At 53.1% G+C, this 114,791-nt stretch carries 109 protein-coding genes and 1 rRNA gene (1 of these 110 running past the window's edge); 58 read left to right on the top strand and 52 right to left on the bottom strand.

The features are described 5' to 3' along the window. On the top strand, window positions 1-900 hold the 3' portion of the coding sequence (gene trmA / locus QMZ65_RS19995) for a tRNA (uridine(54)-C5)-methyltransferase TrmA (RefSeq protein ID WP_283216548.1). It extends 204 nt beyond the left edge of the window; 900 of the gene's 1,104 nt are visible here — the last part of the coding sequence; its start codon lies beyond the left edge, outside the window; the stop codon is at window positions 898-900. Window positions 901-936: 36 nt separating this feature from the next. Here the strand turns inward: trmA and QMZ65_RS19990 are convergent, their stop codons facing one another. Together QMZ65_RS19990 and fabR are read right to left on the bottom strand one after the other, a co-directional pair. Beyond that, a complete protein-coding gene (locus QMZ65_RS19990) occupies window positions 937-1,293 on the bottom strand; it encodes a YijD family membrane protein (protein ID WP_097119681.1) in 357 nt (118 codons plus the stop codon). Between the two features lie 18 nt (window positions 1,294-1,311). Then, the gene (gene fabR / locus QMZ65_RS19985) at window positions 1,312-1,956 is read right to left on the bottom strand and encodes an HTH-type transcriptional repressor FabR (protein WP_034823706.1); all 645 of its coding nucleotides are present in this window, start codon (window positions 1,954-1,956) and stop codon (window positions 1,312-1,314) included. Window positions 1,957-2,150: 194 nt separating this feature from the next. Here fabR and sthA point away from each other — a divergent pair, with 194 nt between their 5' ends. Then, window positions 2,151-3,551 carry a Si-specific NAD(P)(+) transhydrogenase gene (gene sthA / locus QMZ65_RS19980; protein WP_021506825.1) on the top strand — a complete coding sequence of 467 codons (1,401 nt, stop codon included), beginning with the start codon at window positions 2,151-2,153 and terminating at the stop codon, window positions 3,549-3,551. On the opposite strand, the gene oxyR is transcribed toward sthA, so the two are convergent. The 5 genes from oxyR to argC form a co-directional block, all read right to left on the bottom strand. Continuing rightward, window positions 3,534-4,451, bottom strand: coding sequence for a DNA-binding transcriptional regulator OxyR (gene oxyR, locus QMZ65_RS19975; protein WP_283216547.1), 918 nt, complete (start codon window positions 4,449-4,451; stop codon window positions 3,534-3,536). The two genes, sthA and oxyR, sit on opposite strands and share 18 nt — an antisense overlap. Window positions 4,452-4,714: 263 nt before the next feature. After that, the gene (gene argH, locus QMZ65_RS19970; protein ID WP_097119679.1) at window positions 4,715-6,088 is read right to left on the bottom strand and encodes an argininosuccinate lyase; all 1,374 of its coding nucleotides are present in this window, start codon (window positions 6,086-6,088) and stop codon (window positions 4,715-4,717) included. A 76-nt stretch (window positions 6,089-6,164) separates the two neighbouring features. Beyond that, the gene (locus QMZ65_RS19965) at window positions 6,165-7,382 is read right to left on the bottom strand and encodes an argininosuccinate synthase (RefSeq protein WP_038644110.1); all 1,218 of its coding nucleotides are present in this window, start codon (window positions 7,380-7,382) and stop codon (window positions 6,165-6,167) included. A 15-nt stretch (window positions 7,383-7,397) separates the two neighbouring features. Then, entirely contained in the window at window positions 7,398-8,171 is a 774-nt protein-coding gene (argB, locus tag QMZ65_RS19960; RefSeq protein WP_058960105.1) for an acetylglutamate kinase, read from the bottom strand. Between the two features lie 15 nt (window positions 8,172-8,186). Further along, window positions 8,187-9,191: an N-acetyl-gamma-glutamyl-phosphate reductase gene (gene argC / locus QMZ65_RS19955; RefSeq protein ID WP_211729406.1), complete on the bottom strand. Its 1,005-nt coding sequence runs from the start codon at window positions 9,189-9,191 to the stop codon at window positions 8,187-8,189. 169 nt (window positions 9,192-9,360) lie between these two features. On the opposite strand from argC, the gene argE reads away from it, so the two are divergent. Both argE and ppc read left to right on the top strand, forming a co-directional pair. Beyond that, entirely contained in the window at window positions 9,361-10,509 is a 1,149-nt protein-coding gene (argE, locus tag QMZ65_RS19950) for an acetylornithine deacetylase (protein ID WP_283216546.1), read from the top strand. Between the two features lie 246 nt (window positions 10,510-10,755). Then, window positions 10,756-13,407 carry a phosphoenolpyruvate carboxylase gene (gene ppc / locus QMZ65_RS19945; protein ID WP_045815697.1) on the top strand — a complete coding sequence of 884 codons (2,652 nt, stop codon included), beginning with the start codon at window positions 10,756-10,758 and terminating at the stop codon, window positions 13,405-13,407. A 231-nt stretch (window positions 13,408-13,638) separates the two neighbouring features. Here ppc and metF read toward each other — a convergent pair whose 3' ends face one another. The 3 genes from metF to metB all read right to left on the bottom strand — a co-directional run bounded on the left by metF (window position 13,639) and on the right by metB (window position 18,347). Then, entirely contained in the window at window positions 13,639-14,535 is an 897-nt protein-coding gene (gene metF / locus QMZ65_RS19940) for a methylenetetrahydrofolate reductase (protein WP_097119678.1), read from the bottom strand. A 216-nt stretch (window positions 14,536-14,751) separates the two neighbouring features. Beyond that, a complete protein-coding gene (locus tag QMZ65_RS19935; protein WP_058960107.1) occupies window positions 14,752-17,184 on the bottom strand; it encodes a bifunctional aspartate kinase/homoserine dehydrogenase II in 2,433 nt (810 codons plus the stop codon). 2 nt (window positions 17,185-17,186) lie between these two features. Then, window positions 17,187-18,347 carry a cystathionine gamma-synthase gene (gene metB / locus QMZ65_RS19930; RefSeq protein WP_045815698.1) on the bottom strand — a complete coding sequence of 387 codons (1,161 nt, stop codon included), beginning with the start codon at window positions 18,345-18,347 and terminating at the stop codon, window positions 17,187-17,189. A gap of 277 nt (window positions 18,348-18,624) precedes the next feature. On the opposite strand from metB, the gene metJ reads away from it, so the two are divergent. Then, entirely contained in the window at window positions 18,625-18,942 is a 318-nt protein-coding gene (gene metJ / locus QMZ65_RS19925; RefSeq protein WP_034823729.1) for a met regulon transcriptional regulator MetJ, read from the top strand. Window positions 18,943-19,018: 76 nt separating this feature from the next. Here the strand turns inward: metJ and rpmE are convergent, their stop codons facing one another. Beyond that, window positions 19,019-19,234: a 50S ribosomal protein L31 gene (gene rpmE, locus QMZ65_RS19920; protein WP_021506837.1), complete on the bottom strand. Its 216-nt coding sequence runs from the start codon at window positions 19,232-19,234 to the stop codon at window positions 19,019-19,021. Between the two features lie 343 nt (window positions 19,235-19,577). On the opposite strand from rpmE, the gene priA reads away from it, so the two are divergent. The 6 genes from priA (at window position 19,578) to rraA (ending at window position 26,768) form a co-directional block, all read left to right on the top strand. Next, window positions 19,578-21,776, top strand: a complete 2,199-nt coding sequence (gene priA, locus QMZ65_RS19915) for a primosomal protein N' (RefSeq protein ID WP_283216545.1) — start codon at window positions 19,578-19,580, stop codon at window positions 21,774-21,776. 167 nt (window positions 21,777-21,943) lie between these two features. Further along, on the top strand, window positions 21,944-22,987 hold the full coding sequence (cytR, locus tag QMZ65_RS19910; RefSeq protein ID WP_034823733.1) for a DNA-binding transcriptional regulator CytR: 1,044 nt from the start codon (window positions 21,944-21,946) through the stop codon (window positions 22,985-22,987). 166 nt (window positions 22,988-23,153) lie between these two features. Further along, a complete protein-coding gene (gene ftsN / locus QMZ65_RS19905; protein ID WP_097119676.1) occupies window positions 23,154-24,044 on the top strand; it encodes a cell division protein FtsN in 891 nt (296 codons plus the stop codon). Between the two features lie 205 nt (window positions 24,045-24,249). Next, window positions 24,250-24,786 carry an ATP-dependent protease subunit HslV gene (hslV, locus tag QMZ65_RS19900; protein WP_071845580.1) on the top strand — a complete coding sequence of 179 codons (537 nt, stop codon included), beginning with the start codon at window positions 24,250-24,252 and terminating at the stop codon, window positions 24,784-24,786. 5 nt (window positions 24,787-24,791) lie between these two features. Further along, window positions 24,792-26,129, top strand: coding sequence for an ATP-dependent protease ATPase subunit HslU (hslU, locus tag QMZ65_RS19895; protein WP_045815700.1), 1,338 nt, complete (start codon window positions 24,792-24,794; stop codon window positions 26,127-26,129). A gap of 153 nt (window positions 26,130-26,282) precedes the next feature. Next, a complete protein-coding gene (gene rraA, locus QMZ65_RS19890) occupies window positions 26,283-26,768 on the top strand; it encodes a ribonuclease E activity regulator RraA (protein WP_034823742.1) in 486 nt (161 codons plus the stop codon). 53 nt (window positions 26,769-26,821) lie between these two features. Here rraA and zapB read toward each other — a convergent pair whose 3' ends face one another. Then, complete coding sequence (gene zapB / locus QMZ65_RS19885; protein WP_034823745.1) at window positions 26,822-27,061, bottom strand: cell division protein ZapB; 240 nt, start codon at window positions 27,059-27,061, stop codon at window positions 26,822-26,824. Between the two features lie 421 nt (window positions 27,062-27,482). On the opposite strand from zapB, the gene QMZ65_RS19880 reads away from it, so the two are divergent. From QMZ65_RS19880 to glpX, 3 genes are all read left to right on the top strand, one after another. Beyond that, on the top strand, window positions 27,483-28,331 hold the full coding sequence (locus QMZ65_RS19880) for an MIP/aquaporin family protein (protein ID WP_034823747.1): 849 nt from the start codon (window positions 27,483-27,485) through the stop codon (window positions 28,329-28,331). 29 nt (window positions 28,332-28,360) lie between these two features. After that, a complete protein-coding gene (glpK, locus tag QMZ65_RS19875; RefSeq protein ID WP_058960112.1) occupies window positions 28,361-29,872 on the top strand; it encodes a glycerol kinase GlpK in 1,512 nt (503 codons plus the stop codon). Window positions 29,873-29,968: 96 nt separating this feature from the next. Beyond that, the gene (glpX, locus tag QMZ65_RS19870; RefSeq protein ID WP_097119674.1) at window positions 29,969-30,979 is read left to right on the top strand and encodes a class II fructose-bisphosphatase; all 1,011 of its coding nucleotides are present in this window, start codon (window positions 29,969-29,971) and stop codon (window positions 30,977-30,979) included. Here glpX and emrD read toward each other — a convergent pair. Further along, complete coding sequence (gene emrD, locus QMZ65_RS19865) at window positions 30,969-32,165, bottom strand: multidrug efflux MFS transporter EmrD (protein ID WP_058960114.1); 1,197 nt, start codon at window positions 32,163-32,165, stop codon at window positions 30,969-30,971. The two genes, glpX and emrD, sit on opposite strands and share 11 nt — an antisense overlap. 290 nt (window positions 32,166-32,455) lie before the next feature. On the opposite strand from emrD, the gene fpr reads away from it, so the two are divergent. The 3 genes from fpr (at window position 32,456) to tpiA (ending at window position 34,787) form a co-directional block, all read left to right on the top strand. Then, on the top strand, window positions 32,456-33,202 hold the full coding sequence (gene fpr / locus QMZ65_RS19860; RefSeq protein ID WP_283216544.1) for a ferredoxin--NADP(+) reductase: 747 nt from the start codon (window positions 32,456-32,458) through the stop codon (window positions 33,200-33,202). Between the two features lie 106 nt (window positions 33,203-33,308). Beyond that, complete coding sequence (locus tag QMZ65_RS19855) at window positions 33,309-33,899, top strand: YiiQ family protein (protein WP_034823757.1); 591 nt, start codon at window positions 33,309-33,311, stop codon at window positions 33,897-33,899. A gap of 120 nt (window positions 33,900-34,019) precedes the next feature. Next, window positions 34,020-34,787 carry a triose-phosphate isomerase gene (gene tpiA, locus QMZ65_RS19850; protein WP_097119672.1) on the top strand — a complete coding sequence of 256 codons (768 nt, stop codon included), beginning with the start codon at window positions 34,020-34,022 and terminating at the stop codon, window positions 34,785-34,787. Window positions 34,788-34,951: 164 nt separating this feature from the next. On the opposite strand, the gene QMZ65_RS19845 is transcribed toward tpiA, so the two are convergent. From QMZ65_RS19845 to cpxP, 5 genes are all read right to left on the bottom strand, one after another. Continuing rightward, the gene (locus tag QMZ65_RS19845; RefSeq protein WP_097119671.1) at window positions 34,952-35,710 is read right to left on the bottom strand and encodes a CDP-diacylglycerol diphosphatase; all 759 of its coding nucleotides are present in this window, start codon (window positions 35,708-35,710) and stop codon (window positions 34,952-34,954) included. A gap of 130 nt (window positions 35,711-35,840) precedes the next feature. Then, window positions 35,841-36,830, bottom strand: coding sequence for a sulfate ABC transporter substrate-binding protein (locus tag QMZ65_RS19840; protein WP_034823765.1), 990 nt, complete (start codon window positions 36,828-36,830; stop codon window positions 35,841-35,843). A gap of 147 nt (window positions 36,831-36,977) precedes the next feature. After that, on the bottom strand, window positions 36,978-37,940 hold the full coding sequence (pfkA, locus tag QMZ65_RS19835) for a 6-phosphofructokinase (protein ID WP_034823768.1): 963 nt from the start codon (window positions 37,938-37,940) through the stop codon (window positions 36,978-36,980). Between the two features lie 207 nt (window positions 37,941-38,147). Beyond that, a complete protein-coding gene (gene fieF / locus QMZ65_RS19830; RefSeq protein ID WP_034823770.1) occupies window positions 38,148-39,050 on the bottom strand; it encodes a CDF family cation-efflux transporter FieF in 903 nt (300 codons plus the stop codon). Between the two features lie 200 nt (window positions 39,051-39,250). Next, the gene (cpxP, locus tag QMZ65_RS19825) at window positions 39,251-39,763 is read right to left on the bottom strand and encodes a cell-envelope stress modulator CpxP (RefSeq protein WP_034823772.1); all 513 of its coding nucleotides are present in this window, start codon (window positions 39,761-39,763) and stop codon (window positions 39,251-39,253) included. Window positions 39,764-39,913: 150 nt separating this feature from the next. Between cpxP and cpxR the strand changes: the two genes are divergently transcribed. Genes cpxR through trmL form a run of 3 tightly spaced genes read left to right on the top strand, consistent with a single transcriptional unit; the run spans window position 39,914 to window position 42,494 of the window. Next, window positions 39,914-40,612 (top strand): envelope stress response regulator transcription factor CpxR, encoded by a 699-nt coding sequence (gene cpxR / locus QMZ65_RS19820; protein ID WP_034823774.1) that lies wholly within the window; start codon window positions 39,914-39,916, stop codon window positions 40,610-40,612. Beyond that, the gene (cpxA, locus tag QMZ65_RS19815; protein WP_034823776.1) at window positions 40,609-41,985 is read left to right on the top strand and encodes an envelope stress sensor histidine kinase CpxA; all 1,377 of its coding nucleotides are present in this window, start codon (window positions 40,609-40,611) and stop codon (window positions 41,983-41,985) included. Before cpxR ends, cpxA begins: the two co-directional genes overlap by 4 nt. A gap of 35 nt (window positions 41,986-42,020) precedes the next feature. Beyond that, window positions 42,021-42,494 (top strand): tRNA (uridine(34)/cytosine(34)/5-carboxymethylaminomethyluridine(34)-2'-O)-methyltransferase TrmL, encoded by a 474-nt coding sequence (trmL, locus tag QMZ65_RS19810; protein WP_058960119.1) that lies wholly within the window; start codon window positions 42,021-42,023, stop codon window positions 42,492-42,494. On the opposite strand, the gene cysE is transcribed toward trmL, so the two are convergent. From cysE to QMZ65_RS19785, 5 genes are all read right to left on the bottom strand, one after another. Next, a complete protein-coding gene (gene cysE, locus QMZ65_RS19805; RefSeq protein ID WP_283216543.1) occupies window positions 42,491-43,306 on the bottom strand; it encodes a serine O-acetyltransferase in 816 nt (271 codons plus the stop codon). The genes trmL and cysE overlap by 4 nt on opposite strands. A gap of 67 nt (window positions 43,307-43,373) precedes the next feature. Beyond that, entirely contained in the window at window positions 43,374-44,393 is a 1,020-nt protein-coding gene (gene gpsA / locus QMZ65_RS19800) for an NAD(P)H-dependent glycerol-3-phosphate dehydrogenase (RefSeq protein WP_160834184.1), read from the bottom strand. Beyond that, window positions 44,393-44,857 (bottom strand): protein-export chaperone SecB, encoded by a 465-nt coding sequence (secB, locus tag QMZ65_RS19795; protein WP_034823785.1) that lies wholly within the window; start codon window positions 44,855-44,857, stop codon window positions 44,393-44,395. The genes gpsA and secB overlap by 1 nt, the downstream gene beginning before the upstream one ends. 39 nt (window positions 44,858-44,896) lie before the next feature. Beyond that, window positions 44,897-45,151 carry a glutaredoxin 3 gene (grxC, locus tag QMZ65_RS19790; RefSeq protein WP_007885328.1) on the bottom strand — a complete coding sequence of 85 codons (255 nt, stop codon included), beginning with the start codon at window positions 45,149-45,151 and terminating at the stop codon, window positions 44,897-44,899. A 17-nt stretch (window positions 45,152-45,168) separates the two neighbouring features. After that, window positions 45,169-45,600: a rhodanese-like domain-containing protein gene (locus QMZ65_RS19785; protein ID WP_034823789.1), complete on the bottom strand. Its 432-nt coding sequence runs from the start codon at window positions 45,598-45,600 to the stop codon at window positions 45,169-45,171. A 249-nt stretch (window positions 45,601-45,849) separates the two neighbouring features. On the opposite strand from QMZ65_RS19785, the gene envC reads away from it, so the two are divergent. The 3 genes from envC (at window position 45,850) to QMZ65_RS19770 (ending at window position 49,263) form a co-directional block, all read left to right on the top strand. Then, on the top strand, window positions 45,850-47,151 hold the full coding sequence (envC, locus tag QMZ65_RS19780) for a murein hydrolase activator EnvC (protein ID WP_283216542.1): 1,302 nt from the start codon (window positions 45,850-45,852) through the stop codon (window positions 47,149-47,151). A 3-nt stretch (window positions 47,152-47,154) separates the two neighbouring features. Continuing rightward, window positions 47,155-48,054 carry a divergent polysaccharide deacetylase family protein gene (locus QMZ65_RS19775; RefSeq protein ID WP_283216552.1) on the top strand — a complete coding sequence of 300 codons (900 nt, stop codon included), beginning with the start codon at window positions 47,155-47,157 and terminating at the stop codon, window positions 48,052-48,054. A gap of 129 nt (window positions 48,055-48,183) precedes the next feature. After that, entirely contained in the window at window positions 48,184-49,263 is a 1,080-nt protein-coding gene (locus QMZ65_RS19770) for a glycosyltransferase family 9 protein (RefSeq protein WP_058960120.1), read from the top strand. A 43-nt stretch (window positions 49,264-49,306) separates the two neighbouring features. On the opposite strand, the gene QMZ65_RS19765 is transcribed toward QMZ65_RS19770, so the two are convergent. The 5 genes from QMZ65_RS19765 to rfaD are packed head-to-tail and all read right to left on the bottom strand — an operon-like array spanning window position 49,307 to window position 54,309. Further along, window positions 49,307-50,464, bottom strand: coding sequence for an O-antigen ligase family protein (locus QMZ65_RS19765; protein ID WP_283216541.1), 1,158 nt, complete (start codon window positions 50,462-50,464; stop codon window positions 49,307-49,309). Then, window positions 50,442-51,350: a WaaZ-like lipopolysaccharide core biosynthesis protein gene (locus QMZ65_RS19760; RefSeq protein ID WP_097119667.1), complete on the bottom strand. Its 909-nt coding sequence runs from the start codon at window positions 51,348-51,350 to the stop codon at window positions 50,442-50,444. The genes QMZ65_RS19765 and QMZ65_RS19760 overlap by 23 nt, the downstream gene beginning before the upstream one ends. Further along, entirely contained in the window at window positions 51,351-52,313 is a 963-nt protein-coding gene (gene rfaC / locus QMZ65_RS19755; protein WP_283216540.1) for a lipopolysaccharide heptosyltransferase RfaC, read from the bottom strand. A gap of 2 nt (window positions 52,314-52,315) precedes the next feature. After that, the gene (rfaF, locus tag QMZ65_RS19750) at window positions 52,316-53,359 is read right to left on the bottom strand and encodes an ADP-heptose--LPS heptosyltransferase RfaF (RefSeq protein ID WP_097119665.1); all 1,044 of its coding nucleotides are present in this window, start codon (window positions 53,357-53,359) and stop codon (window positions 52,316-52,318) included. A gap of 17 nt (window positions 53,360-53,376) precedes the next feature. Further along, a complete protein-coding gene (rfaD, locus tag QMZ65_RS19745; RefSeq protein ID WP_045815712.1) occupies window positions 53,377-54,309 on the bottom strand; it encodes an ADP-glyceromanno-heptose 6-epimerase in 933 nt (310 codons plus the stop codon). Between the two features lie 231 nt (window positions 54,310-54,540). Here rfaD and QMZ65_RS19740 point away from each other — a divergent pair, with 231 nt between their 5' ends. Together QMZ65_RS19740 and tdh are read left to right on the top strand one after the other, a co-directional pair. Further along, window positions 54,541-55,749 (top strand): glycine C-acetyltransferase, encoded by a 1,209-nt coding sequence (locus QMZ65_RS19740; protein ID WP_160834190.1) that lies wholly within the window; start codon window positions 54,541-54,543, stop codon window positions 55,747-55,749. After that, window positions 55,746-56,774 (top strand): L-threonine 3-dehydrogenase, encoded by a 1,029-nt coding sequence (tdh, locus tag QMZ65_RS19735; protein ID WP_283216539.1) that lies wholly within the window; start codon window positions 55,746-55,748, stop codon window positions 56,772-56,774. Before QMZ65_RS19740 ends, tdh begins: the two co-directional genes overlap by 4 nt. Window positions 56,775-56,809: 35 nt before the next feature. On the opposite strand, the gene QMZ65_RS19730 is transcribed toward tdh, so the two are convergent. Continuing rightward, window positions 56,810-57,892, bottom strand: a complete 1,083-nt coding sequence (locus QMZ65_RS19730) for a glycosyltransferase (RefSeq protein WP_283216551.1) — start codon at window positions 57,890-57,892, stop codon at window positions 56,810-56,812. Window positions 57,893-58,078: 186 nt separating this feature from the next. On the opposite strand from QMZ65_RS19730, the gene QMZ65_RS19725 reads away from it, so the two are divergent. After that, window positions 58,079-59,041 (top strand): polysaccharide deacetylase family protein, encoded by a 963-nt coding sequence (locus QMZ65_RS19725; RefSeq protein ID WP_097119661.1) that lies wholly within the window; start codon window positions 58,079-58,081, stop codon window positions 59,039-59,041. Window positions 59,042-59,043: 2 nt separating this feature from the next. Here the strand turns inward: QMZ65_RS19725 and QMZ65_RS19720 are convergent, their stop codons facing one another. Beyond that, window positions 59,044-60,075 carry a glycosyltransferase family 9 protein gene (locus tag QMZ65_RS19720; protein ID WP_283216538.1) on the bottom strand — a complete coding sequence of 344 codons (1,032 nt, stop codon included), beginning with the start codon at window positions 60,073-60,075 and terminating at the stop codon, window positions 59,044-59,046. 177 nt (window positions 60,076-60,252) lie between these two features. Between QMZ65_RS19720 and QMZ65_RS19715 the strand changes: the two genes are divergently transcribed. From QMZ65_RS19715 to coaD, 6 genes are all read left to right on the top strand, one after another. Beyond that, window positions 60,253-61,242 carry a glycosyltransferase gene (locus tag QMZ65_RS19715; RefSeq protein ID WP_283216537.1) on the top strand — a complete coding sequence of 330 codons (990 nt, stop codon included), beginning with the start codon at window positions 60,253-60,255 and terminating at the stop codon, window positions 61,240-61,242. A 73-nt stretch (window positions 61,243-61,315) separates the two neighbouring features. Next, on the top strand, window positions 61,316-62,392 hold the full coding sequence (gene rfaQ / locus QMZ65_RS19710) for a putative lipopolysaccharide heptosyltransferase III (RefSeq protein ID WP_283216536.1): 1,077 nt from the start codon (window positions 61,316-61,318) through the stop codon (window positions 62,390-62,392). Continuing rightward, the gene (locus QMZ65_RS19705; RefSeq protein ID WP_097119658.1) at window positions 62,385-63,518 is read left to right on the top strand and encodes a glycosyltransferase family 4 protein; all 1,134 of its coding nucleotides are present in this window, start codon (window positions 62,385-62,387) and stop codon (window positions 63,516-63,518) included. The genes rfaQ and QMZ65_RS19705 overlap by 8 nt, the downstream gene beginning before the upstream one ends. An 85-nt stretch (window positions 63,519-63,603) precedes the next feature. Further along, a complete protein-coding gene (gene waaA, locus QMZ65_RS19700) occupies window positions 63,604-64,878 on the top strand; it encodes a lipid IV(A) 3-deoxy-D-manno-octulosonic acid transferase (RefSeq protein ID WP_097119657.1) in 1,275 nt (424 codons plus the stop codon). A gap of 3 nt (window positions 64,879-64,881) precedes the next feature. Beyond that, window positions 64,882-65,658: a glycosyltransferase family 2 protein gene (locus QMZ65_RS19695; RefSeq protein WP_097119656.1), complete on the top strand. Its 777-nt coding sequence runs from the start codon at window positions 64,882-64,884 to the stop codon at window positions 65,656-65,658. After that, window positions 65,655-66,140 (top strand): pantetheine-phosphate adenylyltransferase, encoded by a 486-nt coding sequence (gene coaD, locus QMZ65_RS19690; protein ID WP_097119655.1) that lies wholly within the window; start codon window positions 65,655-65,657, stop codon window positions 66,138-66,140. Before QMZ65_RS19695 ends, coaD begins: the two co-directional genes overlap by 4 nt. On the opposite strand, the gene mutM is transcribed toward coaD, so the two are convergent. The 4 genes from mutM to radC form a co-directional block, all read right to left on the bottom strand. Beyond that, window positions 66,141-66,950 carry a bifunctional DNA-formamidopyrimidine glycosylase/DNA-(apurinic or apyrimidinic site) lyase gene (gene mutM / locus QMZ65_RS19685; protein ID WP_034823825.1) on the bottom strand — a complete coding sequence of 270 codons (810 nt, stop codon included), beginning with the start codon at window positions 66,948-66,950 and terminating at the stop codon, window positions 66,141-66,143. A 70-nt stretch (window positions 66,951-67,020) separates the two neighbouring features. After that, window positions 67,021-67,188 carry a 50S ribosomal protein L33 gene (gene rpmG, locus QMZ65_RS19680; protein ID WP_001051798.1) on the bottom strand — a complete coding sequence of 56 codons (168 nt, stop codon included), beginning with the start codon at window positions 67,186-67,188 and terminating at the stop codon, window positions 67,021-67,023. An 18-nt stretch (window positions 67,189-67,206) separates the two neighbouring features. After that, complete coding sequence (rpmB, locus tag QMZ65_RS19675) at window positions 67,207-67,443, bottom strand: 50S ribosomal protein L28 (RefSeq protein WP_007885297.1); 237 nt, start codon at window positions 67,441-67,443, stop codon at window positions 67,207-67,209. A 243-nt stretch (window positions 67,444-67,686) separates the two neighbouring features. After that, a complete protein-coding gene (gene radC, locus QMZ65_RS19670) occupies window positions 67,687-68,343 on the bottom strand; it encodes a RadC family protein (RefSeq protein WP_160834194.1) in 657 nt (218 codons plus the stop codon). 189 nt (window positions 68,344-68,532) lie between these two features. On the opposite strand from radC, the gene coaBC reads away from it, so the two are divergent. The 3 genes from coaBC to slmA all read left to right on the top strand — a co-directional run bounded on the left by coaBC (window position 68,533) and on the right by slmA (window position 70,901). Further along, the gene (coaBC, locus tag QMZ65_RS19665) at window positions 68,533-69,753 is read left to right on the top strand and encodes a bifunctional phosphopantothenoylcysteine decarboxylase/phosphopantothenate--cysteine ligase CoaBC (protein ID WP_283216535.1); all 1,221 of its coding nucleotides are present in this window, start codon (window positions 68,533-68,535) and stop codon (window positions 69,751-69,753) included. Then, on the top strand, window positions 69,731-70,189 hold the full coding sequence (gene dut / locus QMZ65_RS19660) for a dUTP diphosphatase (RefSeq protein WP_283216534.1): 459 nt from the start codon (window positions 69,731-69,733) through the stop codon (window positions 70,187-70,189). Before coaBC ends, dut begins: the two co-directional genes overlap by 23 nt. A gap of 115 nt (window positions 70,190-70,304) precedes the next feature. After that, window positions 70,305-70,901 carry a nucleoid occlusion factor SlmA gene (gene slmA / locus QMZ65_RS19655; RefSeq protein ID WP_097119650.1) on the top strand — a complete coding sequence of 199 codons (597 nt, stop codon included), beginning with the start codon at window positions 70,305-70,307 and terminating at the stop codon, window positions 70,899-70,901. A 95-nt stretch (window positions 70,902-70,996) separates the two neighbouring features. Here the strand turns inward: slmA and pyrE are convergent, their stop codons facing one another. Together pyrE and rph are read right to left on the bottom strand one after the other, a co-directional pair. After that, window positions 70,997-71,638, bottom strand: a complete 642-nt coding sequence (pyrE, locus tag QMZ65_RS19650) for an orotate phosphoribosyltransferase (protein ID WP_034823839.1) — start codon at window positions 71,636-71,638, stop codon at window positions 70,997-70,999. 49 nt (window positions 71,639-71,687) lie between these two features. After that, window positions 71,688-72,404 (bottom strand): ribonuclease PH, encoded by a 717-nt coding sequence (rph, locus tag QMZ65_RS19645; RefSeq protein ID WP_034823841.1) that lies wholly within the window; start codon window positions 72,402-72,404, stop codon window positions 71,688-71,690. A gap of 146 nt (window positions 72,405-72,550) precedes the next feature. On the opposite strand from rph, the gene QMZ65_RS19640 reads away from it, so the two are divergent. Next, the gene (locus QMZ65_RS19640; RefSeq protein ID WP_097119688.1) at window positions 72,551-73,735 is read left to right on the top strand and encodes a NupC/NupG family nucleoside CNT transporter; all 1,185 of its coding nucleotides are present in this window, start codon (window positions 72,551-72,553) and stop codon (window positions 73,733-73,735) included. A 67-nt stretch (window positions 73,736-73,802) separates the two neighbouring features. Here the strand turns inward: QMZ65_RS19640 and QMZ65_RS19635 are convergent, their stop codons facing one another. Beyond that, window positions 73,803-74,246, bottom strand: a complete 444-nt coding sequence (locus QMZ65_RS19635; protein WP_283216550.1) for a DUF3574 domain-containing protein — start codon at window positions 74,244-74,246, stop codon at window positions 73,803-73,805. 174 nt (window positions 74,247-74,420) lie between these two features. Here QMZ65_RS19635 and QMZ65_RS19630 point away from each other — a divergent pair, with 174 nt between their 5' ends. From QMZ65_RS19630 to QMZ65_RS19595, 8 genes are all read left to right on the top strand, one after another. After that, complete coding sequence (locus tag QMZ65_RS19630) at window positions 74,421-75,284, top strand: YicC/YloC family endoribonuclease (protein ID WP_097119686.1); 864 nt, start codon at window positions 74,421-74,423, stop codon at window positions 75,282-75,284. Window positions 75,285-75,708: 424 nt separating this feature from the next. Further along, a complete protein-coding gene (gene lpxP / locus QMZ65_RS19625; protein WP_034823845.1) occupies window positions 75,709-76,632 on the top strand; it encodes a kdo(2)-lipid IV(A) palmitoleoyltransferase in 924 nt (307 codons plus the stop codon). 139 nt (window positions 76,633-76,771) lie between these two features. Then, window positions 76,772-78,226, top strand: a complete 1,455-nt coding sequence (locus QMZ65_RS19620; RefSeq protein WP_097119649.1) for an efflux transporter outer membrane subunit — start codon at window positions 76,772-76,774, stop codon at window positions 78,224-78,226. A 72-nt stretch (window positions 78,227-78,298) separates the two neighbouring features. Next, window positions 78,299-79,441 carry an alanine racemase gene (locus QMZ65_RS19615; RefSeq protein WP_502921538.1) on the top strand — a complete coding sequence of 381 codons (1,143 nt, stop codon included), beginning with the start codon at window positions 78,299-78,301 and terminating at the stop codon, window positions 79,439-79,441. Between the two features lie 218 nt (window positions 79,442-79,659). Beyond that, window positions 79,660-80,055 (top strand): polyketide cyclase, encoded by a 396-nt coding sequence (locus tag QMZ65_RS19610; RefSeq protein ID WP_097119647.1) that lies wholly within the window; start codon window positions 79,660-79,662, stop codon window positions 80,053-80,055. Between the two features lie 436 nt (window positions 80,056-80,491). After that, on the top strand, window positions 80,492-80,758 hold the full coding sequence (locus QMZ65_RS19605; RefSeq protein WP_034823852.1) for a hypothetical protein: 267 nt from the start codon (window positions 80,492-80,494) through the stop codon (window positions 80,756-80,758). A 74-nt stretch (window positions 80,759-80,832) separates the two neighbouring features. Beyond that, a complete protein-coding gene (locus QMZ65_RS19600; RefSeq protein ID WP_038649777.1) occupies window positions 80,833-81,477 on the top strand; it encodes an oligosaccharide flippase family protein in 645 nt (214 codons plus the stop codon). 322 nt (window positions 81,478-81,799) lie between these two features. Further along, window positions 81,800-82,417: a trimeric intracellular cation channel family protein gene (locus tag QMZ65_RS19595; protein ID WP_058960141.1), complete on the top strand. Its 618-nt coding sequence runs from the start codon at window positions 81,800-81,802 to the stop codon at window positions 82,415-82,417. Here the strand turns inward: QMZ65_RS19595 and ligB are convergent. Further along, the gene (ligB, locus tag QMZ65_RS19590; protein WP_283216532.1) at window positions 82,358-84,100 is read right to left on the bottom strand and encodes an NAD-dependent DNA ligase LigB; all 1,743 of its coding nucleotides are present in this window, start codon (window positions 84,098-84,100) and stop codon (window positions 82,358-82,360) included. The two genes, QMZ65_RS19595 and ligB, sit on opposite strands and share 60 nt — an antisense overlap. Window positions 84,101-84,339: 239 nt before the next feature. Between ligB and gmk the strand changes: the two genes are divergently transcribed. From gmk to recG, 5 genes are read left to right on the top strand one after another with little or no spacing between them, the layout of a single operon-like run. After that, window positions 84,340-84,963, top strand: a complete 624-nt coding sequence (gene gmk, locus QMZ65_RS19585; RefSeq protein ID WP_034823854.1) for a guanylate kinase — start codon at window positions 84,340-84,342, stop codon at window positions 84,961-84,963. 57 nt (window positions 84,964-85,020) lie between these two features. Beyond that, entirely contained in the window at window positions 85,021-85,296 is a 276-nt protein-coding gene (rpoZ, locus tag QMZ65_RS19580) for a DNA-directed RNA polymerase subunit omega (protein WP_034823855.1), read from the top strand. 20 nt (window positions 85,297-85,316) lie between these two features. Next, the gene (gene spoT / locus QMZ65_RS19575) at window positions 85,317-87,425 is read left to right on the top strand and encodes a bifunctional GTP diphosphokinase/guanosine-3',5'-bis pyrophosphate 3'-pyrophosphohydrolase (protein WP_034823856.1); all 2,109 of its coding nucleotides are present in this window, start codon (window positions 85,317-85,319) and stop codon (window positions 87,423-87,425) included. A 3-nt stretch (window positions 87,426-87,428) separates the two neighbouring features. Next, the gene (gene trmH, locus QMZ65_RS19570; protein WP_034823857.1) at window positions 87,429-88,124 is read left to right on the top strand and encodes a tRNA (guanosine(18)-2'-O)-methyltransferase TrmH; all 696 of its coding nucleotides are present in this window, start codon (window positions 87,429-87,431) and stop codon (window positions 88,122-88,124) included. Then, complete coding sequence (gene recG / locus QMZ65_RS19565; RefSeq protein ID WP_097119644.1) at window positions 88,121-90,199, top strand: ATP-dependent DNA helicase RecG; 2,079 nt, start codon at window positions 88,121-88,123, stop codon at window positions 90,197-90,199. The genes trmH and recG overlap by 4 nt, the downstream gene beginning before the upstream one ends. Window positions 90,200-90,251: 52 nt before the next feature. Here the strand turns inward: recG and QMZ65_RS19560 are convergent, their stop codons facing one another. After that, a complete protein-coding gene (locus QMZ65_RS19560) occupies window positions 90,252-90,737 on the bottom strand; it encodes a MarR family winged helix-turn-helix transcriptional regulator (protein WP_249221772.1) in 486 nt (161 codons plus the stop codon). Window positions 90,738-90,798: 61 nt separating this feature from the next. Here QMZ65_RS19560 and QMZ65_RS19555 point away from each other — a divergent pair, with 61 nt between their 5' ends. The 3 genes from QMZ65_RS19555 (at window position 90,799) to QMZ65_RS19545 (ending at window position 95,005) form a co-directional block, all read left to right on the top strand. Further along, on the top strand, window positions 90,799-91,734 hold the full coding sequence (locus QMZ65_RS19555; RefSeq protein WP_097119642.1) for a quinone oxidoreductase family protein: 936 nt from the start codon (window positions 90,799-90,801) through the stop codon (window positions 91,732-91,734). 92 nt (window positions 91,735-91,826) lie between these two features. Beyond that, window positions 91,827-93,203 (top strand): nucleobase:cation symporter-2 family protein, encoded by a 1,377-nt coding sequence (locus QMZ65_RS19550; protein ID WP_283216531.1) that lies wholly within the window; start codon window positions 91,827-91,829, stop codon window positions 93,201-93,203. A gap of 122 nt (window positions 93,204-93,325) precedes the next feature. Continuing rightward, window positions 93,326-95,005 (top strand): AsmA family protein, encoded by a 1,680-nt coding sequence (locus QMZ65_RS19545; RefSeq protein ID WP_283216530.1) that lies wholly within the window; start codon window positions 93,326-93,328, stop codon window positions 95,003-95,005. Window positions 95,006-95,135: 130 nt separating this feature from the next. Here the strand turns inward: QMZ65_RS19545 and fabY are convergent, their stop codons facing one another. The 5 genes from fabY to typA form a co-directional block, all read right to left on the bottom strand. After that, window positions 95,136-96,083, bottom strand: a complete 948-nt coding sequence (gene fabY, locus QMZ65_RS19540) for a fatty acid biosynthesis protein FabY (RefSeq protein ID WP_034823865.1) — start codon at window positions 96,081-96,083, stop codon at window positions 95,136-95,138. A 59-nt stretch (window positions 96,084-96,142) separates the two neighbouring features. Further along, window positions 96,143-96,580 carry a D-aminoacyl-tRNA deacylase gene (gene dtd / locus QMZ65_RS19535; protein WP_034823876.1) on the bottom strand — a complete coding sequence of 146 codons (438 nt, stop codon included), beginning with the start codon at window positions 96,578-96,580 and terminating at the stop codon, window positions 96,143-96,145. Beyond that, complete coding sequence (locus tag QMZ65_RS19530; RefSeq protein ID WP_045815735.1) at window positions 96,577-97,449, bottom strand: virulence factor BrkB family protein; 873 nt, start codon at window positions 97,447-97,449, stop codon at window positions 96,577-96,579. Before QMZ65_RS19530 ends, dtd begins: the two co-directional genes overlap by 4 nt. After that, window positions 97,450-98,046, bottom strand: a complete 597-nt coding sequence (gene yihX, locus QMZ65_RS19525; protein WP_038644008.1) for a glucose-1-phosphatase — start codon at window positions 98,044-98,046, stop codon at window positions 97,450-97,452. It abuts the gene before it with no gap. A gap of 183 nt (window positions 98,047-98,229) precedes the next feature. Continuing rightward, window positions 98,230-100,050: a ribosome-dependent GTPase TypA gene (gene typA, locus QMZ65_RS19520; RefSeq protein ID WP_034823899.1), complete on the bottom strand. Its 1,821-nt coding sequence runs from the start codon at window positions 100,048-100,050 to the stop codon at window positions 98,230-98,232. Between the two features lie 440 nt (window positions 100,051-100,490). Between typA and glnA the strand changes: the two genes are divergently transcribed. From glnA to glnG, 3 genes are all read left to right on the top strand, one after another. Further along, on the top strand, window positions 100,491-101,900 hold the full coding sequence (gene glnA, locus QMZ65_RS19515) for a glutamate--ammonia ligase (RefSeq protein WP_097119640.1): 1,410 nt from the start codon (window positions 100,491-100,493) through the stop codon (window positions 101,898-101,900). Between the two features lie 186 nt (window positions 101,901-102,086). Beyond that, complete coding sequence (gene glnL / locus QMZ65_RS19510; RefSeq protein WP_034823903.1) at window positions 102,087-103,136, top strand: nitrogen regulation protein NR(II); 1,050 nt, start codon at window positions 102,087-102,089, stop codon at window positions 103,134-103,136. 7 nt (window positions 103,137-103,143) lie between these two features. After that, window positions 103,144-104,553 (top strand): nitrogen regulation protein NR(I), encoded by a 1,410-nt coding sequence (gene glnG / locus QMZ65_RS19505; protein WP_034823905.1) that lies wholly within the window; start codon window positions 103,144-103,146, stop codon window positions 104,551-104,553. A 36-nt stretch (window positions 104,554-104,589) separates the two neighbouring features. On the opposite strand, the gene hemN is transcribed toward glnG, so the two are convergent. Together hemN and yihI are read right to left on the bottom strand one after the other, a co-directional pair. Then, the gene (gene hemN / locus QMZ65_RS19500; RefSeq protein ID WP_097119639.1) at window positions 104,590-105,963 is read right to left on the bottom strand and encodes an oxygen-independent coproporphyrinogen III oxidase; all 1,374 of its coding nucleotides are present in this window, start codon (window positions 105,961-105,963) and stop codon (window positions 104,590-104,592) included. A gap of 235 nt (window positions 105,964-106,198) precedes the next feature. Continuing rightward, window positions 106,199-106,720 carry a Der GTPase-activating protein YihI gene (yihI, locus tag QMZ65_RS19495; RefSeq protein ID WP_034823909.1) on the bottom strand — a complete coding sequence of 174 codons (522 nt, stop codon included), beginning with the start codon at window positions 106,718-106,720 and terminating at the stop codon, window positions 106,199-106,201. A 550-nt stretch (window positions 106,721-107,270) separates the two neighbouring features. Between yihI and yihA the strand changes: the two genes are divergently transcribed. Then, on the top strand, window positions 107,271-107,909 hold the full coding sequence (yihA, locus tag QMZ65_RS19490) for a ribosome biogenesis GTP-binding protein YihA/YsxC (protein WP_097119637.1): 639 nt from the start codon (window positions 107,271-107,273) through the stop codon (window positions 107,907-107,909). Between the two features lie 85 nt (window positions 107,910-107,994). Here the strand turns inward: yihA and spfP are convergent, their stop codons facing one another. The 5 genes from spfP to QMZ65_RS19470 all read right to left on the bottom strand — a co-directional run bounded on the left by spfP (window position 107,995) and on the right by QMZ65_RS19470 (window position 113,438). Continuing rightward, window positions 107,995-108,042 (bottom strand): small protein SpfP, encoded by a 48-nt coding sequence (gene spfP, locus QMZ65_RS25395; RefSeq protein WP_071892919.1) that lies wholly within the window; start codon window positions 108,040-108,042, stop codon window positions 107,995-107,997. A gap of 274 nt (window positions 108,043-108,316) precedes the next feature. Continuing rightward, on the bottom strand, window positions 108,317-111,106 hold the full coding sequence (gene polA / locus QMZ65_RS19485; RefSeq protein WP_283216529.1) for a DNA polymerase I: 2,790 nt from the start codon (window positions 111,104-111,106) through the stop codon (window positions 108,317-108,319). A 367-nt stretch (window positions 111,107-111,473) separates the two neighbouring features. Continuing rightward, window positions 111,474-112,103 (bottom strand): thiol:disulfide interchange protein DsbA, encoded by a 630-nt coding sequence (dsbA, locus tag QMZ65_RS19480; RefSeq protein ID WP_034823914.1) that lies wholly within the window; start codon window positions 112,101-112,103, stop codon window positions 111,474-111,476. A gap of 26 nt (window positions 112,104-112,129) precedes the next feature. Then, window positions 112,130-113,116 (bottom strand): serine/threonine protein kinase, encoded by a 987-nt coding sequence (locus tag QMZ65_RS19475; RefSeq protein ID WP_038643999.1) that lies wholly within the window; start codon window positions 113,114-113,116, stop codon window positions 112,130-112,132. A 46-nt stretch (window positions 113,117-113,162) separates the two neighbouring features. Further along, window positions 113,163-113,438, bottom strand: a complete 276-nt coding sequence (locus QMZ65_RS19470; protein WP_283216549.1) for a YihD family protein — start codon at window positions 113,436-113,438, stop codon at window positions 113,163-113,165. Between the two features lie 70 nt (window positions 113,439-113,508). Here QMZ65_RS19470 and mobA point away from each other — a divergent pair, with 70 nt between their 5' ends. Then, window positions 113,509-114,081, top strand: a complete 573-nt coding sequence (gene mobA, locus QMZ65_RS19465; protein WP_211729405.1) for a molybdenum cofactor guanylyltransferase MobA — start codon at window positions 113,509-113,511, stop codon at window positions 114,079-114,081. After that, entirely contained in the window at window positions 114,081-114,587 is a 507-nt protein-coding gene (mobB, locus tag QMZ65_RS19460; protein WP_283216528.1) for a molybdopterin-guanine dinucleotide biosynthesis protein MobB, read from the top strand. The genes mobA and mobB overlap by 1 nt, the downstream gene beginning before the upstream one ends. 129 nt (window positions 114,588-114,716) lie before the next feature. On the opposite strand, the gene rrf is transcribed toward mobB, so the two are convergent. Further along, window positions 114,717-114,791, bottom strand: a 5S ribosomal RNA gene (rrf, locus tag QMZ65_RS25390); the annotation flags it as partial.

Below are 114,791 nucleotides of genomic sequence, written 5' to 3'. Positions count from 1 at the left end.
AAGCAGCGCATCCGTGTGGATCAATTCCCTGCTGCCAGCGCGTTGATCAACCAGTTGATGCCAAAATTGATCGATGCGATCCGTGATAACAAAGCGCTGCGTTTCAAGCTTTTCCAAATCGACTACCTGTCGACGATGAGCAATCAGATTGTGATTTCGCTGTTGTATCACCGTAAGTTGGAAGCGGACTGGACGGAAGCCGCTACCGCGCTGCGCGACACCCTGCGCGCTGAAGGCATCGATGTGCAGTTGATTGGCCGTGCGACCAAAACCAAAATCTGCCTTGATCGCGATTACGTCGATGAATGCCTGCCCGTAGCGGGCAAAGAGATGATTTATCGTCAGGTGGAGAACAGCTTCACCCAGCCTAATGCGGCGATGAACATTCAGATGCTGGAATGGGCGCTGGATGTCACTGAGGGCTCACGTGGTGATTTGCTGGAGCTTTACTGCGGCAACGGCAACTTCTCACTGGCGCTGGCGCGAAACTTCCATCGCGTACTGGCAACCGAGATCGCGAAACCTTCGGTGGCGTCGGCGCAGTACAATATTGCCGCCAACCATATCGACAATGTGCAGATCATTCGCATGGCGGCGGAAGAGTTTACGCAGGCGATGAATGGCGTGCGCAGCTTCAACCGCTTAGAAGGTATCGACCTGAAGAGCTATCAATGCGAGACCATCTTTGTCGATCCACCACGCAGTGGCCTGGATGAGGAAACCGTGAAGATGGTGCAGGCGTATCCACGCATCCTGTATATCTCCTGCAACCCGCAAACCCTGTGCGACAATCTTGCCACGCTGAGTGAAACGCATGACGTGTCGCGGCTAGCGTTGTTCGACCAGTTCCCGTACACCCATCATATGGAATGCGGCGTCTGGCTCACGCGTAAAGCGTAAAACAAAACGGGAACCCTGCGGTTCCCGTTGTTGTATTTAGCTTTTGTTCCTGGCGCGGCGGAAGCGAGTGGCAATCCAGAACACCAGCGCCACCATCAAAATGGTCGGGATGAAGTTGGAACCGATATCCGGATATTCAGCACGCACCAGCGCGCTATACACCAGAATACCCAACAGGAAAAACGCCGCGGCCAGTGAAGGCATGCCATCGGGCATATTGCGGTTAAGATAACGCTGATGCAGACACCAGGCTGCGAGGCCAAGGGCGATCAGCGGGAATATCGAAAAAGGCACAAACGTACTGAACAGCACCGAAAAGGAGCCGTTGATCGCTAAACCGGTGATAAAAGCCAACAACAGGGTTCCTTTATCGCGTGGGTCTTGCTCAATCATTTCATTATCCTTATCACATTACTCTTCGGGTTTTTCCAGGGTCACCGCCAGACGTTCCTGCTCCCGGCGATACCAGTAATAAGCGCCTTTGGCGATCATGCGCAATTGCAGCACCAGGCGATCTTCCAGCTTGCGACGCTGTTCGATATCCACATCCAGCGCTTCCGCACCGGCGCTGAACACGATGGTCACCATGGCTTCGGCCTGCGCTTCGGTAAAGCTGCGCGGCATCCGATTTTCCAGCTCAAGGTAATCCGCGAGCTCAGCAATAAAGTGCTGAATTTCTCGCGCAACTGCGGCACGAAACGCGGCCGATGTTCCGGAGCGCTCGCGTAGTAAGAGACGAAAAGCGTTGGGATTGTTCCCGATAAATTCCATAAATGTGGAAACGGAGGTCTTGATGATGCTGCCGCCCTTGGCAATGCGCTGGCGTGCCTGGCGCATCAACTGGCGTAACATCAGGCCGCTTTCGTCGACCATGGTCAAACCCAGTTCATCCACATCTTTAAAGTGACGATAAAACGAGGTAGGTGCAATCCCGGCTTCACGCGCAACTTCACGCAAACTCAGGCTGGCAAAACTCCTTTCTGCACTTAACTGACTGAAGGCTGCTTCAATCAGCGTACGTCTTGTACGTTCTTTCTGTTGCGCCCTGACGCCCATTTTCCCGGCCTTTTAAGTGATCTGGAAGGCACTATAACAAACTTTTCAGCGTACAGTGGCGCAAAGTTTGTGACCGCCTGTGTACCTCACGCTTTGTCAAAACTGGGGATTTTTCGCTGTTAGAATTCAGAAGTGCGCGGTGAGATGTTAGAATCTCGTTGTAAAAATGTGATAGAAAAATAGGACGTACTGGTATGCAAAAGTCTTACGATTACGATGCCATTGTGATTGGCTCAGGTCCAGGCGGCGAAGGTGCGGCAATGGGCCTGGTGAAGCAGGGAGCGCGCATTGCAGTGATCGAACGCTACCATAATATCGGCGGCGGTTGTACTCACTGGGGGACCATCCCCTCCAAAGCTTTACGTCACGCTGTCAGCCGTATTATCGAGTTCAATCAAAACCCTCTTTATAGCGATCACACCCGACTCCTGCGCTCCTCATTTGCTGACATTTTGAATCACACCGAAAACGTTATCAGTCAGCAAACGGCAATGCGTCAGGGATTTTATGAGCGCAACCGTTGTGAGCTTTATCAGGGCGATGCCCATTTTGTTGATGCCAACACCATCGAAGTTGAACAGCCCGATGGCACCCGCGAACGCTTAACCGCAGAAAAATTCGTGATTGCGTGCGGTTCACGTCCTTACCATCCTGCAGACGTCGACTTTACGCACCCACGCATTTACGACTCCGACTCCATCCTCAATCTGCATCATGAACCTGGCCATGTGATCATCTACGGTGCCGGTGTGATTGGTTGCGAATACGCATCAATTTTCCGTGGCCTGAACGTCAAGGTGGATTTGATTAACACCCGTGATCGTTTGCTGGCATTCCTCGATCAGGAAATGTCAGATTCGCTCTCCTATCACTTCTGGAACAGCGGCGTGGTGATTCGTCACAACGAAGAGTTCGAGAAGATTGAAGGTGTCAGTGACGGCGTGATCATGCACCTGAAGTCGGGCAAGAAAGTGAAAGCGGATTGCCTGCTGTACGCTAACGGCCGTACCGGTAACACCGATTCACTGGCGCTGGAAAATGTTGGGCTGGAAGCTGATGGTCGTGGCCTGTTGAAAGTGAACAGCATGTACCAGACTGCGCAGCCGCACATCTATGCAGTGGGCGACGTGATTGGTTATCCGAGCCTGGCTTCAGCCGCCTACGATCAGGGCCGAATTGCGGCACAGGCGATCATTAAAGGTGAAGCCACTGCTCATTTGATCGAAGATATTCCCACCGGGATTTATACCATTCCGGAGATCAGCTCAGTGGGTAAAACCGAACAGCAGCTGACTGCGATGAAAGTGCCTTACGAAGTGGGTCGTGCGCAGTTCAAACATCTGGCGCGTGCGCAGATTGTGGGGATGCACGTGGGTAGCCTGAAGATTCTGTTCCATCGTGAAACCAAAGAGATTTTAGGTATTCACTGCTTTGGCGAACGTGCGGCAGAAATTATTCACATCGGGCAAGCCATTATGGAGCAGAAGAACGGCGGCAACACGATCGAGTACTTCGTGAATACCACCTTCAACTATCCGACCATGGCCGAGGCCTATCGCGTCGCGGCGCTCAACGGCTTAAACCGCCTGTTTTAACGACGTGTCCAGATGACCCTGCATGTGGGCTTTGATTGCTTCTGCCAGCTGCTCATAGCGGCTGCGCAGAGGTGATCCTGGGCGATAAACCAAAGCAATCGTGCGCTGCGGAACCGGCTTATAGCAAGGCAGATAGCACACGCCATCACGCACTCGCTCATTCGGCACCGCCAGCGAAGGCAGCAAAGTAATGCCGCTTCCTGCCGCGACCATGTTGCGTAGCGTTTCCAGGCTGGTTGCGCGGAAATGGGTATCTTCATCCGCACCGGCTTCAAAGCAGAAGCCCATGGCTTGATCGCGCAAGCAGTGGCCATCTTCCAGCATCAGCAGCTTTTCGCCGGCCAGATCAGACATCGGCACACGATCGCGATCGTGCCATGGATGATCCTTGTAAATCGCCAGCTTCATTGGCTCATCAAACAGCGGCACCTCAATAAAGGCTTCGCTCTCTTTCACCAGCGCCAGAATCGCGCAATCCAGTTTGCCACTGTCGAGTTGTGCCAGCAGTTGCTGCGTTTGCGCTTCGTGCAGGTACATTTCGAGTTTAGGGAAGGTTTGATGCAGCATGGGAATGATCTGCGGCAGCAAATACGGGCCAGTGGTTGGAATCAGACCAATATGCAGCGGTCCGGACATCGCTTCGCCCTGTTGGCTCGCCATCTCCTTCAGCACTTTGACTTCGCGCAGCACAGTTCGCGCCTGATCCACCAGCAACAGTCCAGCCTGGGTAAATAACACCTTACGGCTGGTACGCTCCAGCAGCATCACACCGAGCTCATCTTCAAGCTTTCGAATTTGACCGCTCAAGGTAGGTTGGCTGACATGACACGCATCAGCTGCACGCCGGAAATGGCGATGCTCCGCAAGCGAAACCAGATACTCCAGATCACGAATGTTCATTGATTTCCTCCAAACCACGATAGCCCGTGGCGATAGATAGAATAGCAATGAACGATTAGCCCTATCAAGCGATGAACAGGAATAATACCGGCCATAGCAAGCAATGTTGAAAAAGACGATGAGATGACGTCGAGCATCACCTGCAATCAGCGGTAAAAATCAAAGTGTTGGCCGGGAGTGCCAGCCCTTGATGATGTGCCTATAACAATATGTATTTCTGAAGCTAGAGGTTGGCGGGCTACCGAAAAGGAGCCCGCTCTTTTTTAGCCTAAACGCTTTTTCGCTTCAGCGATGGCAAATGCGACTTGCTGAGGCGACACCCCGCCCTGTGCATTACGCTTGTCGAGGCAGGATTGCAGCGACAGGATCGGATAAACGTCATCCTCAATCACCGCACTGAACTGCTTCAATTGCGCCAGGCTTAATGCTTCCAGCGCCACGCCCTGCTTGATCGCTTCAACCACGGTTTCACCAACAATGTGGTGCGCTTCACGGAACGGTACACCTTTGGCCACCAGATAATCCGCCAGTTCGGTGGAGTTGGCGTAACCCTGCTCGGCCGCTTCCTGACAACGTGGACGTTTCACCTGAATGCCGTCCAGCACCAGTACTGACATATGCAGACAATCAACCCAGGTATCGAGCGCATCGAACAGGCCTTCTTTGTCTTCCTGCATGTCTTTGTTGTAGGCGAGCGGCAAGCCTTTCAGTGTCATCATCATGCCGGTCAGTGCGCCTTGTACACGGCCACATTTGCCGCGAATCAGCTCCAGTGCATCCGGGTTTTTCTTCTGTGGCATCAATGAAGAACCCGACGTTACTTTGTCAGACAGTTCAAGGAAGCCCGCTTCGCCAGTGTTGAAGAAAATCAGGTCTTCTGCGAAACGTGAAAGGTGAATCATGCCGATTGAGGCATCCGACAGCAGCTCCAGCACGTGGTCACGATCAGACACGGTATCGAGACTGTTGCGAGTAGCAGACGCGAAGCCTAACCAGCCGGCCAGCTGCTGGCGATCGATTTCATATGCGGTGCCGGCCAGTGCGCCACAGCCCAGCGGGCTCACGTCTAAGCGCTTCAGCGTATCCTGCAGACGGCTTTCATCACGCGCCAGCATTTCTACATAGGCGAGGCACCAGTGCGCAAAGGTCACTGGCTGCGCACGCTGCAGGTGCGTATAGCCTGGCATCACCGCGTCCTGATTAGCTTCAGCGGTGGCAACGAGGGCAGATTGCAGTTCGCGCGTGGCGTCCAGCAACACCGCGACCTGCTCTTTGCACCACAGTTTCAGATCGGTAGCGACCTGATCGTTACGGCTACGGCCAGTGTGCAGTTTTTTGCCCAGTGCGCCGACTTTGTCGATCAGCTTGCCTTCTACCCAGCTATGGATATCTTCGGCATCGCTTTGCAGAATCTGCTCTGGATTGGCGTGCACTTCTGCCAGCAGTTCATTCAATGCGGCTTCCAGTTGCTGCTGCTCATCGCTGCTCAGCACATTCACGGTAACCAGCGCTTTAGACCACGCTACCGAACCGGTGATGTCCTGCTCCGCCAGACGATAGTCAAAACGCAGTGAATCGTTGAACTGTTTAAACCGTTGGTCTGCTGCCTGCGAAAAACGTCCGCCCCAAAGTGCCATCTGCTTAACTCCTGAATGCTGTTATAGAAAGGGCGGCCCGAAGCCGCCCTTGCAAAATGTGTTATCTGCCGCGGTATTACTTCTTCTGCTCGTTCAGTGCACGAATGCGTGAAGAGAGAGAGAACAGACGGATGAAGCCGCCCGCGTGGCTGTGGTCGTAAACTTCGTCTTCGCCGAAGGTCGCGAACTCTTCCGAGTACAGGCTGTTCGCCGAGGTTTTCTGAATCGCAGTGGCGTGGCCTTTATACAGCTGCAGTACCACTTCGCCATTCACCTCTTCTGCCAGGGACTCGGCAGCAGCCTGGATAGATTTACGCAGCGGCGCAAACCAGCGACCGTCGTAAACTACATATGACATTTCGTGGCCCAGCTGCTCACGCCATTTGAAGCTGTCACGATCCAGTACCAGCTGCTCAACCGCACGCAGTGCGTTGACCATAATGGTGCCGCCAGGGGTTTCATAGCAGCCGCGAGATTTGATACCGACCAGACGGTTTTCCACGATGTCGATACGACCCACGCCGTGTTTCGCGCCCAGCACGTTCAGTTTCTCCAGGCACTGGAACGGGCTCAGCTTCTCGCCGTTTACCGCAACGACACGACCTTTCTCAACGGTCACAGTGACGTTCTCTGGCTGATCTGGCGCTTCCAGTGGATCAACGGTCCACACCCAGCAATCTTTGTTCGGTGCATTCGCTGGGCTTTCCAGCACGCCACCTTCAGTAGAGATGTGCCACGCGTTCTCATCACGGCTGTAGATTTTTTCCAGTGATGCCGTCGTTGGGATGTTACGCACTTTCAGGTAATCCAGCAGCGCTTCACGTGAACGCAGATCCCACTCACGCCATGGCGCAACCACTTTCAGCTGTGGCGCCAGTGCGGTGTAGGTGGTTTCAAAACGCACCTGATCGTTGCCTTTACCGGTCGCACCGTGGCACAGCGCGTCTGCACCGACTTTCAGCGCCAGCTCAACCTGCGCTTTGGCGATGATTGGACGTGCCATTGAGGTGCCCAGCAGGTAAGTGCCTTCGTACAAAGCACCGGTTTGCAGCACGGGATACACGTATTCGCTGATGAACTCTTCACGCAGGTCAGCAACGTGACACTCAGATGCACCAGACTGCAGCGCCTTCTTCTCAACGCCTTCCAGATCGGCTGGGTCCTGGCCAATGTTGGCCACGAATGCCACCACTTCACAACCGCCGTAATTCTCTTTCAACCATGGAATGATGGCCGAAGTATCCAGACCGCCAGAATAGGCCAGAACGATTTTTTTGATGTTTTGCGTGCTCATGTCTTAAATCCTTGATTATGCGAGAATCCGGGTGCCAATCGACACGCCGTTGAAAAGGGTTGGCAGCTGTTCAGCATGGCGCCAGCTGGCGATATCAACCGGACGACCTAAAGTACGTGCGGCATCGAGTGCCGCGTTCACTTTAACGATCATGCCATCAGTAATAATGCCCTGATCGATCAGCTGCTGTGCTTTATCGGCCGTCATCTCTTCGATACGTTGACCTTTGCCATCGAGAATACCGCTGACATCTGAAAGCAGGACTAAATCAGCACCAATGGTCGCTGCCAGCGCGGTCGCTGCCTGGTCAGCGTTGACGTTCATCAGATCGCCGCCGTCAGTAATACCGATGGAGCTGATCACCGGCATATAGCCCGCGCTCAGTAAGGTATTCACCAGCGCTGGATTACCCGGCGTCGCATTGCCCACATGGCCAAGTTCCTCGTCGAACTGCGCCACGTTTACCAGGCCCGCATCACCGAGGCATAAGCCCACAGCACCAATGCCGTACTTCTTCGCCCAGGCCAGCAAGGTCTTGTTCGCTGTACCCGCCAGGGCACCAGTAATAATGTCAATCTGATCGGCTGGCGTCACGCGCAAACCGTTCTTCTTTTTCACTGGCAGAGCGAGCTTCTTCATCAGCTCGTCCACCAGGCAGCCGCCGCCGTGCACAATGATCAGCGGACGCTGATGTTCATTGCGGTAAGCCAGCAGCGCATCAAACAGTCGGGCCAGCGCTTCTTCGCTATCCAGCAGCACGCCACCCAGTTTAATGATTAATGGATTCATTGCAGTTTCCGTCCGTTAAATCAGTGACAGCGTTTCGGGGAAGCCGAAACGAATATTCAAACACTGAACCGCCTGCGAAGAGGCACCTTTCAGCAGGTTATCTTCGGCCGCCACCACAATCAGGTGCTCGCCCTGCATGGCAAAGCCAATATCGCAGAACGGCAAGCCGACCACGGCTTTCAATGCCGGGACACCTTTGTCATACACACGCACCAGCGGTTTGTCGTGGTAAGCCTTGTGGAAGGCATCTGCCACGTCTTGCTGCGTCACGCCCGCTTTCAGGCGGCAGGTGGTGGTCGAAAGAATACCGCGCGGGAAGCTACCCAGATGTGGGGTGAAAATCACAGGCGTACCGAGATGCGCCACGATTTCAGGATGATGACGATGATTGAACAAGCCATACGGCTGCAGGCTCACTTCACAGAAGCTGGTGCCGACGTTGGCTTTACGCCCTGCGCCGCTCACACCACTGGTGGCATTGATCACCGGCCATTGTGCATCGTTAAGCAAACCGGCTTCGACCAGCGGCTTCAATGACAATTGTGCAGCCGTTGGATAGCAACCCGGCACAGCAACCAACTGTGCATCTTTGATTTTGTCATGCTGCCATTCGGCCAGGCCGTAAACGGCTTTATCCAGCCAATCCTGATGTTGATGGCTGAAACCATAATATTGAGTATAGAAAGCATCGTCGTTGACACGGAACGCACCGGAAAGGTCAAACACCACACAGCCTGCTTTGAGGAATTCGGGTGCCAGATCGTGGCTGACTTCATGCGCGGTCGCGAGGAACACCACATCGACTTTGTCTGCCCACTCGGAAGCCTCACTCAGCGGCTGCAGCGGCAAATCGACAATGCCTTTCAGCTGCGGATGCAGATCGGAGAGTAATTTTCCGGCGTCCGGGCTTTGCGCTGAAACCGCCAAAGCGGTTATGTTCATATGCGGATGGCGATTCAGGTAAGTGGCAAGCTCTACGCCAGCATAACCACTGGCACCAACGATCAGCGTATTCAACATCAGGCTGTAACCCTTTTTACAGTCACTCATTCCGGGTCGCGGCTTTGCCCCGTTGCCCACGATGCCGTTTGCAGATGATTTTACGCTTCACTTGCAAACGACGTTATTGTATTTTTATTCACTATTAATGCATGAATATTGATACATCCTAACCCAAGGACCGTCAACAGTGAAGACAAAATTACCACCTTTTATCGAACTCTACCGCCAGCTGATTGCCACACCATCGATCAGCGCCACTGACAGCGCGCTGGATCAGAGCAATGAAACTTTAATCAATTTGCTGGCGGGCTGGTTCCGCGATTTAGGCTTCAGTGTTGAAGTCCAGCCAGTCCCGGGTACGCGTCATAAATTCAATATGCTGGCACGCAGCGGTTTGGGTGCTGGCGGCCTGCTGCTGGCAGGCCATACCGATACCGTTCCGTATGATGATGGCCGCTGGACGCGCGATCCTTTCACCCTGACCGAGCACGACAACAAGCTATACGGTTTAGGTACGGCGGATATGAAAGGCTTCTTTGCTTTTATTCTGGATGCGCTGCGTGACGTTGACGTGACCAAACTGAGCAAGCCACTGTACATCCTCGCCACCGCCGATGAAGAGACCACCATGGCCGGTGCGAAGTACTTTTCCGAATCCACCCAGTTGCGTCCAGATTGCGCCATCATTGGTGAGCCGACCTCACTGAAGCCGGTGCGCGCGCACAAAGGTCATCTGTCGAACGTGATTCGTATTCAGGGTCAGTCAGGCCACTCCAGCGATCCTTCACGCGGTGTGAACGCCATTGAGCTGATGCATGAATCCATTACCCAGCTGATGCAACTGCGCAATACCCTGAAAAATCGCTATAACCACGATGGATTTGCGATTCCTTACCCGACCATGAACTTTGGTCACATTCACGGTGGCGATGCCGCGAACCGTATCTGCGCCTGCTGCGAATTGCACATGGATATTCGTCCGCTGCCGGGCTTAACTCTGAGCGATTTGGATGGCTTGCTGAATGAAGCCTTGGCGCCAGTAAGCGAACGCTGGCCGGGGCGTTTAACGGTAAGTGAACTGCACCCGCCGATTCCTGGCTACGAATGTCCGGCCGATCATGAGCTGGTGAAAGTGGTAGAGAAACTGCTGGGCGTGCCGACTGAAGTGGTGAACTATTGCACCGAAGCGCCTTTTATCCAGCAATTGTGTCCAACGCTGGTTTTAGGTCCAGGATCGATCAATCAGGCGCACCAGCCAGATGAATTTATCGATACCGCATTTATTAAGCCAACTCATGCGCTTATCACGCAGGTTGTTCAGCATTTTTGTCACTGATTAACAATAAATGGGGCAATTCACTGTTAAAACAGTAAATTGCCCGGTCATTGTTCGGGATTTGATAATAAGAATAACTTATCTCGCTTCCTCCCAAGTTAATTCTATGAATTTCCGGTAGTTAGCAGCGAATTATCGTCAATTTAAGTCAATTGACGAACAGGAAGAACCGTGGCTAGATAAAAGACGATGTTATGCCCGTTGGGTGTAAGGGTACTTTCAAGACGATAAGGGTGTCAGGGTCAAATGAACGAACAATATTCCGCAATGCGAAGTAATGTCAGTATGCTCGGCAAACTGCTCGGGGATACGATAAAGGATGCACTGGGAGAGAACATCCTCGATCGGGTGGAAACCATCCGCAAACTCTCTAAGTCCTCCCGCGCAGGCAATGACACCGATCGTAAGGAACTGCTGAACACGCTGCAAAACCTGTCTAATGACGAGTTACTACCTGTTGCACGCGCGTTTAGCCAGTTCCTCAACCTGACCAACGTGGCAGAGCAGTATCAGACCATCTCCCGCAGCGGCGATGGCGCGAATAATCCGGAAATCCTGAAGAAGACCTTTGAGCGTCTGAAGCAGCAAAACGACATCAGCGAAAGTTCGATTCGCCAGGCGATCGAAGAACTGTCGCTGGAGCTGGTGCTGACCGCTCACCCAACGGAGATCACCCGACGTACGCTGATCCACATGCTGGGCGAAGTGAATAGCTGCCTGCAGCAACTCGACCACAGCGATCTCTCCGATTACGAGCGCACGCAAGTCATGCGTCGCCTGCGTCAGTTGGTCGCACAAGCCTGGCATACCGATGAAATCCGTAAGTATCGTCCAACACCGATTGATGAAGCCAAATGGGGCTTTGCCGTGGTCGAAAATAGCCTGTGGCAAGGCGTACCGGCATTCCTGCGCGAGCTGAACGAGCAGGTTGAAGAGACCTTTGGTATTAAGTTGCCCGTCGATTTCGTGCCGATTAAATTCACCTCGTGGATGGGCGGCGATCGCGACGGTAACCCGAACGTCACCGCACCTATCACACGCCATGCGATGCAGTTGAGCCGCTGGAAAGCCGCCGATCTGTTCCTGCGCGACGTGGGCGTGCTGATTTCTGAACTGTCGATGTCCGAATGCAGCGATGAAGTACGCGAGTTGTGCGGCGATCCAGAAGCGCTGGAACCGTACCGCATGATTCTGAAGCGCATCCGTGGCCAGCTGATGACCACGCAAGCTTATTTAGGCCGTCGTTTGAAAGGCGAGCGCCTGCCGCGCCCTGCCGATCTACTGGTCTCGAACGATCAACTGTGGCAACCGCTGTTCGCCATCTATCAATCTCTGCAACAGTGCGGCATGGGCATCATCGCCAACGGTCAGTTGCTGGATACGCTGCGTCGCGTGAAGTGTTTCGGCGTGCCGTTGGTGCGCATCGATATCCGTCAGGAGAGCACCCGTCACACCGAAGCGATTGCCGAAGTGACGCGCTATCTGGGACTGGGTGACTACGAAAGCTGGTCAGAAGCCGACAAACAGGCGTTCCTGATCCGCGAACTGAATTCCAAACGTCCGCTGCTGCCGCATCAATGGGAGCCGGGCGACAACACCCGTGAAGTGCTGGACACCTGTAAAGTGGTGGCTGAAGCGCCGCAGGGTTCCATCGCCTCCTACGTGATTTCGATGGCGAAAACGCCATCGGACGTGCTGGCGGTGCACTTGCTGTTAAAAGAAGCCGGTATTCCTTACGCGATGCCGGTAGCGCCACTGTTCGAAACCCTCGACGATTTGAACAACGCCAATGACGTCATGACGCAGTTGCTGAATATCGATTGGTATCGCGGTTTCATCAACGGCAAACAGATGGTGATGATTGGTTATTCCGATTCGGCGAAAGATGCCGGCGTGATGGCCGCCAGCTGGGCGCAGTACGAAGCACAGGATGCGTTGATCAAGACCTGTGATAAAGCCGGCATCACGCTGACGCTGTTCCACGGACGCGGCGGTTCCATCGGCCGTGGCGGCGCACCGGCACACGCAGCACTGCTGTCGCAACCGCCGGGCAGCCTGAAAGGCGGCCTGCGCGTGACCGAACAAGGCGAGATGATTCGCTTCAAATATGGTTTGCCAGAAGTCACCATCGCCAGCCTGTCGCTGTATACCGGTGCGATTCTGGAAGCCAACCTGATGCCACCGCCCGAGCCTAAGCGCGAGTGGAAAGAGATCATGAACGGTTTGTCAGCCCATTCCTGCGCCATGTATCGCGGCTATGTGCGTGAAAACCCGGACTTCGTACCGTATTTCCGTTCGGCCACGCCAGAGCAAGAGCTGGGTAAACTGCCACTCGGTTCACGTCCGGCGAAGCGTCGTCCTACCGGCGGCGTGGAATCACTGCGTGCGATTCCGTGGATCTTCGCCTGGACGCAGAACCGCTTGATGCTGCCAGCCTGGCTCGGTGCCGGTGCGGCGCTGCAGAAGGCGATGGACGAAGGGCATCAGGACCAGCTGGAAGCGATGTGTAGCCAATGGCCGTTCTTCGCCACCCGTCTGGGCATGCTGGAGATGGTGTTCTCGAAAGCTGACCTGTGGCTGGCGGAGTATTACGATCAGCGTCTGGTTGATAAATCACTGTGGCCGCTGGGTCTGCAGTTGCGCGATCAGCTGGCTGCGGATATCAAAGCCGTGTTGACCATCGCCAACGATGCGCATTTGATGGCTGACCAGCCATGGATCGCCGAGTCTATCGCGCTGCGTAACGTTTACACCGATCCGCTCAACGTGTTGCAGGCTGAACTGCTGCATCGTGCACGTGCGCAGGAAGAGCGTGGTGACGAGCCGGATGCGCGTGTTGAACAAGCGTTGATGGTGACGATTGCGGGTGTAGCAGCGGGTATGCGTAATACGGGCTAGTGGCGTAAAACGCTAATCACGAAGGGGCCAATGTGCCCCTTTTTTAATGGGTGTTGCGCGTCGCGGGAAGAGGCGGCAATTACGTAAAGCCGCTATCTCGTCCCTGATCGCTCGGCGTGCGCCATCCCTGGCGCCCAACGCTTTACTCCATTTGCCGCCTCTTCCCGCTGGGTAACATGGTGCCAATGAAAAGAGGGCACATTGGCCCCCTCATAATTCTATTTAATAAAATCAGTTCGTTAAGGTCGGACGCACACCCAGCGTGTGACAGATGGCGTAACTCAATTCTGCGCGGTTCAGCGTGTAGAAGTGGAAATCCTTCACCCCTTCGCGTGACAGGATTTTCACCATGTCCATGGCGATATTGGCGCCGACCATTTTGCGGGTTTCTGGATCGTCATCCAGTCCGGCAAACATCGCATTCATCCAGCCCGGCACGCGCACGTTAGTCATGGTGGCAAAGCGCTGCAGCTGTTTGAAGTTAGATACCGGCAAAATGCCCGGCACGATTTCGACATCAATGCCTGCCGCAACACAGCGATCGCGGAAGCGCAGGTAACTCTCAACATCAAAGAAGAACTGCGTGATGGCGCGGTTGGCACCGTTATCGACTTTACGCTTCAGGTTGATCAAATCCGCTTGCGCACTTTTCGCTTCAGGATGCACTTCCGGATAAGCGGCTACGGAGATATCAAAATCGCCCACTTCTTTAAGCAATTCAACCAAATCAGCGCCGTACATCTCAGGCTTGCCGCTACCCGGAGGCAAATCGCCGCGCAGAGCCACGATGTGACGGATACCGTTATCCCAGTAATCGCGCGCGATGGTGCGTAACTCATCACGCGTGGCATCAATGCAGGTCAAATGAGGAGCCGCTTCCAGGCCGGTGCGCTCTTTAATGCCTTTGATGATGCTGTGTGTACGGTCGCGTTCGCCAGAGTTCGCACCGTAGGTGACAGAGAGGAATTTCGGTTTCAGGATGCTCAGTCGATCAATCGAACTCCACAAGGTTTCTTCCATTTCACTGGTGCGAGGCGGGAAAAATTCAAAAGAGACATTAATTTGCCCGTTCAGCTCAGCCAGGCTTTGGTTCAACGCTTCGCGCTGATTGGCGTGAAAGAAACTCATCCAGATTACCTCGTCGTCACATATCGATTAACTTGCGGCCTGCGAACATCTATACGTTTAGACGTCCAGATGTACAAAATGAACCATTAGCGCGTTAGCGTCAACTTAAAATTAATGTACAGGCGTGACAAATATTCAATCAAGTTGAAAGAGTTTCATGTTCGCGAAGAGGGTGAAAAGCGCAGACGGCGGGCACCGTCTGCGTTGCAAGGCAGACTACAGCAGTTGTGCGAGACGATTGATATCCGATTGTAACGCACCGGCTGTCACATCACGGCCGGCGCCCGGCCCGCGGATCACCAGCGGATTATCACGATACCAGCGGCTTTCGATAGCAAACACGTTATCGCACGGCAGCAGTGAAGCCAGCGGGTGTTCCGGACGCACCGCTTCCACCCCCACACGGGCCTTTCCGTTGGCATCGAAACGTGCCACATAGCGCAGCACCAGGCCCATCTCCTGCGCCGCTTCAAAGCGTTGCAGCATTTGGTCATTCAACTCGTCGGCATTCTCGAAGAAGTGGTCAATCGATTCTTCTTCGCAATCCGACGGCACCAGCGATTCAACACGCACCTGATCCGGCTCGATGTCATAACCGGCTTCACGCGCCAGGATGACCAGCTTGCGCATCACATCCTGCCCCGACAGATCTACGCGCGGATCGGGTTCGGTGAGACCTTGCTGCCAGGCCTGATCCACCAGCTCACTGAACGGCACGGTGCCATCAAATTGCAGGAACAGCCAGGACAGCGTGCCGGAGAAAATACCACTGATGGCCAGAATGCTGTCGCCGCTTTCGCGCAGATCGCGCACCGTATGGTTCACCGGTAATCCTGCGCCTACCGTGGCGTTATATAGCCAGTGACGACCGGTTTTGGCGAACGCATCACGAATCTGCCGCCAACTCTGGCTGCTGGATGCGCCTGCGACTTTGTTCGCGCTAATGACATGGAAACCGTGGCTGGCAAAATCAAGATATTGCTGTGCCAGCGGTGCGCTGGCGGTGACGTCCAGCACCACTAAATCATCGAACGGATGGGCGCGCATCCACAGGAACAGCGACTCTTCATCGCGTTCTTCGGCTTCGTCATCAAAAAAGGCGAGCGCACGGCTGGCTTCCAGACCTTCGTAGCTCAGCAAACTACGACTGCTATCCGCCACGCCTGCCAGCACATACTCAAAGCCGGTACGCGCCGATAAGCCTTCCTGCTCGCGGGCAAACAACTCCAGCCAGCGTGAGCCGATATTGCCTTTACCAAACAGCATCAGACCGATGCGCTTTTCCGCGCGGAACAATGACTGGTGCAGCCCCTGAATCAGGTGCTGCGTCGGTCCTACGCGCAGTACGGCAACAATACTGATGTGATCTTCTGACTGCCAGACAAACTCAACCGGCTGGTCTTTGATCTGTTGCCAGAAACGATGGCTATGGAGCGGGTTACGCGTCACGCCTGCGCCGACCAACGCCACCAACGCTAAGCCATCGCGCAGTTGCAGATGACCCGGCAGCGCAGCGTCCTGCAACAAATTGAATGCGCTGTTCACCACTTCGGAGGTGTAGCAGAGTTGCAGCAAACGGCGATCGGGATGGACACCCATCGCCAGCGGACGCAGTTGCGCACGCTTCAGCAGCAGATCGATCTCTTTCTGCTGCGTTTTGAAATCGTGGTTTTCTGGGATGTGAATCTCTACCAGGCACACATCGTCGTGGCTGGTGACAATACGCGCGCCGGTACCAGAAGCCAGTACGCGCTCAATGCGCGTTGAGCCCTGCTCAGGTTGATAGCTGCAACGCAACTGCAGATCGATATCGCTATTCGACACGGGCTGCAGCGTACGTGTATGCAATACCGGTGCGGCCAGACGCGCCAGTTCGCTGGCCTCATCTAAGCGCAGTAAAGGCAGCAAACAGGCGTCGGACACTTTACGCGGATCGGCGCTATAGACACCGGCCACATCGCTCCAGATGGTGACACGGTTTACGCCTGCCAGCGCACCGATCTGCGTGGCTGAGTAGTCCGAACCATTGCGACCCAGTAACACCGTTTCACCGGCATCGCTACGGCTGATAAAGCCGGTTACTACCAAACGCTTATGAGGATGCTGAGCCAGCAGCGCCTGTAGCAATGGCCAGGACTTGCCTTCATCGACCTGTGGCTGCGCAGCACGTTCGGCACGCAGAAAGTCACGCGCGTCCAGCCATGCAGACTCGATATCACGCTGGCTCAGCACTGCCGCCATCAAGCGTGCCGACCAGATTTCACCGTGCCCCACCACTTCGGCATACACCGCATCGGTGATAGCGCCGTCAAGCAGTGCCGCCAGACGTTCTAAATCGCGAATAAAGGCAGCGGTCAGCGTTTCAGCAAATTCAACAGGCAACAGCGCAGCGATCAGTTCGCTGTGAAAACGGCGTAAAGCTTGTTGCACCTGATGGGCAGATAAGCGATCGCTCTGGCTCAGTTTAAGCCAGCTAATCAGCTGGTTGGTGGTGCTGCCTGCGGCAGAGACCACCATTAAATCGCCCGGCTGGCTGTAATCCGCCATGATGCTGGCGACACGTTGATAACAACGTGCATCCGCCAGGCTACTGCCACCAAATTTATGCAACTGCTTGTTCGGCGTTCCCGCGCCTGCTGAACTTGTCATGCTTACTCCTCGGCTGCGATCCGGAATGCATTATCCAGATCGGCGATTAAATCTTCGTGATCTTCAATTCCGACAGAAATACGCAGCAGCGTTTCTGAAATACCCGCTGCCGCGCGCGCTTCCGCAGACATGCCGGCATGCGTCATGGTCGCGGTGTGCGAAATCAGGCTCTCCACGCCACCCAGGGATTCCGCCAGCGTGAACAACTGCAGCGCTTTCAGGAAGCGGCGCAGACGCGCTTCATCAGCGTCAAGTTCAAAGCTGAGCATCGCACCAAAGCCACGTTGTTGACGCACCGCGTACTCATGTCCGGCATTTTCCGGCAGAGACGGATGATACAGTTTTTTCACCAGCGGTTGTTGCTTCAGGTAATCAACAATCGCCAGCGCATTACGCTGCGCTGCCGCCATACGCGGCGCCAGCGTGCGCAGACCGCGCAACAGCAGGTAGCTATCAAACGCTGCGCCGGTTACACCAATATTATTCGCCCACCAGGCAAGATCCGTGGCCATCGCCGGATCTTTAGAAATCACCGCTCCGGCCACCACATCCGAGTGACCATTCAGGTATTTGGTGCAAGAGTGGATAACCAGATCGGCTCCCAGCGCCAGCGGATTTTGCAATGCCGGACTCAGGAAGGTGTTATCCACTACACTGATCGCACCCGCTGCACGCGCCGCCTGGCAAATGCCGGCGATATCTACCACGCGCAGCAGCGGATTGCTTGGGCTCTCCACCAACACGAGTTTGGGTTTCTCGGCCAGCGCGGCTGCCAGCGCGGCTTTGTCACCCTGATCGACAAATTTCACGCGATAAGCACCGCGTTTGCTCAGGCTGTCGAACAGGCGATAGCTGCCGCCGTAGCAGTCATGTGGGGCAACCAGCAGATCGCCCGGCTTCAGGAACACGGTGGTCACCAGATGAATCGCTGACATCCCGGTATTGGTTAATACCGCGCCCGCACCGCCTTCCAGTTCTGCCAGCGCGCGTTGTACCACATCACGCGTGGGGTTACCGCGACGTGAGTAGTCATGTGCACGCGGTTCATTAAAGTCGAGGAAGTTGTAGGTGCTGGAGAGGTGAATCGGTGGGACAACGCAGCCATATTGCTCGTCATCATTCAAACCGCTGCGTACTGCGATGGTTGCCTGTTTACGCGTCATGGTGCTTACTGTTCCTGAAGTGTAATAAGAAGTGGCAACAGGATAACATTCAGCGCATAGACGTCAATACATCTGGACATCTAAATGTCTTTGCGTATAGATTGAGCAAATCATCAATACCCGCTAAAATTACGCGTCATCGCCTGGTGTTCAGCGCGCTTTCCTGTGAAAAGCGATGCGTAAGCATAAAACCGGCAGTTTAAGCGGTCAGGCATCGAAAAATCGGGCATAATCAACGGATTTCCCCATATTCAACTTTTATTGATTAAGGTAACCCATGGCTGAATGGAACGGCGAATATATCAGCCCTTACGCTGAACACGGCAAGAAGAGCGAGCAGGTTAAGAAGATTACAGTTTCTATCCCGCTGAAAGTGCTGAAAATTTTAACGGATGAACGCACGCGCCGTCAGGTGAATAACCTGCGTCATGCCACAAATAGCGAATTGCTGTGCGAAGCCTTTTTGCATGCTTTCACCGGGCAGCCGCTGCCAAATGATGTCGATTTGCGCAAAGAACGTAGCGATGAGATTCCGGAAGAAGCTAAGCAGATTATGCGTGAGATGGGCATCGATCCCGACACCTGGGAATACTGAGTCCAGAAACAAAAAAACCCAGCCAAGGCTGGGTTTTTTCTTGCTGCCGAATCCGAAGATTCGATGGCAAATAATCTTATTTCTTGCTGCCTGGGATGCTGAAACGCTTGTTGAAGCGATCAACACGACCACCAGAATCAACAACACGCTGCTTACCAGTGTAGAACGGGTGGCATTTGCCGCACACGTCCAGGTTCAGGGTACCAGTCATGGTTGAACGGGTGTTGATCACGTTGCCGCAAGAGCAGGTGATGGTCACAGCTTCGTATTTCGGGTGAATACCTTGTTTCATGGGAGAACCTCATAAAAGGCCGTGTCGCTCTCCGTGCCAGGCGAACCTGCACAGCACCACACGCGGTTAATAATTAAGTGTATCTTTGACAAGTCATCTCATCAAAGGCGGCATAGTATACAGAAATTGACCGCACCAGGCAAATATTAGCTGTTTATTCTCTGAGCCACTGGGAGGCAGTAAACGTCCTCATCCCACTACATCTGATGGAAAGAGCGTGCGCAGCCAATGTGTCTATGCGCTGTGGCGGTGGCGGTGGCGGTGGCGGTGGCGTGAAGTATGACGAGGGTTGCATCAGCGTGTACACTACTTCTCCTTATTACAGTACCGGATAGAGATCGACATGCCCGTTGTTCAGGTTGCCCTGCCCGTTCCGCTGCCTCGCCTGTTTGACTACCTTCTGCCCGCCGATGCGGCGCAGCCGGTGGTGGGCGCGCGCGTCAGCGTGCCGTTTGGCAATCGTAAAATGATCGGCATCGTGGTGGCTGTAAAGGAAACCAGCGACCTGCCTCTGGCTCAGCTCAAACCGCTGGAGAGCGTGCTGGACGATCAAAGCCTGTTCTCTCCAGCGCTGTGGCGCATCCTTAACTGGGCCGCCAGCTATTACCATTCGCCGCTCGGCGAGGTGCTCAACCATGCTCTACCTGTGCTGCTGCGTCAGGGCAAACCGGCGCAGGAAACGCCGTTGTGGCAGTGGGTGGTCAACGACGCCGGACGCGAAGTGGCCATGGAAAGCCTGAAGCGTGCACCCAAGCAGCAGCAAGCTTTAGCGGCACTGCGCCAGCAACCTCTCTATCGCCATCAGGTCAGTGAACAGGATCTGACTGACGCCGCGCTGCAATCATTGCGTGCCAAAGGTCTGTGCGATCTGCGTGAACACGCACCGCAGATGCACGACTGGCGCACCATCTTTGCGGTGAAGGGCGATCGCCTGCGTCTCAATACCGATCAGGCGATGGCCGTCGGCGCGATGCGCAGCGAAGATGATCATTATGCAGCGTGGTTGCTGGCAGGCATTACCGGTTCGGGCAAAACCGAAGTCTATCTCAGCGTGCTAGAGAATGTGCTGGCGCGCGGCAAACAGGCGCTGGTACTGGTGCCGGAAATCGGCCTGACACCGCAAACTATTGCACGCTTCCGTGAACGCTTCGATGCGCCGATCGATGTGCTGCACTCGGCACTCAATGACAGTGAGCGTCTTGCGGTATGGCTGCGTGCGCGCAGTGGCGAAACCGCGATTATCATCGGTACGCGTTCCGCGCTGTTCACACCGCTGGCGCGTCCGGGGGTAATCATTATTGATGAAGAACACGACAGTTCGTACAAGCAGCAGGAAGGCTGGCGCTATCAGGCGCGCGACCTGGCGGTGTTTCGCGCTCACGAAGAAGATATCCCGATTGTGATGGGTTCTGCCACACCGGCGCTGGAAACGCTGCACAATGTGCGCGTCGGCAAGTATCGACAGCTCAATCTTACCAAACGCGCGGGCAACGCCAAACCGGCACTGCAACAGCTAATCGACCTTAAAGGCCAGCAGCTTAAGGGTGGGCTCGCGCCCGCATTGCTGGGCAAAATGCGCCAGCACCTGCAGGCCGATAATCAGGTATTGCTGTTCCTCAACCGCCGCGGATTCTCGCCTGCATTGATGTGCCACGACTGCGGGTGGCTGGCAGAGTGTCAACGCTGCGACAGCTATTACACGTTGCATCAGCATCATCGTCAGCTGCGCTGCCACCACTGCGACAGCCAGCGCCCGCTGCCCAATCAATGTCCGGGTTGCGGTTCCACACACCTGATGCCGGTCGGCGTCGGTACAGAGCAGCTTGAGCAGCAGCTCAGCACACTCTTTCCCGGCGTACCGGTGTCGCGCATTGATCGCGATACCACCAGCCGCAAAGGTGCACTGGAGCAGCATCTGGCGGATGTGCATCGCGGCGGTGCCCGCATTCTGGTTGGCACACAGATGCTGGCAAAAGGGCACCATTTCCCCGACGTGACGCTGGTTTCCCTGCTGGATGTCGATGGCGCCTTATTCTCCGCCGATTTCCGCGCCACCGAACGCTTTGCTCAACTCTATACCCAAGTGGCCGGGCGCGCCGGGCGCGCCGGTAAACAGGGTGAAGTACTGCTGCAGACGCACCATCCCGAGCATCCGCTGTTGCAAACGTTGCTGCATCGTGGCTATTTCGCCTTTGCCGAGGAAACCTTGCTGGAGCGCCAATCGGTGCAGCTGCCGCCGTGGACCAGCCACGCGCTGTTCCGCGCGGAAGACATGGACAATGCGCAGGCCGCTGAATTCCTCACACAGCTGCGCAATTTACTCGAAGCCAGCCCGCTGAAAGATGAGGCTATGTGGCTGATGGGTCCGGTTCCGGCATTGGCACCAAAGCGCAGTGGGCGCTGGCGCTGGCAACTGTTGCTACAGCATCCTTCGCGTAAACGCCTGCAACAGCTGCTAAGCAGTTCGCTACCGCTGATCTCCACCCTGCCCGCCGCGCGCAAAACCAAATGGACACTGGATATCGACCCCACCGAGAGTTAGGCCGCATCACATCTGCGAGCCAGATCGAAAAAAGTCGCACAAGTCACAATTTTTATGCAAATTAAGTAACAACCTCACCCGACGTTGGGTTATCAATAGTGCCCATCCCGGCTGAAGCCCGGCAATGTCTGAAAATCAATGCGCTGTACCGCGTCAGGAGTTATACGTTGGACCAGAAGCAACCTTCATCTGCTGCCACCATGAAAGATGTGGCCGAGAAAGCCGGCGTCTCTACCGCCACGGTTTCTCGCGCGCTGATGAACCCGGAAAAAGTCTCGGCTGCCACCCGGCAGAAAGTAGAACAAGCGGTGATTGATGTCGGCTATGCGCCACACGGGCTGGCGCGCAATGCCAAACGCGGCGAAACGCAAACCATATTGGTAATAGTGCCGGACATCTGCGATCCGTTCTTTAGTGAAATCATCCGTGGCGTCGAAGTCACCGCGGCGCAGGAAGGCTATCTGGTGTTGATTGGCGACTGCGCACATCAGGATCAGCAGGAAAAAACCTTCCTCAACCTGATGTTGACGCGCCAAATCGACGGCATGGTGCTGCTGGGTTCACAACTGCCGTTCGATGCAGGAATTGAAGATCAGCGTAACCTGCCGCCGATGGTGATGGGCAACGAATTCGCCCCGGAAATGGCTCTGCCTACCGTGCATATTGATAACCTGACGGCGGCATTTGAAGCTGTCAATCATCTGCTGCAACTCGGTCATCGCCAGATTGCCTGCATTACCGGGCCGGAACATATCCCGCTCAGCCAGTATCGTTTACAAGGCTACATTCAGGCTCTGCGCCGCAGCAGTATCGCCATTGATCCCACGATGATTGTGCACGGTGATTTCACCTTCGAAGCTGGTGCCAGTGCGCTGAAACAGTTGATGAGCTTACCGCAGCCGCCGAAAGCCATTTTCTGCCACAGCGACTTGATGGCATTAGGTGCAATGAATCAGGCACGAAAGCTGGGCATGCGCATTCCGCAGGATCTTTCCGTGGTGGGATTTGACGATATCGAACTGGCGCAGTATTACGATCCCCCACTCACCACCGTGGCACAGCCGCGATTTGCCATTGGTCGAGAGGCGATGCTGCTGTTGCTGGATGAACTGCAGGGCAAACGCGTCAACAACGGCTCACGTTTACTCGACGCGGAATTACGCGTGCGCGGAAGCACCGCACCCGCCACAAAAACGGGAAAAATGGTCTAGGCTTCACTGCATTTTCAGCGGATTCTGAAGGCAGACTCTGCTGGTCAAAGTTCCAGCCCTTGAGTAACATGACGCATTCGTTGCCGGGCAATTAACAGAACTTTTACACCCGTCTTAATTTAGGGTTTCGCCCATTGGCATTTTTTTGAAGGGTATCAGAACGAAAGTGGCACAGAGAGATTATGTAGGCCGCGGGCGTTCAACAGGGACGCGTCGCAAAAAACCCGCTGCAGGCCGCAGTAAGAAAAGCAAAGGCGGCTCCGGCACGTCAAAGTTGATGATCGTACTGGCCGTGGCCGTGCTGGTCACCTTTGCCGGTGGTTTATGGTTCATCTCTCATCATAAAAAAGAAGAGACTGAGGTCATTCCGAATCATAAAGCCAACGGCAACGGCCTTCCGCCTAAGCCGGAAGAGCGCTGGAAATACATCAAAGAGCTGGAAAATCGCCAAATCACCGTGCCGACGCCGACTGAACCGTCTGCTGGTGGTGGTGTGCAATCACAAACACAGCTGACGGATGAGCAGCGCCAATTGCTGGAACAGATGCAGGCTGATATGCGCCAGCAACCGACGCAGCTCAACGAAGTGCCGTGGAACGAACAAACTCCGGCACAGCGTCAGCAAACTCTGCAACGCCAGCAGCAGGTTCAGCAACAACAGCAACAGATGCAGCGCCAGCAGCAACAGTTACAGCAGCAACAACGTCAACAACAGTTGCAGCAACAGCAGGCGACGCGTCAACAACAACAGCCAGCGCCGATAACGCGTGAACCAGTGCAACAGCCGAAACCCCAGGAAACGGCAAAAGCGAAACCGGAAGAGAAAGCCGCTTCGCAGCGCTGGATGGTGCAGTGTGGATCGTTCAAAGGCACTGACCAGGCAGAGTCTGTGCGCGCAGGTCTGGCTTTTGAAGGTTTCGAGAGTCGTATCACCACCAGCGGGGGCTGGAATCGTGTGGTAATCGGGCCGTTTAAAGATCGCAGCAGCGCTGACAGCACGGTCAAACGCTTACACAGCTCCGGACACGGAAGCTGCATTCCTCTCGCTTTACCTTAAGTCATTCGCCTCGCGGCAAGTGCGTGAATCCCCTGAGCTTGCATCAGTAAGTTACAGGGGTGAACGCACCTCGCCAACGTACCGGCCATTTCAAGTAAGACAAATCTCGGGGTTGAAACCCTTCAAACCTACCCCATATCTGGTTGCATGATACTCCGCGCTCTGTGCGCGAAGTTCCTTATCCACTGCAACAAGGGGTCTGCCCGTGACAACAATAGTAAGTGTACGACGCAACGGCCGAGTCGTGATTGGCGGTGATGGCCAGGCTACGCTCGGCAATACCGTGATGAAAGGCAACGTGAAGAAAGTGCGTCGTCTCTACAATGATAAAGTGATCGCTGGTTTTGCTGGCGGCACCGCAGATGCCTTCACCCTGTTTGAACTGTTCGAGCGCAAGCTGGAAATGCATCAAGGCCACCTGGTGAAAGCCGCGGTCGAACTGGCAAAAGACTGGCGTACCGATCGCATGCTGCGCCGTCTTGAAGCGCTGCTGGCGGTAGCTGATGAGAACTCCTCACTGATCATCAGCGGTAATGGTGACGTCATTCAGCCGGAAAATGATCTGATTGCTATCGGTTCTGGTGGGCCTTACGCCCAGGCAGCGGCTCGTGCCCTGCTGGAGAATACCGACATTGGTGCGCACGATATCGTTGAGAAGGCGCTGAACATCGCTGGCGATATCTGCATTTACACCAACCACAACATCAACTTTGAAGAATTACCGTCTAAGGCTAAGGACTAAACATCATGTCTGAGATGACTCCCCGCGAGATTGTCAGCGAGCTTAACCGCTTTATTATCGGCCAGGACGGCGCAAAGAAGGCCGTGGCGATTGCGCTGCGTAACCGTTGGCGCCGCATGCAGCTCGACGAAGAGCTGCGTCATGAAGTGACGCCAAAAAACATCCTGATGATTGGCCCGACCGGTGTCGGTAAAACCGAAATCGCGCGTCGTCTGGCAAAACTCGCCAACGCGCCTTTCATCAAAGTCGAAGCCACGAAATTCACCGAAGTGGGTTACGTGGGGAAAGAAGTCGACTCAATTATTCGCGATCTGACCGACTCTGCCATCAAAATGGTGCGCAGTCAGGCCATCGAGAAAAACAAATACCGCGCCGAAGAGATGGCGGAAGAGCGCATTCTTGATGTGCTGATCCCACCAGCGAAAAATAACTGGGGCCAGGCTGAGCACACTGCCGAACCTTCTGCGGCCCGTCAGTCTTTCCGCAAGAAACTGCGTGAAGGCCAGCTGGATGATAAAGAGATTGAGATCGATCTGGCCGCATCCGCAGCCGGTGTTGAAATCATGGCGCCTCCAGGCATGGAAGAGATGACCAGCCAGCTGCAGTCGATGTTCCAGAACCTCGGCGGACAGAAGCAGAAAGCGCGCAAGCTGAAGATCAAAGAAGCCATGAAGCTGCTGATTGAAGAAGAAGCGGCAAAACTGGTGAATCCGGAAGAGCTGAAGCAAGACGCCATCGAAGCCGTTGAGCAGCACGGTATCGTGTTCATTGATGAAATCGATAAGATCTGTAAGCGCGGCGGCCAGAATGCGGGCGGCCCGGATGTATCACGCGAAGGTGTACAGCGCGACTTGCTGCCACTGGTGGAAGGCTGCACCGTGTCCACCAAGCACGGCATGGTGAAAACCGACCACATTCTGTTTATCGCTTCAGGCGCGTTCCAGGTCGCCAGCCCATCAGATCTGATTCCAGAACTGCAGGGTCGCTTGCCGATTCGTGTAGAGCTGCAGGCGCTGACCGTGAATGATTTCGAACGTATTCTGACGGAGCCAAACGCTTCTGTGACCGTACAGTACAAAGCACTGATGGGCACTGAAGGCGTGAACGTTGATTTCACCGAAGACGGCATCCGTCGCATCGCCGAAGCCGCATGGCAGGTGAACGAAACGACTGAAAACATCGGTGCGCGTCGTCTGCACACGGTGCTGGAGCGTCTGATGGAAGACATCTCCTATGACGCCAGCGATCGCAACGGCGAATCCATCACCATCGATGCTGATTACGTAGGCAAGCATCTGGACGAATTGGTTGCCGACGAAGATCTCAGCCGCTTTATTCTGTAAAGGTTCCATCGTTATCCGCTGCCCGGCCACTGTGCCGGGCATTTTTTTACGCAGGATATTGATGCAGCGCTTTTTTTAGCGGGTGATGATTTTGCCAACAATCGTCAGATAGCGATATACTTACCGCTCCTGTGGCAAACAGACGATACCCTCATGAAATACGATACTTCCGAACTCTGTGACATCTACCATGAAGAAGTGAACGTGGTTGAACCGCTCTTTTCCAATTTTGGCGGACGCACCTCATTCGGTGGGCAAATCACCACAGTGAAATGTTTCGAAGACAACGGCCTGCTTTACGATCTGCTGGAAGAGAATGGCCGGGGTCGCGTGTTAGTGATTGATGGCGGCGGCTCGGTACGTCGTGCTCTGGTTGATGCGCAACTGGCGCGTCTGGCAGCGCAAAACGAGTGGGAAGGCCTGGTGATCTACGGCTCAGTGCGTCAGGTGGACGATCTGGAAGAGCTGGAAATTGGTATTCAGGCGATTGCCGCGATTCCGGTCGGTGCGGCGGGAGAAGGGATTGGCGAAAGTGACGTGCGCGTTAACTTTGGCGGCGTAACCTTCTTCTCTGGAGACCATCTTTATGCCGATAACACCGGCATCATTCTGTCGGAAGACGCCCTCGATATCGAGTAAGCCTCAACAAAAACGGGTGCCGCAGCACCCGTCATGGGTTTAAGCATAGACGCTTAAACCTCTTCCATTTTTCCCAACAGTGCACGCAGACGCTCCTGCCACACGTGCTGTTCTTCTTTCAGATGCTGGTTTTCACGCACCAGTGCATCCTGGTTGCCGGAAGCCTGGCTAGCTTCGTTGCGCAGCGTATTATTCTGATCTTTCAGTTCTTCGATTTCCATCTGTAGCAGGGTGATGGTATCAATCGCCTGCTGTACTTTGGCTTCCAGTTTCTCGAACACTTCAAATGACATCTTTATGACCTCTCCTAAATCTCTTGCAAGGCGTTGATGGTGCTGGGACTGCCTTGTTATGGTGCGTCCAGCCACGATGTCCCGATTGTATGTAGCCACACCCCGCAAGTCCAGCGACACAAGGCCTGCACGGGCAGTCTGTAACACTTTTCAGTTAATGCTTAAAAAAATGCTCACGATCGCGCATTTTTGCGCGCGGTCACGATATTGGACTTAAGTAAAGCAGGGTTAATGGCCCTTAAAGAAAGGTAAAAGACGCGAAAACGCGCATTTTTATGACGGAGTACACATATTTCGATTTCGCTATTTCTCGTTTATGCTCGTTAACGATAAATTCACATCAGCCCTACATAAGAGCTGGGTGACTCATGGATTGAGAACAAAAACTGATAAAATTTAACCTCGCTTCAGGAATGCCATTATGAGTCAGACAACGAACACACTAAAAGGTCAATGCATCGCCGAGTTTCTCGGTACCGGTTTGATCATCTTTTTTGGTGCAGGCTGTGTTGCTGCATTAAAACTGGCTGGTGCCGCATTCGGTCAGTGGGAAATCTGTATTATCTGGGGTCTTGCTGTCTCCATGGCCGTATATCTCAGTGCGGGCGTATCCGGCGCGCATTTGAATCCAGCGGTAACGGTCGCGCTGTGCCTGTTTGCTAACTTTGAAGGCCGCAAAGTGCTGCCTTACATCCTGGCGCAGGTTGCCGGTGCCTTCTGTGCGGCGGCGCTGGTTTATGGCCTCTACTACAATTTGTTCTTTGATTATGAAGCCAGCCATCAAATGGTGCGAGGCAGCGTGCAGAGCCTCGATCTGGCCGGTATCTTCTCAACCTACCCTAACCCGCACATCAGTGTCGGTCAGGCGTTCCTGGTTGAGATGGTGATTACGGCGGTACTGATGGCGGTGATCATGGCGCTGACCGATGACGGCAATGGCGTACCACGTGGTCCACTGGCTCCGCTGTTAATTGGTCTGCTGGTTGCCGTGATTGGTGGTTCAATGGGCCCGCTCACCGGCTTCGCACTCAACCCGGCGCGTGACTTCGGTCCTAAGCTGTTCGCCTTCATCGCAGGTTGGGGTGATGTGGCCTTCACCGGCGGCAAAGATATTCCTTACTTCCTGGTTCCGATTTTTGGCCCACTGGTGGGTGCTTGCCTCGGAGCCTTCGGTTACCGTTCACTGATTGGCCGTAACCTGCCGGTCAACGTGGCGGAAGCCAGCAAAACAGAAAAACCGGTCGCACGCGCTGAGCAGCGTAAAGCGTAAGTTTCATCGTTAATCATCAGGAAAATAAAATGACTACGACTGATAAAAAATACATTCTCGCGCTCGATCAGGGCACGACCAGCTCGCGTGCCGTGGTACTCGATCATGACGCGAACATCGTCGCCGTCTCGCAGCGCGAATTCACCCAGATTTACCCGAAAGCGGGCTGGGTAGAACACGACCCAATGGACATCTGGGCGTCACAAAGCTCAACGCTGGTCGAAGTGCTGGCCCATGCCGACATCCGTTCTGATGAGATTGCCGCGATTGGTATCACCAACCAACGTGAAACTGCCATCGTGTGGGATAAAGAGACCGGTAAGCCGATCTATAACGCCATCGTCTGGCAGGATCCACGTACAGCGGACTATTGTAACAAGCTAAAGAAAGAGGGTCTGGAAGAGTACATCCAGCATACCACCGGTCTGGTGATTAACCCTTACTTCTCAGGCACCAAAGTGAAGTGGATCCTCGACAACGTTGAAGGTGCGCGCGAGCGTGCAAAACGTGGCGAGCTGCTGTTTGGTACCGTTGATACCTGGCTGGTATGGAAAATGACCCAGGGGCGTGTGCACATCACCGACCACACCAACGCCTCTCGTACCATGATGTACAACATCCACAAGCTGGAGTGGGATGAGCGTATGCTGGAGATCCTCGATATTCCGCGCGAAATGCTGCCGGAAGTGAAAGGCTCTTCTGAAATCTACGGCCAGACCAACATCGGGGGTAAAGGCGGTACGCGTATTCCAATCGCGGGTATTGCAGGTGACCAACAGGCAGCCCTGTACGGCCAGCTGTGCGTACAACCGGGTATGGCGAAAAACACCTACGGTACCGGCTGCTTCATGTTGATGAACACCGGCACCGAAGCCGTGACTTCAACGCACGGTCTGCTGACTACCATTGCTTGCGGCCCGCGTGGTGAAGTGAACTATGCACTGGAAGGTGCGGTGTTCATCGGCGGTGCCTCCATTCAGTGGCTGCGTGATGAGATGAAGCTGATCAGTGATTCAACGGACTCTGAATACTTCGCCCTGAAAGTGAAAGACACCAACGGCGTCTACATGGTGCCTGCGTTTACCGGTCTGGGTGCGCCTTACTGGGATCCGTATGCCCGTGGCGCCATCTTCGGTCTGACGCGCGGTGCCAACGCAAATCACATCATCCGTGCAACCCTGGAATCGATTGCTTATCAGACACGTGACGTGCTGGAAGCGATGCAGAACGATGCGGGCACCCGTCTGCAATCTCTGCGCGTGGACGGTGGTGCGGTCGCCAACAACTTCCTGATGCAGTTCCAGTCAGACATTCTCGGTACGCGCGTTGAGCGTCCGGAAGTACGTGAAGTGACCGCGCTGGGTGCAGCTTACCTTGCTGGCCTGGCGGTGGGCTTCTGGAGCGATCTGGAGGAAGTACGTGCGAAAGCGGTCGTTGAACGTGAGTTCCGCCCAAGCATCGAAACCACCGAACGCAACGTGCGCTATGCAGGCTGGAAGAAAGCCGTGGCGCGTGCGCAAGCGTGGGAAGACGCTGAGTAATACCTTTGACCCGCGGCACCCTGCCGCGGGTTTTTCTCCCCGCCCTGCTTTCCCCTCCGTGTTACACTGCCTGCCTGTTTTTTATCAGGTGCAACCATGAAACGAGAACTCGCGATTGAATTTTCCCGTGTGACCGAAGCCGCTGCATTAGCGGGCTATCACTGGTTAGGACGCGGCGATAAAAATGCGGCCGACGGTGCAGCCGTCCACGCCATGCGCATTATGCTCAATACCATTGATATCGACGGTCAGATTGTGATTGGCGAAGGCGAAATCGACGAAGCGCCGATGCTCTATATCGGTGAAAAAGTCGGTACCGGCCGTGGGGATGCGGTGGATATCGCTGTCGATCCTATCGAAGGCACACGCATGACGGCGATGGGTCAGGCCAACGCACTGGCAGTATTAGCCGTGGGCGATAAAGGTAGCTTCCTGCACGCACCTGATATGTACATGGAAAAACTGATTGTCGGGCCCGGCGCGCGCGGTGCTATCGATCTCAACCTGCCGCTCGAAGCCAATCTGAAGAACATCGCCATCGCTCTGGATAAACCCCTCAGCCAGCTGACCGTGTCGATTCTGGCTAAGCCGCGCCATGACGCGGTGATCGCTCAGCTCCAGCAGCTCGGCGTGCGTGTGTTTGCCTTCCCGGATGGTGATGTTGCGGCCTCGATTTTGACCTGCATGCCTGACAGTGAAGTGGATGTGCTTTACGGTATCGGCGGTGCGCCAGAAGGTGTGGTGTCCGCTGCAGTGATCCGTGCAATGGATGGCGACATGCAGGCTCGCCTATTGGCGCGCCACGACGTCAAAGGCGACAGTGAAGAGAACCGTCGTTTGGGCGAGCAGGAGCTGCAACGTTGTGTTGAAATGGGCATTAAAGCCGGAGAAGTGCTGAAGCTGGAAGAGATGGCGCGTAACGATAATGTGATTTTCGCCGCCACCGGTATCACCACCGGTGACCTGCTCAAAGGCATTACACGCAAAGGCAACATCGCTACCAGCGAAACCCTGCTGGTGCGCGGTAAATCACGCACCATCCGCCGCATCCAGTCGATCCATTATCTGGATCGCAAAGACGCGGCGCTGCATCAGTTTATCCTGTAATCGCCTGTTTGCCGCTCTCCGGATGACGTGAGAGCGGCCACCAGCACAGCAGCATCACCAGCGATGTGACAAACATCAGCATGCCGAGGCTCGACTGATCGTGCTGCGGCAGTAGCGCCGACAGCCAGGCAATTACGCCAGAGCCCAAATTCTGTATGCCACCAATCAGCGCGCCCGCACTCCCTGCTAACCATGCATACGGCTCCATCGCACCGGATGTTGCCAATGGGAACAGCATCCCGGCACCAAAGAAGAACAGTGCGGCAGGCACCAGCAGTGTCCAGATATTCATGATGCCGAACCATGCCGGAATCCACATCAGCAGACCCGCCAGCAAGCAACTGTTCACGCCGTACCACATCAGCGTATGCCAGGACTTCTGCTCGCGTCCGGCAAACCACGCACCAAAAAAGGCGGCCGGGATTGGCAGGATAAACAGAATGCTGACGGTGATGCCATCCAGACCGAGCACGCCCCCCATCAACACGCCACAGCTGGCTTCAAACACAGCGATGCCTGCCAGGGCGCCCACCAGCAGCAGCAGATAGCGGATAAAATTCCCGTCGCTAAGTAAGGTGGCATAACGGCGCAGAAACGGTGTGGCAGGCGTATCCACGGGACGCGTTTCGGGTAGCCAGCGCGCCATGGAAGCTGTGACGCCGACGCACAGCAACAGCAGAAAGGCAAAACAAGCGTGCCAGCCAAACAGGTGCGTCAGTAGCGCGCCAATCACCGGTGCCAGCAGCGGGCTCACCAGAATTCCCATATTCAGCAGACTATTGGCCTGGCGCAGGGCGATACCGGAATAGAGATCGCGCGGCATAGTGCGCGCCATCACCCCCGCGACACCCGTACCCAAACCCTGCACCGCGCTGCCCAGCACCAAAATCTGCAGTGATGGCGCAAACATGGCGATCAATGCCCCCACGGCAAAGATCGTCATACCGATAAGGATCACCGGACGACGGCCAAAGCTATCTGACAACGGACCATAGATCAGTTGTGATCCACCATAGGTCATCAAATAAGCGGCCATGACCTGCTGCATGCTGCCACTGCGTACGTTCAGGGCTTCGGCCATGTTCGCCATCGCCGGCACATAGATGGTTTGCGCCATCTGTCCGACCGCCACCAGCACGATCAGCATGAATAACAGGAAGCGGTTTTGTGTTTTATTCTTCAACATGGAACAAAATGTCTGCCTGAGAAACAAAATAAAAGCAGCACTAAAAAAGGCTGCTGGCGATTAATGGCGGCAAAAATATCAGGATTGCATGACAAATCGAGAGGTGAGTGCAAAGCGACTGGCGCAGTGGTGTCAAGATTACGTACCGGGTCGTAACACGACCGCTACAGTTGATGTGGAGTGCGCATGATTTGTCGCTGAGAGCCCTTTACTCTCCGCCGGGCTGGAAATTTGAGAGGGGGCTGACGATGATAGTGATACGCCTGAATAATCAATAATAAGGAGCGATCATGGCAGAGTGGATCAATGCGGAAGTGAAAGAAGTGAAAAACTGGACCGATGCACTGTTCAGCCTGCGCGTTACCGCGCCGATTGATACCTTTACCGCCGGGCAGTTTGCCAAGCTGGCGCTGGAAATTGATGGTGAACGCGTGCAACGCGCCTATTCATATGTGAATGCACCGCGCGATCCCTTACTGGAGTTCTATCTGGTCACGGTGCCAGAGGGTAAGCTCAGTCCACGTTTGCAGGCATTGCAGCCTGGCGATCAGGTGATGATGACCAAAGAAGCCGCCGGATTCTTTGTACTCGATGAAATTCCCGACTGCAGCACGCTTTGGATGCTGGCCACTGGCACGGCGATCGGTCCTTATTTATCGATTCTGCAACAGGGCGAAGGCCTGGAACGGTTTGATAACATTGTGCTGGTGCATGCGGCACGTTTCGCCGATGACCTGAGCTTCCTGCCGTTGATGCAGCAGCTGCAACAGCGTTATCAGGGCAAATTGCATATTCAGACGGTGGTGAGTCGCGAAGAGATCGCCGGTTCGCTGCACGGTCGTGTTCCGCAGCTCATTGAGAGCGGTGAACTTGAACGTGCGGTGGGTTTGCCGATGACCGCTGACACCAGCCACGTGATGCTGTGTGGTAACCCGCAAATGGTGCGCGATACCCAGCAATTGCTGAAAGATACGCGTGAGATGCGTAAACATTTCAAACGCAAACCCGGCCATATGACCAGCGAGCATTACTGGTAATCCATGCGGTGTGAAGAATGTCAGACTTTTCCCTGTGCGGGTTTTGACTTTGGTCGGTAAAAACCGTTCTAATCGTGGGCTAAGTGAATGATTTAGGGCCGAAGCAATGAAGAACCTGCCAGTCGCGCTGCTCTTGAGCGTCGCGCTGACATTTCCCGCCTGGGCGGAGGATGCGACACCGCAGGATCGAAGCGATCACCTGCCTGCCGCCCCTTATCTATTGGCAGGTGCCCCCACCTTCGATATGACCATCGCGCAGTTCCGCGAGAAGTACAACGCAACGAATCCGGACCTGCCGTTGCAGGAATATCGTGCGATTGATAATCGAGACGATAAAAGCAACCTGACGCGCGCCGCCAGCAAGATCAATGAAACACTCTATGCTTCTACCGCGCTGGAGCAGGGCACCGGAAAAATCAAAACGCTGCAAATTACCTGGCTACCGGTTCCCGGCCCGGATATGAAAGCCGCGCAGGCACGTGCGATGGATTACATGACAGCATTATTGCGATTTTTTGTCCCAGGTTTATCGCCTGCAGATGGACGCAAAAAGCTTGATGCATTGCTCAGCGCAGGCAAAGGCGCACGCTATTTTGCCAGTACTGAAGGCGCATTGCGTTTTGTGGTCGCGGATAACGGTGACAAAGGATTAACCTTCGCGGTTGAGCCAATAAAACTGGCGCTCGCGACCCCTTGATCACCGCGGCAAAAATGACGAAAAGCAAAGCCAGCGACACGTTTGATCTCTATACTGTCTGGCAGACATCGCTGCCCGATGGCAGCGCTATTTCATGAATCGCGTTATGCGGAGGAAAGAATGCGACATCCACTGGTTATGGGTAACTGGAAACTGAATGGCAGCAAGCACATGGCAGGCGAGCTGATTGAAGGTCTGCGCAAAGAGCTGTCTGGTGTTGAAGGTTGTGGCGTAGCAATTGCTCCACCCACTCTCTATCTTGACCTGGCAAAACACGCCGTCTCCGGCAGCCACATTGCACTGGGTGCACAGAACGTTGACGTTAACCTGTCTGGCGCATTCACCGGTGAAACCTCCGCAGAAATGCTGAAAGATGTCGGCGCGAAATACATCATCATCGGCCACTCTGAGCGTCGTACTTACCACAATGAAAGCGACGAGTTCATCGCGAAGAAATTTGCTGTTCTGAAAGCAGCGGGCCTGGTACCAGTCCTGTGCATCGGTGAAACTGAAGCAGAGAACGAAGCGGGCAAGACTGAAGAAGTGTGCGCACGTCAGATCGACGCCGTGCTGGAAACGCAGGGTGCGGCTGCGTTCGAAGGCGTGGTTATCGCTTATGAGCCAGTCTGGGCGATCGGGACCGGCAAATCCGCTACACCTGCGCAGGCCCAGGCCGTGCACAAATTCATTCGTGACCATATCGCGAAGAAAGATGCGGCGATTGCTCAGCAGGTTATCATTCAGTACGGCGGTTCTGTTAACGACAAAAATGCCGCAGAACTGTTCACCCAGCCAGATATCGATGGCGCGCTGGTTGGCGGTGCTTCACTGAAAGCCGATGCGTTCGCAGTGATCGTGAAAGCAGCTGCAGCAGCGAAAAACGCCTAAGTTTTTTCGGTGTAGAACAAGGCGGCTGATGAGCCGCCTTTTTTATTGCCAGAGATTCGTACTGAGACATGTAACGCATACACTGAGGAAGATGTGATGAAACAGTTCTGGAACCCCCCAGCGTGCTTATACGTTTCATTGAAGCTTTATATTGGAAGCCATGGTTAATGGTTCAAAATCTGGCATTGGTGGTCCTGCAACTCCTCCGCAGAACCGCTGTTTAGCATTAACCAGTTACGTTCCAGCGCCAGCAACGCTAAGCGCCCATCCGGTAATTCCGCCAGTGCCATCCCATATTTTCCCATCTCGCTGCGCGCATTAGGCACTTCAGTCGCCAGACGAATAAAGACACTTTGCTGCGCCAGTTCAGCCGTCGACAGTGTGCGAATCAAATAGCGATGTTTGCGCAGCGTGGCTGGTTGCCACTGTTCATTGAGCTTAGGGCTTAACGCATCAAGCCGCTGGCGCACATCAGGACGCAGACAGGAGATGTGGATGTGCAGTTGATTCTGCGTACGGCCATATTGCGCATTAATCGCCAGTGACAGCACGCTATCATCAATCGGTGCACCGCGTTTTTTGGCCAACAGACTGCGCTGCAGCCAGGCGGCGGCAAACAGATTGGGCGTGGTGGGTTCGAGAATAATCGGGCTTTCCATGCCAGTGATTTTTTCAATCGGCATCAGTAAATACTGCAGTGGACCGTTGAGGTCTTTCAGCGTGACATAACCCTGTGCCGTATTCACTTGCTGACAAGGGGCGGGATTGCCACTCTTCGCCAGATTGGGCTCGCACTTTTCACTGATGATCTGCCAGAGGGCATTGGAGTTTTTCTGGAAATGGAAGGCGCTGACGATCAGTCCGACAATCAGCACCAGCAGTAAAACGGTTAGCAACTTCAGGGTGCGACGACTTCCCTGCATGGCCGAATTCCTCTGTTCATCACCTGCCAGCATCCTCGCCTGCCGTCCGGGCAATGTCACGGACTTTTACTGCACTGTAATGCAAAACGGCCAGCATCAGGCTGACCGTTTCAGTTTGATGCGATGAGGATTACGGTTTCATGACCTGATCGTAACTACCACCATCGGCGAAGTGCGCTTTCTGCGCTTGCGTCCAGCCACCGAACTTGCTGTCGATAGTGAACAGTTTCACCGGCGCAAAGGTGCTGGCAAACTTTTTCGCGACTTCAGGATCGCGTGGACGATAAAAGTTTTCCGCTGCGATGGTCTGGCCTTCTGGTGAGTAGAGATACTTCAGGTAATCTTCGGCAACTTTACGCGTGCCCTGCTCATCCACCACCTTATCGACCACCGAAACGGTTGGTTCTGCCAGAATCGATTCGCTTGGCGTGACGATTTCGAACTTGTCTTTACCCAGCTTGTTCACTGCCAGATACGCTTCGTTTTCCCAGGCAATCAGCACATCGCCGATGCCACGTTCTACGAAGGTGTTGGTGGCGCCACGTGCACCCGAATCCTGCACTTCTACGTTCTTGAACAGCGCCTTCACATACGCCAGCGCTTTGGCCTGGTCACCGTTGTTTTGATCCAGTGCCCAGCCCCATGCGGCCAGATAGTTCCAGCGTGCGCCACCTGAGGTTTTCGGGTTCGGGGTGATCACCGATACGCCGGGTTTAATTAAATCGTTCCAGTCATGAATGCCCTTCGGGTTGCCCTTACGGACCAGGAACACGATGGTGGAAGTATAAGGGGCGGAGTTGTCTGGCAGGCGCTTAATCCAGTTTTTATCGATCCGTCCACGGTCAGCAATAGCATCCACGTCAGACTGCAGCGCCAGGGTCACGACATCAGCACGAATGCCGTTGATCACAGAGGTCGCCTGCTTCCCTGAACCGCCATGAGACTGACGGATCACCACATTGTCACCCGTTTCCTGCTTGTAGTGTGCGCTAAACGCTTTGTTGTACTGCTCATACAGCTCACGCGTTGGATCGTAAGAAACGTTTAACAGCTGGATATCCTTTGCCAAAACACTGGTGGAAGCCAGTAACAGGGTGACACCAATACTCCACTTGTTCATTGCTTGCTCTCCCGAGGTCGTTATAGAACAAGACTGACATAAACCAATTCAATGATTAAAGAATTAAAAATAAGTGGTTATAACTGGAGAGAATATAAGTGGGAATAAAAAAGGGCACGGTGGAGGCCGCGCCCTGATTTAGTTTGATTAGTAGAGTTTTTTCGCCGTATCCAGCCAGTCGCGCTTGAATGGGCGCTTCATGTTTTCAATAGCATCGATGATGTCGTGATGCACCATCTTCTCATTCTGAATACCGACACAACGTCCGCCGTAGCCCTGCAACAGCAGTTCGATGGAGTAAGCACCCATGCGTGAAGCCAGAATACGGTCGTAAGCACATGGTGCACCGCCACGCTGAATATGCCCAAGCACCGTTGCACGTGTTTCGCGTTTGGTTTCTGCTTCGATGTAATGCGCCAAATCGTCGATATCACAGATGTGTTCGGTAATGGCCACAATGGCGTGTTTTTTACCTTTGGCGATACCCGCTTTGATCTCTTCGACCAGTTCTTCACGGGTATAAGGAATTTCCGGCAGCACGATGAATTCACAACCGCCGGCGATGGAAGCAGCCAGAGTCAGATCGCCGCAGTAACGCCCCATCACTTCCACGATGGAAATGCGCTGATGCGAAGAGGAGGTGTCGCGCAGACGGTCAATCGCTTCAACCACGGTTTCCAGCGCCGTGAAGTAACCGATGGTGTAATCGGTACCGGCAACGTCATTATCGATGGTGCCTGGCAGACCAATGCACGGGAAACCCATTTCCGTCAGACGTTTGGCACCCATGTAGGAACCGTCACCGCCGATGACCACCAGCGCGTCAATGCCGCGCTTCTTCATGTTCTCAATGGCAACCTGACGAACTTCCTCATTACGGAAATCCGGGAAGCGCGCAGAACCGAGGAAAGTGCCGCCACGGTTGATCATGTCGGACACGCTGTATCGGTCGAGATTGATCATACGGTCTTCATACAAACCCAGATAGCCGTCGTAGATACCAAAAACTTCAAGGCCTTCACTCAGCGCGGAACGGACAACTCCGCGGATGGCTGCGTTCATGCCTGGGGCGTCACCGCCGCTGGTCAGTACTCCGATTTTTTTGATCATGACAACCTCTGGATTGTTCAAAACTAAGGATTATTCCTGCCTGCCGACCGGTGTAAACCCGCTCACGATCGTGCGGCTTAATAGTTGCAGATAGTATATCAAAGGCTTGATGCTGAATTGATTCAGGTCAGACAAGTTTTCGCTATTTTTTTACAGAGTTGTTAGCGTTACGTCATTTTTATAACGCAACGCCATGATATTTAAACGCTAAAACTGGAAAAAGCCTTGCTGATTTTCAGGCACCACCGAACAGGGATCCTGATGGATGATAACATCCGAACCGGGAAACTTAAGCCGGAGTGCTTGCTCGATCTGATCCGCTACCTGATGCGCCTGCACCAGCGGCAGGTGGTCATCCATTTCCAGATGAAGCTGGATAAAACGGGTTGGCCCGGATTGACGCGTACGCAGTGCATGGGCACCGCGCACACCTGGCCAGTCGCTAACCAAATCGATAATCGCCTGCTTCTCTTCTTCCGGCAATGCGCGGTCCAGCAAAGATTGCACCGCTTCATAACCCATGCGCAAAGCGTTATAGAGGATGTACACCCCAATCCCCAGCGCAAAGAGCGCATCTGCCCGGACAAAACCATAGCTGCTTAACACCAAAGCCACCAGGATCGCGCCGTTCATCACCACGTCAGATTGATAGTGCAGCATATCCGCACGTATCGCCTGGCTGCGTGTCCGACGCACCACCCAGCGCTGGAAAGTCACCAGTAACAGGGTGGACAAAAGGGCGACCACAGTGACGACGATACCGACCAGCGGCGCACGTAATATATTGGGTGAGGCCAGATGCTGAATACCCGTGAGAAATAAAAACAGTGCCGAGCCGGAAATAAACATGCTTTGTGCCAGTGCGGCAAGCGACTCCGCTTTACCGTGGCCGAAGGTGTGATCAGCGTCCGCAGGCTGGAGTGAATAGCGCACCACCAGTAAATTGGTGAGCGATGCAGCGATATCCACCAGTGAATCGACCAGGGCGGCCAACATACTGACTGAGCCAGTCAGCCACCAGGCAAAAATTTTCACGATCAACAGTAATGTCGCCAGCGTCGTTGCCGCCAGCGCCGCGCGGTTGACGAGTTTCGCGTAGGAGGGATCCATGCCATGCCTCATAGAAGCGTCTGCTCAGCGCAACGCCTTTAGTCACATAATGGCTCAAGTTTATCATCGGCAAGCGTAAGCTGCGTGAAATGAATATTAAGGTGATGATGCAGCACAGGATTGGCAGATAAAAAAAACCCCCGCATCATGCGGGGGAAGACAGGGATGGTGTCTATGGCAAGGAAAACAGGGATACTATGTTACTGGTTACTGCTGGTACTACTCACTGCATGCAGCGGTGATGATGGCTGCAATCCTGAGAGCTGACGCATATCATTAAGTCGCCGCTCATAATTCTTCTGCAATGTCGCTTGCTGTGCAGGCGTTAGCAGGTGATACATCTGGTTGCGAACCCGAGCCATCTCAACTTGCAGTTCTATCTGCGCGCGGGCTTGTTTCTCTGCCTGCTGTCGGATAGCCGATTCGTTAAATTTGTCTGCAATGACAAGGTCATGCATAGTTTCAATATCCTGAACGCTCATAGCCGGGCGCTCATGTCGTGCTTGCTGCATCAGGTCTCGCATCTGTTGCCGCTGTTGTTCAGTCAGCTCAATGCCATCGAACATGTGGCTTTGCGGATTTTGCGTCATACTGCCTGTCGTCAATCCGCCGTTATGATGCATCTCGTCAATCGTCGTCGTGTCTGCTGCTTCTGCGCTGGCGTGACTGAGAACCATCGCTGAGGCAATGACGACGGCGGTTAAGTAGCGCATCGTTTACTCCCAGTTCGTTCCGTTTTGCGATTCAACGAGAGCTAGTGTACGGCGATAGCTGCAAACATCCGTCAGGGGGTGTAAAACTACGTAAAGCGTTGGATTGCAAGTCAAGGAACACGGTATTTTGCCTGCGGAGGGCAACAAAAAATGAATAAAATCCTGTTGGTTGATGACGACCGCGAATTAACTTCGCTGCTTAAAGAACTGCTTGAGATGGAAGGTTTTGAGGTGATTGTCGCCAGCGATGGCGAGCAGGCGCTTAACCTGCTGGATAACAGCGTTGACTTGTTATTACTCGACGTCATGATGCCGAAGAAGAACGGTATTGATACGTTGAAAGAATTACGACAACAGCACCAAACTCCGGTCATTATGCTGACCGCTCGTGGTAGTGAGTTGGATCGTGTTCTTGGCCTTGAGCTGGGCGCGGATGACTATCTACCAAAACCGTTTAATGACCGTGAACTGGTGGCGCGTATTCGGGCTATTTTGCGCCGTTCAAACTGGAGCGAACAACAACAGCAGCATGACAATAGTTCACCCACGCTGGAAGTGGATTGCCTGCGCCTCAACCCAGGCCGCCAGGAAGCCAGCTTCGATAGTGAAACGCTGGATCTGACGGGCACGGAATTCACTCTGCTCTATTTGCTGGCACAGCACTTAGGTCAGGTCGTGTCGCGTGAGCACCTCAGTCAGGAAGTGCTGGGTAAACGCCTGACGCCGTTTGACCGCGCGATTGATATGCACATTTCAAACCTGCGTCGTAAATTGCCGGAACGTCGTGATGGTCATCCGTGGTTTAAAACGCTACGCGGACGCGGCTATCTGATGGTTTCGGCATCATGATTGGAAGTTTGACCACCCGCATCTTCGCCATTTTCTGGCTCACCCTGGCGCTGGTGTTGATGCTGGTTTTGATGGTGCCCAAACTCGACTCACGCCAGATGACTGCACTGCTGGAAAGTGAGCAACGACAGGGCACCATGATTGAACAGCATGTTGAAGCTGAGTTATCGCAAGATCCCCCTAACGACCTGATGTGGTGGCGAAGGCTCTTTCGCGCCATCGACAAATGGGCCCCACCCGGCCAACGCTTGTTATTGGTAACCAGCGAAGGCCGGGTGATCGGGGCGCAGCATAATGAAATGCAGGTGATTCGTAACTTTATCGGCCAGTCTGATAATGCCGATCATCCGCAGAAGAAAAAGTATGGTCGTGTGGAGATGGTGGGCCCGTTCGCCGTGCAGGATGGTGAAGATAACTATCAGCTCTACCTGATCCGCCCCGCCACCAGTTCTCAACTGGACTTCGTCAATTTACTGTTCGACCGTCCGTTATTGCTGTTGATTGTCACCATGCTGATTAGCTCGCCACTGCTGTTATGGCTGGCGTGGAGCCTGGCGCGCCCAGCTCGCAAGCTTAAACATGCTGCCGATGAAGTGGCGAGCGGAAACTTACGCCAGCATCCTGAACTGGAATCCGGTCCACAGGAATTCCTGGCAGCAGGTTCAAGTTTCAACCAAATGGTGAGCGCACTTGAACGCATGATGACCGCACAGCAGCGTTTGTTATCCGATATCAGTCATGAATTACGCACGCCACTGACACGTTTGCAGTTGGCTACCGCCCTACTGCGCCGTCGCAATGGTGAAGGTAAAGAACTTCAGCGTATCGAAACGGAAGCCCAGCGGCTTGATGGCATGATTAACGATTTGCTGGTGCTCTCACGCACTCAGCATAAAAATGCCTTAGTCAGTGAAGCGATGAAGGCGAACCAGCTGTGGAACGGTGTACTGGAAGATGCCAAATTTGAAGCCGAGCAGATGGGTAAAACCATGGATGTGCCGTATCCGCCTGGTCCGTGGCCACTGTACGGCAACCCGCATGCCCTGGAGAGCGCACTGGAAAACATCGTGCGTAATGCGCTGCGTTATTCCCACACGCATATCAGCGTGAGTTTCTCGGTGGATATTCAGGGTATTACCGTTCACGTTGATGACGATGGCCCAGGCGTCAGCGCTGAAGATCGCGAGCAGATTTTCCGCCCCTTCTATCGCACTGATGAAGCACGCGACCGTGAATCTGGTGGCACCGGTCTCGGACTGGCGATTGTGGAAACAGCCGTGCAACAGCATCGCGGTTGGGTGAAAGCCGATGACAGCCCATTAGGGGGGCTGCGCCTTACACTCTGGTTGCCGCTGTACTCCGCTCGTCAATAATTTGCTATGCTTCGGCCCTCGTTTCCGGGGGCCTTATGCTGAACATCGTTTTATTTGAACCAGAAATTCCGCCAAATACGGGCAATATCATCCGCTTGTGTGCCAATACAGGCTTCCAATTGCATCTGATTGAGCCGCTGGGCTTTGCCTGGGATGACAAGCGCCTGCGCCGCGCCGGGCTCGATTATCACGAATACACCTCACTCAAAAAACACGCCAATTACACTGCGTTTATCGAGTCTGAAGCACCACAGCGTCTGTTTGCACTCACCACCAAAGGCACACCTGCCCACAGCGCTGTGAGCTATCAGAAAGGGGATTATTTATTGTTTGGACCTGAGAGCCGTGGTTTGCCGGCAGAGATACTGAACGCGCTGCCAGCAGAGCAGAAGATCCGCATCCCAATGATGGCTGAAAGTCGCAGTATGAATCTGTCGAATGCGGTATCTGTGGTGGTGTATGAAGCGTGGCGCCAGCTTGATTATGCTGGCGCACTGATCAAGAGCTAAATTCCGTCGCCGTACTCGAAGCCCGCGCCGTTGAAGAGTTGGTCCATATCCATCGAAGGTTTATCGCTGGTGGGTTTGCCAACGATACGCGCAGGCACACCGGCTGCCGTGGTATGCGGCGGCACCGGTTGTAGTACCACCGAACCCGCACCAATTTTCGCGCCGCGCCCCACTTCAATGTTACCGAGAATCTTGGCACCTGCGCCAATCATCACACCTTCACGGATTTTCGGATGGCGATCGCCGCTGGTTTTTCCGGTACCGCCTAGCGTGACCGACTGCAAAATCGACACGTCATTTTCCACTACGGCGGTTTCACCAATCACGATACCGGTAGCATGATCGAGCATGATGCCGCGACCAATACGGGCTGCCGGGTGGATATCCACTGCAAAGGAGACGGAGATTTCGTTCTGCAAATAGACGGCTAACGCGCGGCGGCCCTCTTTCCAGAGCCAGTGGCCGATGCGATAAGCCTGTAATGCATGGAAGCCTTTCAGATACAGCAATGGCGTTGAATACTTATCAACGGCAGGATCGCGCTGGCGCACGGCTTGAATATCGTAAGCTGCAGAGACAATCATCTCTGGATCTTCGCGATACGCTTCCTCAACGATTTCGCGTACCGCAATGGCTGGCATGATCGGGTTGGCGAGTTTGTTCGCCAGCATGTAGCTTAGTGCACTGCCAAGATTTTCGTGCTTCAGCAAAGTCGCGTGATAAAAACTGGCCAGCATGGGTTCACAATCAGCCAGCGCTCTGGCTTCAGCTTTGATGTTGTTCCAGACCAGTTCTAACTCTTCTAACGACATTGCTCTGTGCTCCCGATAAAAAAAGCGCCTGAGAGGCGCTGCAGGTGATTTAGCTGAGCATCCTGCTTCAGCTTTGGCTGTTTTCGTCCTTCCTTGCACGGCCAAGTAAACTCAATGCTGCCTCTCGCGCCGATTTTTCGCAATACAGTACCTGATAAATCTGCTCGGTTATCGGCATTTCAACACCCATTCTCGCCGCCAATGCTTTGACTTCTTTGGTGTTTCGGTACCCTTCTACAACTTGTCCGATAATGCGCTGCGCCTCATCAACGCTCTCGCCTTGTCCCAGCATCATGCCAAAACGACGATTGCGGGATTGATTATCGGTACAGGTCAGCACTAAATCGCCCAGCCCCGCCATGCCCATAAAGGTGGTGGGATCGGCTCCAAGAGCGGCGCCAAGGCGACTCATCTCAGTCAGCCCACGGGTAATCAGCGCGGTTCGTGCGTTAGCACCAAAACCAATTCCATCGGAAATGCCGGCACCAATCGCAATCACGTTTTTCACCGCGCCACCCAGTTGCACGCCGATGAAGTCTGGATTGTTGTACACGCGGAAGCTTTTACCGCAATGCAGTTTTTGCTGCAGATCTTCGGCGAACTGTGCGTCAGTGGCAGCCAGCGCTATCGCTGTAGGCAGGCCCGCAGCAAGCTCCTTCGCGAAAGTTGGTCCGGAAACCACGGCCAGCGGAATTTGATCGCCAAGGATTTCACGCGCAACATCCTGCAAAAGACGGCCAGTCTCTTTTTCGAGACCTTTGGTTGCCCAGACAATACGTGAGTCAGCACGCAGATGCGGCTTCAACTGAGTGAGAACGTCGCCAAATACGTGGCTAGGCACCACCACCAGCAGATCGCGGCTGGCATTCACCACCGTTGCCAAATCGGCTTCGGGAACAAGATTGTCAGGGAAAGGTACATCAGGCAGGAAAGCGGCATTACATCGGTCAGCCTGGAGCTGCGCCACGCTTTGCGGATTGTGGCCCCAGAGCAGAACCGGATGGCCGTTACGGGCCAGAGTAATGGCCAATGCGGTGCCGTACGAGCCGGCACCGATGACGCTAATCGAAGCGTTGAGGGTAGTCATCAGGCATCCTGACGTGGCGCTTCGCCTTCACCTTGCTGCTGCAGATAGTTCATGAACAGGGCATCAAAGTTAACTGGCGCCAGATTGAGCTGAGGGAAAGTACCACGAGACACGAGGCTGGTGATGCATTCACGTGCATACGGGAACAGAATGTTCGGGCAGTATGCACCGAGGCAATGTGCCATCTGAGTGCCTTCGATACCGCCGATAGTGAAGATACCTGCCTGCTGAACTTCGCACAGGAATGCGGTGTCTTCGCCAACGGTTGCTGTCACGGTAACGCGCAGAACAACTTCGTAGACTTCATCAGCCAGCTGAGATGAAGCGGTGTCCAGATCCAGTTTCACTTCCGGTTCCCACTCTTTCTGGAAAACCTGAGGCGCGTTTGGCGCTTCGTAAGAAACGTCTTTGGTATAAACACGTTGAATCTGGAACTGCATTTCGTTTGTGCTATGTTCTGACATGTTACTAAATCCTGTGAGTTAAATTGTCTGACCGAAAAATTATGCCTGGAGTAAGGGATCCAGTCCCTGACGCCCATCCAGCGCGTAAAGATCGTCACAGCCACCAATGTGCTGCGCATCAATAAAAATCTGGGGAACTGTCGTACGCCCGCTTCGCTGAATCATCTCTTCACGTTTCGCCGCGTTCCCATCAATAGGAATCTCCTGGAACGAAACACCTTTCTGATCCAACAATGCTTTTGCCCGGTGGCAATAAGGGCATGTGACTTTGGTGTAAATCTCAACATTAGCCATGCGGTTACCTCTGGGAATTATTTACCGCGTACCAGCGGCAGATTCTCACCACTCCAGCCGCTCACGCCATCTTTCAGCACGGAGACTTTTTCAAAACCTTCAGCGCTCAATTTAGCGGCTGATTCACCCGCGCTCTGGCCGGTGGCGCATACCACAATTATGGGCTGCGACTTGTGCTTTTCCAGTTCGGCAAAGCTCCCTTTTTTGATGTCAGCCGCTGCAATATTCACCGCACCTGAAATGTGCCCTTTGCGATAATCATCGCGCGAACGCACGTCTACAACCACCGCATCCTCTTTGTTGATCAGGTGGGTTGCTTCACCACGGCTGATGGTTTTTACCTTAGAGAACATTCCTTTAACGGTGGTCACAATCACCAGAACGAGTAAAACAACCCATGCCAGACTAAGGATGGTGTGATTGCTTGCAAACTGCATAATTTCTTGCATGAGGGGTAACGACTCCAGACCGGGCTAATAAGCTAAAACAAGGGTTCTGAGTATACCTGCGCCACTTAGCATGTACAGTCGCGAAGCGGGCAGAGTTACGATTTGTGCGTCATTTTCCAAAAAAAGTGTTCTAATCGCAAAATTGAGTCAAGGTTTATGCCGCTAAGCTCGGCACCGACATCTTTCGTAAAGCAAAACCCGCCCGGGATAACTGGTAAGCGGCTGTTCATCGTGGAATAATTATCGACTATGAAGGGAAAAGCGACCGTTACACACACAAGGACCTGTCACAACGGCCCAGCGCATCCGTTGTCATTTCGCTGGTCCGAAATCTCCCTGAGCTTGCTCTGCGCGGGCGCACTGTTATTGCCCGTTTACGCGCACAGTGCGGATGACAGTAAAACCCAGCTCAAGTCCATTCAGCAGGATATTGCTAACAAAGAGAAAAGCGTTAAAGCGCAGAAATTACAGCGCAGCAAACTTCTCGATCAACTGCAAAGTCAGGAAAAAGTGATTGCGCAAGCCAGCCGGCAGCTTAGGGAAACGCGCAATAGCTTGACCGCGCTCGACGGCGAAATCACACAAATTACCACCTCCATCTCTCGTCTGGAAAAACAGCAGGCTCAGCAGGAAAAACTGCTGGCTCAACAATTGGATGCGGCTTTCCGACAAGGCCAACACAATGGGTTACAGCTGCTGCTGGGTGGTGAAGAAGCACAACGCAGTGAACGCATACTTGCCTATTTCGGCTACCTTAATGCTGCACGCCAGAAAAACATCGACGATCTCAAACAAACTCAGCAACAGCTGTCCGAGCAGCGTCAGGCATTGCAAAGTAAGCAGGAACAACAAAAATCCCTGTTAGCCCAACAGCAGTCGCAGCAGGCCAAACTGGAAACCGCCAGTGCGGCACGTAAGAAAACCCTGACAGTATTGGAAAGCTCGCTGGAAAAAGATCAGGCCGATTTGGTTGAGATGCGAGAAAACGAAAGCCGTCTGCAGGATAAAATTGCCAAAGCCGAACGCGAAGCGCGTGAGCGTGCCGAACGTGAAGCACGCGAGGCAGAAAAAGTACGCCAGCGTCAGGCGCAGGCAAAAGCCAAGGGATCAAGTTATCAACCCACACAAAGCGAACGTGAGTTGATGGCGCGCACCGGTGGCCTCGGAAAGCCTGGTGGGCAGGCGGTATGGCCGGTGAATGGACGTATTGAACACCGCTTCGGTGAATCCATGCAGGGTGAACTGCGCTGGAAAGGTCTGGTGATTGATGCACCAGAAGGCACCGAAGTGAAAGCCATCGCCGATGGACGCGTACTGATGGCCGACTGGCTACAAGGCTACGGCCTGGTTGTGGTATTGGAACATGGTAAAGGCGATATGAGTCTTTATGGCTACAACCAAAGTGCGCTGGTGAGCGTGGGTACTCAGGTGAAGGCAGGACAGCCTATCGCCCTTGTGGGTACCAGTGGCGGCCGCGGCACGCCTTCGCTCTACTTTGAAATCCGACGTCAGGGACAGGCCGTCAATCCACTACCGTGGTTAGGAAGATAAGTGTTGTTTCAGCCTCAAAAGCTCTCAATTGCGTTCAGCGCACTGTTTTTCACACTATCAGCTCAGGCAGGTAAACTCTCAATTGTGATTGATGACTTCGGTTATCGTCCGGTTGAAGAGAATAAAGTGCTGCAAATGCCCGCTGCGATTTCGGTCGCTGTATTGCCGAATGCACCTCATGCTCGTGAGATGGCGACAAAAGCACATCAGGGTGGTCATGAGGTGTTGATTCACTTGCCAATGGCACCGCTCAGTAAGCAGCCGCTGGAAAAAGATACCTTAACCCCAGAGATGAGCAGCGAAGAGATCGCACGCATTGTTCGGGATGCCTCGGGTAAAGTGCCCTTCGCTGTGGGGCTGAACAACCATATGGGCAGCAAAATGACCTCCAGCCTGCCTGGCATGCAGAAAGTGATGCAGGTGCTAAATCAGTACAATTACTACTTTCTCGATAGCATGACGATTGGCAATAGCCAGTCTATTCCAGCGGCACAAGGTACGCATGTTAAGGTGCTGAAACGCCGGGTATTCCTTGACGATAGTCAGAATGAGGCATCGATTCGCGAACAGTTTACCCGTGCCGTAAAACTGGCACAGCGCGATGGTTATGCCATTGCGATTGGCCATCCGCACCCAACCACCGTCCGTGTGCTGCAACAGATGCTGCTATCACTGCCTGGCGATATTACGCTGGTCCGCCCAAGTCAGTTGCTGAATGAGCCTGTGCATCAGGGTAAAGCTCCGACGACAACCGATAAATCTCCAGCGCCGAAATTCCGTGCTCCGGGGGTGTGTAAGGTCAGTAAACCACTGCCGCCAGTGCCGCAAAGTCGAGCCGTTGAAATAGTGATTGAAAATGTGGCAGGTAGTAAGTTAATCAATCAGTTAGGTTTACTTTTTTAACGCAATCATCAACGTTTTTGAAAATTAGCGTTAGCCCCATTCGGGACTAGCGTTTTTTTCGTTATCATTACGAAATTAATTCCCGCGACTGATGTCAAATTTGCCAGGTTCTTAGGGTGAAATGGAATAATGAAAAAGCTTTGGAAAATAAACGTAATCAATAACGTACTCAGTTTACATGCCAGACTGAGCCAGATTGACAAAAACAAGACACCGCTAAGCTCAAATCATGAGTTTAAGCGCATTGTTATTTTCTCAACGACCGCATTAGGAGATCTCCTTTTTAATACTCCTGCGATCAAAGCCATAAAGCATCGCTATCCAGAGGCCAGGCTCATGCTGGTATCCAGTGATAAAAACCGTGATCTCGTTGAGAAAAGTCAATGGTTTGATGAAATAGTCATCTGGGATAATAAAATAGTTCATTCCCATCGTGTAATCAGGAGAATGAGAAAATTCAAACCTGATATGACTGTGCTACTGCATTCAACATTGGGCTATGACATTCTCTGCGCACGCCTGTCTGGCTCAAAATACATTATTAGAGATAATTTCAGAAGTGACAATACCGTCTTTAATCACTGGATAGATCATTATTCATCGGCAACAGATGTTCATATTATTCAGCGCAAACTCGACCTGATTAGTATTCTTGGATGCAATACAACAGATATCAGAATGCAATTTCCCATTGCAATTCACTCTGTAGAACGTGAAAACTATCGACCTGTAATTGGCTTTCAAATGGGGGCGTCCGGGAAAAACCGTTGCTGGCCAGTTGAACATTTTTCTGAACTAGCAGAGCGTATTTTAGAAAATAACAAAGATGCAAAAATAGTATTGACTGGTGCCACCCAGGATAAAAACATTGAAAAATCATTCTTTGATTTATTAAAAAATAAATACCATTCAAGGGTTCACTCTTATATTGGTAAGACTCGCCTACCTGAACTCTTACAGATAATTAAAAACCTTGATGTGTTGATCACAGGTGACACTGGACCACTACATATTGCTATCACGGCAGAAACGCCGACAGTGAGTCTTTATGTCAGTGCTAATCCCAGACATACAGGACCTTATCAGGATTTACACATCCATCAGACTATCAGAATTGAACCTGAATCTAATGATGATCCGCATTACCCATTAAGAAAAATAAGCGTTGATCAGGTTTATAACGTGATGATGAAAAATATTTCAGTCTAAAATTACACTACCAGATAGCAAGCGATCTGGTAGTGGTTTTTATCTAGGCCTTACGGGATGACAAAACTATCGCTAATGGCAACCAGAATAATACCCATGTTTCTCCTGGTCCACCAATCACAAACATCCCCTGAGTAACAAAAAACATCAAAGAGAAGAGATAAATTGAGGCTTCTAACCCCATGTCTTGATGATACTTTCTATACGCATGATACAAGCCAACCAGGATGAGTGATGCCATAAATAGCACACCCACCACACCGCCTTTTAAGAAGGCCGATACATAAATACTGTGTGTGGTTATAACATGTTGGCCAATACTGTTTACAAATGTCAGCTGCTTATCAAACCCCCAACCGAAATAGGGATGAATCATTGCATCTGAAATGGCATGATTCCAGATTCCAAATCTGATAAAACTCTGCGCATAAGAGGAAACAATGCGCGCATAAAAATCACTGCCATAATCGGTAAAGTAGAAGAATAATAAAATAGTAGCGATTGAAATCATGATATACAAAACATGTTTAAGGTGAACATGTTTATATTTAGCAAGTAAGACAGCTAAAGAAACCATTAAAGCCAATAATGGACCTCGACTTTGCGTCAAGATCAAGCCAATAAAGAGCAACGATGCAGGTATGTAAATCCAGTGTCGGCCTGACTCACGGGCAATAATCAGTGCACTTAAAATACCAAGAGCAAAATATCCACCGAGATCAATGACATTTTTTGGCGCGGCAAAAAAACCGTTTTCAAGTCTATTAGTCAGTAGCGTGCTTTTGTCTACCAACATAAATGTCAAAACAAGGACAATAAAACACCCGGAAAAAATGCATCCATAAACCTTCAGCAAACCATAACGCTTAATACAGTAATCAAACATACAAACGAAAAAAAGAAGATAAACGGTATGCTTCAGAGTTGAAATTATATTCTCTGGAACACTTGTCCATAAGTTCGTAATACTGTAATAAATGAGGAATAGTGCAATAACGCCTATTGACCTCCAGGGATATGGCTCGGGAAGACTAAGCTTTTTTCGCTGGAAAAACAAAAATATCATCATCGTTGTAATCGACAGATGAAATAAATTATTTACTTTTCCAACACCTGTAAATATGGTCATTAAAAATAAAAATGCCATAAAAGAAATAGATGCAATAAATTCTAAACTTTCAGTTTTTTTTAAAAATGACATCTGGCGTCGCCTTCTCGAAAATTTCCTCTGTCAGTCCACTATTCATAGACAAATTGTAAACCTTTATCCCTGCATGATTAAGCTCGATGCTGGCATTCAAGAATGCGGGCTTTATAACTTGAGTAAAGTTTTCCCCTAAAAAGCTTTTCTGCTTATTATTTTCATTTTCATAAAATCGTGGGGATGAAAAATTATTCATATCAACCCCTGCTAACAGTATACGATTTGAACTGAGCCATACGGCTATTTGCAACGCCCAATAGGCCACTGTACCCGCATCAAAAATACCTTGTCTGATATCCCATGAAAAACCTGATAATGGATCAGTTGGATAGACTGATAATCCTTTATTATCATTGAAATTCAAAGCATACTCAGCAGGTACTACTGATTTTCGAAATATCTTATAACTCAGATCTTCAATAATAGCCAAACGACACTTTATCTTATCGACTCCAATGCAATTCAACATATCATTGAGGCAATGAACTGTTGTAAAGAGCGTCAACTCAGGGTCGCCCAGTACTTTTCCGACAATATCAAAACGATTCTCAACAAAACCGCGATCGACAATAACATAATATGAAAATACGACTTTATCTCGTAGGTGATAAGCGCCATTAACACCAATAAATGTCGTTTCTGAAAGTAATTCAAAATCAAGATCATTCACTGACGGGCCAGTTGCCAGTATCGTCATATCATTGGTAACGGTTTTACGTAATGAATCTAATGCTTCAATTTTTATTTCATTTTTTCGCCAGACTAGCCGTTCAATATGGTCTTCTGCTCCACGTTGAATTCTGATATGAGGCCAAAAATTTTCATTGTGCCGATAAGCTCGTTCATGGGTATAACGATAGATTTGTTTAAATATTGATCCCATTCAAAGCAATTCCCGCAATTTTTCCATTACGCTCACGGCGGATATAGCCTGCATTCTGCCACCTGCACCGCGTAGCTCATGCTGATTCTTCCCATATCCCCCAATCAGCCCCGGATCGGTTGGACCAAACAGCGTGATGTTCGGGCGGTCCAGCGCGGCGGTCAGGTGACTCAAACCCGTGTCGACCGAAACGACAGCGCGTGCCCCCGCCAATTGCTGTGCCACTTGCTCCAGCGCTAATTTTGGCAGCACCTCAACATGGTCAAAACCTTCCGCCATTCTTAATGCACGTTGATGCTCATGTTCAGCACCCCACGGCAGTTTCACCCGCAGACCCGTCGGCTGTACCAATTCAATCAGTTCGCGCCAGTGTGATTCAGGCCAATGCTTGTTATCACGGGTGGTGGCGTGTAGAAACACTAAATATTGATGCGCATCCTCGGGCAACGCGGAGAGGAAATGACCGGCAATCGCATAATCCCCCTGAGTGTCCGGTTTCGCATAACCCAGGCTTTTAGCAAACAGTTCGCGCGTGCGTTCTACCGCATGCTGCTGTTTATTAATTTCATGGCGTTTGTCATACCACCAGCTGGCAAAGGGTTCCCGCGCACTGCGGCTGTCTTGTCCATGCTTTACACCTTTAGCCAGTCGCGTCACCAGCGCGGCGCTTTTGATCAACCCCTGGGCATCAATCACCACATCATACTGGCGCGATTGCAGGTCTCGCTTAAACAGAACGCGCTCTTCACGCTGCTGGCTACCAAACCAATGTTTACGCCAGCGACGAATCGCCACCGGCAGCACTTTATCTACTGCCGGATGCCAGCTGGGGATCTGTGCAAAATTTTCTTCGACGACCCAGTCAAAACGGATGCCAGGAATGGCCTGCATCGCATCAGTGAGCGCCGGTAACGTGTGCAGCACGTCCCCCATTGAGGAGGTTTTTACAATCAAAACGTGCATGGCTACTCCTGCACCGGATGCAGCAGCGTGCTAAGTTCCTGATGAACTCGAGCAGGCTGAATATCAATGAGACTTTGGTGATAACCCTCTTCGGCATCACCTTTACGTACTTTGTGATAGCCAGAGATCAAACGAATTACGCGTGCCTGATGAGAGAGCGGCGGAGTGAAATCCGGGCTACTTGGGCCATATAAGGCGACCAAAGGACGATTCAGTGCGGCGGCAATGTGCATCAACCCGGAATCATTACTGACGATAGCCGCGCAATGTGCAATTAAGATAACCGCTTGTTCTAATTGCGTATCGCCGGCCAGATTTTTGCAGTGCGCTCGTGCTGATTCCGATAACGTCTGAACAATAGTGTCACCGGTTTCGCGATCTTTTGCGGAACCGAACAACACCACCTGGTACCCTTCGGCAATCAGTTGCTCGGCAAGCGCCGCGTAATGGTAGTGCGGCCAGCGCTTGGCTGGGCCAAATTCAGCGCCAGGGCAGAACCCTATAGCAGGACGATCGGCCGACAAAGAAAATTGCGCTGCTGTCATGCGCTTTTCATCTTCATCGACACGCAACTGCGGCCACAGTAAGGGCTGCGGCAACTGTTGTGCGGAGGCGATGGGTTTGTCGTAGCCCAGTGCAACATAGCGCTCCACCATCAGCGGAAACGCGGCTTTATCCAGCACACGCACATCGTTCAACACGCCATAGCGCATCTCACCACGCCAGCCGACACGACGCTTAATACCTGCAAAGAACGGCACCAGCGCTGATTTGAACGAATTTGGCAGCACATAAGCACGGTCATAATTGCTGACCTGAAGGGATTTGCCCAAACGCCGCCTTTCACCCAGTGCCAAAGCGCCATGGCCCAGTGGCATCGCCAGCGCCTGATTGACTTCCGGCATCCGTGACAGCAGTGGCCGGCACCAGGCCGGCGCCATCACATCAATGACCGCATCCGGGTGCTCAGCCTTGAGCGTGCGATAGAGACTTTGCGACATCATCATATCGCCGACCCAGGAAGGGCCAATGACCAGAATTTTCATCGCTGGTGCCGGTTTCCTTATGCTTTACGATTGAGCCAGGTCATGTATTCACCCACGCCCTGAGCAACGGTTTTAAATGGCTTGTCATAACCCGCTGCGCGCAGATTGGTCAGGTCCGCCTGAGTGAATGCCTGATAGCGGCCTTTCAGTTTCTCAGGGAACGGGATGTATTCAATCTGGCCTTGCTGATGGAACTTCAGTACTGCATCGGCGACTTCCTGGAAGGATTCTGCACGGCCAGTACCACAGTTGTAGATGCCAGATACCCCGTTTTCCCAGCACCACAGGTTTACTGCAACGACATCGTCAACATGGATGAAATCGCGGCGGAAGTCGTCGCTACCTTCAAACAGTTTTGGATTTTCACCGTTGCTGATCTGCGTGTTGAGGTGGAATGCCACGCTCGCCATACCGCCTTTGTGACCCTCGCGAGGGCCGTAGACGTTGAAGTAGCGGAAGCCACACACCGGAGAATCGGCTTCTGGCAGAATCTGACGCACGTAATGGTCGAACAGCATTTTTGAGTAGCCATAAACGTTTAACGGCTGCTCGTACTGGCGCTCTTCAATAAAGTTTTCATTACGCCCACCGTAGGTGGCTGCGGATGAGGCGTACAGGAAAGGAATTTCACGTTCCAGGCAGAAATGCAGCAAGTCTTTGGAGTACTGATAGTTGTTATCCATCATGTACTTGCCGTCCCACTCGGTGGTCGCCGAGCAGGCACCTTCGTGGAACACCGCTTCGATTGGACCCAGATCTTCGCCGGACATGATGTAAGAGAGGAACTCTTCTTTGTCCATGTAATCCGCGATATCCAGATCTGCGAGGTTCACGAATTTGGTGCCATCTTTCAGATTATCCACCACCAGAATATCGGTAAGACCGCGATCGTTCAGCGCTTTAACAATGTTGCTGCCAATCATGCCAGCGCCACCGGTTACGATAATCATATGCTTTGCCTTTAAAGAGTTGGGGTGAAACAGGAGGTTTCACGCACGAATGCCTAACATCATAACATTTCAGCCCGAGACAGGCAGCCAGATGACTCCGTAACCGCTGCACAATTTGCATCCATCGCGTGAACTATGCTGCAAAACAAAGATTTCTCTGGCGGAAATGTCGGCACGATGCATCCTGATCAGTAATATGTTCCAAAATTTTGCTATCTGAGGAGCAGAATCATGTCCAGTCAGTTTTATTCGCAAATCCGTCAACAGCTTGTGACAACACGTAGCGATGGATTGTTCAAACAAGAACGTACCATCACGTCGGCGCAGCAGGCTGAGATCCATGTCGCTAATAGCCCTCCGGTGATTAACTTCTGCGCCAACAACTATCTCGGTCTGGCGAATCACCCCGCGCTTATTCAGGCCGCCAAAGAAGGCATGGATTCCCACGGCTTCGGCATGGCATCCGTGCGCTTTATCTGCGGCACGCAAGATATTCATCAGCAGTTGGAACAAAAGCTGGCGGCCTTTCTCGGCATGGAAGATGCCATCCTGTTTTCCTCTTGCTTCGATGCCAATGGCGGTCTGTTTGAAACGTTGCTCAGTGCGGAAGATGCCATCATCTCTGATGCACTCAATCATGCCTCAATTATCGATGGCGTACGCCTGTGTAAAGCCCAGCGCTATCGGTATGCCAACAACAATATGTCTGAGTTACGTGCTCGGTTAGAGGAAGCGCGTGATAAAGGTGCACGCCATATTCTGATCGCCACAGACGGTGTGTTCTCGATGGATGGCGTGATTGCCAATCTGCAAGGCATTTGCGATTTGGCCGACGAATTTGACGCATTGGTGATGGTTGATGATTCCCACGCAGTCGGTTTTGTCGGAGCGGCTGGACGTGGCACCCATGAATACTGCGGCGTAATGGATCGCGTAGATATCCTGACTGGCACATTAGGCAAAGCGCTAGGTGGTGCTTCAGGTGGCTATGTGGCTGCGAAAAAAGAGGTGGTTGAATGGCTACGCCAGCGTTCACGCCCTTACCTATTTTCCAACTCCCTGGCACCTGCCATCGTCGCCGCCTCGCTGCGGGTGTTAGACCTGCTCAGTGAAGGCGATGGGTTACGCCAGCGCCTTTGGGATAACGCCCGATTCTTCCGCGAGAAGATGACCGCAGCCGGCTTTACGCTGGCGGGTGCTGACCACGCCATCATCCCGGTGATGCTTGGCGATGCAAAAGTGGCTCAGCAGTTTGCCAGCCTGCTGCAAAAAGAGGGTATCTATGTCACCGGCTTCTTTTACCCGGTGGTGCCGCAGGGTCAGGCGCGCATTCGCACTCAGATATCTGCAGGCCATACGCAGGCACAGTTGGAACATGCCGTTGCCGCCTTTACGCGCATTGGTCAACAGTTGGGCGTGATTGCAGGAGCCGCAAAATGAAAGCACTAGCCAAGTTAAGAGCTGAAGAAGGCATCTGGATGGTGAAAGATGCGCCGATTCCGGAACCTGGTCACAACGACCTGCTGATTAAAATTCGTAAAACTGCAATTTGCGGCACCGATGTTCACATTTACAACTGGGATGATTGGTCGCGTAAAACCATTCCCGTTCCGATGATCACTGGCCATGAATATGTCGGCGAAGTCGTCGGTATGGGCGAAGAGGTAAGAGGCTTTACCCTTGGCGATCGTGTGTCCGGCGAAGGTCATATCACCTGCGGTCACTGCCGAAATTGCCGCGCCGGTCGCACTCACTTGTGCCGCAATACCGTGGGTGTCGGCGTCAATCGTCAGGGCTGTTTCGCCGAGTATCTGGTCATCCCTGCATTTAACGCTTTCAAGATTCCCGACAATATCTCTGACGAGCTGGCAGCGATTTTCGATCCCTTTGGCAACGCCGTGCATACCGCGCTCTCGTTTGATCTGGTCGGCGAGGACGTGCTGATCTCTGGTGCTGGTCCTATTGGTATTATGGCTGCAGCGGTGTGCAAACATGTGGGCGCACGCAATGTGGTCATCACCGATATCAATGAATATCGCCTTGGCCTGGCACGCCAGATGGGCGTGACACGCGCCGTAAATGTAGCGCAGGAAAATCTGCGCGATGTGATGGCTGAGCTGGGTATGACCGAAGGTTTCGATGTCGGGCTGGAGATGTCTGGCGCGCCTCCCGCATTTCGCACCCTGCTGGAGGTGATGAACCATGGCGGGCGAATCGCCCTACTGGGCATTCCGCCGGGCGAGATGGCGATCGATTGGAATCTGGTGATCTTCAAAGGACTGTTCATCAAAGGCATCTATGGCCGCGAGATGTTTGAAACCTGGTACAAAATGGCAGCGTTGATTCAATCCGGCCTCGATTTAACGCCCATTATCACACATCGCTACCACATCGATGAATTCCAGCAGGGATTTGACGAGATGCGATCCGGGCGTTCAGGAAAAGTGGTATTGAGCTGGGATTAAGGATTCACAGGGAGGCTTTTGGGCCTCCCATGGCTTCACTTAATCAGCGCCAGATATTGCTGACAGATTGCCGCCGTATCAAATTCGGCAAAGGCATCCGCTGCTAACAACGGCGGGTGCTGATAAATGTCACACATTGCTGTTGCCAGCGATTCAGGATTGAGATCTGCCAGGCCGCGCGCTAAATCACCTTGCAACAGCCACATCGGGCCACCCGGACAACGCGTACTGACAACAGGCGTGCCACACAATATGGCTTCGATCAGCACATTACCAAAACCCTCGCTATCCGAACTGACAATCAGCATTGCCGCCCGGCTGATCCATGCATAAGGATTTTGTGTAAAGCCCTGGAAAATAACACGATTGGCAATCCCTAACGCTTGTGCCTGGGCTTCTAAAGCGGCTTTACGCTGTGCCGGTCCCTGCCCCAATAACACCAACGGCAACTGAATATTGCTTAATGCGTAAGCCTTTAACAGGCGGTCATGCCGTTTGGTTTCGTGGAAGCGCCCGATATGCACCAGAAAACCAGACTCAGGCACTTCGGCGGGCTCTGCTGCCAACTGCCGAATCAGTGCAATATCGAACGGATTGCCAATTACCGCTTCGCCTGTGAGCTTCACAGCAAAGGCCTCTTTCAAATCCTCCAGCACGGCGGGTGAAACGCCGACTACGTTACGCCCCTGATAAACCTGCTGGATTTTACGCGCCTTTAACCAGCGTGATAATCCGGTGCGATGCCCAAGATAGGAGGCTGAAAACACGCCATGCAGGCAGAACCAGATTTTCTTCGCATCCAGCGCGCGACTTCGACGCACGATACGGTCGGTTTTGTGCAGATGAGACACCACAAGATCAAATTCACCTGCCGTTTTCTCCGCCTGTTGTACTGCTTCGTCCAGCAAACGGGCTCGACGACTCAGCTCGGTGAGTTTGCGCCAGGGTCGACGATTGGTGTCCAGAATGACCTGATAATCCACTCCCTGCGGCAAGGGGTACTCGCACACTTGTCGCAGGGAAAACAGTGATACACGGTGCCCCTGTGCCAGCATACCGGTGACCAGCGTCAGAACCACTTTTTCAGCGCCGCCGCCCGGCAATCCATCTATCACCATGAGTATGCGTTTTGACAAAATATTCTACCTGTCTGAATGAAATAACATGTGATTGCCTGCAGTCCTGGCCAGGATAGTAGCGCAGATCCTTCGTGCTTTTCGCCTGTTTCCTGCCCGGGCAAATAGTTTTGCGTCACTGAATGGCTCAGCGTAACATTGCGATTTTATTGGCTTCAGGCGGCGAACATGACCCGGCACGCGTTCCTTATTACCATTGACACTGAAGGCGACAACCTTTGGCGCAATCACCGTTCAATCACCACCGAAAATACCGGCTATCTGCCACGTTTTCAGGACCTGTGCGAGCGTTATGGTTTTAAACCCACCTGGCTGACCAACTATGAAATGGCGATGGATCCTGCTTTCGTGGAATTCGGCAAAGATGTCATCGCGCGCAAACAAGGTGAGATTGGCATGCATCTGCATGCATGGAACAGTCCGCCAGAAGCGCCACTCACCGATGATGACTGGCGTTGGCAGCCTTTCCTGGTCGAATACCCGGATACCGTGCTGCGCGATAAAGTCGTTTATATGACTGATCTGTTGGAAGAAAAGTTCCAGACGAAAATGCTGAGCCATCGTGCAGGGCGCTGGGCATTTGATGAACGCTATGCCGCCATTCTCACCGAACTAGGCTATCAGGTGGATTGTTCCGTTACCCCGCGCGTGAACTGGTCCTTCACACGCGGCGCACCACAGGGTAAAGGCGGCACAAACTATACAGATTTTCCGTTCAAACCTTATTTCATCGATCCGCAGGATATCTCACGCAGCGGCAACTCTTCACTGCTCGAAATTCCTATGAGTATTCAATACAAATACTCGCCTTTGATGAATACCTTCAAACAGAGTCTGTATCGACTGCGCGGCAAGCAAAAAAGCCCTGCTGTACATTGGTTGCGTCCATCTGGCGGTAATCTTGCGGATATGCAACGTGTGGTCGAAATGTCGCTGGCAGAAGGGAACAATTACACGGAATTTATGCTGCACAGCTCTGAGTTCATGCCAGACGGCAGCCCAACGTTTAAAAACGAACGCGATATCGAACAGCTTTATGAGGATCTAGAGGCGCTCTTCAGTTGGTTAGCGCCCCGTTTCGTTGGCCAGACTCTGTCGGAATATCACGACAGTTTTAAGCTACAGCAGTAGTTTTAAGCTACAGCAGTCCGTACGTTAAGTTTCTGCCATGCCTGCCAGACCGTTTCCGGTGAGATATCACGACATTCTCCGGAATCGGTCTGCATAATCTGGTACTCACCCGACCATGGATGCCACAACGTCGCATTGGTATCGCCAAAGAACACCACCTGCTTTTTATGCAGCCCGGCGGCAAGATGCATCTGCCCCCCATCGCTACACAAAATTTGCTCGCAGCAATCAAAGCCTGCGATGACTTCTCGCACCGATGCGGTGGGATAGCGCGCTACGCGTGATGAATTGACCAACGCCATCAACTCATCAGCACGGGCCGCATCGCCTTTGTCGTGAGGATCCAGCGTGCCCTGCGGTGACCAAAACACCAGAACACGCGCCTGCTCATCTTCCAGCAGCTTATTGATAAAAGCCGCATAACTGGCTATCGGCCAGCGACGCTTAGGACTGCGACTGCTGATGTGCACACCATAGACCCTTCCTGCTGAAGCAAAGCTTTGTGCAACCCGCGCTTTCGCGGTTTCACGTTCTGCATCGGCGAGATAAAGATTCACAGATGGCACTTCAGGCAGGCTGTCAGTCAACGCAGAGAGATAAGAAAAGGTATGTTCGACCTGATGGCTGCCTTGAAAATCGCTTTTACGGAACGGATGATCCAGCTGAACGTCGGGCAAAGCAGCGCCAATAATATTGTGCGCGCCGGCCATTTTCGCCAGGCGTAAGCTGTATTTGCACGGCACCGGATTAGCCAAAATCGTGGCATCAAAACGCGTTTTACGCAGTGCCAACATGATTTTTACGCGCTGCCAGTAAACACCGAGCGTGGTTTCGTTCTTGCTGCGATGTTTAGCTTTTTTGTAAACGTAAAGGCGATCAACGTGAGGATTATGGCTTACCACATCCTGAGCGATCTTATTAACCAGCAGGGTGATTTTTGCGTCAGGAAAAGTGCGTTTCAAACCTTCCAGCAAGGGAGTGGTACACACCATATCGCCAATGTTATCGCGTCGGATAACAAGGATGTTTTTCATACTGATGCCCAGGGTAAAAAGGATTGATGCCAAACATTCCGGCCAGAACCGTTCCTAAAAGCGCAAAAATGCCAGCGAGCTAACTACTTTTGACCATTAATGTCCAAAAAGTTCTGAATTTCTTAGCAATAATTAACGTTATAAAATCGTAAATAATTCATAAAACCATAAATAACAATGTCGCTTGATAATCCCGCACTTTCCATCATTACACCCATGTTCAACGCTGGCGCGATGTTCGAGACGTTTATGCAGTCTCTACTGGCGCAGTCGCTGACAGATCTCGAGATCATCATTGTCGATGATGGTTCCACCGATGGTTCAGGCGAACGAGCTGAGGCTTATACGCATCAATATTCTCAGGTGCGGGTTATTCACCAGGCTAATGGTGGCGTCTCACGGGCACGCAATGCCGGATTAGCCGTCGCAAAAGGCAAGTACGTCACATTCCCGGATGCAGACGACACCATGAGCCCAACCATGTATCAAATACTGGTTGAGATGGCCGAGCGAGACGATCTCGATGCCGCGCAGTGTAATGCGGAGTGGTTTTTCAAAGCCAGCCAGACGACCAAACCGTTGATTCCTCTGGATCGCTTAACCAGCACCGATGTATTGAGCGGCCCAGAATGGCTGAACACCGCACTGCAGACGCATCGATACATGCACGTGGTATGGCTGGGTATTTATCGCCGTGAACTGATTGAACAAAACAATCTCACTTTCGAACCGGGGTTACATCATCAGGATATTCCCTGGACCACAGAGTTCATGTTCAACGCCAGACGCGTGCGCTACACCGATCAAATGCTCTACCGCTACTACCTGCACGATGCCTCCATCAGCAACCGCAAACGCACCGGTCAACGAAATGTCGAGTATCAACGCCATTACCTGAAAATCGCGCAGATGCTGGAAGAGATCAATGCACGCTATCGCGATAAAGTTAAAATCTATCCCGCATTCCATTATCAAATTACGCGTGAAGCGCTCAGCGTCTGCCATTCCATTCGCCGTGAACCGGAAGAGAGCGCACGGCAGGCGATGATTGCAGATCTGTTTGCCACGCAAACCCATAAACGTATGCTGCGGAATGCACGCGGCGCGCGGCAGTGGTATCAACTGCTGTTATGGCTGAGTCGGATTTATCGCTGGCGTAACAAATAAGCGTCGCGGCTGGCTTTCGCCCTATAGGGGTTTGCCCTACAATCAGCTCACTGAAATTTGAGATCATTTGAGTATGGCAAGCCCGATTCCAGTCCAATTTGCACCGAAAAATATTCTGCTGATCAAGCTGCGCCATCACGGCGATATGCTGCTGACCACGCCCGCTATCAATGCGCTGCGCCAGCGCTATCCAAACGCCAACATCGACGTCCTGTTGTATAAAGAGACGCGGCCGATGCTGGAAGCACACCCCGCTATTCGCCAGTTGCACATTATTGACCGCAACTGGAAAAAAGAGGGCGGCTGGCAGAAGTTCCGCCATGAGATGGCGCTGCTTTCAGCTGTACGTGCCTGCCATTATGACGTGGTCATTAACCTCGCCGATCAATGGCGCAGCGCGATTATCACACGTTTTTCAGCTGCGCCGGTGCGCATTGGTTTTGCCTACGCCAAACGTGATCACGCTCTGTGGCGTTGGTGCCATAACTATCTGGTTTCGACAAAAACACATAATCAATTGCACACCGTCGAGCAGAATATGGCGGCGCTTGAACCGCTAGGTATCAGCGCAGAAGGTGCAAAAGCCTCAATGCACTTTAGTGCGGCAGATAAACAGAAAGTGCAGGATGCATTGGTTCAGCAAAAGGTCAGCGGGCCGTTTATCGTGTTACAGCCAACATCGCGTTGGGTATTCAAATGCTGGGAAGATGAAAAGGTCGCGCAGCTGATTGATACGCTCGCCGCTGATGGCCATACCCTGGTTCTTACCGCTGCCCCAGACCAGAAAGAGCAAGCAATGATTGCCCACATTCAGTCGCTGTGCCACAGCCAGAATGTGGTTTCACTTGCCGGGCAGCTTTCATTGCCGCAACTGGCAGCCTTGATTGATGCCGCACAACTGTTTATTGGGGTGGATTCTGCCCCCATGCACATGGCCGCCGCACTCAACACGCCCTGTCTCGCGCTGTTTGGCCCCACCAAACTGCAACACTGGCGTCCGTGGGGTGAAAACAATCGCGTGATCTGGGCCGGTGATTATGCACCGCTGCCTTCGCCAGACGACATCGATACCAAAACAGAACAGCGCTATCTCTCAGCCATTCCGGTGGATGATGTGGTGGCCGCCGCCAGGAGTTTTTTGCATGACTAAGTTACGCCTGGCGATTGTCCGGCAGAAATATCGTCCGGATGGCGGTGCCGAGCGTTTCATCTCGCGGGCGCTGGAAGCACTGGACAGCGAGCAGCTCGATCTGAATATCATCACACGCAGCTGGCAGGGCACACCCAATCCAGCCTGGCATCTGCACATCTGCAATCCCGCCAAATTTGGACGCGTATCGCGCGAACGCGGTTTTGCCCACGCGGCACGTGCATGTTGGGAACGTGAGAAGTTCGATATCGTGCAGAGCCACGAACGCATTGCGGGCTGCGATATTTTCCGCGCCGGTGATGGCGTGCATCGCGTATGGCTGGAACAGCGTGCGCGCATCGTCTCACCCTGGCAGCGCTTGAGCGCCAGCCTGAGTCCTTACCATCGTTATGTTCTGCAGGCTGAAGCAGAGATGTTCAATGCAGCATCACTGAAAGCGGTGATCTGTAACTCAGAGATGGTGAAGCAAGATATTTTGCGTCATTTCACGCTAGATGCCAGCAAAATCCATGTCATTCACAACGCCATCGATAGCCAACGTTTCCAGCCAGCAACTGAAGCTCAGCGCTACGCCATACGCCAGCAGTTGACGCTGCCACAGGATGCCACGGTGATGATCTACGTGGGTTCAGGCTTTGAGCGCAAAGGCTTGAAAGCCGCCATTGAAGCACTCGCCCACAGCGATCGCTATCTGGTTGTGGTTGGCCAGGACAAACAACTTTCACGCTATCAGCAGCTGGCTAACCAGCTTAATTGCCTTGATCGCTTGCGCTTTGTTGGCGTGCAGCAGGATGTGCAGCCCTATTATCACGCCGCTGACGCCTTACTGTTGCCCACGCTTTATGATCCTTTTCCGAATGTGGTGCTTGAAGCGATGGCCTGCGGTTTGGCCGTGATTACCAGCACCGGCTGTGGCGGCGCAGAATTTATTCAAGCCGGTCAGGAAGGCTTCGTTTGTGATGCATTAGATATCAAGGCATTAAATGACGCCATTGTCGCCACACCTGCACTTTCGCAGAATTCTGCCATGGGTGAAGCCGCACGCCGCAGAATCGAACCTTTTGGTCCACAGCGGCTGGCGCAGTCCCTGACTTCACTCTATCAGCAGGTGCTGAAGACCAGCTGACGAAGTGGTATGAGCAGGCGGTCAGTTTCTGATAACATGCCGCCTTTCATGTGTTTTTTGACGCGAATCTGTCGTAACGATAACTATGACAACTCTATACACAGCCCTGCTCTATTTAATACAGCCACTGATCTGGCTGCGCCTGTGGCTGCGCGGTCGAAAAGCACCGGCCTATCGTAAACGCTGGTCAGAACGCTACGGCTACTGTGTGGGAAAAGTTGAACCGCACGGCATTGTGCTGCATTCGGTTTCTGTGGGTGAAACACTGGCCGCCGTGCCGCTGGTACGCGCATTGCGCCATCGCTATCCTACTCTGCCGATCACCGTGACTACCATGACGCCAACCGGTTCCGAACGCGCTCAGTCCGCGTTTGGTAAAGATGTGCATCATGTCTATCTGCCCTATGATTTGCCCGGTTCGATTAACCGTTTCCTTGATACCGTTGAACCTCGTCTGGTGATCATCATGGAGACCGAGTTGTGGCCGAACATCATCCGTATTCTGCACCAGCGCCAAATTCCGCTGGTCATTGCCAATGCCCGTCTGTCAGAGCGCTCGGCCAAAGGCTATAAAAAGCTCGGTGGCTTTATGCGCGATTTGCTGCAGCGTATTACGCTGATTGCGGCGCAGAACAACGAGGATGCTGAGCGTTTCCTGAGCCTGGGCCTCAAGCGTACGCATCTCGCCGTCACCGGTAGCCTGAAATTTGATATCTCTGTAACGCCGGAATTGGCGGCCCGTGCGGTCACGTTGCGCCGTCAATGGGCATCGCGCCGCCCGGTGTGGATCGCCACCAGTACACATGAGGGTGAAGAGACCATCATCCTTGATGCGCATCGTCGCCTGTTGCAGCAATTTCCCGATCTGTTGCTGATTCTGGTGCCACGCCATCCTGAACGTTTCAAAGATGCCTGCGAGCTGACGCAAAAGCGCGGTTTCAGTTTCACTCTGCGCAGCAGCGGTGAAATTCCGTCTGGTGCAACGCAGGTGGTGATTGGCGACACCATGGGTGAATTGATGCTGCTTTACGGCATTGCGGATATCGCCTTTGTCGGCGGCAGTCTGGTAGAACGCGGTGGTCATAATCCGCTGGAACCCGCTGCGCATGCCATTCCAGTGCTGATGGGTCCGCATATCTGGAACTTCAAAGATATCTGCGCCAAATTGCAGCAGGCTGAAGGCCTGATCACCGTCACGGACGTGGTTTCGCTGGAGAAACAGGTGGCCAATCTGCTGCAGGATGATGATTACCGCCGCTATTACGGCCGCCACGCAGTCGAAGTGCTGCATCAAAATCAGGGCGCATTGCAGCGTCTGCTACAGTTACTCGAACCACATTTGCCGCCACGAGCTCATTAACGCATGCCACAACGCCAACGTCTTTCCGTGGTGATGATCGCCAAAAACGAAGCTGAATTGCTGCCGGAGGCGCTGGCCTCAGTGAGCTGGGCAGATGAGATTGTGCTGCTGGATTCAGGCAGCCAGGATAACACCGTAGCAGTGGCCCGCGCGCACGGCGCGCAGGTGCATCAGGCTGAAGGCTGGGCGGGCTTCGGCAAGCAGCGCCAGCGTGCACAAGCGCATGCAAGCGGCGATATGATTCTGATGCTGGATGCCGATGAGCGTGTCACGCCCGAGTTACGCCGCGCGATTGAAAACGTACTGGAGCAACCACCCTCTGATACTGTTTATTGCCTGGGACGCAGCAATTTGTTCCTTGGCCGCTTTATGCGCCATAGTGGCTGGTATCCGGATCGCGTGATGCGCCTCTATCCTCGCGTACTCAATTACAATGACAATCTGGTGCACGAATCGCTGGAAACTCAGGGCGCACCGGTGGTGACGTTACCAGGCGATCTCCAGCATCTCACCTGCCGCGATTTGATTGCTTTCCAACGTAAACAGATGAATTATGCCGAAGCCTGGGCGCAAGAACGTTTTCAGCGAGGCAAGCGTTGTGGCATCTTCTCGATTTTCAGCCACACGTTAGGCGCATTCCTTAAGACGTTGCTGCTGCGCGCCGGATTCCTCGACGGCAAGCAGGGCTGGATTCTGGCCGTCGTCAACGCGCAATACACCTTTAACAAATACTCAGCGCTCTGGGCGCTGCATCACACCTCAACACAAGGTCGCGTATGAGCACCAAAGCGATTTATCCCGGCACGTTCGATCCCATCACGTTGGGCCATGTGGATATTGTGACGCGCGCGGCGCAGATGTTTGATCGCATCGTGGTTGCTATTGCCGCCAGCCCCAGCAAAAAGCCGCTGTTTACACTCGATGAGCGCGTGGATTTGGCACGGCAGGCCACTCAGCACTTAGCCAATGTTGAGGTGCTGGGTTTTAGCGATTTGATGGCGAACTTCGCCAAAGCGCAAAATGCCAATGTGCTGGTGCGAGGACTGCGTGCGGTGTCAGATTTCGAATATGAACTGCAGCTGGCACAGATGAACCGTCATTTGCTACCTACACTGGAGAGCGTGTTTCTGATGCCGTCCGAAGGATTCTCATTCGTGTCATCATCGCTGGTGAAGGAAGTGGCGCGTCATAAAGGTGATGTGCAGGCATTTCTGCCTGCCGTGGTGCATCAGGCATTGCTGACAAAACTGGCGCAGCCCTGATTAATGCTGGCAGCGAGGGCACCAGAAGGTGCTGCGCTGGCCATGTTTGCCGCTGACGATTGGCGTACCGCAGGCTCGGCAGGGTTCGCCCGCCCGACCGTACACCTGCAATTCCTGGGCAAAGTAGCCGGGCTTGCCATCGGTTTGCAGAAAATCACGCAGCGTGGTGCCACCCTGCTCAATCGAACGCAGCAATACGGCCTTGATTGTCGCCACCATCAACTCCGCTTCATCACGACTCAAACTCATCGCCGATCGATCGGGTAAGATCCCGGCGGTAAACAGTGATTCACTGGCATAAATGTTGCCCACGCCAACCACCACTTTGTTATCCATCAGCCACTGTTTAATGACCGTGCGCTTTCCACGTGACTTCTCAAACAGATAAGCACCATCGAATTCGCTGCTGAGCGGTTCAGGACCGAGATGTGCCAGTACGCTGCTGCCTTCAAGCTCAGAGGCCCACAGCCATGCACCAAAGCGACGTGGGTCGGTGTAACGCAGCACCTTGCCGTTACTCATCACCAAATCGACGTGGTCGTGCTTAGCCGCGGGTTGCTCACCCGGTAACATGCGTAAACTGCCAGACATGCCGAGGTGAATGATGATCCAGCCGTGGGGTAATTCCAGCAGCAGGTATTTTGCGCGCCGTTGCACGCTCAACACTGGTTGGTCGCTCAGCGCATGAATTTCGTGCGAGACCGGCCAGCGCAGGCGTGAATTACGCACAATCGCATGCAAAATCGTTGCGCCCACCATATGTGGCTCAATACCACGTCGGCTGGTTTCTACCTCTGGTAATTCAGGCATGTCATCTCCTCAACAAATCGCAGAAACAAAAAACCCGGCCGAAGCCGGGTTTTTCGCAAGAACACCAAAATTACTTAATTTTGGCTTCTTTGTAGATCACGTGCTGACGTACAACCGGATCGAACTTTTTCAGTTCCAGTTTCTCTGGTTTAGTACGTTTGTTCTTCGTGGTGGTATAGAAGTGACCTGTACCAGCAGAGGAAACCAGCTTGATCTTCTCACGAATACCTTTAGCCATGATTCAATTCCTTAGTACTTAGTACTTCTCACCACGGGCGCGGATTTCGGTCAGAACCGTATCAATGCCCTTTTTATCAATAACACGCATACCTTTAGCAGATACACGCAGAGTAACGAAGCGCTTTTCGCTCTCAACCCAGAAACGGTGAGAGTGCAGGTTCGGCAGGAAACGGCGTTTCGTCGCGTTCATTGCGTGGGAACGGTTGTTACCCGTTACCGGACGCTTTCCAGTTACCTGGCAGACTCGTGACATTTCTATTCTCCAAAAATCAAATCAGCTCGAGCTTTAAAAACTAGGTTTTGGCCGCCTCGTCAGGCCTTAGCCCGCCCAAGCGAGTTCCATGTGAACCCGCTAAGCTGGCCCAAACGCCAAACCCGAGATTCTCAAAGGTGGCGTAGTATACGCCGCTCAGCCCAAGTGCTCAAGTCCCGAACAAATAAAGATCCCGATGGATCGCGCGAAAATGCATCATTTCTGCGCAATCGGATGGTTATTTTACAGCCAACCGCGCTCAGCGAAGGAGGTATACTCGCCGTGACCGATCACCAAATGATCAAGTAAGCGAATATTCAGCAGCGCGCAAGCCTGCCCGACTTTACCGGTAATATCACGATCGGCGCGACTGGGCTCGGCTATGCCGGAAGGATGATTATGCGCCAAAATCACGGCGGCCGCGTTGAGTTTTAACGCTTCGCGCACAATTTCACGTGGATGCACTTCGACACTGGCAATACTGCCGGTAAACATCTTTTGCGCCTGCAAAACCCGATGCTGATTATCCAGGAATAGCGCCATAAAAACCTCTCGCTCCTGATGCGCCAGCACGCTTTGCAAGTAATGCCTTGTCACCTGTGGATTCTCCATCACATTTTCTCGCGCCAGCTGACTGGCGAAAAAACGTCGCCCCAGTTCAGCCACTGCATGCAGTTGGGTAATTTTGGCCGTGCCTACGCCTTTAATCACGCTCAGTTCTGTTTCATTTGCGGTCATGATGCGATATAGCGAGCCAAACTCGTTAAGCATTTGTCGCGCCAGCGCCATCACCGGAATACCGTGGCTGCCGGTGCGCAAAAAAATCGCTAACAGTTCTGCATCGCTCAATGATTCTGCGCCTGTGATGGCCAGTTTTTCTCGTGGGGCCAGTTCCGTCATGACATTCTCCTTCCTGGGGCAAGGCAATTGTGCGTATTTGCCAGGAGGCATACCAGCAAGCCGGTCGCGATTTCAGAGCCATCTCGCAAAGGGCGCAGGCCGTGAAAAGGCGGTCGATGGATTTTGTGATAAAGTTGCCTGCATCTGCCGCATCACAGCGGCAATCCGTTTTGAGTTGAGGCAAAGAACATGACGGGATTAGCCGGAAAAAAAATTCTGCTCGGCGTCAGCGGCGGTATTGCTGCTTATAAAACACCCGAGTTGGTTCGTCGTCTGCGCGATCGTGGCGCAGAGGTGCGTGTCATGATGACTGATGCAGCGAAAGCCTTTATCACTCCGCTCAGCTTACAAGCCGTTTCCGGATATCCGGTGCTGGATGATTTACTCGACCCTGCCGCTGAAGCCGCTATGGGCCATATCGAGCTGGCGAAATGGGCTGATCTGATTGTACTGGCCCCCGCGACCGCCGATTTGATTGCACGCATCACGGCAGGGATGGCTAACGATTTGGTGACAACCGCCTGCCTCGCCAGCGCAGCACCTCTGGCGATCGTGCCGGCCATGAATCAGCAGATGTACCGTGCGTCTATCACCCAGGAGAATCTTCAGCGTCTGGATCAGCGAGGCGTTCTGATTTGGGGGCCGGACAGCGGCAGCCAGGCCTGCGGCGATGTAGGTCCCGGCCGCATGCTTGATCCGCTGGCAATTGTCGCTCATGCGCTGGAGTGGGCCGCGCCCGTCAACGATCTGCAACATCTCAACATTATGATCACCGCGGGCCCAACCCGTGAGGCGCTGGACCCGGTTCGTTACATTAGCAATCACAGCTCCGGTAAAATGGGATTCGCCATTGCCGCCGCCGCCGCAAAACGTGGCGCAACGGTGACACTGGTGGCGGGCCCGGTCACACTGCCTACGCCCGCTGGCGTCACGCGCGTTGATGTGGGGAGTGCACTGGAAATGGAAGCGGCGGTGATGGCGCAAATCAGCCAACAACATATTTTCATTGCCAGCGCTGCCGTGGCAGACTACCGGGCGGCAAACATTGCCGCAGAGAAAATCAAAAAACAGGGTGGCGATGATGACGTCACGCTGCAGTTGGTGAAGAACCCGGATATTGTCGCAGGCGTAGCGGCATTACAGAAACATCGCCCTTATGTGGTGGGATTTGCTGCCGAAACCCAGAATGTGGAAGAATACGCGCGGCAAAAACGGGTGCGAAAAAATCTGGATCTGATCTGCGCGAACGATGTGGCGCAGGCAGGACAGGGATTCAATAGCGACACCAATGCTCTTCACCTTTTTTGGCAGGAAGGAGAAAAAGTCTTACCGCTCAGTGATAAGACGCTCCTTGGCCAACAATTAATAGACGAGATTGTCAGCCGTTATGATGAAAAAAATCGACGTTAAAGTTCTGGATGCGCGCGTGGGTAACGAATTCCCACTGCCAACTTATGCCACCTCGGGTTCTGCGGGTCTCGATCTGCGTGCTTGCCTTGATGGTGCACTGGAGATCTCCCCAGGCATGACCACGCTGGTGCCAACTGGTCTGGCGATTCACATTGCTGACCCTGCGCTGGCCGCTGTGATTTTGCCCCGCTCAGGTCTGGGCCATAAGCATGGAATCGTGCTGGGCAACCTGGTGGGCTTAATCGACTCCGATTATCAGGGCCAACTGATGGTCTCCGTCTGGAACCGTGGTCAGGATAGCTTTACGCTGCAGCCTGGCGACCGTTTGGCACAACTGGTCTTTGTTCCGGTGGTACAAGCCGAATTCAACCTGGTGGAAGATTTTGACACCAGCGATCGCGGCGCCGGCGGTTTTGGCCACTCTGGTCGTCAGTAACACGCGACACTTTTCGCAAGCCATCTTTTTATCTCTCGTCGCTACGGGCCAAACTGCTTGTGGCTGACGAGGCAGTATTGCCTGTTTTTGGTGAATTTCAGGGGTCTTGAAGGTCATGGCAGAAAAAAAAGCCGCGAAACGGAATCGTCGCGAAGAGATTTTGCAGGCGCTAGCGCAAATGCTGGAGTCGGGCGATGGCAGTCAGCGAATCACCACCGCCAAGCTGGCAGCCAATGTAGGCGTTTCGGAAGCGGCACTCTACCGCCACTTCCCGAGCAAAACGCGTATGTTCGACAGCCTGATCGAGTTTATTGAAGACAGTCTGATTACCCGCATCAATCTAATCCTGAAAGATGAGAAAGAAACACTCGCACGACTGCGTTTAATCGTGCAGCTGATTCTGGGATTTGGTGAGCGTAATCCGGGGCTGACACGCATTTTGACTGGCCACGCGCTGATGTTTGAACAGGATCGCCTGCAAGGGCGTATCAATCAGTTGTTCGAACGCATTGAGGTGCAGCTGCGTCAGGTGATGCGAGAAAAGAAAATGCGTGATGGGGAAGGCTTCCAGACTGATGAAACGCTGCTGGCGAGCCAGTTGCTGGCGTTCTGCGAAGGGTTGCTTTCCCGCTATGTGCGATCTGAATTCCGCTATCGCCCAACCACTGATTTTGACAGCCGCTGGCCACTGATTGCGGCACAGTTAGTGTAGCGATTCATCAGGCGCGCCCATGATTGGGCGCGCGATAAAACGCCTTAGTCCATCATCCGGTCGCCAGCGATGGCGGCCGTGATAAAGCCGCAGTGTTAAATACCGTACTCTTTACGATACGCCCGCACTTTCGCCAGATGGTCTGCCATTTCCGGCTTCTCTTCCAGATAATCAATCAGTTCCGCCAGCGTAATGATCGCTGTGACTTTGCACTGATAGTCACGTTCCACTTCCTGTATGGCGGAGATATCACCACGGCCGCGCTCCTGGCGATCCAGCGAAATCATGACGCCCGCCAATGTGGCATTGTGCGCGCTGATGATATCCATCGATTCACGAATGGCGGTACCCGCGGTGATCACATCATCCACCAGCATCACCTTACCCTGCAGCGGGCTACCGACCAGCAAGCCGCCTTCACCGTGGTCCTTGGCTTCTTTACGGTTGAAGCAATAAGGCACATCGCGATCATGATGATCGGCCAGTGCGACGGCCGTGGTGGTGGCAATCGGAATCCCTTTGTAGGCCGGGCCAAACAGCAGATCAAAATCAACGCCGCCATCCACCAGCGCCTGCGCATAGAAACGTCCCAGCAGCGCTAAGTCACGGCCGGTATTGAATAAACCGGCATTAAAGAAGTATGGGCTTTTACGACCCGATTTCAGGGTGAACTCACCAAACTTCAGCACCCCTTTGTTCAGGGCGAATTCAATAAACTGACGCTGCCAGGCTTTCATTTCTCACTCCTCAAATAAAGAAAAGGCGACTCTATGGTCGCCTGTTATATCAATTTGTTAGCGCTGCTTTTTGCGCCTGAATCAACTGCTCAATGCCGCCTCGCGCCAGCGCCAGCAGCTGCAGTAATTCCTCATGGCTGAACGGCTCGCCTTCGGCGGTGCCCTGCACTTCAATCATGCGGCCATCTTCAGTCATGACGACGTTCATATCGGTTTCAGCCGCAGAATCTTCCACGTACTCCAGATCGCACAGCGCTTCACCGCCAACGATACCGACCGAAATCGCCGCCACCATGCCTTTTAACGGGCTGGCTTTTAACTTGCCCGCCGCAACCAGCGCATTCAACGCATCGGCTAACGCGACGCATGCACCGGTAATCGACGCAGTACGCGTGCCACCGTCGGCCTGAATCACGTCGCAGTCCAGTGTGATGGTGAACTCGCCCAACGCATCCAAATCCACTGCGGCACGCAGCGAGCGAGCAATCAGACGTTGAATTTCCAGCGTACGGCCACCTTGCTTACCTTTGGCCGCTTCGCGCGCCATACGGCTGTGGGTGGAACGCGGCAACATGCCGTATTCCGCAGTGACCCAGCCCTGACCTTTACCTTTGAGGAAACGTGGCACACCCTCTTCAACGGTGGCGGTGCACAGCACTTTGGTTTCACCGAACTCAACCAGCACGGATCCTTCTGCATGTTTGGTGTAGTGACGAGTGAGGGTGACGGGACGCACTTCAGATGCGTTACGGCCTGCTGGACGCATGGTTTCTCTCCGGCTTACTTAGGTTTGGCTGCGCATTATACGGACTTCGTGCGCGGCTGTCCTGCCTACATGCGGCACTTTTCCCGGATGAAATTTCGCCTCAGCTGTGGCTAAATGCGCCCTTTCCTCTCATAAAAAGACAAATGATGACAGCAATACTCCATTTCCTGCTGGCGCTGGTGGTGATCTTCGCCCTTGCGCTATTGGTCAGTCATGACCGCAAACTGATTCGCCCACGTTTTATTATTCAATTGCTGGTGGTTGAAGCGGCACTGGGTTGGTTCTTCCTGCATTCTGCGGGCGGCCAGTCTGTGGTGACCGCTGTCGGCGGCTTCTTCGAAACCTTATTGACCTTTGCTGCGCAAGGTACCGATTTTGTGTTCGGCAATATGGCGAAACAGGGACTGGCGTTTATTTTCCTCGGCGTGCTCTGTCCAATTGTGTTCATTTCCGCCCTGATCGGCATCTTGCAGCACTGGCGTATTCTGCCGTTGTTGATTCGTCTGGTCGGTACCCTGCTGTCGAAGGTGAACGGGATGGGCAAACTTGAATCATTCAATGCCGTGAGTACGCTGATTCTGGGTCAATCGGAGAACTTCATCGCCTATAAAGGTATCCTCGGCGATATCTCCGCACCGCGCATGTACACCATGGCCGCAACTGCGATGTCGACGGTGTCGCTATCGATTGTCGGTGCTTACATGTCGATGATTGATGCAAAATATGTGGTTGCCGCACTGCTGCTGAATATGTTCAGTACCTTCATTATCCTGTCGATCATCAACCCGACACGCCCGGAAAATGAAGAACGCATTGCACTGGATAAGCTGCACGAAGACCAGAGCTTCTTTGAGATGCTGGGCGAATACATCCTGGCAGGTTTTAAAGTGGCGATGATTATTCTGGCGATGCTGATTGGATTTATCGCCCTGATCGCCGCCATTAACGCTCTGTTTGCCGCGGTATTTGGCTACAGCTTCCAGCAACTGCTTGGCTATGTCTTCTATCCGTTTGCGTGGTTGATTGGCATTCCTTCTGCCGATGCCCTGCAAGCGGCAAGCATCATGGCGACCAAACTGGTAGCCAATGAATTCGTGGCCATGATTGAGCTGAAGAAAGTCGCTGCGGGAATGTCACCGCGCGGTCTCGGCATTCTGTCCGTGTTTTTAGTGTCTTTTGCTAACTTTGCCTCAATTGGCATCGTGGCGGGAGCGATTAAAGGACTGAATGAGCGCCAGGGCAATGTGGTATCGCGCTTTGGCTGGAAGCTGGTTTATGGTTCCACACTAGTGAGCCTGCTGTCAGCCGCGTTTGCAGGATTGTTCATTTAATCACAGCGGAGCGGCCTGCTAGCCGCTCTTTACAGGGGCGCGCCCATCAAAGCGGCCCTGTTCTGCTTTAGAACGCGACACACACCAGCGAATCGACACGCATCACCGACTCCTGATCGAAGCGCGTTTTATAAATGTCGCGCAGCGCATTGATGCTGTCAGAACTTGCACGGCCCGGCTGATGTATCAGCATTAACGCTTTGCTGTTTTCACGCGCCAGCTTTCCACCCTCTCCCAGCCACTGACCTTTACCGTCATACACTGAAAGCCCATCTTTGAATCGTGGCGTGACGTCATTATCAACAAATTGCTGCCATTCGCTGCTGCTGATGACGCCGCCTTTCGGCTTGTTCATCCCAAACCACAGGGTGGTTTGCATCATGATGTCTCCTGAGCCGCACACGGCAACAGGGGCGGTATTGGGTAGAATTTGTTCACGAGGTGCAGCGGGTGTCTGGCATCCGGCCAGAAAGAAGACGATAGCCAACGGCATCGCCGATTTATTCAGCATCATAGCCTCAGACTGTTTAAGTATCACACTGGACATCATAGGGTGTGAATGATGGATACGTCATCCTTTTCACTGAAAGTTGCGCGCGGCGTTAGCTCATTGCGCTTATGCCTATCATGGTTTGGCTGCCATCACTATAATGCGATGAACATTCCTGAAAATGAGTACAAGCTTATGATCCGCAGCATGACCGCTTACGCCCGCCGTGAAGCAAAAGGCCACTGGGGCAGCGCAGCCTGGGAAATCCGTTCGGTAAACCAACGCTATCTGGAAACCTACATCCGTCTGCCGGAACAATTTCGTAGCCTGGAGCCGGTGATTCGCGAGCGTATCCGTAATCGCCTGACGCGCGGTAAAATCGAGTGCAACCTGCGCTTTGATGCCGACCCCAGTGCACAAGGTGAGCTGCAACTAAATGAGGCGTTGGCGAAACAGCTGGTGCGATCCGCCAACTGGGTGAAGATGCAGACCGACGAAGGCGCGATCAATCCGCTGGATATTCTGCGCTGGCCTGGCGTGATGTCAGCTCAGGAACAGGATCTGGATGCTATCAATACCGAACTGCTGACCGCACTCGACGGCACACTGGATGACTTCATCATTGCTCGTGAAAGCGAAGGCACTGCGCTCAAAACCCTGATTGAGCAGCGTTTAGAAGGCGTGTCGCTGGAAGTCAGCAAGGTGCGTGCGCAGATGCCGGAAGTGGTGAAGTGGCAGCGTGAACGTCTGGTCAGCAAACTGGAAGAAGCGGAAGTACAGCTGGAAAATACGCGCCTTGAGCAAGAACTCGTCATGATGGCGCAGCGCATTGATGTGGCGGAAGAGCTGGATCGTCTGGATGCGCACGTCAAAGAAACCTATAACATTCTGAAGAAAAAAGAAGCGGTTGGTCGCCGTCTCGACTTTATGATGCAAGAGTTCAATCGTGAGTCGAACACACTGGCCTCTAAGTCGATCAATGCCGATATCACGGCGTCAGCTATTGAGCTGAAGGTGTTGATTGAGCAGATGCGCGAGCAGATTCAGAACATCGAATAACACCTCATTCGGCTGGTGTTAAAAAAAGCCCGGTGATCCGGGCTTTTTTGCCCGCTCAGCATGCCCAGTGCGTTTCGTTTATCCTTTAGACCAATTTGCAGACTTTGCAATGTAAAGATTGTGAAAGCTTTGATGATGATGCATGTCAATGGCTGACCAAACATGACTGTGAATCAACCTTAGGGACTTTCACAGTAAGAAATTATGTTGTTGTTTTTCATCAATTATTTATTTTCATTCCATGAATCTTCCGTTGAAAATACGCTTCCTCAATGAAACCTCTCCATCCTAAAGATTGCAGAGATTACGTTTCTTTGAGGGCACTATTTGCTAATCTACTGGTCGTAATTAACACAGCCGTACCGCCAGGAATTCATGGACACCCTTCTTTGTGCGATACACCCACTCTTTCCCTGAAGGCGTTATGAAGAAAAACGGGCAGTTCAATTCTAAACTTTTGCATCCCCGCTACTGGTTTACCTGGTTTGGGCTGGGTGTGCTGTGGCTGCTGGTGCAGCTTCCCTATCCTATTTTAATTCGGCTTGGCGCCTCTGCCGGCAAGCTGTCGCGTCACTTTCTGAAGCGTCGTGAGCGCATTACCCGCCGCAATATTGAACTCTGCTTCCCGCATATCAATGAGGAAGATAAAGAGGTATTGATCGCCGGTAACTTTGAATCCCTTGGTATGGCGCTGGCAGAAACCGGTATTGCCTGGTTCTGGTCGGATGCGCGCGTCCGCCGTTATTTCCAGGTTGAAGGCCTGCACAACCTGCAAAATGCGCAGCAAAACCATCGCGGCGTGATGGCGATTGGTGTGCATTTCATGTCGCTTGAGCTGGGTGGCCGCATTACCGGACTGTGCCAGCCAATGATGGCGATGTATCGCCCTCACAATAATCAGGCAATGGAGTGGGCGCAGACAAAAGGTCGTATGCGATCGAATAAGGCGATGATTGATCGTCGCGATCTGCGCGGTATGGTGCAGGCATTGAAACAGGGCGAAGCCGTCTGGTTCGCGCCAGATCAGGATTACGGCCCGAAAGGCAGCGTGTTCGCTCCGCTGTTTGCTGTCGAAAAAGCGGCTACCACCAATGGCACCTTCGTATTATCGCGTCTGGCTAAACCGGCCATGCTAACGATAGTGCTGATCCGCAACAGCGATAAGAGCGGTTATCAGCTCATCATTCAACCGGAGTTGCAAAACTATCCGTATGAAGATGAAGCAGCTGCCGCGGCTTACATGAATAAAGTGATCGAGAAAGAGATCCTGCGCGCACCTGAGCAGTACTTATGGCTGCACCGCCGCTTTAAAACTCGCCCACCGGGTGAAGCGTCACTTTACGTCTAATCTGTTGATGCAGCAGGCCTTCGCCTGCTGCCCCTTCTGCACTGCTCACATTTACCAACCATTCTTAACGAAAAACAGGTTTGTCAAAAATTGCACAGACTCATGTAATGGTCTGCTCTCTTCTATTCTGACCAAAAACATGAACCTGCTACTTACCACCAAACCACGCGCGCTGCTGGCGCTTGCCGTGGCCAGCGCTCTGCTGACCGGTTGTGCCAATCCGCACGGCTTACATCCTCATAACTCTCTGCTTGATGCCAACTCACTGCAAGCCAAAGCATCCCTTAGCGGCGCGCATTTCAGCGCAGCAAACTGGCCAAAAACCGAATGGTGGCAGGGATTTAACGATCCACAACTGAATCGGCTCATTGCCGATGCTATGACTTCAAGCCCGGATTTGCAGGTGGTGAACGCGCAGGCAGACAAAGCCAATGCGCAGGTCATTGCCGCCGAGGCTGAGCGCTATCCCGATGTGGATCTTAATGCCGGGATCACGCGTTCCCGTGTGGCAAAAGTCGACGACCCGCTTCTGCAAGGTAAAAGCTACAGCACGCTGCGCACGGCCAATATCGGCATGAGCTACACCTTTGACCTGTGGGGCGGCAAGAAAGATGCAGCAGAAGCCGCGCTAGGTCAGGCGCGCGCCAGTGAGTTGGATCGCCAGGCCAGCCAGTTGACGCTCGCCGTCAACGTGACGCGCGCCTGGAATAACCTCAACCTGGCCTGGTCGAACGCTGAACTGGCAAAACAGAATGCCGACCGTTCCAGTGGCATCGCCAAAATTCAGCAGCAGTATGTCAGCGCCGGTTTGACGTCCGACTATCAATACAAGCAGGCGTTATCGCAGCAAAAAACCGCTGAAGCCACCCTGACCGAAGCCAAACAGAATGTCACCGATGCTGGCATTCAACTTTCCACGCTAATTGGTAAAGGGCCGGATTACTGGCACCAACTGAAAGCGGCGAAAATGGATGTCCCCATTGCCGCCACGCTGCCGGGTAATATTCCGGCGGAGCTACTGGGTCGTCGCCCGGATGTGGTGGCAGCGCGCTGGCGCGTAGAAGCAGCATCAAAACAAATTGCCGCAACGAAAACCGAGTTCTATCCCAACATCAACCTGGTGGCGGAAGCCGGTACCCGTTCACTGCTCGGCGATGCATTTTTCGGTGCACCCAGCCGATTCTTTAACGTGGGTCCAAGTCTGTCTCTGCCGATCTTCGATGCCGGCAAGCGCCGCGCCGATTTAGCGGAAAGTGACGCTAACTATGATCTGGCTGTCGCGCAGTACAACAAGCTGCTGATTGGTTCCCTGGGGAATATCAGCGATACCATTACGCAACTGCAGTCGATTCAGGATCAGCTGGCGCAGCAGCAGAGCGCGAATCAACTCATTCATAGCGCATGGGATGATTTAAACCGTGAATACACCGCAGGATTGCGTCCGTACCTTGATGTGCTAACCATCCAGAACCAACTCATCGAGTCCGATCAGAAACTGGTGGCGTTGCAGGCGCAGCAGATCAATCTGGCAGTGGTATTAATTGAAGACCTGGGTGGCGGATTCCAGAACACTGACACTTCAGTGAAGGGATAAGCTGACGGCTGGCATTCTGCTGCACATTGATGAATGATAGTCCGCACCTGGAATACTCTGCGGACTATCATGATGGAACAGAATGCCAATGCCGGCTGGTTACGCCCGCTTATCGCTGACCGACTGACACCTTACCTCGAAATTGATGCGACGCGCCTGCAACACAATCTGCAACACATGCAGCAAAAAGCCGATGCCGCAGGTGTCACGCTGCGTCCACATATCAAAACGCATAAAAGTGTCTGGATTGCCGATCAGCAACGCCAGTTAGGTGCGCGTGGTATTACCGTGTCAAAACCTAGTGAGGGTGTTGCCTTTATCCTCGGTGGGGAGCGCGATTTGCTGCTGGCTTATCCCGTTGTTCACGCCGATACACTCACTGAATTACTGGCTGTCGCCGTGCAATATCAGGCGCGTGTCACCTGTATTGCCGACTGTACTCTCGGCGTCACGGCAATCGCTCAAGCGCATCGCCAGCAGCCCACGTGTGAATTGTCTATCGCCATTAAAGTCGATGTGGGGTTGCATCGCGTGGGAGTGGATCCGCACAGCGGTGAGGCCGTGGCATTGGCGCAGCAGATTAAAGCAGCGGGATTGCCTTTTGCCGGACTGGTTTCGCACGCCGGCCATGCTTACGGCGCGGGTCATGCCGAGGCTATCGCTGAAGTTGCACAGCAAGAAATCATGTTAATGAACCAGGTTCAGCAGCAATTGATCGCTGCAGGCTTTGCGCGTTGCCGCATTTCTGTTGGCTCCACGCCTTCAGCCCTGGCCGCGCCGGTGGCTGAAGGCAGCGACGAAATTCGTCCTGGAAATTATGCGCTGCTGGATCTTACCGCCTGGCGCCTGGGGCTGTGCACGCCCGATGCACTGGCACTCAGCGTGGTAACGCGTGTAGTGGCGGTGAATCCGCATTTCGCGATTATTGATGCCGGCTCCAAGATGCTCAGCTCTGATAAGGGTCCGCACGGCACTAACGCCAGCGGTTTCGGTATCGCCGTTGATGAGCAGGGCTACCAATACGAAGTTCTGAAACTTTCGGAAGAGCATGGCTTTCTGCAATACGGAGATCATGCTCCGGCGCTTGGGGCTCTGCTACGCATCTTCCCCAATCACAGCTGCGCGGTAGTGGCTCAATCTGACCGCTTCGTTTTACGCCATCAGGACGGTACAGCAGAGATGAAGGATATTCAGGGACGCGGCAAGTTTATCTGATAGCAGGATTTTTACTGGAAACCTCTGTTGCAGCACACTTCCACTATCCTGCCATTTGCAGCGGAATCCCCTTCAGTTAAGGTACTCTTTGCTGTAGGCAGTCTCATCATTCTGTAGGGTACGGCCTTAAGACCGCCATTTTACTGTGGCGGCCATCATTCATCTCCAGAAGCCACCCTTACGGATTCCCTGCCTTTCATTCGCCTAACGGAGGTTCCATGCTGCCATCTCAGACAGTCACGCTGACCATTCCCCGCAACTGGTTAGATTTATATGAAACCATCTGGAAACCTGAATGCTTTGCCAAATGGGCCAGTGGGCTTAGTGCCAGTACGCTCACGCAAGAGGGTAACTACTGGAAAGCCAAAGGACCTGAAGGTTCAGTGAAAATCCGCTTCACGCCACACAACCCCTTTGGCGTCATGGATCATTGGATCGATACCGGCAGCGGTAAGGAGATTTATATGCCGATGCGCGTGATTGCTAACGAAAAGGGAGCCGAAGTGGTGATGGTGGTTTATCGCCAACCCCTTATGTCTGATGAAAAATTTGCTCAGGACGTTGACTGGGTAAAACGCGACCTGGATCAACTTCTCCACCTGTTAACTCATTAGAATCAATGCATTATAAAAATCGTACTGCTTTAACTTTCGCTGGAAGCAATCAATAAAAAAGTCATCTTTTTCTACGCAATAGCGTTTAACTGTTTAACGATAATATCTGTTGCTTTTCGTGCTAATCACCAGTCTGGCTAAAGTCTTCTCACCAGGAAAACTCCTGGTGAGAGCACGCCTCCTAAGTCTTAGCCCCTCTGATTTATCGGTGTTTTTTCTTACTTATTCAAATGGCTTGTTTAATCGCCGATCAAAATATCTAACAGGACTTATTAATCGCTCATCCGTCCCCTTATCTATTCTGATGCAAAGTCTGAAACCATTTATTTCTGAAGTTCATTTATAGGAGTTTTCTTATGGTGTTAATTTAATTAAAACACGGTATAACTCATTCACACACAGCAATACCCGATAATAACAACAGCAGGGAAATAACATGGATCGCTCAACCTATCCTTTGTTGTCTGAAAAAGAATTTGTTGAGATTGCCAGTAGGATACTGGCCGGGGAATATAATAATTCAAAGGGATTTTATAATGATCTTGCGGATTTCCTCCGAACAGGAGGAGATACCGCTGAGACAATGAAATATTTACGCGCCAGGGGCATCTCTTTAAATTCAGAACATCATTTAATTGAATGCATCTTTACGTGGCAAACTCTGAAAGGCATTTCAGGGCTGCGTCAGGACACGCTGCATTGATGTGATCTGTACTCTGGGCAGGCGCCCGGGTGAACCCTTAATTGCATTGGTACATGTACCATAACGAGCAGAACATGGCGATAAGAGAAAAAAGTTTGGCCAGCGCCAAATGGTCAATTTTGTCATCCATAAAAATCGTCGGCATTGGTGTTTTACAACTTTCACTTCTGGCACAAATACTTCAGGCAAACGAGTTAGATTTACTCGCCATTGCCATTGTGATGTTATTGATTATTGATACGCTTGCCGACCGTGGATTTGGCAATTCAGTTATCAGAAATATAAATCTTAATAACAGCGAACTATCCATTCTCTACTGGGGAAATGTATTAAGTGGCATGATGATATTCGCCGTGCTGTTTATTGGTAGTGATTTATATAGCCGAATCATGAACCAACCGGAAATGGCGATTATGCTGGAAATGATTTCGGTGATTTTCATCATTATTCCACAAGGGCAACATTATCGCGCCATATTACAGCGTGAGAAACAATTCTCGCGTATCGCCTTCACAGAAACCTCATCGGTGCTGGTTGGTCTGGGTGTCACACTGTTTACCGTATGGCTGACCCCTTCAGTGTTGTGCGCTATATGGGGCTACCTGGCCATGGTATCCATCAGAATGCTGGTCTACTGCTACTACGGTCGTTCCTGGTTCCAGCCAGAATACCGTTTTAGCCTGAAAAGTTTCGCTAACGTGCGAGCAAGAAACGGATAATAAAAACAAGTCTGTATGGTGGGCTCTGGGCATCTGAGAAGATGCGTTCGCGTGCTGGTCGCCAGCACGCTTTTTTCTTTTTTGATACGGTTAACATCTCTTCTTCCCCCGTCTTCTTACCCCTCAGACCTGCACGATCACACAGATCACATCACATTTTTTAATGCGAAAGCGTAACGCACTCCTGATTTATCAAGCGGGTTAAGCCTGTTAGCATGAGCGGCATCAAAACAGCTAATCCGATGACGTCTGCTTTAGAAATACTCAGTGGTCGATAGCTGAGGAAATCTTTAGGCTGGCCGCCGATCTTATGGAGTGCTCTATGTTATTAACCGTTCTCTACATTATTGGCATCACCGCCGAAGCCATGACCGGTGCGCTGGCCGCTGGTCGCCGCAAAATGGATCTGTTTGGCGTCATCATCATTGCGTCCGTCACTGCAATCGGAGGCGGCTCGGTGCGTGACATCCTGCTCGGGCATTATCCGTTGAGTTGGGTTAAAAACCCGGAGTACATCATGATCGTGGCCGCCGCGGCGGTGGTGACCACTTTTGTTGCCCCTTTAATGAATCATCTGCGTAAAGTGTTTCTGGTACTGGATGCGCTTGGCCTGGTGGTGTTCTCCATTATTGGCGCGCAGGTCGCGCTGGATTCTGGTCATGCCTCGATCATTGCCGCTATTGCCGCCGTGATCACGGGGGTTTTTGGTGGCGTGCTGCGTGATATGTTCTGCAATCGCATCCCGCTGGTGTTCCAAAAAGAGCTCTATGCCGGTATCGCATTTGCCGCAGGTTGGATCTACATTCTGCTGCTCAAAACGCCGCTTCCCCATGAAGCCGTGGTGATCATTACGCTGCTGGCCGGCTTCATTGGCCGTTTATTAGCGCTGCGCTTCCGCCTTGGTCTGCCGATCTTCAACTATCCCCACCCCGAACATTAAAGGTGCAGCAGGAATTTCCTGCTGCTGTAAAAAGCGGATCAGTTGCTGTAATTCCTCATCCTGCAGCATGCTAACAATCCGCTCTGCCAGTGTGCGCCCGATGCCGGGTAGCTGCTGCCACTCATCTGCCGAGCGAGCCAGCAACGCTGTCCAGTCGTTATCCGCTAAGGCCTGCAACGCGGTTCGGGGAAGCGGTAGACCTAATGCGCTCACCCAGCGCCGAAAGGGTTGCTGACGTGTCTGTTGGAAACGTTGCCAAATCTCTTGTGCCCGCGCAGAGGACATCCCGCTGTCCTGCGCGATCTCTTCTGGCGTTAACGTCAGCCAGGAGAAAAGATGGGTGATGGCGCCACTGTTCAGTAACCGCTGCCAGCTACTACGTTGCACGCCAGGGATGTTCAGCACCGATTTCTGACTGAGCCAGGTGAGGCGTGATAAGAACTGCAGCCGACAATCCTGGTTGAAGTGCAAACAAGACAGCGGATTAAATTCGCCCTGCTGCGGGGTTGAAGGATAATCTCGCCCTCTCACCCGCCAAATGACTCGCTCTAAGCGAGGAATACCCTGACCGGCTAACGTGACTATCACTTGATCACCTGCGATGACATCCAGCTCCCGCCATCGCCGCAGCGATCCAAGATTCACTCTGCGCACGGTTTTATCATCCAGCTGAACGGGAGTGAGGTTCAGCACCACGGCAATTTTCCCCGTGCGCCCAACGTTGAAATCCACGGACAGCACTTCACTGCTGACTTCAACCGGCTGATATTTCCACGCGGCCGACCAATGCCCCTGACCAGGCTGCCAGTCCCGCCCGGCACCGACGGGTGATTGATGGATCACGACGCCATCGGTGACGAACGGCAAAGATGCACGGAACCAGCGATCGCGCCACACCTCCGCCTCCTCTTCGTTCTCGATTGGGTGGCTCCAGTCCTGCGCCAGAGCGAATCCCCAGCGTGATAACTGCGCCAGTCGAGCGGGCATCTGGATTGGACCATCGGGCCATGCCCAGATAAAAATGCCGAAATCTGCCAGCAGCGGAGAAGCTTCATGACGCATCATCGCACCCGCCACCTGCGCTCTGGCATTTCGCCCTCCGTCACGTGCTTGCTGATGATCGGTCATAAGCAGAAACAGCTCGCCTTGCAGCACCACCTCTTCACGATCGGTTTCAATGTGAGTAGGAATCGCCGGAATATGGCGGGCTTTGGTTATCCACTCTTCGCCACGCAAGCCATCGCCGCGACTCACCAGGGAAACCAATTGCCCGCGTCGATACACCAGCGTTACCGCCACGCCATCGACTTTCGGCTGTATCCACAGTGGCGATTTATCCTGCATCCAGTAAGCCACCGCCAACTTGTCACGCAGTTTCCGTACCCCTGTGTGTGCCACCGGGTGTCGGGTACTACCGTCCGTTGTGGGCTGCGCTTGATAAGCCCGTTGATCCGGCGTGAAGCAGCGCTGCCAATGCAGTAAGCGTTGCTGCAGGCTGTCATAGTCCCCATCGCTAACCAGGCTCGTGCCCTCGCGATAGTAGGCATCATCCCAGTGCCGTAGCTGGCTATGTAAATGAACCATCTCGTGTTCGGCGCGCACCGGTGACCAGTTAGGGCACAGCGCTTCAGCCCCGCAAGCCGCGGTGAAAAACCAGCAACACAACCACCACCATCCTTTCATCGTTGCTCTCCTTTTTGTCTATTGGAGAGTGCGATGAGGGCAATGACCAGTGCTGAAGGTGGTAGAGAGCAAACGTATTCCCGGTTTTTTAAGCCGTTTGCAGCGGCTTACCGCGTTATCTGGCACGGGTTCACAGAAAAAGAATTACCTTAGCCCAACGGCAAACGCTGCGTGGCACCGTTAAGCCGTGTATACTGTGCAGGAAATCGACTCCGCTCTTTACTCAATTCAAGATAACCATGGCTCAAGGCACGCTTTATATTGTTTCCGCTCCCAGTGGCGCGGGTAAATCCAGTCTGATTCAGGCTTTATTGAAGACACAGCCGCTGTACGATACGCAGGTGTCTGTTTCCCATACCACTCGCGGCGTGCGTCCCGGTGAAGTTCATGGTGAACACTATTTCTTTGTCTCCAAGCCTGAATTTGAGACCATGATTGCCGCTGAAGACTTCCTCGAACATGCGGAAGTGTTTGGCAATTATTACGGTACCTCGCGCGCCGCGATTGAGCGCGTGCTGGCGACCGGTGTCGATGTATTTCTGGATATCGACTGGCAAGGTGCTCAGCAAATTCGTCAGAAAATGCCTGCCGCACGCAGCATTTTTGTGCTGCCGCCGTCGACTGAAGAGTTAGATCGTCGCCTGCGTGGCCGTGGTCAGGATAGCGAAGAGGTTATCGCCCGCCGTATGGCTCAGGCCGTGGCGGAAATGAGTCACTACGCAGAATACGATTATCTGATCGTGAATGATGATTTCGACCTGGCACTGACCGACCTGAAACACATTATTCGCGCAGAACGTCTGCGTATGAGTCGCCAAAAATCGCGACATGATGCTTTAATCAGCAAACTATTGGCAGTCTGAAGTCACTTTCAGTATTATGCCCAGTCATTTCTTCATCATCTGTGGAGTAGCACACCTATGGCACGCGTAACCGTTCAGGACGCAGTAGAGAAAATTGGTAACCGTTTTGACCTGGTGTTGGTCGCTGCACGTCGTGCACGTCAGATGCAGGTAGGCGGTAAAGATCCGCTGGTTCCGGAAGAGAACGATAAAGCCACCGTTATCGCCCTGCGCGAAATCGAAGAAGGCCTGATCACTACCCAGATTCTGGATGTGCGTGATCGTCAGGAGCAGCAAGAGCAGGAAGCCGCTGAGTTACAAGCCGTTACCGCTATCGCTGAAGGTCGTCGTTAACAGCACTTCGCAGGTTAACCTTGTATCTGTTTGAAAGCCTCAATCAACTGATTGAAAAATACTTGCCTGAGGAGCAAATCAAGCGCCTCAAGCAAGCTTATCTCGTCGCGCGTGATGCCCACGAGGGTCAGACACGCTCCAGCGGTGAACCTTACATCACCCATCCTGTTGCCGTTGCCTGCATTCTGGCCGAGATGAAACTCGACCATGAAACGCTGATGGCAGCGCTGCTGCATGACGTGATCGAAGATACACCCGCCACTTACCAGGATATGGAACAGCTGTTTGGCAAAAGCGTGGCCGAACTGGTGGAAGGCGTGTCGAAACTCGACAAGCTGAAGTTCCGCGACAAGAAAGAAGCGCAGGCTGAAAACTTCCGCAAAATGATCATGGCAATGGTGCAGGATATCCGCGTCATTCTGATCAAGCTGGCTGACCGCACGCACAACATGCGCACGCTCGGTGCGTTGCGACCGGATAAGAAACGTCGTATCGCACTGGAAACGCTGGAGATTTACAGTCCTCTGGCGCACCGACTTGGTATTCATCACCTGAAAACAGAGTTGGAAGAACTCGGCTTTGAAGCCCTCTATCCAAATCGTTTCCGCGTGATCAAAGAGGTGGTGAAAGCGGCACGCGGTAATCGTAAAGAGATGATTCAGAAGATCCTTTCTGAAATCGACGGGCGCTTACAGGAAGCAGGCATTCCCTGCCGTGTCAGTGGCCGCGAGAAGCATCTTTATTCGATCTACCGCAAAATGCACCTGAAAGAGCAGCGATTCCACTCGATCATGGATATTTATGCCTTTCGCGTTATCGTGAAAGACCTGGATACCTGTTATCGCGTGCTCGGTCAGATGCACAGTCTCTACAAACCGCGTCCTGGACGCGTCAAAGATTACATCGCTATTCCCAAGGCCAACGGCTATCAATCACTGCATACATCAATGATTGGCCCGCACGGCGTGCCCGTTGAAGTGCAAATCCGTACCGAAGATATGGATCAGATGGCGGAGATGGGGGTAGCGGCTCACTGGGCTTATAAAGAGGCCGGTGAAAGCGGCACGACCGCACAGATTCGCGCCCAGCGCTGGCTGCAAAGCCTGCTGGAGCTGCAACAAAGCGCCGGTAGCTCGTTTGAATTTATCGAGAGCGTGAAATCCGATCTCTTCCCGGATGAGATCTACGTCTTCACGCCGGAAGGCCGTATCGTCGAACTGCCTGCTGGCGCCACACCGGTAGACTTCGCTTACGCCGTGCACACCGATATTGGCCATGCCTGTGTGGGCGCCCGCGTCGATCGCCAGCCTTATCCGCTGTCGCAATCGCTAACCAGCGGCCAAACCATCGAAATCATCACTGCGCCAGGTGCCCGTCCTAACGCGGCATGGCTCAACTTTGTGGTGAGCTCGAAAGCACGCGCCAAAATTCGTCAGCTACTAAAAAACCTCAAACGCGAAGACTCCGTCAACCTTGGCCGTCGTCTGTTGAGCCATGCGCTCGGCGGCAGCAAGAAGCTGGCAGAGATCCCGCCGGAAAATATTCAGCACGAGCTGGAGCGCATGAAGCTGACCAGCATTGACGATTTGCTGGCGGAGATCGGCCTCGGCAACGCCATGAGCGTGGTCGTGGCGAAAAACCTGCTGCAGTCGGGTGCTGAGCAGCCGCAAAGCAACAGCAAACGCAAAAAGCTGCCGATCAAAGGTGCTGATGGCGTATTGATTACCTTTGCCAAGTGCTGTCGTCCGATTCCTGGCGATCCGATTGTCGCGCACGTCAGCCCAGGTAAAGGTCTGGTGGTGCATCACGAATCCTGTCGTAACATCCGTGGCTATCAGAAAGAGCCCGAGAAGTTTATGCCGGTTGAGTGGGACAAGGTTATCGACCAGGAGTTTGTCGCGGAAATTAAGGTTGATATGTTCAACCATCAGGGCGCACTGGCGAACCTGACGGCAGCTATCAACACAGCGGGATCCAACATCCAAAGTCTTAACACGGAAGAGCGCGACGGCCGTGTTTACAGCGCCTTTATCCGTCTCACCGCGAACGACCGCGTCCATCTGGCCAATATTATGCGTAAAATCCGCGTAATGCCGGATGTGATTAAAGTTCACCGTAACCGTAATTAGTGCATGAACGCTCAACGTTTTGCTCGTATCCAGGAAATGCTGGCCATGCGCCAGCACGACCTCACCGTCTGCATGGAGCAGGTCCATAAGCCGCATAATGTCTCGGCGGTGATTCGTACTGCTGACGCGGTCGGCATCCATGAAGTGCACGCCGTCTGGCCTAGCGTGCGCATGCGCACCATGGTATCTGCTTCAGCGGGCAGCAACAGTTGGGTGAAAGTGCAGACGCATCGTCATATCGCAGAAGCCGTGCGTCACTTGAAAGATCAGGGGATGCAGGTGCTGGCGACCAATCTGTCGGCCAATGCAGTGGATTTTCGCGAGATCGATTACACCAAACCGACCTGCATTCTGATGGGGCAGGAAAAAACAGGCATCACCGCTGAAGCGCTGGCGCTCGCCGATCAAGACATCATTGTGCCGATGGTGGGCATGGTGCAGTCGCTCAACGTGTCCGTCGCCTCCGCGCTGATTCTGTATGAAGCGCAGCGTCAACGGCAGAACGCCGGCATGTATAAACGTCAGCACAGCCTGCTTGATGCCGATGAACAGCAGCGTTTGCTGTTTGAAGGTGGTTATCCGGTGCTTGCACGCGTGGCGAAGCAAAAAGGTCTGCCTTATCCGCATATCAACGCCCAGGGCGAGGTGGAAGCCGATGCCGACTGGTGGGCCACCATGCAATCCACAGGTAAAAAATGAAAGGCCGTCTGCTGGACGCCATACCGCTCAGTACCCTGACCGGCGTCGGCGCCAGTCAGGCGGGAAAACTGGCTAAACTCAGCCTGTTCACTATTCAGGATTTGCTGCTGCATCTGCCGCTGCGCTACGAAGATCGCACCCAACTCTACAAGATTAATGACCTGCTGCCGGGCGTCTGGTCCACGGTGGAAGGTGAAGTGCTACACAGTGAGATCACCTTTGGCCGCCGCCGCATGCTGGTGTGCCAGATCAGTGATGGCAGCGGCGTGCTGACCATGCGCTTCTTCAATTTCAATGCCGGGATGAAAAACAGTCTGGCGCCAGGCCGCCGCGTCACCGCTTATGGCGAAATCAAACGTGGTCAGCGCGGTGCTGAAATTATTCATCCCGAGTATCGCGTGCAGGGCGAACAGGGCGGCGTCGAGCTACAGGAAACCCTGACACCGGTCTATCCCACCACTGAAGGCATTCGTCAGGCCACGCTGCGCAATCTCACCGATCAAGCGCTGACGTTGCTGGAAAGCTGCCCGATTGCCGAGTTGCTTCCGTCAGAACTTAGCGGTGGCTTGATGAGTTTGCCGGATGCCCTGCGCACGCTGCATCGTCCGCCGCCCGATTTACGTCTGAGCGAGCTGGAAACCGGTCGCCATCCCGCACAAAAGCGCTTAATCCTTGAAGAGCTGCTGGCGCACAACCTCAGCATGCTGGCGGTTCGTGCCGGCGCTCAACGTCATCATGCGTTGCCGATGCCTGCTAAGCATAATCTGGTGAATCAATTGCTGGCCGCGCTGCCCTTCTCACCCACCGGCGCGCAAAAACGCGTGGTTGAGGAGATCGAGCGCGATTTAGCCAACGACTTCCCAATGATGCGTCTGGTGCAGGGCGATGTGGGATCGGGCAAAACGCTGGTCGCGGCGCTGGCGGCGCTGAATGTCATTGCGCATGGCAAACAGGTGGCGCTGATGGCGCCGACCGAGCTGCTGGCCGAGCAGCATGCCAACAATTTCCGCCAGTGGTTTGCGCCGCTGGGCATTGAAGTGGGTTGGCTGGCTGGCAAGCAAAAAGGCAAAGCACGTGAAGCCCAGCAGGAAGCGATTGCCAGCGGGCAGGTAGCGATGGTGGTCGGCACGCATGCGCTGTTCCAGGAGCAGGTCAAATTCAACGGCATGGCGCTGGTGATCATTGATGAGCAACATCGCTTCGGCGTGCATCAACGTCTTGCGCTATGGGAAAAAGGTGAAGAGCAGGGGTTCCATCCGCATCAGCTGATTATGACCGCCACGCCGATTCCGCGTACCCTGGCGATGACCGCCTATGCCGATCTCGACACCTCCACCATCGACGAATTACCGCCTGGCCGCACACCGGTCACCACAGTGGCCATTCCTGACAGTCGCCGCGGCGATATTATTGAGCGGGTGAAAAACGCCTGCCATGAAGGTCGCCAGGCTTACTGGGTCTGTACGCTGATTGAAGAGTCAGATGTACTGGAAGCACAAGCGGCGGAAGCCACCTGGGAAGAGTTGAAACTCGCGCTGCCTGGCTTGCAGGTTGGGCTGGTGCACGGCCGCATGAAACCGGCAGAAAAACAGGCGGTCATGGCGGCCTTCAAAGCCAACGAGATTCAGTTACTGGTCGCGACGACGGTGATTGAAGTCGGGGTAGACGTGCCCAACGCCAGCCTGATGATCATCGAAAACCCGGAACGTTTGGGCCTGGCTCAGCTGCATCAGCTGCGCGGTCGCGTGGGCCGTGGCGCAGTCGCCTCGCATTGCGTGCTGTTGTATAAAGCGCCGCTCAGCAAAACCGCGCAGAAGCGTTTGCAGGTACTGCGCGACAGCAACGATGGCTTCGTCATCGCTCAGCACGACCTGGAAATTCGCGGTCCTGGTGAATTACTTGGTACGCGCCAGACCGGTAATGCGGAGTTTAAGGTTGCAGACTTACTGCGCGATCAGGGCATGATCCCGGAAGTGCAACGCGTGGCACGCCATATCCACCAGCACTATCCAGAACAGGCGCAGGCGTTGATTGAACGCTGGCTGCCAGAGACCGAGCGCTACAGCAATGCTTAAAAGTGGGCAAAAGACAGCGTGTTAAAGAGCCAACACGACACGATGCCCGCCCTTACTCACTACGATCGATCGCCATAAAATCCCCGACAAATTTCTGCAACAGACGCGCCAGCTCGGTGCGCTCGCTATCCTGCCAGTTCTCAAACAGATGCTGATAAATCTGCGCCCGTGCGGCATCGATTTTATCCGTCATCGCTTTGCCAGTGGCGGTAATGACCGCTTCGTTTACGCGTTTGTCTTTGGCATTTTTCTGTCGTTGCGCTAACCCCAGCTCTTCCAGTTTCGCCACCTGACGGCTCACGGTGGTGTAATCGCGTCCGGCGCGCTCTGCCAGTTCCACCACGCCAATCGGTCCAAAGCGGCCAATCTGAATCAGCAGCGGAAATAGCGCACGATCGAGTTGAATATTGGACTCTTTTATTAGTAATTCATCACGTTGCGGGCGATTAAAAGTACCCACAATCATCAGCAGCGCATTATGCAGATCGTCGAACTCTGCACTATTATGTGTATTTTGCACACTTTTCATTGACGTCATCCCGAGGCAGAACTAATGTGTGCATATTACACATATATTCCGATTATCTGAAGGAGAAAGCATGAAAGCAGCTATCGTTTCTGCAGCGGGCGAACAGCCGGTTTACGCTGATTTCCCTGAACCGCAAGCCGATGAACAACATGTTATTGTCAGCGTTAAAGCAGCTGCCGTCAGTCAACTGGCGAAAGCACGCGCTTCTGGCAAACACTACAGCGCCACCACGCATTACCCTTTTATCACCGGCATTGACGGCACCGGTACACTCAGCAACGGCGATCCGGTCTATTTTCTCGCCTTTGATGCGCCCTGGGGCAGCATGGCGGAAAGAACCCTGGTTCCAGCCACTGCCATTGTGCCTCTGCCCGCCTCACTCGATCCGGTGCTGGCAGCCGCCATCGCCAATCCGGGCATGTCCTCCTGGGCAGCATTGACGCGCCGGGCGCAGTTGCAGCCAGGTGAAACGGTGCTGATCAATGGCGCCACCGGCACCTCAGGTGGACTAGCGGTACGCATTGCCCGCCATCTCGGCGCGGGCAAAATCATCGCCACTGGTCGCAATCGTGAAGTACTGGATCAACTGCGTGCCCAGGGCGCGGACATCACCCTGACGCTGGATGAGTTGCCCGGCGCACTGCCCGCACTGATGAAAGAAGGTATCGATATCGTGCTGGATTACCTGTGGGGCCAGAGTGCACTTGATATCATGCAGGCGGCTGTCGCGGGTGGAGAGAAATCGGTGCGCTTCGTGCAAATCGGCTCGCTGAGTGGCCAGGAGATTACCCTGCACAGCAAGCTGTTGCGCTCATCGGGTCTGACATTAATGGGCAGCGGTCTGGGTAGCGTATCCGATGCGGATCTGATCGCCTGCATCAGCGAAATGTTGAATGCCGCGGCGGAGAGTGATTTTTCGGTCGCTTTCCAGATGCGCCCGTTGCGTGAAGTGACTCAGGCATGGCAGGAAGATGATAGCCGCAGCCGTACCGTGTTTACGCTTTAAATCAATGCAAGTGAAAAGGGGCATTGCAAACGATTGCTTTCACACCGCAACCGTTTAAAATCGCCCCTTTGTTGTCATTGAGAACGCGCACCATGTCCGTCAATACCGCTGAATCTCATCAGTCAGCCCGTCCAAAGAGTGAACTGATTTACCGCCTCGAAGATCGTCCACCGTTGCCACAAACGCTGTTTGCTGCCTGTCAGCATCTGCTGGCGATGTTCGTTGCTGTGATTACCCCTGCACTGTTGATCTGCCAGGCGCTGGGCTTACCGGCTCAGGATACGCAGCACATTATCAGCATGTCGCTATTTGCATCGGGTGTGGCTTCGATCCTGCAAATCAAAACCTGGGGACCGGTGGGTTCGGGTTTGCTCTCCATTCAGGGCACCAGCTTTAACTTTGTGACACCGCTGATTATGGGTGGCATGGCGCTGAAAAATGGCGGTGCCGATGTCCCGACCATGATGGCCGCGCTGTTCGGTACGTTGATGGTGGCGTCCTGTACCGAAATGGTGCTGTCACGCGTTCTGCATCTGGCGCGTCGTATTATTACCCCGCTGGTTTCCGGCATTGTGGTGATGATTATTGGCCTGTCACTGATTCAGGTCGGCCTGACCTCGATTGGCGGTGGCTTCGCGGCGATGAGCGATCACACTTTCGGCGCACCAAAGAACCTGCTGCTGGCTGGCGCGGTATTGGTGGTGATTATCCTGCTCAACCGTCAGCGAAATCCCTACCTGCGTGTGGCTTCACTGGTGATCGCGATGGCGGTCGGTTATGCGTTGGCATGGGCGCTGGATATGCTACCTGCCACCAGCGCGCCCACCGATCAACCGCTGGTGGCGGTACCGACACCGCTCTATTACGGTCTCGGTTTTGACTGGAACCTGCTGATCCCGTTGATGCTGGTGTTTATGGTGACCTCGCTGGAAACCATCGGCGATATCACTGCCACCTCGGATGTGTCAGAGCAACCGGTGAGCGGCCCACTGTATATGAAGCGCTTAAAAGGCGGCGTGCTGGCTAATGGCCTCAACTCATTTGTATCCGCATTGTTCAATACGTTTCCGAACTCCTGCTTTGGGCAGAACAATGGCGTGATCCAATTGACCGGCGTTGCCAGCCGTTATGTGGGCTTTGTCGTGGCACTGATGCTGATCGTGCTTGGCCTGTTCCCGGCGGTGAGTGGTTTTGTGCAGCACATTCCTGAGCCAGTGCTGGGTGGTGCCACCATCGTGATGTTTGGCACGATTGCGGCATCGGGTGTACGCATCGTTTCGCGCGAGCCGATGAACCGTCGCGCCATTATGATCATCGCACTGTCGCTGGCCGTTGGCCTGGGTGTTTCACAGCAACCGCTGATTCTGCAATTCGCCCCGGACTGGCTGAAAACCCTGCTCTCCTCAGGCATTGCTGCCGGTGGTATCACCGCAATCGTGCTTAACCTCGTCTTTCCACAGGAAAAGTAACCCTTAAGGCAGGCTACGGCCTGCCTGTTATTTATCCGCTTTTACATCCAGGCTGTTGAGCTGTAACGGTAATTCAGGCATAACAACCTCTTACCGGATAAATATCGGGATGGATGGATGCGATGAAATTTTTAGGCAAGTTTTTCCTTACCTTACTGCTGCTGATTCTGCTGGGGCTGGTTGTCCTGTATGTCTTGCTACAGACACAGTGGGGCGCAGGTTGGTTTAGCCGTTGGGTAAGTGATAAGACCGCCTGGCATCTTTCCCTCAGCAAGATAGAGCACAACTTCTCTTCTCCCTCGCACATCATGCTGGATGATTTCAGCTTTGGGCACGATGGTCAGCCAGCGGTGTTGGTGGCCAAGCGCGTCGATCTTGGACTGGCGCTGGTGCAATTCAGTGACTGGCTGCATTTTGATAGCATCGACGTGCGTGATGGCGAGATTAACCTCGCGAATCAGACGCCCGATACCACGCTGCCTATCCAGACCAATCGCCTGCAACTGAACAACGTGCGCATTGATAGCCCGCACAGCATGCTGCCGATGATCGCTGAACGGGTTAATGGAGGAATTATCCCGTGGAAACCGACCCCGACGGATATGCTGGGCAGCGATGCACAGTTCCAGATGAGCGCAGGCAAGCTGACGCTGAATGGTGTTCCAGGCAACAATGTGCTGCTGCAGGGAAGTGTGAAGCAGCACCGCATGATATTCAGCAATATTGGGGCCGATCTCGCGCGTGGTTCGATGACCGGTAACGCCGAGCGCGACGCGCAGGGTAACTGGAAGATTGATCAGCTACGTCTTAACGATATCCGCCTGCAGACCCATCAAAATCTGAGTGATTTCCTCAATCCTCTGCGCGACGTGCCGTCAGTGAGCATCAATCGCCTGGATATGACCGATGCCCGACTGCAAGGGCCCGATTGGGCTGTCACCGACCTCGATTTAACCCTGAAGAACATCACGCTGCGTGGAGATGACTGGCAAAGCGATGATGGCTCACTGTCGATGAATGCCGGTAACTTCATTAATGGTGGCTTTGAGCTTAACGATCCGATTGTGAATGCCAACTTCTCGGCGCAGGGCATTGAATTGGCCCAGTTCAGTTCACGTTGGGCCAATGGCGTGATCCGTGCCAGCGGCAACTGGACGCGCAGCGATAAACGCCTGACGCTGAATGATTTAGCCATTGCCGGGCTGGAATATACCTTACCGCAGAACTGGCGCGACCGCTGGCAGCAAGCGTTGCCATCATGGCTGGATAGCGTGCTGGTGACACACGCTACGGCCAATCGTAATCTGGTGATCGACATCAACCCTGCTTTCCCATTCCAGATGACCGCGCTGGATGGTAACGCCGATAACCTGCTACTGGCACGCCAGCATCAGTGGGGAATCTGGGGCGGTAAAGCGAGCTTTAACGCGGCGGAAGCAACGTTTAATCGCACCGATCTGCGCCATCCCTCCATTGCCTTTAATGCTAACGATCAGCAGATTCAGGTGACGGAAATGAGCGCCTTCAACGGTAACGGTTTGCTGGAAGGGACGGCGAGTGTTGGCCAGGATGCACAGCGTCCATTGACGCTGAATCTCAAAGGTCAGGCGGTGCCAGCCAATGTGTTGCAGAACTGGGGCTGGCCTGCGTTGCCTCTTAGCGGCAACAGTAATCTTTTGCTACAGGTGAAAGGTTCATTGAGTGCTGCCGCGCCATTGCGCCAAAGTGTTGAGGGTAATGTATCCGTGACCACCGATACACAATCGGTGCAGCAGACGATGCATGCGGGTCAGGTTCAATAGATTGTCAGCAAACGGTAGCGATGCGAGGAATGCCGCGTATCAGTAGCGACACCCTGTCGCTCACCGATGCGCCATTCTTCGCGCTGCTACCGATTAAGGTTGAAGATGGCTAAAACGTAATCTGCACGCATTAATTAATGCGTGCACCCGAGCCACCCTCTTCTAATGCACCCTCTGCATCGGCTGGCAGTACGATATATACCCCTTCAAACACCGCACCCAGCTCATCGTCACCAAACAGTTCCACTTCCATCTGCACGCGTGCTTTACGACCACGCGCCAGACGGTCAAGGTCGCCACTCAGTGATCCCAGGTCGGCAATTGCACCCGGACGCCCACTAATGGGCTTACTGTAACGAATATGAGCATCGGCAAGGATGATAGTGCCGCCGAGATGCCGCTCGCGCAGTAATAGCCAAATCAGCCCCCAGCCTGTGAGCGTAGCCAGTGAGAACAAACTGCCAGCAAATAATGTGTGGTGCGGGTTCTGGTTGCCGGTTTCTGGCATGGTAGTAACGAACTTCTGCCCGGTATATTGCAGAATGCGCACGCCCATTTTCTCACTGAGCGGAATATGCTCGTACCAGGCCTGCTGCAACTGACCACACCAGTCAGCGCGGTGCAGAATGTCATCCAGTGTTACCACCGGTTTGATCATCAGGAAATGGCGCACCGGCGTGGTTTGTGGCGCGGTGATTTCTCCCTGATTGACATAGCCCAGCTTGGCGAAGAACTCCACGGCGTCTTCACGCGCGCTACAGGTCACGCGCTTCGCCCCCTCCTGACGCGCAACGGATTCCAGCGTCATCGCCACCAGCGTCCCTAATCCTTTGCCCTGCACCGAAGGGTGTACGGCCAGGAAGCGGATGGCCGCTTCGTTTTCCGCATTGATATAGAGACGTCCAACCGCAACAGGATCGCCCTGCTCATCGACCACCATCTGATGATGCGCCAGTGCATCCCAGGCATCACGCTCAGAACCCTGCGGCTGACGCAGCGGCTTACGTAACATTTCCCAGCGGAACTGATAATAAGTATCCAGTTCTTCCGCCGTTTGCGGCACACGAAGATGATACATAAAGTGATTCTCTCGTTCGGAGCTTGCGTGGCTGATCCCTGGCCGCTCGGCTGAAAACCTCACACCTGCAACCAGAAGGTCACTGGGCCATCATTCACCAGCGAAACCTGCATGTTGGCAGCAAAACGACCGTTCGCCGTGGTCACACCCTGTGCCCGGCAACAATCGCTGAAATAGTGATAGAGACGCTCGGCTTCCGCCGGTTCGGCACCACCCGAGAATGAGGGACGCATGCCTTTGTTGGTGTCGGCGGCAAGTGTGAATTGCGAAACCACCAGCACGCTGCCACCGGCCTGCTGTACGTTCAGGTTCATTTTGTCGTTCTCATCACCGAAGATGCGATAACCCAGCACGCGTTCAGATAAGCGCTGTGCCTTTTGCTCATCATCGCCCTTCTCCACCCCTAATAACACCAGCAAACCGGCGCCAATCTCGCCCACCGTCGCGTCATCCACCACGACGCTGGCGCGACTGACGCGCTGAATCAAAGCAATCATGTTTCCTCTCGTTCTTTTTCGCGTTCCTGCTGTTTTAGCTGGCGATAGTCATCCAGGGTGACGGTGATTTCCGCGCCTAACAACACAATACACCAGGTCCAGTAAACCCATAAAAACAGAATCGGGATGACTGCCAGTACGCCGTAAATTAATTGATACGAAGGGAACATCGTAACATAGAGCGCAAACCCTTTTTTGCCCAGCTCAAACAACAGCCCGGCGACAATCGCGCCGACCAGTGCATCACGCGTTGGCACACGGCGCGTTGGGACGATGCTGTAGAGCAACCAGAACGCGAGGATGGCGAGCACCAGAGGGAAGATGCGTAACACCTGATCGATAAGGCTGGTGACGCCGGTGACGTTGACCCAGCGTAGCGATAACAAGTAAGAGCTGATGGCCAGACTGGCACCCGCCAGTATCGGGCCGAGCGTCAGGATCATCCAGTAGACGGCAAAGGAGTAAACCATTGGCCGTGGTTTAGTACTGCGCCAGATCGCGTTGAGTGCGCTGTCCACCGAGTGCATCAGCAACAGCGCGGTCACGATCAATCCGACAATCCCTACCGCTGTCATTTTATTGACGTTGGCCACAAACTGGTCGAGATAGCGCTGGATAACATCACCGGCTGCCGGCATAAAGTTGCTGAAGATGAAATGCTTAAGCTGGACGCTGATCTCCGAAAACATCGGGAAAGCGGCAAAAAGCGCAAACACCACGGCGATCAGCGGCACCAAAGCCAGCAATGAGACGTAGGCCAGATTCCCGGCCTGCGTCGTCATGTTGTCTTCATCAACTCGGCGCCAGAGCAGTTTAACCCACAGGAAAAACGCGTGTGCCGAGTGACGCAAATGGTTACGTGTTACCACTCAGCGACGGCTCGCGAACCAGTCCGGCACGGTTTTCGCGTCTTCCACCAGCACGCTCTCTATACCTAGCGCGCGCGCGGCATCAATGTTGGCGCGATTATCATCAAAGAACACCGCTTGATCGGCGGTATAGCCTTCGTGCTCAAGCACATATTGATAGATACGCGCTTCTGGCTTACGCATGCCTATGTCTTGCGACATATAGACGTGATCGGCGGCCTGTTGCACTTCCGGATACTGCGTTGGCCAGAACTCAAAGTGCAACTGATTGGTGTTGGACAGGATTACCACGCGCTCACCGTTGGCGCGCAGTGTGTTCATGATCGCCAGCGTTTCCGGACGCACCCCGACAAACACCGCCTGCCAGCCCGCGGTGAATTGCGGATAGCTTAAGGCGATATCCAGTTGATCACAGATACGCGCCGCAAACTCGGGATCGCTGATCTCACCACGTTCGTGTTTCTCGAACGCCTCATCCATCTGGAAGCGACTTTGTAAGGTCGCCAGCGGCACACGTCCCAGGTCACTCCAGACGCCGAGCACGCGATTAAAATCGATATCAACAATCACATTGCCTAAATCAAAGATGTACAGCATGACGCCTCTCCTTCTATTCCCTGGATCATTCACTTTAGCGGCAAAAAGCATGACTGAACAGGTACGATGAGGGGGAAATAAGCGTTCTGGAATCGGGGACAACTTTCACAAAGCGAGCGTTGCAGCGGGTTGCAGGCACAAAAAAGCCCCGCGATGCGGGGCTTAAATATCAGACTGTTTCGCTTACTCTTTACCGCCGCGAGACGCACGCTTACGGTCGTTCTCGGTCAGGTGACGTTTACGAATACGGACTGACTGCGGAGTCACTTCTACCAGTTCGTCATCATCGATGAACTCGATAGCCTGCTCCAGCGTCATTTTCTGCGGTGGAACCAGAGTGGTCGCTTCATCAGTACCTGACGCACGCATGTTGGTCAGTTTCTTACCGGTCAGGCAGTTAACTGTCAGGTCGTTAGAACGGCTGTGAATACCGATGATCTGGCCTTCATAAACCTCAGCACCGTGACCCAGGAACAGCTTACCGCGATCCTGCAGGCTGAACAGTGCGAATGCGACTGCTTTACCCTGGCCGTTAGAGATCAGTACACCGTTCTGACGCTGGCCCACTTCGCCTGGACGCACATCGTCGTAGTGGCTGAAGGTGGAGTACAGCAGGCCAGTACCTGAAGTCATGGTCATGAATTCGTTACGGAAGCCGATCAGGCCGCGGCTTGGGATCATGTAGTCGAGACGTACACGGCCTTTGCCATCTGGATCCATATTTTTCAGATCGCCTTTACGCTCACCCATCGCCTGCATCACAGAACCCTGGTGGGTTTCTTCGATGTCGAGGGTCACGTTTTCGAATGGCTCTTGTTTACGGCCTTCGAATTCGCGGAAGATAACTTTCGGACGGGATACCGCCAGTTCGAAACCTTCACGACGCATGTTCTCGATCAGAACAGACAAGTGCAGCTCACCACGACCAGACACACGGAATGCGTCTGAATCTTCGGTTTCTTCAACACGCAGTGCCACGTTGTGCACCAGCTCTTTGTTCAGACGCTCCAGGATCTGGCGCGAAGTCACATACTTACCTTCTTTACCGCAGAAAGGTGAAGTGTTGACGTTAAAGAACATGGTTACGGTTGGCTCATCAACGCTCAGGGCTGGCAGCGCTTCAACCTTCTGCGTGTCGCAGATGGTGTCAGAGATGTTCAGCTCGCCCAGACCGGTCACAGCGATGATATCGCCTGCTTCAGCCTCGGCACTCTCGATACGTTCCAGACCCAGGTGGCCCAGTACTTTACCGACTTTACCGTTACGGGTTTTGCCTTCGCTATCAATGATAGTGACTTGCTGGTTCGGCTTGATTTTACCGCGCTTGATGCGGCCAATGCCGATAACGCCCAGGTAGTTGTTGTAGTCCAGCTGCGAGATCTGCATCTGCAGTGGGGCTTCAACTTCAACCTGTGGTGGAGAAACACGATCCACAATCGCCTGGTACAGCGGGGTCATGTCGTCTGCCATGTCGTTGTGATCCAGACCGGCGATACCATTCAGCGCTGACGCATAAATGATAGGGAAGTCCAGCTGCTCGTCAGTCGCGTCGAGGTTAACGAACAGGTCAAACACCTGATCAACAACCCAATCAGGACGCGCGCCCGGACGGTCAACTTTGTTGATGACTACAATCGGCTTCAAACCATGAGCAAAGGCTTTTTTGGTTACGAAGCGGGTTTGCGGCATAGGGCCATCCATCGCATCTACAACCAGCAGCACCGAATCCACCATGGACATAACACGTTCCACTTCACCACCGAAGTCGGCGTGTCCTGGGGTATCAACGATGTTGATACGGTAGTCGTTCCATTTGATGGCGGTGTTTTTTGCGAGGATGGTAATCCCACGCTCTTTCTCCAAATCGTTGGAGTCCATTACGCGCTCAGTCGCTTCGGTACGAGCATCAAACGTACCAGACTGTTGTAACAGCTTGTCAACCAGGGTGGTCTTACCATGGTCAACGTGCGCGATGATGGCGATGTTACGCAAATTTTCGATCACAGCTTTGCCTCAGGCATTATAGAAATAACGCGGTATTGTACACGGATTAAGCGAAAGACTGAACATGATCACAGTATTCCCTTAAAGTTTATCTTAGTGCTGTTTTTTAGCACCAATAACGGTGCATTAATCTGCACTGCGATGGGGTTTTGCACCTTTTTGGGGCGAAAATTAATCTATGAAGCACCAAATTAGTGCACATCATCCATACTGGTGCAGTGACCGACTCACGAAAGAGCGCGTCACAGCGCCATTTTTACCATTGTAATAAAGTTGGCACAGAATTCGCTTTATATCTTTCAAGCGAAAACGACAGTTATACAACGGTTGAAAAGAGCTTGCCGAGATCTTGGTTAGGGGTGGTCAGTAAGCGTGACACATTCCAGGCAACGAAGTTCTCTCACCATGACGATTATGACCATTTCCAGGAGAGTTTAAGTATGTCCGCTGAACACGTCCTCTCGATGATGAACGAGCACGAAGTTAAGTTTGTTGACCTGCGTTTTACCGATACCAAAGGTAAAGAACAGCACGTTACTATCCCTGCTCACCAGGTTAACGCTGACTTCTTCGAAGAAGGCAAAATGTTCGATGGCTCATCCATCGGTGGCTGGAAAGGCATTAACGAATCAGACATGGTGCTGATGCCGGATGCGACCACTGCAGTTATGGATCCTTTCTTCGAAGATCCAACGCTGATCATCCGTTGTGACATCCTCGAGCCAGGCACGCTGCAGGGCTACGACCGTGACCCACGCTCCATTGCTAAACGTGCAGAAGAGTTCCTGCGTTCTTCAGGCATCGCGGATACCGTGCTGTTTGGACCAGAGCCAGAGTTCTTCCTGTTCGATGACATTCGTTTCGGTTCTTCTACTTCAGGTTCACACGTGGCTATCGATGATATCGAAGCGGCATGGAACACCGGTAAAGAATACGAAGGCGGTAACAAAGGTCACCGTCCAGGTCTGAAAGGCGGTTACTTCCCGGTTCCACCAGTCGATTCATCTCAGGACATCCGTTCTGCTATGTGTCTGACCATGGAGCAGATGGGCCTGGTGGTTGAAGCTCACCACCACGAAGTTGCTACTGCTGGTCAGAACGAAGTGGCTACCCGCTTCAACACCATGACCAAAAAAGCTGACGAAATTCAGATCTACAAATACGTAGTGCACAACGTTGCTCACGCGTACGGCAAAACTGCAACCTTCATGCCTAAGCCAATGTTCGGCGATAACGGTTCTGGTATGCACTGCCACATGTCCCTGTCAAAAGGCGGCGTGAACCTGTTCTCTGGCGACAAGTACGGCGGCCTGTCTGAAACTGCTCTGTTCTACATCGGCGGTATCATCAAGCACGCTAAAGCGATCAACGCCCTGGCTAACCCAACCACCAACTCTTACAAGCGTCTGGTCCCGGGTTACGAAGCACCTGTTATGCTGGCTTACTCAGCACGTAACCGTTCAGCTTCAATCCGTATCCCAGTGGTTGCGAGCCCGAAAGCGCGTCGTATCGAAGCACGCTTCCCGGATCCAGCGGCTAACCCGTACCTGGCCTTCACCGCGCTGCTGATGGCGGGTCTTGATGGTGTTATCAACAAGATCCACCCTGGCGATGCGATGGACAAAAACCTGTATGACCTGCCACCGGAAGAAGAAGCTGAGATTCCAAAAGTTGCAGGTTCTCTGGAAGAAGCATTGAACGCACTGAACGAAGACCGCGAGTTCCTGACCCGTGGCGGCGTGTTCACTGATGACGCTATCGACGCGTATATCGAACTGCGTAAGCCAGAAGTTGACCGCGTGCGCATGACTCCGCACCCAGTTGAGTTCGAACTGTACTACAGCGTTTAATTTAAAAAATTTCAGCGCATTTCACGCCGCTGATTGGCGGCGTAAATAACCTGAACGTTTTTTTGTTGCCGTGGAAACTTTAGCCCATCTCCGGATGGGCTTTTTTCACCGCGAATTCATCGTTCGAATGATAGTTTTCAGTCCCAAAAGGCTATAATGCACTAAATTAGTGCAGAGGAACGCTGTATGGCAACTGGCACATTGCCCGACGCGGGGCAGATTCTTAACTCTCTAATCAACAGTATTTTGCTGGTCGATAACGATCTGGTTATCCATTATGCCAACCCGGCAGCGCAGCAATTACTGGCACAAAGCTCACGCAAATTGTTCGGCACGCCATTACCGGAATTAACCGGCTATTTTTCGCTGAATATTGAGGTGATGAGCGAGAGTCTTGGAGCAGGCCAGGGCTTTACCGACAGCGAAGTGACGTTAGTGGTCGATGGCCGCGCGCACATTATGTCGCTGACCGCACAGCGTCTACCCGATGGTCTTATCTTGCTGGAAATGGCGCCGATGGATAATCAACGCCGTCTCAGCCAGGAACAGCTGCAACATGCTCAGCAGGTCGCTGCACGTGATTTAGTGCGCGGACTGGCGCATGAAATTAAAAACCCGCTCGGAGGTTTACGCGGCGCTGCGCAGTTATTAACGCGTGCTCTGCCCGATCCTTCGCTGCATGAATATACCCGGATTATTATCGAACAGGCGGACCGACTGCGTAATCTGGTTGATCGTTTACTGGGGCCCCAACAGCCCGGTATGCACGTCACACAAAGCATTCATCAGGTGGCGGAGCGCGTGGTGAATCTGGTCTCGATGGAGCTGCCGGACAATGTCTCGCTGGTGCGTGATTACGACCCGAGCCTGCCCGAGCTGCCACACGATCCCGATCAGATTGAGCAGGTGCTACTCAACGTAGTGCGTAATGCGTTGCAGGCGCTGGGTGACGAAGGTGGCACTATCGTGATCCGCACCCGTACCGCGTTTCAGCTGACGCTGCACGGCACCCGTTATCGCCTGGTGGCACGTATTGATATCGAAGATGATGGCCCTGGGATTCCTGCTCAGCTACAGGACACGCTGTTCTATCCGATGGTGAGTGGTCGTGAAGGAGGCACCGGTTTAGGTCTCTCCATCGCCCGCAGTCTGATCGATCAGCATTCAGGAAAAATAGAATTTAACAGTTGGCCAGGACACACCGAATTCTCGGTTTACCTGCCTATTCGCCAGTGAGGTTTCTATGCAACGAGGGATAGTCTGGATCGTCGATGACGATAGCTCCATCCGCTGGGTGCTTGAACGTGCGCTCACTGGAGCCGGTTTGAGCTGCGCGACATTTGACAGCGGCAATGAGGTGCTGGATGCACTCTCAAGTAAAACCCCAGATGTATTGTTATCGGATATTCGCATGCCGGGCATGGATGGACTGGCGCTGCTGAAACAAATTAAACAGCGTCACCCAATGCTACCGGTCATCATAATGACCGCGCATTCGGATCTTGATGCCGCCGTCAGCGCATATCAACAAGGCGCGTTCGATTATCTGCCCAAGCCGTTTGATATTGATGAAGCGGTCGCGCTGGTTGAACGTGCGATCAGTCACTATCAGGAACAGCAGCAGCCGCGTAATCAACCGGTGAGCGGCCCGACAACCGACATCATTGGCGAAGCGCCGGCGATGCAGGATGTGTTTCGCATCATCGGCCGTTTGTCGCGATCTTCCATCAGCGTGCTGATTAATGGTGAATCGGGTACCGGTAAAGAGTTAGTGGCGCATGCTCTGCATCGTCACAGCCCGCGTGCCAAATCACCGTTTATCGCGCTGAATATGGCGGCAATCCCGAAAGACCTGATCGAATCCGAATTGTTCGGGCATGAGAAAGGGGCCTTTACCGGGGCGAATCAGATCCGTCAGGGCCGTTTTGAACAGGCCGATGGGGGCACGCTGTTTCTTGATGAAATAGGTGATATGCCGCTCGACGTGCAAACCCGCTTGCTGCGCGTGTTGGCCGATGGCCAGTTCTATCGCGTGGGCGGCTACGCACCGGTGAAAGTGGATGTGCGTATTATCGCGGCAACCCACCAAAACCTTGAGTTGCGCGTGCAGGAAGGCAAGTTCCGTGAGGATCTGTTCCATCGCCTGAACGTGATTCGTGTGCACTTACCGCCGCTGCGTGAGCGTCGCGAAGATATCCCACGTCTGGCGCGCTACTTCCTGCAAGTCGCCGCGCGTGAGTTGGGCGTCGAAGCGAAGATTCTGCATCCGGAAACCGAAACCGCGCTGACGCGCCTGCATTGGTCCGGTAACGTACGCCAGCTGGAAAATACCTGCCGCTGGTTAACCGTGATGGCTGCAGGCCAGGAAGTACTGATTCAGGATCTGCCGCCGGAGCTGTTTGAGTCGAGCACGCCGGACAATCCAGTGCAGTCTCTGCCGGATAGCTGGGCCACCTTGCTGGCACAATGGGCGGACCGCGCGCTGCGTTCCGGTCATCAAAACCTGCTCTCTGAAGCGCAGCCGGAGATGGAGCGCACGCTGCTCACCACCGCCCTGCGTCACACTCAGGGACACAAGCAGGAAGCCGCACGTTTGTTGGGTTGGGGTCGTAATACCCTGACGCGTAAACTGAAAGAGCTCGGAATGGAATAAGTGAGAATCAGGGGAGCGCGATGCTCCCCTGAATTTTTATATCACCCGCGAGAATTGCTGCATGCGAGCCTTTTGGCGCAAATAACGATCGAAGCACATGCAGATGTTACGAATCAGTAAACGCCCAATTCCTGTGACATGCAGACTACGCCCACGCCGTTCCAGCAAACCATCCGCCATCAAAGGTGCCAGTAACGCTAAATCTTCCGCAAAATAGGTTTCGAAGGTGATCGGCCACTGCGCTTCAATCGCCGCGAAATCTAATGAGAAATGACAAATCAGCGTTTTGATGACATCACGGCGCAGACAGTCATCGTCGCTTAGTGTCAAACCACGCCATAGCGCGTTCCCGCTCTGCTCCACGCTGGCATAGTATTCTTTCAATTCTTTTTGGTTCTGAGCATAACTGTCTCCCAGCATACTGATCGCTGAGACGCCGAATCCCACCAGCTCAGTCTCGCCTTGCGTGGTGTACCCCTGAAAATTGCGGTGCAGTTCACCCGCACGTTGCGCAATGGCCAGCTCATCATCCGGTTTGGCAAAGTGATCCATCCCGATGAACTGATAGCCTGCATCCGTTAGGGTGCCAATGGTTTGCTGCAGGATTTGCAGCTTCTGTTCCGCACCAGGTAGCTCTTCATCTTTGATTTTGCGTTGTGCAGCAAACAGCGTCGGCATGTGCGCGTAATTGAATACGCTGAGACGATCGGGATTAAGCGCGATGACTCGCTGTAAGGTGAAGGCAAAGCTTTCGGGCGTCTGGAGCGGCAGGCCGTAAATCAGATCCAGGCTGACTGAGCGGAATCCTCGCGCACGCGCGCGCTCGACCAGCCCGAAGATAGTCTCTTCATCCTGCACGCGATTGACACGCTCCTGCACCGCCTTATTGAAGTCCTGCACACCCATACTCAGGCGATTAAAACCTTCAGCACGCAGATGATCGATCATCGCCAGCTCAATTTCGCGTGGATCGACTTCGATCGACATCTCAACGTCATCAGCAATCTCAAAATGGCCACGCAGCAGCGCCACCAGACGGCTGACCTGAGCTTGATTGAGAAAGGTTGGCGTACCACCGCCCCAGTGCAATTGCGTGACGCGGCGTCCGGCAAACAGCGGCGCACGCTGGCGGATTTCCTGCTCCAGCACATCCAGATAGCGATCGGCCTTGTGCAGCTGGCGCGTCACAATCTTATTACAGCCGCAGAAGTAGCAAAGGCGATGGCAGAACGGAATATGGACATACAGCGACAGGGAACGTTGAGGATAGCGTTCAACCGCAAACTGGAAGCTTGCCTCGCCAAAGTTCTCATTGAACTCCAGCGCAGTGGGATATGAGGTGTAGCGCGGACCCGCGTAATTGTATTTTTCAATCAGCCGTTGGTCCCATTCAATCTGCTGCGATGACATGCTCACTCCTTACGGTGACGTCGTTTGAGGGAGGGTCGCGTTGCAGAAGAGGAGAGATAGCGGTGAGCCGTACGCCGGCGTAAACGCGACTTCAGACGCGACAGGCGACGAAGTTTAAACAATAACCACAGGAGATAACATGTCAGCAGCAGCGCTAAAATTGATCCAGGCCAAAGCATCAGCGAATACCTGTTTAGCGCGGCATGCGCAAATGCGCATGCCGATCAAAAATGACTTAGTTGCCTTTTAACAAGCGCATCATATCGACTTCGGCTTGTTCATCTTCAGCACCATCATCCAACGCGATACCGAGGGTTTCCATCAGTTCGTCAATGCGATCCAGCGTCTGATCGAGCCATGCCTGATCTTCAGCGCTGAGTGTCTCACCACTTTCCAGACGATCCAGTAAGGTGTCGAGGCGTTCATCATTTTCCAGCTTCGCCAGCTCTTCTTCCGGTGTCAGACGAACCTTCTCCGCTTTCGGCCTGGCTTTCGCTACCGGCTTTTTCTCCGGTACGGTTTTACCATCGGCCACCAGCGCAACCGGTTTTTTACTGCCAGTACGTGGATCGGCATTTTTCTGACCCTGGCCTTTGCCAGCGCCTTTGGTTTCCGGGTTAGCACGGCTGCCCGCTTTATGGCCGCTGTGCTTTTTATCGCGTTTACGATCGCGTGCTTCCTGGTTCAGTTCTTCACGCGATTTGCGTTTGGCTTTAGCAGCAGGTTTGCCACGCTGGGCTGGTGCAGGTTGCTTCATGGTGTCCGGTCTCGGCGATTTTTCTTCAGTATAGAATTGCGGCGAAATCTAGCAGAAAGATGACAAAGAAAAAAGGCGATAGCCTATGCTATCGCCTTATTTCGCACCTTCTACTGAAGGAATAACGGTATAAATCCTTTACAGCTCTCAACGTCCCGGTTGCTCCTTCGCCTCATCGCTCCTGCGAGTAATCCTTTTCCTTGTCCGACTCATACCTGAATCACATCCTGCCATGCTCCTGGTCATCCCCGACACTCCTGAGCGCATCATCCTGATGGGTGCTGCCGTGCACTGACACCAAATGTAGACCAATCAGTAAAATGAACAAGTAAGACATGTCTTTAATTTAGAGCGATAATTTTCAATATCTATTTATCTTATTGAAAATATTACGATATCCAACACATGAACATTCTATTAATCGGTAATGACTGGCAGTAATTCTCGTCGATCTCTTACAAAGTGGCGCGTTAAGACGCTATCGGGCACTTTTGCGCCATAACAGGTATAATCAGCCCAATTGAACGAATCACTTTGCTGGAGCTTTACTTTGTCTGCTTTGAATTATCACATGACCCACTTCGTGCTCAGCGCCCCGGATATTCGCCATTTACCGGCAGATGTGGGCATTGAGGTCGCGTTTGCCGGACGCTCTAACGCAGGCAAATCCAGCGCGCTGAATACCATCACCAACCAGAAAAGCCTGGCGCGTACCAGTAAAACGCCAGGTCGTACTCAGCTCATCAACCTGTTCCAGGTCGTCGAGGGGAAAACCCTGGTCGACTTACCGGGTTATGGCTACGCCGAAGTCCCGGAAGAGATGAAACGTAAATGGCAGCGTGCGCTGTCTGAATATTTGCAGAAGCGCCAGGCACTGAAAGGCCTGGTGGTGCTGATGGATATTCGCCATCCACTGAAAGACCTCGATCAGAATATGATTGAATGGGCAGTCCAGAGCGGCATCCCTGTACTGGTGCTGTTAACCAAAGCAGATAAGCTGGCATCTGGTGCACGTAAAGCGCAGCTCAAACTGGTGCGTGAGGCAGCATTAAGTTTTATGGGTGATGTGCAGGTAGAGATGTTCTCGTCACTCAAGAAGATCGGCGTTGATATCGTTCGTCAGAAACTGGATAGCTGGTTCAGTGAACTGGAACCGGCGCAGGAAGATGAAGAAGCCCCTTCTGAGTAATGTGAAGCGCGGGTTTACGACCCGCTTTTCAGAAAAAGCCCAATAAAAAACGCCCCAGTCATAAATGACTGGGGCGGCTAAATATTCAGCCAAATCCGATTACGTGAAGTAAAAGGTCTGAAAGATAGAACATCTTACCTCTGTACCCTACGCGATGAACTTTACCTGATTTTTCCTGACCAACAAAGGGTTTTTTGTTGTTAAGTTTCAGGATTCCACATCTTTTTTACCGGGTCCGTCACACTTTGGCTTAAGGCGTGTAGTTTAATTACTAAAAAAATGCTTAGCCGATAGGCAGTTACAAAATGCGCATTTAACAAGCGGCTTTACATCGTTGCTGAACCGATTAAGTAAACTTTTTTCTTATGGCGATGTCAGCGGCATAGATATACCGCCGACAACGTTCCTTAGTGCGCCTGGTCCCAGTTATCGCCCGTTCCCACTTCAACCTGCAGCGGTACATCAAGTTTCATGCTGCTCTCCATCAGTTGGCGGATCGTCGCACTCGCACTCTCTACCGCGTCTTTGTGGATTTCAAACACCAGTTCATCGTGTACCTGCATGATCATCTTCACAGCGTCATCCTGCTGTTGCAGTAACCAGCCATCTACAGCGATCATCGCGCGTTTGATAATGTCCGCTGCGGTGCCCTGCATCGGGGCGTTAATCGCCGCGCGCTCTGCCGCCTTACGACGAATGGCGTTGCTGGAGCTGATGTCCGGAAGCCACAGGCGGCGACCATCCAGTGTCTCCACGTAGCCCTTATCGGCCGCCTGGGTGCGAGTCTCTTCCATGTAACGCAGTACGCCCGGATAACGCTCAAAGTAGAGATCCATATACTTTTTCGCTTCGCCAGCACCGATATTCAACTGGCGCGACAGACCGAAGGCACTCATGCCATAAATCAGACCAAAGTTAATTGCCTTGGCACTGCGGCGTTGCTCACCTGAAACCTTGCTCAGCGCAACACCAAAGACTTCTGACGCTGTCGCGCGGTGAATGTCTTCACCCTGCGCAAACGCATCCAGCAGGCCTTTATCCTGCGACAGATGCGCCATGATGCGCAGTTCAATTTGCGAGTAGTCAGCCGCAACGATGCGATTATCTTTATCTGCGATAAAAGCCTGACGAATACGACGGCCTTCATCGTTGCGCACTGGGATATTTTGCAGGTTGGGATCGGTAGATGAGAGACGTCCGGTGGCCGTGACCGCCTGATGATAAGAAGTATGCACGCGGCCGGTAATCGGATTGATCATCAAAGGCAATTTGTCGGTATAAGTCGACTTCAGCTTAGACAGGCCACGATGCTCCAGAATCACTTTGGGCAGCGGATAGTCCAGCGCCAGTTCAGCCAGCACTTCTTCGCTGGTTGACGGTGCGCCACCCGGCGTTTTTTTAGTGGGCTTGATACCCTGCTTTTCAAACAGAATGGTTTGCAGCTGTTTGGTGGAGGAGAGATTAAACGGCTCGCCTGCCAGTTCGTGCGCTTTCAACTCCAGTTCCGCCAGACGTGCGGTCAGCTCCTGCGAATGTTTGGCCAGGATGTTTTGATCGATCAATACGCCGTTGCGTTCAATGCGTGAAATCACGGTCACCAGCGGCATCTCGATATCGGTGAAGACCTGCTTCGGACCCGCTTCCTGCTCCAGCTTCGGCCACATCTGCAGATGCAACTGCAGCGTGACATCTGCGTCTTCTGCAGCGTAATGAGCGGCCTGCTCGATAGCAATCTGGTTGAAGGTCAGCTGATTTTTTCCTTTACCGGCAATCTCTTCGAAGGTGACGGTTTTATGGTTCAGCCAGCGCGAAGCCAGGCTATCCATATCATGTTTGCCGCCGACGCTGCTCAGGCAATAAGATTCCAGCATGGTGTCGAATTTAATGCCGTTCAGCTCAATATCGTAGTTCTTCAGCACGCCACGATCGTATTTGAGGTTCTGGCCGACTTTTGCAGATTTAGCGTCTTCCAGTAGCGGTTTTAGCTTTTTCAACACGTCGCTGCGGTCGAGTTGTTCTGGCGCATCAAGATAGTCATGGGCCACCGGAAGATAAGCGGCTTCACCGGGCGCAACCGCAAAGGAGAGGCCGACAATGTTGGCACTCCAGCTATCCAGAGAATCGGTTTCCAGATCGAAGGCAAAGAGTTCTGCTTTATTCAGTTTTTGCAGCCACTCGTCGAAGGTTGCCTCATCCAAAATGGTGACGTAGCCGTCAGATGACAGCACGCTAGCGGTTTCCGCCACCGCAGCCACAGGTTCAGTCGCCAGCGATTTCTGCGCCTGCACATTGCTCTTTTTGCCCTGCAACCAGGTGCCGTCCTGTAAATCTGTGATCCAGCGTTTGAATTCATAACGGCCGAAAAGATTTTGCAGCTTTTCAACGTCCGGTTCGTTAACGGTGAGTTGCTCACAACCCAGTTCCAGTTCTACATCCGTTTTGATGGTCGCCAGCTGATAGGACAGGAATGCGACTTCGCGATTCTGCTCTAGCTTCGCTGCCATGGTCTTCGCGCCACGGAACGAGAGATCCGCCACTTTATCCAGGTTGTCGTAAATCGACTGCATACCGCCCAGGCCCTGCAGCAGCGCCTGTGCCGTTTTCTCACCCACGCCAGGCACACCCGGAATGTTATCCGAGCTGTCACCCATCATGGCAAGGAAATCGATAATCAATGAAGGCGGCACACCGTATTTTTGCTCAACCTCTTCCGGGCCCAACACGGTGTTGGTCATGGTATTAATCAACGTAATGCCCGGCGTGACCAGCTGCGCCATATCCTTATCACCGGTACTGATCAGCACTGCACGGCCCTGCTTTTCTGCTTCCAGTGCCAGAGTACCAATCACATCATCAGCCTCAACGCCGGTCACCGCCAGCAGCGGTAATCCCATCGCTTTGACCATCTCGTGCAGCGGCTCGATCTGTGCACGCAGATCGTCGGGCATTGGCGGACGATGCGATTTGTAGTGCTCGAATAATTCATCGCGGAAAGTTTTGCCTTTCGCATCGAAGACCACGGCCACATGGCTCGGCTGATACTGCATCAGCAAACTTTTCAGCATGTTGAGCACACCGTACATCGCGCCCGTGGGCTCGCCTGCACTGTTGGTCAGCGGCGGAAAGGCATGATACGCCCGGTAGAGATAAGAGGATCCGTCTACCAGAATCAGGGGATTTTCTGCAATTTGCGCCATAGGTTCGTATTTTCTTCGTTGCGATAATGAGGGCTATAAGGATGCCACAACCAGAGAGGAATGTTGAATCAGAGCAGAGATGTCAGGATCTTTTTCGTTGTTACGCGGAGTGGATCGCAAGGATCGGTCTGTGGATAACTTTGTGCGTAAAATTCATAACGTATTGTTATTTACGCTTATTGCAATCATTTTACAGATAAAAGTTATTGTTTTTCAATTTGTTATTAACTTACCGTGATGAAGCGCGCCTTTTTGAAAAGGTGATCGTCCATGTGGATATTAAGCGGAGGGTTAACGGGGATATCATTATTACGTCATGGGAAAGGGAGTAAAAACGCCGACATCGCCGGCGTTTATTCGAGCTTAATTACTTCTTCTCAACCAGGAATTTCACTACGTTGGCATAATCGGCAACGAAATTGTCCATAGAGCTGGTGTCCAGGCCGCCGTTGTTCACCATGTATTTGCCGTTAACGAAGATAGCTGGCACGCCCTGCAGATTAAGATCGGCTGCCGCTTTCTGCTGCTGGGCGACCAACGCTTTTACCGCAAAGCTATTCCAGGCTGCATCATAATCTTCTGATGAGATGCCAGCAGCCTGGATGAAGGTGGCTTTCAGGCTCGCCGCATCGGTAATGGTTTGGGTTTTCTGAATACCGTCAAAGATCGGTGCAGTGACTTTGCTTTCCACGCCCAGCGCCATCGCGACCGCCCAGGCTTGAGTCACAACAGGACCGAAGTCTCCGCCGAGGAAATCAACGTGATATTTAGTCACTTTAGTGTCTGCTGGCAGGTTCTTTTTCACGGCATCACTCACGTGATAGACGCGTTCGAACTGGTAGCAGTGCGGGCAGAAGAAGGAGAAGAACTCCAATACCTGTGGCTCACCAGCAACCGGCTTTGGCAGCGTGACGAATTGTTTGCCGTCATTGAACTGTGCCGCTGAGGCGCCAAATGCCAGCATTAAACCTACCAGCGCAAACATAATCTTTTTCATCGTGAAAAAATCTCCTGAGTACTTCATTAAAATTGCGGGCTAAGCTGCAACGGGGGTTGATGTAACAGCCTCTCCTGCTCGATAAATAGTGCAATCTGTCGGCGCCAGAAATCCTCATCGGTCATCCAGGGAAAGGCGCGCGGAAAAGCCGGGTCCTGCCAGCGGCGTACCACCCAGGCCAAATAATAAACCATGCGCATAGCGCGTAAAGGCTCAATCAGTGACAATTCATGTAAATCAAAGTCACTGAATTCATTATAAGCTTCCAGCAGAATATCCCACTGAATCAGCTGTTCCTGACGATCGCCGTTTACCAGCATCCACAGATCCTGCACTGCAGGCCCGTTGCGTGCATCGTCAAGATCGACAAACATCGGGCCATCGCGCCACAGGATATTACCTGGATGGCAGTCGCCATGCAGCCTGAGCGGCTGCCATTTATCATGCCAGCGCTGCTGTAGGGTGCCGATAAGTTTATCAACGGCATTCAGCAGCGCATCCTTCAAGGCAGCCGGTACCAGCGTACTTTGCTCCAGCTCCTGGCGAGGTTGTAAGACATACTCTTCCAGGCCGAAGGTTGGACGCTGTTGAAACAAGCTCTGGCGGCCTGTTTGATGGATGCGACCGAGAAAGCGGCCCACCCACTCCATCTGTTCTTCATTATCGGTTTCATACTGTCGCCCACCCAGGCTTGGGAAAACGGCAAACATAAAACCAGCATGGTGATTCAGCGTACTGCCCTGCAGTGCCAGTGGTGCTGCAACAGGCACTTCATCGGCCAGCAGATCATGCGTGAACTGGTGCTCTTCCAGAATTTGTTGCGCACTCCAGCGTTGTGGCCGATAGAACTTAGCCACATAGCGACGTTTGTCGTCATCACTAAACTGATAGACACGGTTTTCGTAGCTATTGAGGGCGGTTAAGCCGGATTCGACACGCAGACCCGCATCCCAAAGTGCATCCAGGATGACATCGGGGTCCAGCGTCTGGAAATTAAAGGCGGCTTCGCTCATCATTTTGCCTGTGTGTTACCGTTGCAAGGAATGCGCAAGGATAACACTACTCATCATCCTTAATCACACCGCGTGCACGTAATAGCGCGGTTTTGAAGTCCACTTCATAATCCTTTTTCAGTCCGGGAATTTCCGCATCGCAGCCAGCGTCACGCATTTTGAGATGGTAAATCAATATGTCATCGGTTAATTCACTTAATGGGCCACTGAAGCCTGATTCCTGCGCCAGTTTCTGTAAAAATTGCAGCAGGTTAAGGTCAGACTCCTTTTGCCAGGCCGGTTGCAGGAGTTCGAACAATTCATTAAGTCGGTGATATTTCATCATTGATTCCTCTATGCAGTGGTAGGCTGCCGTTATGCAAGTATCGTCCAGTATGATCAAGGAGACGAAAATGACCGCATTTACCGGCGTGATCCTCGCAGGTGGGCAAGGCAGTCGTATGGGTGGCCAGGATAAGGGGCTGCTGGAATTGCAGGGCAAACCGCTTTATCAGCACGTTCTGCAGCGATTGATGCCGCAGGTCAATATTGTGTTGATAAGCGCCAACCGTAACATTGATCGTTATCAGGCCAGCGGTTGTCAGGTCGTTACCGATTCGATGCCAGACTATCCTGGACCACTGGCTGGCATATTAAGTGGTTTGCAGCACAGCAAAACCGAGTGGGTCGCCTTTTGTGCTTGTGATACGCCCTGGTTACCAGAGGACTTCGTTGCACGTTTATGGCAGCAGCGCGGTGCGGCACCTGCGGTGTGGGTACGATCAACGCAGCGTGATCATCCTGCATTGGCACTGGTCAATCGATCACTGGCCGACGATCTGGAAGCCTGGCTGCTTCGTGGTGAGCGGCGTTTAATGCAGTTTCTGCGTGAACATGGTGGGCATGCCGTGACGTTCACAGATTCTGAGGCAGCTTTCCGCAACATTAATACGCCCGACGATTTAGTTGATGGGGAAAAGCAGTGATGAGCGTGCCTTTACTGGCGATCGTTGCGTGGAGTGGCACCGGAAAAACCACTTTGCTGCAACAGGTGATACCGCTGCTTAAGGCTCGCGGTATTCGTTCTGGGTTAATCAAACATACCCATCATCAAATGGACATTGATACGCCGGGAAAAGATAGCTATCTGCTGCGAAAAGCAGGTGCCGATCAGGTGATTGTTGCCAGTACTCAGCGCTGGGCATTGATGTGTGAAACCCCTGATCAGACGTTGAATCTGGCGGAACTGGTCGCGCGGATGGACAGTCCCGCGCTGGATCTGGTGCTGGTTGAGGGCTTTAAAGATGAGCCAGTACCCAAAATCGCGCTGTGGCGGCGTGGTGTCAAAGGGGAATTTGCTGATTTACTGGATGAATACGTGGTTGCGCTGGCCAGCGATGAGAACTTAACGATCGACCGCCCACTTCTCGATATTAATCAGCCGGTTAAGGTTGCTGATTTTATTGAAAAATGGCTGAGAAAAGGTCAGTAACCCGGGGTTTTATGATCGTCTGGCTAAACTTCAGGCGTCAGTTTCAGACGTAAAACAACCCTGATTTCGCCGATCTGCAGACGTAAAAAAACCCTGAACTTTCGTTCAGGGTTTCTTCACTTATTTAATGCCTGGCAGTTCCCTACTCTCGCATGGGGAGGCCCCACACTACCATCGGCGCTACGGCGTTTCACTTCTGAGTTC

Source organism: Pantoea sp. EABMAA-21 (assembly GCF_030053335.1).
GTDB lineage: Bacteria > Pseudomonadota > Gammaproteobacteria > Enterobacterales > Enterobacteriaceae > Pantoea > Pantoea communis.
This window is presented reverse-complemented; position numbering and strand designations above follow the sequence as displayed.

What these genes read in the sequence shown, in the direction of transcription:
- rph (WP_034823841.1), bottom strand. Translation starts at nt 72,404, where the DNA reads ATGCGTCCAGCAGGCCGTAACGCATCTGAAGTGCGTCCCGTCACCCTC.
- QMZ65_RS19990 (WP_097119681.1), bottom strand. Translation starts at nt 1,293, where the DNA reads ATGATTGAGCAAGACCCACGCGATAAAGGAACCCTGTTGTTGGCTTTT.
- metB (WP_045815698.1), bottom strand. Translation starts at nt 18,347, where the DNA reads ATGACGCGTAAACAGGCAACCATCGCAGTACGCAGCGGTTTGAATGAT.
- dsbA (WP_034823914.1), bottom strand. Translation starts at nt 112,103, where the DNA reads ATGAAAAAGATTATGTTTGCGCTGGTAGGTTTAATGCTGGCATTTGGC.
- slmA (WP_097119650.1), top strand. Translation starts at nt 70,305, where the DNA reads ATGGCAGAAAAAAAAGCCGCGAAACGGAATCGTCGCGAAGAGATTTTG.
- lpxP (WP_034823845.1), top strand. Translation starts at nt 75,709, where the DNA reads ATGAAGAAAAACGGGCAGTTCAATTCTAAACTTTTGCATCCCCGCTAC.
- waaA (WP_097119657.1), top strand. Translation starts at nt 63,604, where the DNA reads ATGACAACTCTATACACAGCCCTGCTCTATTTAATACAGCCACTGATC.
- priA (WP_283216545.1), top strand. Translation starts at nt 19,578, where the DNA reads ATGCCCGTTGTTCAGGTTGCCCTGCCCGTTCCGCTGCCTCGCCTGTTT.
- QMZ65_RS19760 (WP_097119667.1), bottom strand. Translation starts at nt 51,350, where the DNA reads ATGGGATCAATATTTAAACAAATCTATCGTTATACCCATGAACGAGCT.
- gmk (WP_034823854.1), top strand. Translation starts at nt 84,340, where the DNA reads ATGGCTCAAGGCACGCTTTATATTGTTTCCGCTCCCAGTGGCGCGGGT.
- QMZ65_RS19765 (WP_283216541.1), bottom strand. Translation starts at nt 50,464, where the DNA reads ATGTCATTTTTAAAAAAAACTGAAAGTTTAGAATTTATTGCATCTATT.
- QMZ65_RS19600 (WP_038649777.1), top strand. Translation starts at nt 80,833, where the DNA reads ATGGCGATAAGAGAAAAAAGTTTGGCCAGCGCCAAATGGTCAATTTTG.
- QMZ65_RS19560 (WP_249221772.1), bottom strand. Translation starts at nt 90,737, where the DNA reads ATGACGTCAATGAAAAGTGTGCAAAATACACATAATAGTGCAGAGTTC.
- QMZ65_RS19635 (WP_283216550.1), bottom strand. Translation starts at nt 74,246, where the DNA reads ATGCTGAATAAATCGGCGATGCCGTTGGCTATCGTCTTCTTTCTGGCC.
- dut (WP_283216534.1), top strand. Translation starts at nt 69,731, where the DNA reads ATGATGAAAAAAATCGACGTTAAAGTTCTGGATGCGCGCGTGGGTAAC.
- yihX (WP_038644008.1), bottom strand. Translation starts at nt 98,046, where the DNA reads ATGCTGTACATCTTTGATTTAGGCAATGTGATTGTTGATATCGATTTT.
- emrD (WP_058960114.1), bottom strand. Translation starts at nt 32,165, where the DNA reads ATGTTGAAGAATAAAACACAAAACCGCTTCCTGTTATTCATGCTGATC.
- mobB (WP_283216528.1), top strand. Translation starts at nt 114,081, where the DNA reads ATGAGCGTGCCTTTACTGGCGATCGTTGCGTGGAGTGGCACCGGAAAA.
- rfaQ (WP_283216536.1), top strand. Translation starts at nt 61,316, where the DNA reads ATGGCAAGCCCGATTCCAGTCCAATTTGCACCGAAAAATATTCTGCTG.
- hslU (WP_045815700.1), top strand. Translation starts at nt 24,792, where the DNA reads ATGTCTGAGATGACTCCCCGCGAGATTGTCAGCGAGCTTAACCGCTTT.
- QMZ65_RS19620 (WP_097119649.1), top strand. Translation starts at nt 76,772, where the DNA reads ATGAACCTGCTACTTACCACCAAACCACGCGCGCTGCTGGCGCTTGCC.
- argC (WP_211729406.1), bottom strand. Translation starts at nt 9,191, where the DNA reads ATGTTGAATACGCTGATCGTTGGTGCCAGTGGTTATGCTGGCGTAGAG.
- QMZ65_RS19550 (WP_283216531.1), top strand. Translation starts at nt 91,827, where the DNA reads ATGTCCGTCAATACCGCTGAATCTCATCAGTCAGCCCGTCCAAAGAGT.
- QMZ65_RS19855 (WP_034823757.1), top strand. Translation starts at nt 33,309, where the DNA reads ATGAAGAACCTGCCAGTCGCGCTGCTCTTGAGCGTCGCGCTGACATTT.
- coaD (WP_097119655.1), top strand. Translation starts at nt 65,655, where the DNA reads ATGAGCACCAAAGCGATTTATCCCGGCACGTTCGATCCCATCACGTTG.
- tdh (WP_283216539.1), top strand. Translation starts at nt 55,746, where the DNA reads ATGAAAGCACTAGCCAAGTTAAGAGCTGAAGAAGGCATCTGGATGGTG.
- QMZ65_RS19695 (WP_097119656.1), top strand. Translation starts at nt 64,882, where the DNA reads ATGCCACAACGCCAACGTCTTTCCGTGGTGATGATCGCCAAAAACGAA.
- glpK (WP_058960112.1), top strand. Translation starts at nt 28,361, where the DNA reads ATGACTACGACTGATAAAAAATACATTCTCGCGCTCGATCAGGGCACG.
- glnL (WP_034823903.1), top strand. Translation starts at nt 102,087, where the DNA reads ATGGCAACTGGCACATTGCCCGACGCGGGGCAGATTCTTAACTCTCTA.
- glpX (WP_097119674.1), top strand. Translation starts at nt 29,969, where the DNA reads ATGAAACGAGAACTCGCGATTGAATTTTCCCGTGTGACCGAAGCCGCT.
- argB (WP_058960105.1), bottom strand. Translation starts at nt 8,171, where the DNA reads ATGAATCCATTAATCATTAAACTGGGTGGCGTGCTGCTGGATAGCGAA.
- QMZ65_RS19725 (WP_097119661.1), top strand. Translation starts at nt 58,079, where the DNA reads ATGACCCGGCACGCGTTCCTTATTACCATTGACACTGAAGGCGACAAC.
- fieF (WP_034823770.1), bottom strand. Translation starts at nt 39,050, where the DNA reads ATGGATCCCTCCTACGCGAAACTCGTCAACCGCGCGGCGCTGGCGGCA.
- QMZ65_RS19845 (WP_097119671.1), bottom strand. Translation starts at nt 35,710, where the DNA reads ATGCAGGGAAGTCGTCGCACCCTGAAGTTGCTAACCGTTTTACTGCTG.
- cysE (WP_283216543.1), bottom strand. Translation starts at nt 43,306, where the DNA reads ATGTCGTTAGAAGAGTTAGAACTGGTCTGGAACAACATCAAAGCTGAA.
- metJ (WP_034823729.1), top strand. Translation starts at nt 18,625, where the DNA reads ATGGCTGAATGGAACGGCGAATATATCAGCCCTTACGCTGAACACGGC.
- rfaC (WP_283216540.1), bottom strand. Translation starts at nt 52,313, where the DNA reads ATGCACGTTTTGATTGTAAAAACCTCCTCAATGGGGGACGTGCTGCAC.
- glnG (WP_034823905.1), top strand. Translation starts at nt 103,144, where the DNA reads ATGCAACGAGGGATAGTCTGGATCGTCGATGACGATAGCTCCATCCGC.
- pyrE (WP_034823839.1), bottom strand. Translation starts at nt 71,638, where the DNA reads ATGAAAGCCTGGCAGCGTCAGTTTATTGAATTCGCCCTGAACAAAGGG.
- cpxR (WP_034823774.1), top strand. Translation starts at nt 39,914, where the DNA reads ATGAATAAAATCCTGTTGGTTGATGACGACCGCGAATTAACTTCGCTG.
- cpxP (WP_034823772.1), bottom strand. Translation starts at nt 39,763, where the DNA reads ATGCGCTACTTAACCGCCGTCGTCATTGCCTCAGCGATGGTTCTCAGT.
- ligB (WP_283216532.1), bottom strand. Translation starts at nt 84,100, where the DNA reads ATGAAAGGATGGTGGTGGTTGTGTTGCTGGTTTTTCACCGCGGCTTGC.
- argH (WP_097119679.1), bottom strand. Translation starts at nt 6,088, where the DNA reads ATGGCACTTTGGGGCGGACGTTTTTCGCAGGCAGCAGACCAACGGTTT.
- QMZ65_RS19640 (WP_097119688.1), top strand. Translation starts at nt 72,551, where the DNA reads ATGACAGCAATACTCCATTTCCTGCTGGCGCTGGTGGTGATCTTCGCC.
- QMZ65_RS19470 (WP_283216549.1), bottom strand. Translation starts at nt 113,438, where the DNA reads ATGAAATATCACCGACTTAATGAATTGTTCGAACTCCTGCAACCGGCC.
- secB (WP_034823785.1), bottom strand. Translation starts at nt 44,857, where the DNA reads ATGTCAGAACATAGCACAAACGAAATGCAGTTCCAGATTCAACGTGTT.
- rpmG (WP_001051798.1), bottom strand. Translation starts at nt 67,188, where the DNA reads ATGGCTAAAGGTATTCGTGAGAAGATCAAGCTGGTTTCCTCTGCTGGT.
- QMZ65_RS19770 (WP_058960120.1), top strand. Translation starts at nt 48,184, where the DNA reads ATGAAAAAGCTTTGGAAAATAAACGTAATCAATAACGTACTCAGTTTA.
- zapB (WP_034823745.1), bottom strand. Translation starts at nt 27,061, where the DNA reads ATGTCATTTGAAGTGTTCGAGAAACTGGAAGCCAAAGTACAGCAGGCG.
- cpxA (WP_034823776.1), top strand. Translation starts at nt 40,609, where the DNA reads ATGATTGGAAGTTTGACCACCCGCATCTTCGCCATTTTCTGGCTCACC.
- recG (WP_097119644.1), top strand. Translation starts at nt 88,121, where the DNA reads ATGAAAGGCCGTCTGCTGGACGCCATACCGCTCAGTACCCTGACCGGC.
- fabR (WP_034823706.1), bottom strand. Translation starts at nt 1,956, where the DNA reads ATGGGCGTCAGGGCGCAACAGAAAGAACGTACAAGACGTACGCTGATT.
- rfaF (WP_097119665.1), bottom strand. Translation starts at nt 53,359, where the DNA reads ATGAAAATTCTGGTCATTGGCCCTTCCTGGGTCGGCGATATGATGATG.
- sthA (WP_021506825.1), top strand. Translation starts at nt 2,151, where the DNA reads ATGCAAAAGTCTTACGATTACGATGCCATTGTGATTGGCTCAGGTCCA.
- coaBC (WP_283216535.1), top strand. Translation starts at nt 68,533, where the DNA reads ATGACGGGATTAGCCGGAAAAAAAATTCTGCTCGGCGTCAGCGGCGGT.
- mobA (WP_211729405.1), top strand. Translation starts at nt 113,509, where the DNA reads ATGACCGCATTTACCGGCGTGATCCTCGCAGGTGGGCAAGGCAGTCGT.
- fabY (WP_034823865.1), bottom strand. Translation starts at nt 96,083, where the DNA reads ATGTATCATCTTCGTGTGCCGCAAACGGCGGAAGAACTGGATACTTAT.
- QMZ65_RS19630 (WP_097119686.1), top strand. Translation starts at nt 74,421, where the DNA reads ATGATCCGCAGCATGACCGCTTACGCCCGCCGTGAAGCAAAAGGCCAC.
- QMZ65_RS19935 (WP_058960107.1), bottom strand. Translation starts at nt 17,184, where the DNA reads ATGACAAGTTCAGCAGGCGCGGGAACGCCGAACAAGCAGTTGCATAAA.
- gpsA (WP_160834184.1), bottom strand. Translation starts at nt 44,393, where the DNA reads ATGACTACCCTCAACGCTTCGATTAGCGTCATCGGTGCCGGCTCGTAC.
- QMZ65_RS19605 (WP_034823852.1), top strand. Translation starts at nt 80,492, where the DNA reads ATGGATCGCTCAACCTATCCTTTGTTGTCTGAAAAAGAATTTGTTGAG.
- tpiA (WP_097119672.1), top strand. Translation starts at nt 34,020, where the DNA reads ATGCGACATCCACTGGTTATGGGTAACTGGAAACTGAATGGCAGCAAG.
- QMZ65_RS19615 (WP_502921538.1), top strand. Translation starts at nt 78,299, where the DNA reads ATGGAACAGAATGCCAATGCCGGCTGGTTACGCCCGCTTATCGCTGAC.
- grxC (WP_007885328.1), bottom strand. Translation starts at nt 45,151, where the DNA reads ATGGCTAATGTTGAGATTTACACCAAAGTCACATGCCCTTATTGCCAC.
- hemN (WP_097119639.1), bottom strand. Translation starts at nt 105,963, where the DNA reads ATGTCATCGCAGCAGATTGAATGGGACCAACGGCTGATTGAAAAATAC.
- ppc (WP_045815697.1), top strand. Translation starts at nt 10,756, where the DNA reads ATGAACGAACAATATTCCGCAATGCGAAGTAATGTCAGTATGCTCGGC.
- QMZ65_RS19610 (WP_097119647.1), top strand. Translation starts at nt 79,660, where the DNA reads ATGCTGCCATCTCAGACAGTCACGCTGACCATTCCCCGCAACTGGTTA.
- trmH (WP_034823857.1), top strand. Translation starts at nt 87,429, where the DNA reads ATGAACGCTCAACGTTTTGCTCGTATCCAGGAAATGCTGGCCATGCGC.
- QMZ65_RS19880 (WP_034823747.1), top strand. Translation starts at nt 27,483, where the DNA reads ATGAGTCAGACAACGAACACACTAAAAGGTCAATGCATCGCCGAGTTT.
- oxyR (WP_283216547.1), bottom strand. Translation starts at nt 4,451, where the DNA reads ATGAACATTCGTGATCTGGAGTATCTGGTTTCGCTTGCGGAGCATCGC.
- rpmB (WP_007885297.1), bottom strand. Translation starts at nt 67,443, where the DNA reads ATGTCACGAGTCTGCCAGGTAACTGGAAAGCGTCCGGTAACGGGTAAC.
- QMZ65_RS19720 (WP_283216538.1), bottom strand. Translation starts at nt 60,075, where the DNA reads ATGAAAAACATCCTTGTTATCCGACGCGATAACATTGGCGATATGGTG.
- QMZ65_RS19840 (WP_034823765.1), bottom strand. Translation starts at nt 36,830, where the DNA reads ATGAACAAGTGGAGTATTGGTGTCACCCTGTTACTGGCTTCCACCAGT.
- QMZ65_RS19785 (WP_034823789.1), bottom strand. Translation starts at nt 45,600, where the DNA reads ATGCAAGAAATTATGCAGTTTGCAAGCAATCACACCATCCTTAGTCTG.
- metF (WP_097119678.1), bottom strand. Translation starts at nt 14,535, where the DNA reads ATGAGTTTCTTTCACGCCAATCAGCGCGAAGCGTTGAACCAAAGCCTG.
- rraA (WP_034823742.1), top strand. Translation starts at nt 26,283, where the DNA reads ATGAAATACGATACTTCCGAACTCTGTGACATCTACCATGAAGAAGTG.
- mutM (WP_034823825.1), bottom strand. Translation starts at nt 66,950, where the DNA reads ATGCCTGAATTACCAGAGGTAGAAACCAGCCGACGTGGTATTGAGCCA.
- pfkA (WP_034823768.1), bottom strand. Translation starts at nt 37,940, where the DNA reads ATGATCAAAAAAATCGGAGTACTGACCAGCGGCGGTGACGCCCCAGGC.
- QMZ65_RS19595 (WP_058960141.1), top strand. Translation starts at nt 81,800, where the DNA reads ATGTTATTAACCGTTCTCTACATTATTGGCATCACCGCCGAAGCCATG.
- QMZ65_RS19475 (WP_038643999.1), bottom strand. Translation starts at nt 113,116, where the DNA reads ATGAGCGAAGCCGCCTTTAATTTCCAGACGCTGGACCCCGATGTCATC.
- rfaD (WP_045815712.1), bottom strand. Translation starts at nt 54,309, where the DNA reads ATGATTATCGTAACCGGTGGCGCTGGCATGATTGGCAGCAACATTGTT.
- yihI (WP_034823909.1), bottom strand. Translation starts at nt 106,720, where the DNA reads ATGAAGCAACCTGCACCAGCCCAGCGTGGCAAACCTGCTGCTAAAGCC.
- QMZ65_RS19740 (WP_160834190.1), top strand. Translation starts at nt 54,541, where the DNA reads ATGTCCAGTCAGTTTTATTCGCAAATCCGTCAACAGCTTGTGACAACA.
- radC (WP_160834194.1), bottom strand. Translation starts at nt 68,343, where the DNA reads ATGACGGAACTGGCCCCACGAGAAAAACTGGCCATCACAGGCGCAGAA.
- envC (WP_283216542.1), top strand. Translation starts at nt 45,850, where the DNA reads ATGAAGGGAAAAGCGACCGTTACACACACAAGGACCTGTCACAACGGC.
- glnA (WP_097119640.1), top strand. Translation starts at nt 100,491, where the DNA reads ATGTCCGCTGAACACGTCCTCTCGATGATGAACGAGCACGAAGTTAAG.
- QMZ65_RS19715 (WP_283216537.1), top strand. Translation starts at nt 60,253, where the DNA reads ATGTCGCTTGATAATCCCGCACTTTCCATCATTACACCCATGTTCAAC.
- QMZ65_RS19965 (WP_038644110.1), bottom strand. Translation starts at nt 7,382, where the DNA reads ATGAGCACGCAAAACATCAAAAAAATCGTTCTGGCCTATTCTGGCGGT.
- rpoZ (WP_034823855.1), top strand. Translation starts at nt 85,021, where the DNA reads ATGGCACGCGTAACCGTTCAGGACGCAGTAGAGAAAATTGGTAACCGT.
- polA (WP_283216529.1), bottom strand. Translation starts at nt 111,106, where the DNA reads ATGGCGCAAATTGCAGAAAATCCCCTGATTCTGGTAGACGGATCCTCT.
- QMZ65_RS19545 (WP_283216530.1), top strand. Translation starts at nt 93,326, where the DNA reads ATGAAATTTTTAGGCAAGTTTTTCCTTACCTTACTGCTGCTGATTCTG.
- rpmE (WP_021506837.1), bottom strand. Translation starts at nt 19,234, where the DNA reads ATGAAACAAGGTATTCACCCGAAATACGAAGCTGTGACCATCACCTGC.
- fpr (WP_283216544.1), top strand. Translation starts at nt 32,456, where the DNA reads ATGGCAGAGTGGATCAATGCGGAAGTGAAAGAAGTGAAAAACTGGACC.
- dtd (WP_034823876.1), bottom strand. Translation starts at nt 96,580, where the DNA reads ATGATTGCTTTGATTCAGCGCGTCAGTCGCGCCAGCGTCGTGGTGGAT.
- QMZ65_RS19730 (WP_283216551.1), bottom strand. Translation starts at nt 57,892, where the DNA reads ATGGTGATAGATGGATTGCCGGGCGGCGGCGCTGAAAAAGTGGTTCTG.
- QMZ65_RS19705 (WP_097119658.1), top strand. Translation starts at nt 62,385, where the DNA reads ATGACTAAGTTACGCCTGGCGATTGTCCGGCAGAAATATCGTCCGGAT.
- QMZ65_RS19555 (WP_097119642.1), top strand. Translation starts at nt 90,799, where the DNA reads ATGAAAGCAGCTATCGTTTCTGCAGCGGGCGAACAGCCGGTTTACGCT.
- trmL (WP_058960119.1), top strand. Translation starts at nt 42,021, where the DNA reads ATGCTGAACATCGTTTTATTTGAACCAGAAATTCCGCCAAATACGGGC.